This is a genomic window from Sphingomonas sp. Leaf23, assembly GCF_001421585.1.
Classification (GTDB): domain Bacteria; phylum Pseudomonadota; class Alphaproteobacteria; order Sphingomonadales; family Sphingomonadaceae; genus Sphingomonas.
Map to the genome: position 1 here is coordinate 279,891 of NZ_LMKR01000004.1, position 114,766 is coordinate 394,656.

103 protein-coding genes and 2 tRNA genes (2 of these 105 only partly in view) are annotated in these 114,766 nt (G+C 67.8%); 39 read left to right on the forward strand and 66 right to left on the reverse strand.

Features of this window, described 5'->3' with window-relative positions:
- From ASE67_RS13730 to ASE67_RS13745, 4 genes are all read left to right on the forward strand, one after another.
- Positions 1-1,012, forward strand: partial view of a serine hydrolase domain-containing protein gene (locus ASE67_RS13730; protein WP_082457137.1) — the 3' portion only. It extends 215 nt beyond the left edge of the window; 1,012 of the gene's 1,227 nt are visible here — the last part of the coding sequence; the start codon falls outside the window, past its left edge; the stop codon is at positions 1,010-1,012.
- 49 nt (positions 1,013-1,061) lie between these two features.
- On the forward strand, positions 1,062-3,272 hold the full coding sequence (locus ASE67_RS13735; protein WP_055762428.1) for a TonB-dependent receptor: 2,211 nt from the start codon (positions 1,062-1,064) through the stop codon (positions 3,270-3,272).
- Positions 3,273-3,403: 131 nt separating this feature from the next.
- Positions 3,404-4,261, forward strand: a complete 858-nt coding sequence (purU, locus tag ASE67_RS13740; RefSeq protein WP_055762941.1) for a formyltetrahydrofolate deformylase — start codon at positions 3,404-3,406, stop codon at positions 4,259-4,261.
- 44 nt (positions 4,262-4,305) lie between these two features.
- On the forward strand, positions 4,306-5,799 hold the full coding sequence (locus ASE67_RS13745; protein WP_055762431.1) for an ABC1 kinase family protein: 1,494 nt from the start codon (positions 4,306-4,308) through the stop codon (positions 5,797-5,799).
- 30 nt (positions 5,800-5,829) lie between these two features.
- Here the strand turns inward: ASE67_RS13745 and phbB are convergent, their stop codons facing one another.
- The 10 genes from phbB to leuC all read right to left on the reverse strand — a co-directional run bounded on the left by phbB (position 5,830) and on the right by leuC (position 15,199).
- Entirely contained in the window at positions 5,830-6,552 is a 723-nt protein-coding gene (gene phbB / locus ASE67_RS13750) for an acetoacetyl-CoA reductase (RefSeq protein WP_055762434.1), read from the reverse strand.
- 30 nt (positions 6,553-6,582) lie between these two features.
- The gene (hemH, locus tag ASE67_RS13755) at positions 6,583-7,590 is read right to left on the reverse strand and encodes a ferrochelatase (protein ID WP_055762437.1); all 1,008 of its coding nucleotides are present in this window, start codon (positions 7,588-7,590) and stop codon (positions 6,583-6,585) included.
- Between the two features lie 60 nt (positions 7,591-7,650).
- A complete protein-coding gene (locus tag ASE67_RS13760; RefSeq protein WP_055762439.1) occupies positions 7,651-9,882 on the reverse strand; it encodes a xanthine dehydrogenase family protein molybdopterin-binding subunit in 2,232 nt (743 codons plus the stop codon).
- 246 nt (positions 9,883-10,128) lie between these two features.
- Positions 10,129-10,449: a Grx4 family monothiol glutaredoxin gene (grxD, locus tag ASE67_RS13765; protein WP_055762442.1), complete on the reverse strand. Its 321-nt coding sequence runs from the start codon at positions 10,447-10,449 to the stop codon at positions 10,129-10,131.
- Between the two features lie 30 nt (positions 10,450-10,479).
- Positions 10,480-10,716 carry a BolA/IbaG family iron-sulfur metabolism protein gene (locus tag ASE67_RS13770; RefSeq protein ID WP_055762445.1) on the reverse strand — a complete coding sequence of 79 codons (237 nt, stop codon included), beginning with the start codon at positions 10,714-10,716 and terminating at the stop codon, positions 10,480-10,482.
- On the reverse strand, positions 10,716-11,039 hold the full coding sequence (locus ASE67_RS13775) for a DUF1476 domain-containing protein (protein ID WP_055762447.1): 324 nt from the start codon (positions 11,037-11,039) through the stop codon (positions 10,716-10,718). Before ASE67_RS13775 ends, ASE67_RS13770 begins: the two co-directional genes overlap by 1 nt.
- Before the next feature lie 183 nt (positions 11,040-11,222).
- Positions 11,223-12,218: an NADPH:quinone oxidoreductase family protein gene (locus tag ASE67_RS13780; RefSeq protein WP_200922230.1), complete on the reverse strand. Its 996-nt coding sequence runs from the start codon at positions 12,216-12,218 to the stop codon at positions 11,223-11,225.
- Positions 12,181-12,810 (reverse strand): 3-isopropylmalate dehydratase small subunit, encoded by a 630-nt coding sequence (leuD, locus tag ASE67_RS13785; RefSeq protein ID WP_055762450.1) that lies wholly within the window; start codon positions 12,808-12,810, stop codon positions 12,181-12,183. Before leuD ends, ASE67_RS13780 begins: the two co-directional genes overlap by 38 nt.
- The gene (locus ASE67_RS13790) at positions 12,810-13,637 is read right to left on the reverse strand and encodes an N-acyl homoserine lactonase family protein (RefSeq protein WP_055762948.1); all 828 of its coding nucleotides are present in this window, start codon (positions 13,635-13,637) and stop codon (positions 12,810-12,812) included. The genes leuD and ASE67_RS13790 overlap by 1 nt, the downstream gene beginning before the upstream one ends.
- Positions 13,638-13,762: 125 nt before the next feature.
- Entirely contained in the window at positions 13,763-15,199 is a 1,437-nt protein-coding gene (leuC, locus tag ASE67_RS13795; RefSeq protein WP_055762453.1) for a 3-isopropylmalate dehydratase large subunit, read from the reverse strand.
- Between the two features lie 149 nt (positions 15,200-15,348).
- Between leuC and ASE67_RS13800 the strand changes: the two genes are divergently transcribed.
- Positions 15,349-15,651: a hypothetical protein gene (locus ASE67_RS13800; protein ID WP_055762456.1), complete on the forward strand. Its 303-nt coding sequence runs from the start codon at positions 15,349-15,351 to the stop codon at positions 15,649-15,651.
- 82 nt (positions 15,652-15,733) lie between these two features.
- Here ASE67_RS13800 and ASE67_RS13805 read toward each other — a convergent pair whose 3' ends face one another.
- From ASE67_RS13805 to ASE67_RS13815, 3 genes are all read right to left on the reverse strand, one after another.
- Complete coding sequence (locus ASE67_RS13805; protein ID WP_055762459.1) at positions 15,734-16,369, reverse strand: CoA transferase subunit B; 636 nt, start codon at positions 16,367-16,369, stop codon at positions 15,734-15,736.
- 4 nt (positions 16,370-16,373) lie between these two features.
- Entirely contained in the window at positions 16,374-17,276 is a 903-nt protein-coding gene (locus ASE67_RS13810) for a 5'-nucleotidase, lipoprotein e(P4) family (protein ID WP_055762461.1), read from the reverse strand.
- A 257-nt stretch (positions 17,277-17,533) separates the two neighbouring features.
- Positions 17,534-18,235, reverse strand: a complete 702-nt coding sequence (locus ASE67_RS13815) for a CoA transferase subunit A (protein ID WP_055762465.1) — start codon at positions 18,233-18,235, stop codon at positions 17,534-17,536.
- Positions 18,236-18,362: 127 nt separating this feature from the next.
- On the opposite strand from ASE67_RS13815, the gene ASE67_RS13820 reads away from it, so the two are divergent.
- On the forward strand, positions 18,363-20,015 hold the full coding sequence (locus ASE67_RS13820; RefSeq protein ID WP_055762468.1) for a thiamine pyrophosphate-binding protein: 1,653 nt from the start codon (positions 18,363-18,365) through the stop codon (positions 20,013-20,015).
- Between the two features lie 60 nt (positions 20,016-20,075).
- On the forward strand, positions 20,076-20,744 hold the full coding sequence (locus ASE67_RS13825) for an outer membrane protein (protein WP_055762471.1): 669 nt from the start codon (positions 20,076-20,078) through the stop codon (positions 20,742-20,744).
- Between the two features lie 84 nt (positions 20,745-20,828).
- Here ASE67_RS13825 and ASE67_RS13830 read toward each other — a convergent pair whose 3' ends face one another.
- Together ASE67_RS13830 and thiS are read right to left on the reverse strand one after the other, a co-directional pair.
- Entirely contained in the window at positions 20,829-21,011 is a 183-nt protein-coding gene (locus tag ASE67_RS13830; RefSeq protein WP_055762474.1) for a CsbD family protein, read from the reverse strand.
- 93 nt (positions 21,012-21,104) lie between these two features.
- Entirely contained in the window at positions 21,105-22,112 is a 1,008-nt protein-coding gene (thiS, locus tag ASE67_RS13835) for a sulfur carrier protein ThiS (RefSeq protein ID WP_082457139.1), read from the reverse strand.
- Positions 22,113-22,219: 107 nt separating this feature from the next.
- Between thiS and aroQ the strand changes: the two genes are divergently transcribed.
- The 6 genes from aroQ to ASE67_RS13865 all read left to right on the forward strand — a co-directional run bounded on the left by aroQ (position 22,220) and on the right by ASE67_RS13865 (position 27,423).
- Positions 22,220-22,654, forward strand: a complete 435-nt coding sequence (aroQ, locus tag ASE67_RS13840; RefSeq protein WP_055762477.1) for a type II 3-dehydroquinate dehydratase — start codon at positions 22,220-22,222, stop codon at positions 22,652-22,654.
- 41 nt (positions 22,655-22,695) lie between these two features.
- Positions 22,696-23,211, forward strand: a complete 516-nt coding sequence (gene accB / locus ASE67_RS13845; RefSeq protein ID WP_055762480.1) for an acetyl-CoA carboxylase biotin carboxyl carrier protein — start codon at positions 22,696-22,698, stop codon at positions 23,209-23,211.
- Position 23,212: 1 nt separating this feature from the next.
- The gene (accC, locus tag ASE67_RS13850; protein ID WP_055762483.1) at positions 23,213-24,562 is read left to right on the forward strand and encodes an acetyl-CoA carboxylase biotin carboxylase subunit; all 1,350 of its coding nucleotides are present in this window, start codon (positions 23,213-23,215) and stop codon (positions 24,560-24,562) included.
- Between the two features lie 196 nt (positions 24,563-24,758).
- The gene (gene arsC, locus ASE67_RS13855) at positions 24,759-25,094 is read left to right on the forward strand and encodes an arsenate reductase (glutaredoxin) (protein WP_055762486.1); all 336 of its coding nucleotides are present in this window, start codon (positions 24,759-24,761) and stop codon (positions 25,092-25,094) included.
- A 447-nt stretch (positions 25,095-25,541) separates the two neighbouring features.
- Positions 25,542-27,125: a phospholipase D-like domain-containing protein gene (locus ASE67_RS13860; RefSeq protein WP_055762489.1), complete on the forward strand. Its 1,584-nt coding sequence runs from the start codon at positions 25,542-25,544 to the stop codon at positions 27,123-27,125.
- Positions 27,126-27,165: 40 nt separating this feature from the next.
- The gene (locus ASE67_RS13865; protein ID WP_156348619.1) at positions 27,166-27,423 is read left to right on the forward strand and encodes a hypothetical protein; all 258 of its coding nucleotides are present in this window, start codon (positions 27,166-27,168) and stop codon (positions 27,421-27,423) included.
- 45 nt (positions 27,424-27,468) lie between these two features.
- Here the strand turns inward: ASE67_RS13865 and ASE67_RS13870 are convergent, their stop codons facing one another.
- The gene (locus ASE67_RS13870) at positions 27,469-27,708 is read right to left on the reverse strand and encodes a hypothetical protein (RefSeq protein ID WP_055762496.1); all 240 of its coding nucleotides are present in this window, start codon (positions 27,706-27,708) and stop codon (positions 27,469-27,471) included.
- Positions 27,709-27,950: 242 nt separating this feature from the next.
- Between ASE67_RS13870 and purL the strand changes: the two genes are divergently transcribed.
- The 4 genes from purL to bfr all read left to right on the forward strand — a co-directional run bounded on the left by purL (position 27,951) and on the right by bfr (position 32,297).
- Complete coding sequence (gene purL, locus ASE67_RS13875; RefSeq protein ID WP_055762498.1) at positions 27,951-30,173, forward strand: phosphoribosylformylglycinamidine synthase subunit PurL; 2,223 nt, start codon at positions 27,951-27,953, stop codon at positions 30,171-30,173.
- A 41-nt stretch (positions 30,174-30,214) separates the two neighbouring features.
- Positions 30,215-31,474, forward strand: coding sequence for a DUF418 domain-containing protein (locus ASE67_RS13880; protein ID WP_055762501.1), 1,260 nt, complete (start codon positions 30,215-30,217; stop codon positions 31,472-31,474).
- Positions 31,475-31,534: 60 nt separating this feature from the next.
- A complete protein-coding gene (locus ASE67_RS17815; protein ID WP_082443370.1) occupies positions 31,535-31,705 on the forward strand; it encodes a (2Fe-2S)-binding protein in 171 nt (56 codons plus the stop codon).
- Positions 31,706-31,808: 103 nt separating this feature from the next.
- The gene (bfr, locus tag ASE67_RS13885; RefSeq protein ID WP_055762504.1) at positions 31,809-32,297 is read left to right on the forward strand and encodes a bacterioferritin; all 489 of its coding nucleotides are present in this window, start codon (positions 31,809-31,811) and stop codon (positions 32,295-32,297) included.
- Between the two features lie 45 nt (positions 32,298-32,342).
- Here bfr and ASE67_RS13890 read toward each other — a convergent pair whose 3' ends face one another.
- Together ASE67_RS13890 and ASE67_RS13895 are read right to left on the reverse strand one after the other, a co-directional pair.
- A complete protein-coding gene (locus ASE67_RS13890; RefSeq protein ID WP_055762508.1) occupies positions 32,343-32,750 on the reverse strand; it encodes an Hpt domain-containing protein in 408 nt (135 codons plus the stop codon).
- A gap of 109 nt (positions 32,751-32,859) precedes the next feature.
- On the reverse strand, positions 32,860-34,122 hold the full coding sequence (locus tag ASE67_RS13895; protein ID WP_055762512.1) for a NupC/NupG family nucleoside CNT transporter: 1,263 nt from the start codon (positions 34,120-34,122) through the stop codon (positions 32,860-32,862).
- 131 nt (positions 34,123-34,253) lie between these two features.
- Here ASE67_RS13895 and ASE67_RS13900 point away from each other — a divergent pair, with 131 nt between their 5' ends.
- From ASE67_RS13900 to ASE67_RS13910, 3 genes are all read left to right on the forward strand, one after another.
- On the forward strand, positions 34,254-34,910 hold the full coding sequence (locus ASE67_RS13900) for a queuosine precursor transporter (RefSeq protein ID WP_055762514.1): 657 nt from the start codon (positions 34,254-34,256) through the stop codon (positions 34,908-34,910).
- Between the two features lie 43 nt (positions 34,911-34,953).
- Positions 34,954-35,850, forward strand: a complete 897-nt coding sequence (gene argB / locus ASE67_RS13905; RefSeq protein ID WP_055762517.1) for an acetylglutamate kinase — start codon at positions 34,954-34,956, stop codon at positions 35,848-35,850.
- A 61-nt stretch (positions 35,851-35,911) separates the two neighbouring features.
- Positions 35,912-36,214 carry a YggT family protein gene (locus tag ASE67_RS13910; protein WP_055762520.1) on the forward strand — a complete coding sequence of 101 codons (303 nt, stop codon included), beginning with the start codon at positions 35,912-35,914 and terminating at the stop codon, positions 36,212-36,214.
- A gap of 183 nt (positions 36,215-36,397) precedes the next feature.
- On the opposite strand, the gene ASE67_RS13915 is transcribed toward ASE67_RS13910, so the two are convergent.
- The 3 genes from ASE67_RS13915 to ASE67_RS13925 all read right to left on the reverse strand — a co-directional run bounded on the left by ASE67_RS13915 (position 36,398) and on the right by ASE67_RS13925 (position 37,947).
- The gene (locus ASE67_RS13915) at positions 36,398-36,598 is read right to left on the reverse strand and encodes a helix-turn-helix transcriptional regulator (protein ID WP_055762523.1); all 201 of its coding nucleotides are present in this window, start codon (positions 36,596-36,598) and stop codon (positions 36,398-36,400) included.
- Entirely contained in the window at positions 36,595-37,011 is a 417-nt protein-coding gene (locus ASE67_RS13920) for a hypothetical protein (protein ID WP_055762526.1), read from the reverse strand. The genes ASE67_RS13915 and ASE67_RS13920 overlap by 4 nt, the downstream gene beginning before the upstream one ends.
- 66 nt (positions 37,012-37,077) lie before the next feature.
- A complete protein-coding gene (locus tag ASE67_RS13925; protein WP_055762529.1) occupies positions 37,078-37,947 on the reverse strand; it encodes a 3-hydroxyacyl-CoA dehydrogenase NAD-binding domain-containing protein in 870 nt (289 codons plus the stop codon).
- 89 nt (positions 37,948-38,036) lie between these two features.
- On the opposite strand from ASE67_RS13925, the gene ASE67_RS13930 reads away from it, so the two are divergent.
- Positions 38,037-39,101: a DUF1176 domain-containing protein gene (locus ASE67_RS13930; RefSeq protein WP_156348620.1), complete on the forward strand. Its 1,065-nt coding sequence runs from the start codon at positions 38,037-38,039 to the stop codon at positions 39,099-39,101.
- A gap of 102 nt (positions 39,102-39,203) precedes the next feature.
- Here the strand turns inward: ASE67_RS13930 and ASE67_RS13935 are convergent, their stop codons facing one another.
- From ASE67_RS13935 to gluQRS, 6 genes are read right to left on the reverse strand one after another with little or no spacing between them, the layout of a single operon-like run.
- Positions 39,204-40,034, reverse strand: a complete 831-nt coding sequence (locus ASE67_RS13935) for an endonuclease/exonuclease/phosphatase family protein (protein WP_055762534.1) — start codon at positions 40,032-40,034, stop codon at positions 39,204-39,206.
- Positions 40,031-41,005, reverse strand: a complete 975-nt coding sequence (egtD, locus tag ASE67_RS13940) for an L-histidine N(alpha)-methyltransferase (RefSeq protein ID WP_156347761.1) — start codon at positions 41,003-41,005, stop codon at positions 40,031-40,033. Before egtD ends, ASE67_RS13935 begins: the two co-directional genes overlap by 4 nt.
- Positions 41,005-42,261 carry an ergothioneine biosynthesis protein EgtB gene (gene egtB / locus ASE67_RS13945; protein WP_055762537.1) on the reverse strand — a complete coding sequence of 419 codons (1,257 nt, stop codon included), beginning with the start codon at positions 42,259-42,261 and terminating at the stop codon, positions 41,005-41,007. The genes egtD and egtB overlap by 1 nt, the downstream gene beginning before the upstream one ends.
- 13 nt (positions 42,262-42,274) lie before the next feature.
- Positions 42,275-42,841, reverse strand: a complete 567-nt coding sequence (locus ASE67_RS13950) for a cob(I)yrinic acid a,c-diamide adenosyltransferase (RefSeq protein WP_055762540.1) — start codon at positions 42,839-42,841, stop codon at positions 42,275-42,277.
- Positions 42,842-42,848: 7 nt separating this feature from the next.
- A complete protein-coding gene (locus tag ASE67_RS13955; RefSeq protein ID WP_055762543.1) occupies positions 42,849-43,076 on the reverse strand; it encodes a twin transmembrane helix small protein in 228 nt (75 codons plus the stop codon).
- Between the two features lie 9 nt (positions 43,077-43,085).
- Entirely contained in the window at positions 43,086-43,985 is a 900-nt protein-coding gene (gene gluQRS / locus ASE67_RS13960; RefSeq protein ID WP_055762957.1) for a tRNA glutamyl-Q(34) synthetase GluQRS, read from the reverse strand.
- A 56-nt stretch (positions 43,986-44,041) separates the two neighbouring features.
- Here gluQRS and ASE67_RS13965 point away from each other — a divergent pair, with 56 nt between their 5' ends.
- Together ASE67_RS13965 and ASE67_RS13970 are read left to right on the forward strand one after the other, a co-directional pair.
- A complete protein-coding gene (locus ASE67_RS13965; RefSeq protein WP_055762546.1) occupies positions 44,042-44,608 on the forward strand; it encodes an HNH endonuclease in 567 nt (188 codons plus the stop codon).
- Positions 44,605-45,051 (forward strand): DUF3291 domain-containing protein, encoded by a 447-nt coding sequence (locus ASE67_RS13970; protein ID WP_055762548.1) that lies wholly within the window; start codon positions 44,605-44,607, stop codon positions 45,049-45,051. Before ASE67_RS13965 ends, ASE67_RS13970 begins: the two co-directional genes overlap by 4 nt.
- 82 nt (positions 45,052-45,133) lie before the next feature.
- On the opposite strand, the gene ASE67_RS13975 is transcribed toward ASE67_RS13970, so the two are convergent.
- Positions 45,134-45,496 carry a hypothetical protein gene (locus ASE67_RS13975; RefSeq protein ID WP_055762551.1) on the reverse strand — a complete coding sequence of 121 codons (363 nt, stop codon included), beginning with the start codon at positions 45,494-45,496 and terminating at the stop codon, positions 45,134-45,136.
- 136 nt (positions 45,497-45,632) lie between these two features.
- On the opposite strand from ASE67_RS13975, the gene ASE67_RS13980 reads away from it, so the two are divergent.
- The 3 genes from ASE67_RS13980 (at position 45,633) to ASE67_RS13990 (ending at position 49,900) form a co-directional block, all read left to right on the forward strand.
- Positions 45,633-47,792 (forward strand): transglycosylase domain-containing protein, encoded by a 2,160-nt coding sequence (locus tag ASE67_RS13980; RefSeq protein ID WP_055762555.1) that lies wholly within the window; start codon positions 45,633-45,635, stop codon positions 47,790-47,792.
- Positions 47,793-47,990: 198 nt separating this feature from the next.
- Positions 47,991-48,992 carry a threonine aldolase family protein gene (locus tag ASE67_RS13985; RefSeq protein ID WP_055762558.1) on the forward strand — a complete coding sequence of 334 codons (1,002 nt, stop codon included), beginning with the start codon at positions 47,991-47,993 and terminating at the stop codon, positions 48,990-48,992.
- Positions 48,989-49,900, forward strand: coding sequence for a DMT family transporter (locus ASE67_RS13990; protein WP_235511915.1), 912 nt, complete (start codon positions 48,989-48,991; stop codon positions 49,898-49,900). The genes ASE67_RS13985 and ASE67_RS13990 overlap by 4 nt, the downstream gene beginning before the upstream one ends.
- On the opposite strand, the gene ASE67_RS13995 is transcribed toward ASE67_RS13990, so the two are convergent.
- The 3 genes from ASE67_RS13995 to ASE67_RS14005 form a co-directional block, all read right to left on the reverse strand.
- Positions 49,810-50,637, reverse strand: coding sequence for a hypothetical protein (locus ASE67_RS13995; RefSeq protein ID WP_055762564.1), 828 nt, complete (start codon positions 50,635-50,637; stop codon positions 49,810-49,812). The genes ASE67_RS13990 and ASE67_RS13995 overlap by 91 nt on opposite strands.
- Before the next feature lie 123 nt (positions 50,638-50,760).
- A complete protein-coding gene (locus tag ASE67_RS14000; RefSeq protein ID WP_055762567.1) occupies positions 50,761-52,371 on the reverse strand; it encodes a M28 family metallopeptidase in 1,611 nt (536 codons plus the stop codon).
- Between the two features lie 75 nt (positions 52,372-52,446).
- Positions 52,447-54,132 (reverse strand): M20/M25/M40 family metallo-hydrolase, encoded by a 1,686-nt coding sequence (locus ASE67_RS14005; RefSeq protein ID WP_055762570.1) that lies wholly within the window; start codon positions 54,130-54,132, stop codon positions 52,447-52,449.
- Between the two features lie 97 nt (positions 54,133-54,229).
- On the opposite strand from ASE67_RS14005, the gene pepN reads away from it, so the two are divergent.
- Positions 54,230-56,818 (forward strand): aminopeptidase N, encoded by a 2,589-nt coding sequence (gene pepN / locus ASE67_RS14010; RefSeq protein WP_055762960.1) that lies wholly within the window; start codon positions 54,230-54,232, stop codon positions 56,816-56,818.
- Between the two features lie 81 nt (positions 56,819-56,899).
- On the forward strand, positions 56,900-58,021 hold the full coding sequence (locus tag ASE67_RS14015; RefSeq protein ID WP_055762573.1) for a GGDEF domain-containing protein: 1,122 nt from the start codon (positions 56,900-56,902) through the stop codon (positions 58,019-58,021).
- 10 nt (positions 58,022-58,031) lie between these two features.
- On the opposite strand, the gene ASE67_RS14020 is transcribed toward ASE67_RS14015, so the two are convergent.
- The 8 genes from ASE67_RS14020 to pyrE all read right to left on the reverse strand — a co-directional run bounded on the left by ASE67_RS14020 (position 58,032) and on the right by pyrE (position 64,173).
- A complete protein-coding gene (locus tag ASE67_RS14020; RefSeq protein ID WP_055762576.1) occupies positions 58,032-59,228 on the reverse strand; it encodes a glycosyltransferase in 1,197 nt (398 codons plus the stop codon).
- A 13-nt stretch (positions 59,229-59,241) separates the two neighbouring features.
- A complete protein-coding gene (locus tag ASE67_RS14025) occupies positions 59,242-59,754 on the reverse strand; it encodes a DUF2141 domain-containing protein (RefSeq protein ID WP_443025584.1) in 513 nt (170 codons plus the stop codon).
- Positions 59,754-60,668, reverse strand: a complete 915-nt coding sequence (locus ASE67_RS14030) for a hypothetical protein (protein ID WP_055762582.1) — start codon at positions 60,666-60,668, stop codon at positions 59,754-59,756. The genes ASE67_RS14025 and ASE67_RS14030 overlap by 1 nt, the downstream gene beginning before the upstream one ends.
- 42 nt (positions 60,669-60,710) lie before the next feature.
- A complete protein-coding gene (gene maiA / locus ASE67_RS14035) occupies positions 60,711-61,349 on the reverse strand; it encodes a maleylacetoacetate isomerase (protein ID WP_055762584.1) in 639 nt (212 codons plus the stop codon).
- Positions 61,346-62,299 (reverse strand): signal peptidase I, encoded by a 954-nt coding sequence (gene lepB, locus ASE67_RS14040; protein WP_055762586.1) that lies wholly within the window; start codon positions 62,297-62,299, stop codon positions 61,346-61,348. Before lepB ends, maiA begins: the two co-directional genes overlap by 4 nt.
- Before the next feature lie 8 nt (positions 62,300-62,307).
- On the reverse strand, positions 62,308-62,715 hold the full coding sequence (acpS, locus tag ASE67_RS14045) for a holo-ACP synthase (RefSeq protein WP_055762589.1): 408 nt from the start codon (positions 62,713-62,715) through the stop codon (positions 62,308-62,310).
- Between the two features lie 151 nt (positions 62,716-62,866).
- The gene (locus ASE67_RS14050; RefSeq protein ID WP_055762592.1) at positions 62,867-63,595 is read right to left on the reverse strand and encodes a pyridoxine 5'-phosphate synthase; all 729 of its coding nucleotides are present in this window, start codon (positions 63,593-63,595) and stop codon (positions 62,867-62,869) included.
- Positions 63,592-64,173: an orotate phosphoribosyltransferase gene (gene pyrE / locus ASE67_RS14055; protein WP_055762595.1), complete on the reverse strand. Its 582-nt coding sequence runs from the start codon at positions 64,171-64,173 to the stop codon at positions 63,592-63,594. The genes ASE67_RS14050 and pyrE overlap by 4 nt, the downstream gene beginning before the upstream one ends.
- 204 nt (positions 64,174-64,377) lie before the next feature.
- On the opposite strand from pyrE, the gene coxB reads away from it, so the two are divergent.
- The 4 genes from coxB (at position 64,378) to ASE67_RS14075 (ending at position 70,646) form a co-directional block, all read left to right on the forward strand.
- Complete coding sequence (gene coxB / locus ASE67_RS14060) at positions 64,378-65,565, forward strand: cytochrome c oxidase subunit II (RefSeq protein WP_055762598.1); 1,188 nt, start codon at positions 64,378-64,380, stop codon at positions 65,563-65,565.
- 1 nt (position 65,566) lies between these two features.
- Positions 65,567-67,225, forward strand: coding sequence for a cytochrome c oxidase subunit I (gene ctaD, locus ASE67_RS14065; RefSeq protein WP_055762601.1), 1,659 nt, complete (start codon positions 65,567-65,569; stop codon positions 67,223-67,225).
- 260 nt (positions 67,226-67,485) lie between these two features.
- On the forward strand, positions 67,486-69,261 hold the full coding sequence (locus ASE67_RS14070; RefSeq protein WP_235511916.1) for a DUF1800 domain-containing protein: 1,776 nt from the start codon (positions 67,486-67,488) through the stop codon (positions 69,259-69,261).
- Complete coding sequence (locus ASE67_RS14075; protein ID WP_055762603.1) at positions 69,258-70,646, forward strand: DUF1501 domain-containing protein; 1,389 nt, start codon at positions 69,258-69,260, stop codon at positions 70,644-70,646. The genes ASE67_RS14070 and ASE67_RS14075 overlap by 4 nt, the downstream gene beginning before the upstream one ends.
- A 19-nt stretch (positions 70,647-70,665) precedes the next feature.
- Here ASE67_RS14075 and ASE67_RS14080 read toward each other — a convergent pair whose 3' ends face one another.
- From ASE67_RS14080 to ASE67_RS14090, 3 genes are read right to left on the reverse strand one after another with little or no spacing between them, the layout of a single operon-like run.
- On the reverse strand, positions 70,666-71,301 hold the full coding sequence (locus ASE67_RS14080) for a heme exporter protein CcmB (protein WP_055762606.1): 636 nt from the start codon (positions 71,299-71,301) through the stop codon (positions 70,666-70,668).
- The gene (gene ccmA / locus ASE67_RS14085) at positions 71,298-71,861 is read right to left on the reverse strand and encodes a heme ABC exporter ATP-binding protein CcmA (protein ID WP_055762608.1); all 564 of its coding nucleotides are present in this window, start codon (positions 71,859-71,861) and stop codon (positions 71,298-71,300) included. The genes ASE67_RS14080 and ccmA overlap by 4 nt, the downstream gene beginning before the upstream one ends.
- Positions 71,858-72,253 carry a metallopeptidase family protein gene (locus ASE67_RS14090; RefSeq protein ID WP_055762611.1) on the reverse strand — a complete coding sequence of 132 codons (396 nt, stop codon included), beginning with the start codon at positions 72,251-72,253 and terminating at the stop codon, positions 71,858-71,860. Before ASE67_RS14090 ends, ccmA begins: the two co-directional genes overlap by 4 nt.
- Before the next feature lie 45 nt (positions 72,254-72,298).
- Between ASE67_RS14090 and ASE67_RS14095 the strand changes: the two genes are divergently transcribed.
- On the forward strand, positions 72,299-72,586 hold the full coding sequence (locus tag ASE67_RS14095; RefSeq protein ID WP_055762614.1) for a 4a-hydroxytetrahydrobiopterin dehydratase: 288 nt from the start codon (positions 72,299-72,301) through the stop codon (positions 72,584-72,586).
- 146 nt (positions 72,587-72,732) lie between these two features.
- On the opposite strand, the gene ASE67_RS14100 is transcribed toward ASE67_RS14095, so the two are convergent.
- Both ASE67_RS14100 and ASE67_RS14105 read right to left on the reverse strand, forming a co-directional pair.
- Positions 72,733-73,497, reverse strand: a complete 765-nt coding sequence (locus tag ASE67_RS14100) for an SDR family oxidoreductase (protein ID WP_055762617.1) — start codon at positions 73,495-73,497, stop codon at positions 72,733-72,735.
- A gap of 41 nt (positions 73,498-73,538) precedes the next feature.
- Positions 73,539-76,685, reverse strand: a complete 3,147-nt coding sequence (locus ASE67_RS14105) for a helicase-related protein (protein ID WP_082457142.1) — start codon at positions 76,683-76,685, stop codon at positions 73,539-73,541.
- Positions 76,686-76,854: 169 nt separating this feature from the next.
- Between ASE67_RS14105 and ASE67_RS14110 the strand changes: the two genes are divergently transcribed.
- Entirely contained in the window at positions 76,855-77,769 is a 915-nt protein-coding gene (locus tag ASE67_RS14110) for a TraB/GumN family protein (RefSeq protein ID WP_235511917.1), read from the forward strand.
- Positions 77,770-78,009: 240 nt separating this feature from the next.
- Here ASE67_RS14110 and ASE67_RS14115 read toward each other — a convergent pair whose 3' ends face one another.
- From ASE67_RS14115 to ASE67_RS14130, 4 genes are all read right to left on the reverse strand, one after another.
- On the reverse strand, positions 78,010-78,393 hold the full coding sequence (locus ASE67_RS14115) for a hypothetical protein (RefSeq protein WP_055762623.1): 384 nt from the start codon (positions 78,391-78,393) through the stop codon (positions 78,010-78,012).
- Positions 78,394-78,475: 82 nt separating this feature from the next.
- Positions 78,476-79,528, reverse strand: a complete 1,053-nt coding sequence (locus ASE67_RS14120) for an aldose epimerase family protein (RefSeq protein WP_055762626.1) — start codon at positions 79,526-79,528, stop codon at positions 78,476-78,478.
- Between the two features lie 120 nt (positions 79,529-79,648).
- Positions 79,649-82,501, reverse strand: coding sequence for a glycoside hydrolase family 31 protein (locus tag ASE67_RS14125; RefSeq protein ID WP_055762628.1), 2,853 nt, complete (start codon positions 82,499-82,501; stop codon positions 79,649-79,651).
- Complete coding sequence (locus ASE67_RS14130) at positions 82,501-84,135, reverse strand: DUF5597 domain-containing protein (protein WP_235511918.1); 1,635 nt, start codon at positions 84,133-84,135, stop codon at positions 82,501-82,503. The genes ASE67_RS14125 and ASE67_RS14130 overlap by 1 nt, the downstream gene beginning before the upstream one ends.
- Before the next feature lie 156 nt (positions 84,136-84,291).
- Between ASE67_RS14130 and ASE67_RS14135 the strand changes: the two genes are divergently transcribed.
- Positions 84,292-85,890 (forward strand): alpha-L-fucosidase, encoded by a 1,599-nt coding sequence (locus ASE67_RS14135; protein ID WP_055762631.1) that lies wholly within the window; start codon positions 84,292-84,294, stop codon positions 85,888-85,890.
- A gap of 68 nt (positions 85,891-85,958) precedes the next feature.
- Here ASE67_RS14135 and ASE67_RS14140 read toward each other — a convergent pair whose 3' ends face one another.
- Together ASE67_RS14140 and ASE67_RS14145 are read right to left on the reverse strand one after the other, a co-directional pair.
- Complete coding sequence (locus tag ASE67_RS14140) at positions 85,959-90,572, reverse strand: NAD-glutamate dehydrogenase domain-containing protein (protein ID WP_055762634.1); 4,614 nt, start codon at positions 90,570-90,572, stop codon at positions 85,959-85,961.
- A gap of 101 nt (positions 90,573-90,673) precedes the next feature.
- Positions 90,674-91,810 (reverse strand): PAS domain-containing protein, encoded by a 1,137-nt coding sequence (locus tag ASE67_RS14145; protein ID WP_055762637.1) that lies wholly within the window; start codon positions 91,808-91,810, stop codon positions 90,674-90,676.
- A gap of 160 nt (positions 91,811-91,970) precedes the next feature.
- Between ASE67_RS14145 and ASE67_RS14150 the strand changes: the two genes are divergently transcribed.
- Positions 91,971-92,046, forward strand: a tRNA-Thr gene (locus ASE67_RS14150).
- 132 nt (positions 92,047-92,178) lie between these two features.
- A complete protein-coding gene (locus tag ASE67_RS14155; protein ID WP_156348621.1) occupies positions 92,179-92,628 on the forward strand; it encodes a hypothetical protein in 450 nt (149 codons plus the stop codon).
- Positions 92,629-92,650: 22 nt separating this feature from the next.
- On the opposite strand, the gene ASE67_RS14160 is transcribed toward ASE67_RS14155, so the two are convergent.
- The 8 genes from ASE67_RS14160 to ygfZ form a co-directional block, all read right to left on the reverse strand.
- Positions 92,651-93,733 carry a hypothetical protein gene (locus ASE67_RS14160; protein ID WP_156348622.1) on the reverse strand — a complete coding sequence of 361 codons (1,083 nt, stop codon included), beginning with the start codon at positions 93,731-93,733 and terminating at the stop codon, positions 92,651-92,653.
- A gap of 116 nt (positions 93,734-93,849) precedes the next feature.
- Complete coding sequence (locus ASE67_RS14165; RefSeq protein WP_055762646.1) at positions 93,850-95,859, reverse strand: glycoside hydrolase family 97 protein; 2,010 nt, start codon at positions 95,857-95,859, stop codon at positions 93,850-93,852.
- Positions 95,859-98,300 carry a TonB-dependent siderophore receptor gene (locus ASE67_RS14170; RefSeq protein WP_235511919.1) on the reverse strand — a complete coding sequence of 814 codons (2,442 nt, stop codon included), beginning with the start codon at positions 98,298-98,300 and terminating at the stop codon, positions 95,859-95,861. The genes ASE67_RS14165 and ASE67_RS14170 overlap by 1 nt, the downstream gene beginning before the upstream one ends.
- Before the next feature lie 236 nt (positions 98,301-98,536).
- Positions 98,537-99,586, reverse strand: coding sequence for a LacI family DNA-binding transcriptional regulator (locus tag ASE67_RS14175; RefSeq protein WP_055762653.1), 1,050 nt, complete (start codon positions 99,584-99,586; stop codon positions 98,537-98,539).
- 29 nt (positions 99,587-99,615) lie between these two features.
- On the reverse strand, positions 99,616-100,890 hold the full coding sequence (locus ASE67_RS14180) for an MFS transporter (protein WP_055762656.1): 1,275 nt from the start codon (positions 100,888-100,890) through the stop codon (positions 99,616-99,618).
- Positions 100,887-102,227, reverse strand: coding sequence for a GntT/GntP/DsdX family permease (locus ASE67_RS14185; protein ID WP_055762659.1), 1,341 nt, complete (start codon positions 102,225-102,227; stop codon positions 100,887-100,889). The genes ASE67_RS14180 and ASE67_RS14185 overlap by 4 nt, the downstream gene beginning before the upstream one ends.
- A 115-nt stretch (positions 102,228-102,342) precedes the next feature.
- Positions 102,343-103,566: a threonine synthase gene (locus ASE67_RS14190; RefSeq protein ID WP_055762663.1), complete on the reverse strand. Its 1,224-nt coding sequence runs from the start codon at positions 103,564-103,566 to the stop codon at positions 102,343-102,345.
- Between the two features lie 44 nt (positions 103,567-103,610).
- Entirely contained in the window at positions 103,611-104,354 is a 744-nt protein-coding gene (gene ygfZ, locus ASE67_RS14195; RefSeq protein WP_055762667.1) for a CAF17-like 4Fe-4S cluster assembly/insertion protein YgfZ, read from the reverse strand.
- A gap of 45 nt (positions 104,355-104,399) precedes the next feature.
- Between ygfZ and ASE67_RS14200 the strand changes: the two genes are divergently transcribed.
- Positions 104,400-105,731 carry a dihydroorotase gene (locus ASE67_RS14200; RefSeq protein WP_055762669.1) on the forward strand — a complete coding sequence of 444 codons (1,332 nt, stop codon included), beginning with the start codon at positions 104,400-104,402 and terminating at the stop codon, positions 105,729-105,731.
- Positions 105,732-105,893: 162 nt separating this feature from the next.
- On the opposite strand, the gene ASE67_RS14205 is transcribed toward ASE67_RS14200, so the two are convergent.
- Complete coding sequence (locus ASE67_RS14205; RefSeq protein ID WP_082457147.1) at positions 105,894-106,622, reverse strand: DUF1134 domain-containing protein; 729 nt, start codon at positions 106,620-106,622, stop codon at positions 105,894-105,896.
- Positions 106,623-106,787: 165 nt separating this feature from the next.
- Between ASE67_RS14205 and ASE67_RS14210 the strand changes: the two genes are divergently transcribed.
- Positions 106,788-106,880, forward strand: a tRNA-Ser gene (locus tag ASE67_RS14210).
- A 49-nt stretch (positions 106,881-106,929) separates the two neighbouring features.
- On the opposite strand, the gene ASE67_RS14215 is transcribed toward ASE67_RS14210, so the two are convergent.
- The 7 genes from ASE67_RS14215 to ASE67_RS14245 form a co-directional block, all read right to left on the reverse strand.
- Positions 106,930-107,745 (reverse strand): APH(3')-I family aminoglycoside O-phosphotransferase, encoded by an 816-nt coding sequence (locus ASE67_RS14215; RefSeq protein ID WP_055762973.1) that lies wholly within the window; start codon positions 107,743-107,745, stop codon positions 106,930-106,932.
- A gap of 104 nt (positions 107,746-107,849) precedes the next feature.
- The gene (locus ASE67_RS14220) at positions 107,850-108,968 is read right to left on the reverse strand and encodes an OmpA family protein (RefSeq protein ID WP_055762676.1); all 1,119 of its coding nucleotides are present in this window, start codon (positions 108,966-108,968) and stop codon (positions 107,850-107,852) included.
- Between the two features lie 107 nt (positions 108,969-109,075).
- Positions 109,076-109,324 (reverse strand): hypothetical protein, encoded by a 249-nt coding sequence (locus tag ASE67_RS18790; RefSeq protein WP_327196682.1) that lies wholly within the window; start codon positions 109,322-109,324, stop codon positions 109,076-109,078.
- A complete protein-coding gene (locus tag ASE67_RS18795) occupies positions 109,321-109,575 on the reverse strand; it encodes a DUF2793 domain-containing protein (RefSeq protein ID WP_327196683.1) in 255 nt (84 codons plus the stop codon). The genes ASE67_RS18790 and ASE67_RS18795 overlap by 4 nt, the downstream gene beginning before the upstream one ends.
- Positions 109,572-111,698 carry a GTA baseplate fiber-binding domain-containing protein gene (locus ASE67_RS14230; protein ID WP_055762679.1) on the reverse strand — a complete coding sequence of 709 codons (2,127 nt, stop codon included), beginning with the start codon at positions 111,696-111,698 and terminating at the stop codon, positions 109,572-109,574. The genes ASE67_RS18795 and ASE67_RS14230 overlap by 4 nt, the downstream gene beginning before the upstream one ends.
- Positions 111,699-112,061: 363 nt before the next feature.
- Positions 112,062-112,844, reverse strand: a complete 783-nt coding sequence (locus ASE67_RS14240) for a DUF2163 domain-containing protein (protein ID WP_055762685.1) — start codon at positions 112,842-112,844, stop codon at positions 112,062-112,064.
- On the reverse strand, positions 112,841-114,766 hold the 3' portion of the coding sequence (locus ASE67_RS14245) for a DUF2460 domain-containing protein (protein ID WP_055762688.1). Its footprint extends 363 nt past the window's final position; 1,926 of the gene's 2,289 nt are visible here — the last part of the coding sequence; its start codon lies beyond the right edge, outside the window; the stop codon is at positions 112,841-112,843. Before ASE67_RS14245 ends, ASE67_RS14240 begins: the two co-directional genes overlap by 4 nt.

Below are 114,766 nucleotides of genomic sequence, written 5' to 3' on the forward strand. Positions count from 1 at the left end.
GCACAGCGGCCCGGTCTGGCAATTGCCGCGCGCCGACCATGCGCTCGACTTCACCTATCAGGTGAAGGGCCAGACCGTCCGGGCCGACGATTTCCTCGACCGCACCTATACCAACGCGCTGCTGGTGATGAAGGACGGACGGATCGTCGCCGAAATCTATCGCAACAACAGCAACGAACGCACCCGCTTCATGGGCTGGTCGATGACCAAGTCGGTCACCTCGACGCTGGTCGGCGCGCTGCTGGCGGACAAGCTGATCGCCTCGCTCGACGACCCGATCACCCGCTACCTGCCCGAACTACGCGGTGGCGGTTATGACGGCACGACCATCCGCCAGATCCTGCAGATGCGCTCGGGCGTCGATTACGAGGAACGCTACGACTTCGCCAATCCGGGGATCGCGGCGACCAACCACATCAACGCGCTAGTCAAGAACGTCGCGCGCTTCGCCGATGCCGCGCGCACCATCAAACGCGCCCATCCGCCGGGCAAGGTGTTCGCGTACAAGACGATCGATACCGCCGTGCTCGGCTGGCTGGTCGAACGCGTGTCGGGCGGCAGCGTCGCGGCCTATACCGCGCGCAAGCTGTGGGAACCGCTGGGGACCGAGGCGGACGGCTTCTACATCATGGACGGTGCGCCCGGCACGGGCCGCGAATTCAGCGGCGCGGGCTTCAACGCGACGCTGCGCGACTGGGCGCGCTTCGGCCAGATGATGCTGGATGGTGGCGTCGCCAACGGCCACCGCATCGTCTCCCCGGAATGGGTCGCCATGGCCAGCGCCCCGGCCGCGACCGAGGATGCGAGCGGCGGATACGGGATGCAGTGGTGGACCATGCCCAACACGCCCGCCTATTCGGCGATCGGGTTGCAGGGGCAATATGTCTTCGTCGACCCCGCGACGCGCACGGTGGTGGTGAAGCTCAGCTATTTCCCACCCGCCGACGACAGCGCCGTGTCGGAGGAGACCGCCGCCTTCCTCGCCGCCGCGTCCGCCTGGACGCCGCGCTGAGGGCGAGACGCCCCACGACCCGACAACGACATAAAAAAGGGGAGAGGACATGACCATTCGCACGAAGGCAGCGATCGCGCTGCTGCTCGCATCGACCGCCGCACCGGCATGGGCGCAACAGGCGCCGCCGCCACCCGCCACCACCGATACCGCCGCCGACGAAGACCAGCTGCAGGACATCGTGGTCACTGCGCAGCGCCGCACCGAACGGCTCCAGACCGCACCGCTGTCGGCGACCGCGCTCGACGCCGATGCGCTGACCAAGAACGCCGTCACCAGCCTCGCCGACCTGCAGACCGCGACGCCCGCATTGTCGGTATCGAACGGCGGCATCATCCAGAACGTCAACATCCGTGGCATCGGTCTGGCCAGCGACAGCCCCAACGTCACCGCCGGCGTCGCAACCTATGTCGACGGGCTGTTCCAGCCGCCGATCGTACAGGCCAACAGCTTCTATGACCTGGGCAGCGTAGAGGTGCTGCGCGGGCCGCAGGGGACATTGGTCGGGTCGAATTCGACCGGTGGCGCGATCTTCATCAATTCGCGCAACCCCGATCTGGCGGGTGGCGTCGGCGGCTATGGCGAGATCGGCTATGGCAATTTCAATGCGGTGACCGCCGAAGGCGCACTGAACCTGCCGATCAGTACGACGCTGGGCGTGCGCGTCGCCGGCTTCTATCGCCGCCACGACAGCTATTACCGCGACACCGGGCCGTTCGCGAACGATGCCGGCCGGCTGGACGAAAAGGGCGGGCGCGTCACTATGCTGTGGCAGCCGGGCAGCTTTTCGGCGACGGCGAAGGTCAGCCTGAACGACCGCGATACCGGCGGCTATCCCTATCGCCCGATCCCCGGCACCCGCTTTGCCCCGTTCCGGCTCGGCGATATCCGCACCTTGGGCTTCGACGCGCCGACCGGAAACCGCGACCTCGCCTTCCAGGCCGGGCTGGAGCTGCGGCAGGAGCTGGCGAACGGCATCGTCCTGCGCTCGGTGAGCGGGTATCAGAACAAGCGGATCCGGAACCTGCTCGACATCGACGGGTCGCGCGCGCCGCTCTCCGCCGGTGGGGAGATTTCGCAGGACTATTCCGCTGGCGAAAAGCAGTATAGCCAGGAAATCAACATCATCTCGCCGACCGACGGCGCGTTCGACTGGATCATCGGCGCCTATTTCCAGCGCAACGATATCACCGTCCGCATCCTGCAAAGCGAGGGCGGTTTCCCGACCGACATCACGCCGATCAACGAGCGCACGACCAAGGGCGTGTTCGCGCAGGGCAATTACCAGATTACCGACGCGCTCGAATTCCAGCTCGGCGGACGCTATTCGACCTACAAGGCGACCGGCACCGGGTTCGTCACGATCGGGCGCGGCGTTCCGGGCTTTCCCGCCAACGGCCTGCCCGTCGCCGACCTGTCGGGATCGCACGACGATGCCCGTTTCACCGGCAAGGCTGCACTCAACTGGAAGCTCGACGCCGACAACCTGCTCTATGCGCTGGTCGCGCGCGGGTACAAGCCGGGCGGGTTCAATTCGACGACCTCCGAATTCGCTCCCGAAACGGTAATGAGCTACGAAGCCGGCTGGAAATCCAGCTTCTTCGGCGAACGCATCCGCACCCAGCTCAGCGCCTTCTACAATAAATACAAGGGGTTCCAGTTCAACGTCGTCGAACCCAGCACCGGCTTTTCGGGGGTCCAGAACATCTCCGACGTGACGATCAAGGGGTTCGAGGCACAGCTACAGGCGCGCGTGCGGGGATTCGGATTCGACGCCAATGTCGCCTATGTCGATTCCAACCTTGCCAGCGTGACCTTCGTCAACACCCGCAACCTTCCCGCCGGCACGCTCGGCCCGCAATGCCCGGCCGGCACCGCCGCCAACCCGCCGGTCTGTTTCGACTATGCCCCCTTCATCCAGGTATCGGGCGACGGCCCCAATCTCTATGCGCCCGAGTGGACCTATAATCTGGGCGTCGACTACCGGATCGAGGTCGGCGGCGGCGCTACGCTGACCCCGCGCGTCAACTATGCCTATGTCGGGCCGCAATTCACCTATCTGGCCTATTCGCCGATCAGCGACCGCATCGCCGGGCGCGGGCTGTTGTCGGCGCTGCTGACGCTCGACATGGGCGATTGGCAGCTAACCGCCTATGGCACCAACCTGACCGACAAGGACTATGTCAGCGGCCAGTTCAACCTGAACGAATTCTACGGTCCGCCGCGCGAATATGGCGTGCGGGCACGGATCACATTCTAACGCCGGATCGCGCTCCCCCTTCCCACGCGGAAAGGGGGAGCCGGGCCGCCACCCCCGCAAAACACTGGACCCGACCGACGTAAGCATCGAAAGGCGAAAGCCGACGCCGACCGTTGGGGGACAGATTGATCGTGAGCAGCATTTACACGCTTCGGCTGCAATGCCCCGACCGCCCCGGACTGGTGGCGCGGGTTGCCGGTTTCCTCGCGGAGCGCGGGGCCAACATCGTCGATGCGCAACAGTTCGACGATGCGCTGTCCAGCCGCTTCTTCATGCGCGTCGCCTTCACCCCCGGCGAGGCCGGATCGATCGAGCGGCTGCGCACCGAATTCGCTCCGATCGCCACGGCCGCCGACATGCAATGGTCACTGCGCGATCAGGCGACGCCGAAGCGGGTGCTGCTGATGGTGTCCAAATGGGACCATTGCCTCCTCGACCTGCTCTATCGCACCCGGCTGGGCGAATTGCCGATGGAGGTGGTGGCGATCGCGTCCAACCACCCGCGCGACGTGCTGCACGGCGCGCTGATCGACGGCATCCCGTTCCACCACCTGCCCGTTACCCGCGAGACGAAGGCGGCGCAGGAGGCACAGGTCAAGCAGCTGGTCGACGACACCGGTGCCGACCTGGTCGTGCTCGCCCGCTATATGCAGATTTTGTCCGACGATCTGGCGGCGTTCCTGTCGGGCCGCTGCATCAACATCCACCACAGCTTCCTGCCCGGATTCAAGGGCGCCAAACCCTATCACCAGGCGCATGCCCGCGGCGTGAAGATGATCGGCGCGACCGCGCATTACGTCACCGCCGACCTGGACGAAGGGCCGATCATCCATCAGGACGTCGAACCGATCAGCCATGCCGACACGCCCGACGATCTGGTGCGCAAGGGCCGCGACATCGAACGCCGCGTGCTGGCCGAAGCGGTTCGGCTGCACCTGAACGACCGGGTGTTCCAGAACGGCGCGCGCACGGTCGTCTTCCACGGCTGAACCCGGCGGTTCCCTCGGCGCGGGATGCGACCTACATCCCACGCATGTTGCAGACGCTGATCGTCGCCGGGCGGGATCGCCATCGGTTGCAGGAAATCGCACAGGTCGCCACGCGCTTCGGCATCGGCGTCGTTGCGGCACGGTTCGGGCTGGGGACCGATGGGGCAGATGGCGATCCCGCCGATCTCCCCCGCCGCACGCGGCTGGCGCTGGAGGCGCTGGGGCCGACCTTCGTAAAGCTCGGCCAGATCCTCGCCACGCGCGGCGACCTGTTGCCGCCGGACTGGATCGCCGAGTTCGAACGGCTGCACAGCGATGCGCCGACGTTGCCGTTCGCCGATCTGCGCGACGCGGTGGAGACAGCACTGGGCGAACCGCCCGAAACCGCGTTCGCGAGCTTCGACCAGAACCCGCTTGCCGCCGCGTCGATGGCGCAGGTCCACCGCGCCACGCTGCAGGACGGGCAAGCGGTCGTGTTGAAGATCCGCCGCCCCGGTATCCGCCCCCGGATCGAGGCCGATCTGCGGCTGATCGCGCAGGGTGCGGCACTGGCCGAACGGGCCAGCGCCGACACACGACGGTTTCAGCCGGTCGCGCTGGTCCGCGAACTGGCCGCCGCCATGCTCGACGAGTGCGATTTCACCAACGAAGGGCGCAACGCCGATCGGCTACGCGCCGACTTCGCCGGCGATCCGCGCGTCGTCGTGCCGACGATCCACTGGCAATACACGTCCGACGCGCTGCTGGTGATGGACTATGTCGACGGCACTCGCCCGACCGACCCGGCATCGCTGCGCGCCGCAGGCATCGATCCCGCCGCCATCGCTGCGTTGGGCGCAGACGTCGTGCTCGATATGGTGCTTATCAACGGCCGCTTCCATGCGGATCCGCATCCCGGCAATCTGCTGTGCCTGCCCGGCAACCGCATCGCGCTGCTCGATCTCGGCATGATCGGTCATGTGTCGCCGCGCCGGCGCGAGGAGTTCGTCGGATTCGTTCAGGCGCTGCAACGCGGCGATCCCGCCCTGCTGGCCGACATCCTTGGCGCATGGTCGGCCGGCGCGAACGTCGCCCCCGCAGCCGTCCGCGCCGCCGCCGACCGGCTGGTCGCGCGCCATGGTGGGCAATTGGTGCTGCGCGCGATCGTCACCGATCTGCTGGCGGTGATGCGCGAAACCGGGCTGGTCATGCCCAGCGACCTGTTGCTGATCTTCAAGGCACTCATCACCATCGACGGTGTGCTGGCGGCGATCCAGCCCGATTTTGACCTGTCGGCGGCGCTGCGACGTGCCAGCCTGCGCATCGTGCGGTCGCGGCTGTCGGCGGACCATTGGGCGCCGGTCATGCAGGGCCTGGCATGGGAGCTGGGCCGGATCGGCGACGATGCGCCGCGCCTGTTACGGCTGCTGGTCCGACGGCTCGAGGCGGAACCGGCCGCGCCGGTCGCGGTGCAACCCGATCACACGGGACCGCGCTGGATCGCCGCCGCAATCCTGGCCGGGGCGGCACTGATCGCCGCCGCCGGCCTGCTGGGGTGACGCGAAGGAAACTCCCCCGCGTCGACCCGATCAATACATGTGCTGGCCGCCGTTGATGCTCAGCGTCGAGCCCGTCACGAAGCCGCCCTCTTCCGAACACAGGAACGCGACGCCACGCGCGATCTCGCTCGCCTGGCCCAGCCGGCCGACCGGGATCTTCGCCACGATCTTTTCCAGCACGTCGGCCGGCACCGCCGCCACCATGTCGGTGTCGATATAACCCGGCGCGATCGCGTTGACCGTCACGCCGAACCGCGCGCCTTCCTGTGCCAGCGCCTTGGTGAAGCCATGGATGCCCGACTTCGCGGCGGCATAGTTCACCTGACCGTACTGGCCCGCCTGCCCGTTGATCGACCCGATATTGACGATGCGGCCCCATTTACGGTCGCGCATTCCGGGGAACGTCGCCTTGGCAAGGTTGAAGCACCCGCCCAGGTTCGTGCGGATGACATCGTCCCACATGTCGTAGGTCATCTTCAGCAGCGTGCCGTCGCGGGTGATGCCGGCATTGTTGACGACGATGTCGACCGGGCCGATCGCTTCCTCGATCGCCTTGACGCCGGCCTGGGTCGCTTCGAAATCGCCCACGTCGAACTTGAACGCGGCGATGCCGGTGCGGTCGCTGAACGCCTTCGCCTTGTCGTCATTGCCCGCATAATTGGCGGCGACGGTGATGCCCATGTCCTTGAGCGCAAGGCTGATCGCCTCGCCGATACCGCGCGTGCCGCCGGTGACGATCGCTACCCGTGCCATGCATTCTCTCCTACGAACATTTCGACCCTGCTAGGCCGGGTCAATCCATCCCGCAAGTTCGCGCGCGATAATGTTGCGCAACATTTTATTGCCCGTGGCTTCGGCATTCAGGCACGGAAGATACGCGAAATCGGTCCCGCCGGCTTCCTCGAAGCTTTCCTTGCCGCGGATCGCCAGCTCCTCCAACGTCTCCAGACAGTCCGCCGAAAAGCCCGGTGCAAAGATTGCGACCCGCCGCTTGCCCGCCTTCGCCAGCTCGACCAGCGTGTCGTCGGTGGCCGGACTCAGCCACTTGGCGGGGCCGAAGCGCGACTGGAAGGCGACGGTCAGTGGGCGACCGAGCGCCTCCTGCACCAGCCGCGCGGTCTTTTGGCAATGGCAGTGATAGGGGTCGCCGAGCTGCAGCGTACGCTTGGGCATGCCGTGGAAGCTTGCGACGATCGCATCGGGTTCGAAATCAAGCTTCGCCAAATCCTCCTTCAGCGTGGCGGCCAGCGCGTCGATATACAGCGGATCGTCATAATAGGGCGGCAAGGTGCGGATCGCCGGCTGCCAGCGCAGTTTCGCCAGATGGGCGAACGCCTTGTCATTGGCGGTCGCGGTCGTTGCCGCGCAATATTGCGGATAGAGCGGCGCCAGCAGGATGCGGTCGCAGCCTTGTTCGCGTAACTGTTCGATCCGGCTGGCGATCGACGGATTACCGTACCGCATCGCCCAGTCGATCACGACGCCGTCACCGAACGCGCCCTGCATCGCGTCCGACTGCGCGCGGGTGATCGCGGCCAGCGGCGATCCGCGCTCGCTCCACACCTGTTGATAGGCGTGCGCCGACTTCTTCGGCCGCGTGTTCAGGATGATGCCGCGCAATATCGGCTGCCACGCGATCGCCGGAAGCTCGACGACCCGCCGGTCGGACAGGAACTCGGCCAGATAGCGCTTTACCGATCGCGGGGACGGATCGTCGGGCGTGCCGAGGTTCATCAGCAATACGCCGACGCGGCGCTTCGGGATGGCGGGGTGATTCGACGGGCGTTCCATGGGGCGGGTTAACGCGCAGGCGACCGCTTCGGGGCAAGTGGTATTTTGGGGCAGGTTTGCCTATCCCAGCAGCGGCAACGACCGATAGCGCCGCCCGGTCGCGGCGTGCAGCGCATTGGCGATGGCCGGCGCCACCACCGGCACCGCCAGTTCGCTGACACCCCCCGGATCGGCATCGGAATCGACGATCTCGATCATGATCTCCGGACTGTCGGCCAGACGCGGCAGGTTCAGGCCCCCAAAGCCCCGCACGTTTGGCAGGTTCGCCTCGAACCCGGTCGACGCGCCGGTGGCCATCGCCATGCCGAACAACAGACCCCCTTCGATCTGTTGCCGCACCAGATCGGGGTTGATGACCCGCCCGCAATCGACCGCGACGACCAGCCGGTCGACCTTCACGCGTTGGTCGTCCCCAATATGCGCCTCCGCCATGCACGCGATCGCCGACCCGCGCATCCGGTGGCACGCGATGCCCTGCGCACTGCCCGGCACCCCGCCCTGCCAGCCGCCCATCGTCGCGACGGTCGACAGGCAGCGGGCCAGCGCCACGTCGCCGCCCAGCATCGCGATGCGGAACGAATGGGCCTCCATCCCCGCAAACCCGGCCAGTTCGTCGAGGAAACATTCGGTGAAGAACGCGGTATAGCTATGCGCGCCCGACCGCCACCATCCGGCGGGCAGGCCCAGTTCGGCCGGGTGATGATCGACCGCCAGGTTGGGGATGCCATAGGCCGGCACCGCGCCATCGGTCGCCATCGCATCGCCCCGGTCGCCCGGCAACGCCATCGCCAGCGACGCCGCGACATCGCCGCCCAGCAGCAACCGCGCCAGATCGCGGCCCGTGCGCGGCGCAGCAATCTGCGCCCGCCAGCCCATGATCGCCCCGCCCCGCCCCAGCCGCGCCGTCATCCGCGCGGCGGCCGGCGCACGGTAGCGGTCGGCCAGGCAATCCTCGCCGCGCGACCAGCTGAGCTGCACCGGCTTTTCCAGCTTGCGCGCCAGCACCGCCGCCTGTTCAGCGACCCGGTGGTCGAGGTTCGCGCCGAACGATCCCCCGGCGATGGTCGGGTGCAGCACCACCTGCTTTTCGGAAATGCCGATCGCCCGCGCGGCGGCGGCGCGGGCCAATGTCGGCGCCTGCGTCGGCATCCACAGCGTCAGTGTGCCGTCATTCCATTCGGCCGTCGCACTGGTCGGCTCGATCGCGCCGTGCAGCGCCGCGCCGACACGGTACGTCGCGGTCTGGGTCCGGCCGCCCGCAAACGCCGCGTCGACATCGCCCGCCTCGTGCACCCGCGCGCCCTCGCCCGCCAGCGCGGTGTCGAGCGCGGTGGCGATCGACGCATCGTCGACCAGCCCGTGCGTTTCGAACCGCGGCGCCATCGCATCGACCGCGCGATTGGCCGCCCACCATGTCGTGCCCGCCGCGGCGACCCAGCGGTCGGTCTCGACCACGCTCACCACGCCCGGCACCGCGTCCGCCGCCGCCTTGTCGACGCTCAGCAGCCGCGTATCGCCGATCGGCCCCTGCCGGATCGACGCGAACACCATGCCCGGCCGGCGCACATCGGCGGCAAAGGTCGCGCTGCCATCGACCTTCGCCGGCGCGTCCAGCCGGGGCTGCGCCGTGCCGACCAGCCGCTTTTCCTCACCGATGCGGTAGGGCAGCTCGCCGCCCGGCAGGCTTTCCTGCGCCGCCGCCGCCGCCAGCACGCCGAACCGCTCGCGCCGGTCGCCCATGACCACAAAGCCGTCGGCGGTCCCGCAACTGCGCCAGTCCCCGCCCCAGCCGCGTGCCGCCGCCTTGCACAACAACACCCGCGCCGCCGCGCCCGCTTCCCGAAGCGGCGCTTCAAACCGGCGGATCGAGGTCGACCCGGCGGTCAGCATCAGCGCGGTACGCTCGGCATGCGCCGCCCGCGTCGCGGCCGGCAGCAGCGCGAGCGCATCGCCGAACAGGATGCCGGCGGCCAGCGGATTGGCATAGAGCGGGTTGATCGGCGCGGCCTCGACCGCGACCGTGCGCCAGTCCGCGCCCAGTTCGTCGGCCACGATCTGCGGCAGGGCGGTATAGACTCCCTGGCCATGTTCGGTCTGCGGCACCGCGACCGTGACCTGCCCGTCGGCACCGATCTTCAGATAGGGGCCAAAGATGCTCTCCCCCTCCGCCGCCGCCAGATTGACGCCATACCGGCGCGGCCACAGCCCCCACGCGACGATCAGCCCGACCCCGGCGCCACCGCCGATCAGCAGGTTGCGGCGGGTGATACGGGGGGTGGTCGGTGCGGCCATGCGCGGGGTCGTAGCAAATCATCCCCGGCGGGGGGAGGGGGCGTGGGTGAAGTCGCAGAACCATCACTCCAGACGTCACCCCGGGCTTGACCCGGGGTCCCGCTTCTTCTCCTACGATCGGCGCTATTCAACCGTCGGATCGGATAGGTATCGACCCGAAGGTCCCGCTCCTTCAACGACGGTCGGAAACGAAGCGTCACCCCGGGTCAAGCCCGGGGTGACGCGGAGCCCCGGGTCGTGGCCCCCTTACGCCGCCTTGCCGCCCAGCAGCTCGGCCAGCTCGCCGCTCTCGTACATTTCCATCATGATGTCCGACCCGCCGACGAACTCCCCGCCGACATAGAGCTGCGGGATGGTCGGCCAGTCCGAATAGGCCTTGATCCCCTGCCGGATGCCCTGATCCTGCAGCACGTCGACGCTTTCGAACTGCGCGTTCAGGTGGTTCAGGATCGCCACCGCCCGGCTGGAAAAGCCGCATTGCGGGAACAGCGGGCTGCCCTTCATGAACAGCACCACGTCGTTGTTCTTCACCACCGCGTCGATGCGGGCATGGGTATCGTCGATCATCGTCTTTTCCTTTTGTGCCGCAAGGGCAATTCAATCCTGGGGAACGCCGGTGGTCAGTTGCAGCGCGTGCAGTTCGCCGCCCATCCGCCCGCCGAGCGCGGCGTAGACCGCGCGCTGCTGCGCGATGCGCGGCTTACCCCGGAAACTCTCCGACACCACCCGCGCGGCATAATGGTCGCCGTCGCCGGCCAGATCGGTGATTTCCACCACCGCATCGGGGATCGCCGCCACGATCAGCGCCTCGATCGCCTGTGCCTCCATCGGCATCAGATGCTTCCCAGCAGCTGGCGACGCGCTTCGACGTCGCAATCGGCCATCGCCTGGCGGATCGCACCCTCGTCGCAATCGACGCCGGCCGCCGACAGGTCGGACAGGAGCTTGCGGATCACGTCCTCGTCGCCGACTTCCTCGAAATCGGCCTGCACGACCGACGTCGCATAGGCATCGGTTTCGGCCGGGGTCAGCGCCATACGCTCGGCGGCCCATTGGCCCAGCAGCTTGTTGCGCCGCGCCGTAACCCGAAACGCCATCTCGCCATCGCGGGCGAATTTCGCTTCGAACGCACGCTCCCGGTCGTCGAACATCGTCATCGCATTCCCCTACTCGTCCCTCGGTTGCGAGATAGGATGCGACAGGGGCACGCGCAACGGCGCAGGTGTGGGGGGAAAGGGTTCCCCCACCGTCACCCCGGGCTTGACCCGGGGTCCCGCTTTCTTGTCGACGGCAGCAAAAGAAGCGGGACCCCGGGTCAAGCCCGGGGTGACGAGCAGGCGTCAGGGCACGACGACCTGTTTCCCGATGACCCGGCGGCCAGCCAGCGCCGCGATCGCCTCGCCCCCGCGCTCCAGTGGAAAGGTGCCCGTCACCCGCGGCGCGATCCGCCCCTCGTCCCACAGCCGGAACAGCGTCGCGACATGTGCCGCGTTCGCCGCCGGATCGCGCATCGCGAACGCCCCCCAGAACACGCCGCACACATCGCAGCTCTTCAGCAATGTGAGGTTGAGCGGCAGCTTCGGAATCCCCGCAGGAAAGCCGACGACCAGATACCGCCCTTCCCAGCCGACGCTGCGCAGTGCCGGTTCGGCATAGTCGCCGCCGACCGGATCGAACACGACGTCCGCCCCCTGCCCGCCGACCGCCGCCTTTAACGCATCGGCCAGCGCCTTCGACGCGGCCTTGTCGAGCGGGGCGTGGGGATAGATGACCACCTCGTCCGCCCCCGCCTCCCGCGCCGCCGCTGCCTTCTCCTTCGACGACACCGCCGCCACGACCCGCGCGCCGAACGCCTTGCCCAGCTCGATCGTGGCGAGGCCGACGCCGCCCGCCGCGCCCAGCACCAGCAGCGTCTGCCCCTCGCCCAACCGCCCGCGATCAAGCAGCGCATGGATCGCGGTGGCATAGGTCAGCAGCAGCGCTGCGCCGTCTTCGAAACTACGGTTTGCCGACAGGCGGTGGAGCGCGGCGGCCGGCACCGCCAGTTTCTCGACCATCCCGCCATGGCCGGTAACCGCGATCACCCGGTCGCCGACCGCCCAGCCGGTGACACCCTCGCCGACGCTTTCGATCACGCCGGCCACCTCGCCGCCCGGCGCAAAAGGCCGCTGCGGGCGGAACTGGTACTTATCCTCGATAATCAGGACGTCGGGATAGTTCACCGCGCATGCCCTGACGGCAAGGACGACCTGCCCCCGGCTCGCCACCGGATCGGCCAAATCGCCGATGGTCAGCGTGTCAGGTCCGCCCGGTTCCTTCGACAGCAACGCCCGCATCACCGCTCTCCTGATGGAGCCACGGTCGGGCCGCCGCCACGCCGGACTCATATTTCGAAATCGCGGTATCTTGTGCCAGCGTCATGCCGATCTCGTCCAGCCCTTCCATCAGGCACTGGCGACGAAACGGGTCGAGGTCGAAGGGGAAGCGATCCTGGTACGGCGTGGTGACCGTCATCGTCTCCAGATCGACCGCCACCAATTCGGTCTGCGCGACCTCGACCAGCCGGTCGATCGCGTCCTGCGGCAGCACGACCGTCACGATCCCGTTCTTGATCGCGTTGCCGGAGAAGATGTCGGAAAAGCTCGGCGCGATCACCGCGCGGATGCCCATGTCGGTCAGCGCCCATGCGGCGTGTTCGCGGCTGGACCCGCAACCGAAATTCTCACCCGCGATCAGCACCGGCGCCCCGGCATAGCGCGGATCGTCGAAGATATTGCCCGGTTCCGCCCGCACGCTTTCGAACGCGCCCTTGCCCAGCCCTTCGCGGGTGGTGGTCTTCAGCCAGTGCGCCGGGATGATGATATCGGTGTCGATATTCTTGGCGCCCCATGGATAGGCGCGCCCCTCGACCTTGGTGATCGGGTCCATCAGCGGGCCGATGCCGGGAACGCGGGCAGCTTGGCCACGTCGTTCGCTTCGTGTTGCAGGATCACGGTCGCCTTTACGTTGCCCGCCAGTTGCTTGAACCGGTCGAGCGAGGCGAGCGACTGCGCGCGATCGGTGTTGAACGGCGGCACGCCATTCCGGTCGTAGTTTTCGCGGAAATGCGCGAGGTCGCCCGACAACAGCACCGGGCCCTTGGCCTTGAGCAGGACCAGCAGCGCATGGTGCCCCGGCGTATGCCCCGGCAGGTTCAGCATGGTGACGCTGCCGTCGCCGAACACGTCCTTGTCCGCCTCGACCGCCTCGACCTTTGCCCCGCCGCCGAACCAGGGTTTGAGCGGCTCCGTGCTGGTGCCGGGCTTGCCGGCATTAAGCGCGTCGGCATCCGCCTTGCCGATCAGCAGCGTTGCGGCCGGAAAGCCCGCCGCCTGTCCGGTGTGGTCGAAATGATAATGGCTGATGCCGACGCGGCCGATCTGTTCGGGCTTCACCCCGATCTGCGCCAGCTGCTTCTTGATCGTGGTCGTCAGGATCGGCGACATCGCATCGGTGCTGCTCACCGGCTTGCCGATCACCGCCTCGGGCAGGCCGGTATCCCACAGCAGATAATCGCCACCATGGCGGATCAGATAGCAGCTGGCGACCAGCCGCTTCTTCTGTCCGCTATAGGCGAGCGTATCGGAAAAGGCGTTGAGGTCGTTGACCTGCACGCCGCCGCAATCCAGCCGCCACAATTCGACATCGGCCAGCTTTGGGGCAGGCGCCTGCCCCATGGTCAGCACCAACGCGGCGACCGCCGCAACCCGTGCGATCACTGCCGCGCGTCCGTCCGCTGCGGCGTGGTGGCCTTGGCCGGGCGCACCGAGGCATAGGCCGCCGCCATGCCGCTCAACACCGCGCCCGCGATCAACGCGACCAGAACCCGCTTCATCCGCCCTTACTCCGTCACCAGTTCGCGTACATCGGCCAGCCGCCCGGTCACCGCCGCCGCCGCCGCCATCGCGGGGGAGACGAGGTGCGTCCGCGCGCCCGGTCCCTGCCGTCCTACGAAATTGCGGTTGCTGGTGGAAGCGCAGCGTTCGCCCGGCGGCACCTTGTCCGGGTTCATCGCCAGGCACATCGAACAACCCGGCTCGCGCCATTCGAAACCGGCTTCGGTAAAGATGCGGTCCAGCCCCTCGGCCTCGGCCTGGCGCTTGACCAGCCCCGATCCGGGCACGACCAGCGCCTGCTTGATCCCGCCCGCGACATGGCGACCCTTCACCACATTGGCGGCGGCGCGCAGGTCCTCGATCCGGCTGTTGGTGCAGCTGCCGATGAAGATATAGCTGACCGGAACGTCCTGCATCCGCGTGCCGGGTGTCAGGCCCATATAGTCGAGTGATTTCTGCGCCGCGACGCGCTTGCTCGGGTCGGCAAAGCTGTCGGGCGACGGCACGACCCCTGTGATCGGCACGACATCCTCGGGGCTGGTCCCCCAGGTCAGCGACGGCGCGATGTCGCTCGCGTGCAGCTGCACCACCTTGTCATACACTGCCCCCGCATCGGTCGGCAGCGTCCGCCAGTATTCAACGGCACGGTCCCACGCCGCGCCCTTCGGCGCCATCGGTCGGCCCTTCAGATAGGCGAAGGTTGTGTCGTCCGGCGCGATCAGGCCGGAGCGCGCCCCGCCCTCGATCGACATGTTGCTGATCGTCAGCCGCCCCTCGACCGACAGCGCCCGGATCACTTCGCCGGTATATTCGACGACATAGCCGGTGCCGCCCGCAGCGCCCGTCTTGCCGATGATCGCCAGCACGACGTCCTTGGCCGACACGCCATAGCCGAGCGTCCCGTCGACGCGGATTTCCATCGTCTTCGACTGTTGCAGCAGCAATGTCTGGGTGGCCAACACATGCTCGACCTCGCTGGTGCCGATGCCGAACGCCAGCGCACCCAGCGCCCCGTGCGCGCTGGTATGGCTGTCGCCGCAGACCAATGTCGTGCCCGGCAGGGTAAAGCCCTGTTCTGGGCCGACGACATGGACGATCCCCTGTTCGGCCGCCGTCGCATCGATATAGCGGATGCCGAAATCGGGCGCGTTCTTCTCCAGCGCCGCCAGCTGCTGCGCGCTCGCCGGATCGGCGATCGGCAGGCGGTGGCCCGCCGCATCCACCCGCCGCGTCGTCGGCAGGTTGTGATCGGGCACCGCCAGCGTCAGCTCGGGCCGGCGGACGGTACGGCCATTGGCGCGCAGCCCGGCGAACGCCTGCGGGCTGGTGACTTCATGGACGAGGTGCCGGTCGATATAGATCAGGCAGGTGCCGTCATCGCGGCGCTCGACCACATGGTCGTTCCAGATTTTCTCGTACAGGGTTTGCGGACGGCTGCTCATGCCTGCGCGTTAACTGAAAACAGTCGCCAGCAAAAGTCCGCGCGACATTTTATTACCGATGCAGGGATATTTCGTATCTCCCATGCGGCCCCTGCGGGGTGGGGCTACGTTCCCCGCGATCCTCCTGCCCGTGACGGGCCTCGACGCCCATGCCGCACCATCCCGACCCCGCCCATGGCCGCAACGCCCGCGCGCTGAATGCGAGTGAACGCCTTCCTGGCCGATGTCCGCGACGGGCTGGTAGCGTATCTCGCCATCTACCTCGTCTCGGTACGCGGCCCGACCCATGGCTGGCCGGGGCGCTGGTCGACCGGATCAAGGCCAAGCGCGCGCTGCTGGTCGTCGCCGCGCTGCTGCCGGTGGTGGTCGCTGCGATCATGCGCGGCAGATACGACGCAGCGTTCCTGCTGCCAGCGGGAATCGCCGCGCTTGGGTTGGCGCTGCTGTGGTAAAAAAATGCCGGAGACGGCAGAGCGTTAACTGCGCCCCTTCGTCATCCCCGCGCAGGCAGGAATGACGAAGGTAGCGGCGGGATTACCCCTCGTACTTCGCCGTCGTCTTTTCGCGCACCTCGTCCGCGCTCACCCCCGGCGCGGTTTCAACCAGCCGGAACGGGCTGGCATGATCGGGCCTCGCGAACACCGCCAGGTCGGTGATGATCATGTCGACCACCCCCAGCCCGGTCAGCGGCAGGGTGCATTCCGGAATGAACTTCGGATCGCCGTTCTTGCTGGTATGCTCCATCACGACGATGATCTTCTTGACCCCGGCGACCAGGTCCATGGCCCCGCCCATGCCCTTCACCATCTTGCCCGGAATCATCCAGTTGGCGATGTCACCGTTCTGCGACACCTCCATCGCGCCCAGCACGGTCAGGTCGATATGCCCGCCGCGGATCATGGCGAAGCTGTCGGCGCTGCTGAAATAGACCGATTGCGGCAGTTCGCTGATCGTCTGCTTGCCGGCATTGATCAGGTCGGCATCCTCTTCGCCGGCATAGGGAAACGGGCCGATGCCCAGCATCCCGTTTTCCGACTGCAGCGTCACCTCGACGCCGTCGGGAATATGGTTCGCCACCAGCGTGGGGATACCGATGCCGAGGTTGACGTAGAAACCGTCCTTCAGCTCGCGCGCGGCGCGTGCCGCCATTTCGTCGCGGGTCCAGGCCATGGGATTACTCCTTGCGCGCGCCGGGATCGCTCCAGCGCAGATCATTGGGGAACACGTCGTCGAAATCACCGGCCAGTGCGGTGCCATAGACGGGGTTGGGCAACACGAACCAGCCATTGCCCCACAGCGGCGCGATCGCCGGCGAATCCGCCGCCGCGCGCCGTTCGGCGGGTTTCAGGCCCGCATTGAACAGGTCGCTGAAATCGCCCAGCTGATCGCCGACCAGCGCCACGACGCAATATTTCGCGGCGATCAGCGCGCGACGGGCATCCTTGCCCGACCCGCCCGGCGCATCGCCCTTCAGGAACAGCGTCTCGCCATGCCTGGCCGGCCCCAGCCCCGCGCGGTTCAGCACGCTTTCGGTATATTGCGCGGTGGCGGCATTGCGGTTGGTGTTGAACACGACGGTCACGCCCGCCGCGCGCAGCGCCGCCAGCCCCTCGACCGCACCCGGCACCGCGCGCGTCGCCCGCCCGTCCGAACGCTCCCACCGTTCCCAGCGCGCCGCGTCGTAGGCCAGGCCCCCGCGCGCGTCGGAATATTCATAACCGGTGTTCAGCAGCACGGTTTCGTCAACGTCGAACACGACGGCGGCCTTGCCGGTGCAGGCGAGCTGCTTCGGCATCGCCAGTGTCGCGTCGGGCGCGAGCACTGCCGAGAGCGGCATCCGGCGCAGCGTCGCGCGGTCACGCTGATATTGCTGCACATAGCGGACCAGCGCCGAATAGGCCTGCCGGCTCGCCGCCGCCGCCTCGCCCGATCCATAGAGATACTGCATCCCCGCCGGCACGCCCGCGACGGTCGCGGGGGCGACAGGGGCGGCCGGCGACTGGTTCCCGACCGCGACGACACAGCCCGACAGGGCAAGCGCGGTGGTGGCGAGGGTGAGCGACCGCGCAATCCCCATCGTCACCCCGGACTTGATCCGGGGTCCCGCTTCTTCTTCTGCGGTCAGGAGGTAGCGGGACCACGGGTCAAGCCCGGGGTGACGTGATGGTTGGGGTAACGCCCCGCCTGCCCCGCCCGTATCCCCGCGCAGGCGGGGATTCAGAGCCACAGGCGCGGACGTCGGCGCTTCACCACCCTGGATCCCCGCCTGCGCGGGGATACGGCCCTTGCCCGCCGCCATCGCCCGCACGCGCCTACGGCCCGGATCGCCGACCATCACACCCGCTCCCGCACCGTACGGAACTCGATCTGCTTGTCGTAGGGCGCACCGACGATCATCCGCTTCACGTAAATCCCCGGCAGGTGGATCGCATCGGGGTCGAGCGACCCGACCGGCACCACTTCCTCGACTTCGGCGACACAGATGTTGGCGGCGGTCGCCATCGGCTGGTTGAAGTTGCGCGCGGTCTTGCGGAAGATCAGGTTGCCGGCTTCGTCAGCCTTCCACCCCTTGATGATCGACACATCGGCGCGGATGCCGCGTTCGAGGATATAATCCTCGCCGTCGAACTGCTTCACTTCCTTCCCTTCCGCGATCAGCGTGCCGACCCCGGTCTTGGTATAGAAACCCGGAATCCCCGCCCCGCCGGCACGGCAGCGTTCAGCGAGCGTCCCCTGCGGGCAGAACTCGACTTCCAGCTCACCGCTCAGATACTGCCGCTCGAACTCCTTGTTCTCGCCGACATAGCTGGAGATCATCTTCTTCACCTGCCGGCTGCGCAGCAGCTTGCCCAGGCCCTGTCCGTCGATCCCGGCATTGTTGCTGGCGATGGTCAGGTCCTTGACCCCCGACGCCTCGATCGCATCGATCAGCCGTTCGGGGATGCCGCACAGGCCGAACCCGCCGGCGCACAGCGTCATGCCGTCGTGCAGCAGCCCGTCGAGCGCGGCCTGTGCATTCGGGTACAGCTTCTTCATCGCCACTCTCCCAACTTCCGTGGGGCCGGATTACGCATGGCCGCGCGGGCGGGTCAAGAACCTGAACCGCCTTTCAACTTCTCCGACGCCACTGGCGCACCGCCGAACCGCGCGATAGCCTGCCGACATGACAGAGTCGCGCACCGGTGGCCGGATCCTGGTCGATGCCCTTGCCCGCCACGGATGCGACCGCATCTTTCACGTGCCGGGCGAAAGTTTCCTGGCCGTCCTCGACGCGCTGCACGACACGCCGGCGATCGATCTGGTGACCTGCCGGCAGGAGGGCGGGGTCGGCTTCATGGCGTGCGCCGACGGCGTGCTGACCGGGCGACCCGGCGTCGCCTTCGTCACGCGGGGGCCCGGTGCCACCAATGCCTCGATCGGGGTGCATGTCGCGCGGCAGGATTCGGTGCCGATGCTGTTGTTCATCGGCGATGTCGACCGGGCATCGCGCGACCGCGAAGGCTTTCAGGAGGTCGATTTCCTGGCGATGTTCGCACCGCTGGCCAAGCTGGTGCTGCGCGTCGACGACCCGGCCCGCATCCCCGAATATATCGCGCGCGCGTGGCGCACCGCCACCTCCGGGCGGCCGGGTCCGGTGGTGATCGCGCTGCCCGAAGACATGCTGTGCGAGCAAGCGATCGTCGCCGACCGCCCGCCGCTGGCCAAGCTGGAAACCACCCTCGATCCCGCCGACTTGGCCGACCTGCTCAACCGCATCGCCCGGGCCGAGCGCCCGGTCGCGATCGTCGGCGGCGCGGGCTGGGACAAGGCGACCGGCGCGGCGTTCAGTGCCTTTGCCAGACGCTGGGGCATCCCCGTCGCCGGCGCGTTCCGGCGACAGGACGCCATCGCCAATGACACGCCCGCATGGGCCGGCAATCTCGGCTACGGCCCCTCCCCGAAACTGGTCCAGCGGATCAAGGCCGCCGACCTGCTGCTGGTGATCGGCGCCCGGCTGGGGGAGGCGACGACCGATGGCTATACCCTGATTACCCCCGACCATCCGGGGCAGGTGCTGATCCACGTCCATCCCGACCCGGCCGAACTCGACCGGGTGTACCGCGCCGACATCGCCATCGCCGCGACCCCGTTCGCTTTCGCCGCCATGCTCGCCCGTGCCGAACCGCCCGCAACGCCCCGGCCCGCAATGGCCGAGGCGCATGCCGAGTGGCTGGCATGGTCGACCCCTGCCCCGCGCGACGTCGCCCTCGACCTCGGCCCATGCGTCGCGGCGATGCGCGAACGGCTGTCGGGGCACGACACGATCATCTGCAACGGCGCGGGCAATTTCTCCGGCTGGTGGCATCGCTATTGGCACTATGGCTGGTCGGGCACGCAGCTGGCCCCGACCTGCGGCGTGATGGGCTATGGCACCCCGGCCGCCGTCGCCGCAGCGCTGCGCTGTCCGGACAAGCTGGCGGTGGCGATCGCGGGCGATGGCGATTTCCTGATGAACGGGCAGGAACTGGCCACCGCGATCCATATGCAGGCTGACGTCCTGATCCTGCTGGTCGACAATGGCGGCTATGGCACGATCCGCATGCATCAGGAGCGCGAATATCCTTCCCGCGTCAGCGGCACCGCGCTCACCAACCCCGATTTCGCCGCGCTGGCGCGTGCCTATGGCGCATGGGCCGAAACGGTCGAGACGACCGACCAGTTCGCCCCCGCCCTCGACCGCGCGCTGGCGCAGGGCGGGGTAAGGCTGCTCCACCTGCGCACCGACATGAACGTCATCACCCACGGCACCACCATCGCCGCGATGCGCGCGCGTTAAGCCTATCGTATCGATTTCGACCTATCCCCCGGAACAACAACCAGTTTCCGGGGGATTTCCGTGAAGACCGTCGCGACCATCACCGCCGCCACGCTCGCCGTCGCCGCAGCCGCTCCGGCCGCCGCGCAGAGCATCGTCGACACGCCGCTCGGCCCCCGCATCGAACTGCGCGTCGGATGGGACCGGGTCGATGTCGTGACCGAAGTCCATGACGGATCGGCGCGCGACGAAGTAACGACCGGCGACAGCGGCATCACCTATGGCGGCGAGGTCGGCTATGACATGGTGCTGTCGGGGGCGTCGGTGATCGGCGTCTATGCCGGGCTGTCGAAATCGACGCTGGAAACCTGCGACGACCTGTCGTTCGGCGCGACCGTGATCGCGCGCGACTGCCTGTCGACCGGTCGCGAGATCGCGGTCGGCGGCCGCATCGGTTTCGTCACCGGCCCCAATTCGCTGGTCTATCTGAAGGGCGGCTACAGCAATGGCGAATTCCGCCGCGACGTCCGCGACCTGACCACGCCCGCCGACAATTTCCGCGACAAGACCCGCCTCGACGGCTTTCACCTGGGCGCCGGCGGCGAAGTCGGCCTGACCAGCCGCGCGTATGGCAAGCTCGAATATCTCTACACCAACTACGCCGCCAACAAGGGCACCGTCGGCCAGTACCGCATCGAAACCGGCGTCGAACGCCACCACGTCGTCGCCGGGCTGGGCTACCGCTTCTGACATGAAAAGGGCCGCCCCGGTTTCCCGGAACGGCCCCTTTGGCACCATCCGCCACTACATCGGCGGTACGCGGTGCCTGTCAGCTCAGATCTTGTCGCCGAGCGCGCCCTTGACGCTGCCCTTGACGTCCTGACCGACGCCCTTGGCCTGCTGGGCCTCGCCCTCGGCTTCCAGACGCTCGTTGTCAGTTGCCTTGCCGATGGCTTCCTTGACGTTGCCGGCGACCTTGTTGCCTGCTGCGGCAAGCTTGTCGGTGAATTCACCCATGATCGGCTCCTTGCGGTTGCGCGGGGTTGTTAGCCCCGCTGGATTGCCCGAATACAACCGCCCCGACCGCCGGCTTGTTCCATTAAATGTGATTCATATTAGTCCGGCGAGCGGGCTGGACGGGTCGGCATAGCGGCGCCGCTGCATCCGCCCGGCGCGATAGCCCATGCGCCCGGCCTCGACCGCCGCCTTCATCGCCGCCGCCATCAGGATCGGGTCCTTCGCCTCGGCGATCGCCGTGTTCATCAATACCCCGTCACAGCCCAGCTCCATCGCCACCGCCGCGTCCGACGCTTGGCCCACGCCGGCATCGACCAGCACCGGCACCTTCGCGCCTTCGACGATCAGGCGGATGGTGACCAGGTTCTGGATGCCGAGGCCGGACCCGATCGGCGCGCCCAGCGGCATGATCGCCACCGCCCCGGCATCCTCCAGCCGCCTGGCCGCGATCGGATCGTCGACGCAGTACACCATCGGCTTGAAGCCTTCGTTCGCCAGCACCTCGGTCGCGCGCAGCGTTTCGACCATATCGGGGTACAGCGTCCGCGCCTCGCCCAGCACCTCCAGCTTCACCAAGTCCCAGCCGCCGGCCTCGCGCGCCAGCCGCAGCGTGCGGATCGCGCTATCGGCATCGAAACAGCCGGCAGTGTTGGGCAAATAAGTGATCTTCTTCGGGTCGATATAGTCGGTCAGCATCGGCGCCTTGGGATCGCTGACGTTCACCCGGCGCACCGCGACGGTCACGATCTCCGCGCCCGATGCCGCGACCGCGGCGGCATTCTGTTCGAAATCCTTGTACTTGCCGGTGCCGACGATCAGCCGCGAGGTAAAGGTCTTGCCCGCCACGCTCCACGTATCGGCCCCCTGCCCGACCGGCTGATGGTCGCCGCCGCCGACGAAGTGCACGATCTCCAGCTCGTCGCCATCCTCGACCTTGACCTCGGCCAGCGTCGAGCGCGGCACGACCTCCAGATTGCGTTCGACCGCCACCTTTTCCGGCACCAGCCCGATTTGCGCCGCCAGCTCGGCAATGGTCAGCCCGTCGCGAATCCGCATGTGATCGCCGTTGACCGTGATGCTGATGGTGCCGTCGCTGTGCATGTCGTCTCCTGTGGGCGCGCGTCTCTCGACTTCGGCCGCCCGCTCCGGGTATGGTGCGGTGCATATAGGGAGCGCGTGACAGCCCCCGCAACCGAAAGCATGTCCGTTTGCCCGCCACCGTCTTCGTTCTCAACGGCCCGAACCTGAACCTGCTCGGCCTGCGCGAGCCCGAAATCTATGGTTCGGACACGCTGGATGACATTGCCGGCATGCTGGAGGATCGCGCCCGCGAACTGGACCTCCAGATCGACCTGCGCCAGTCCAACCACGAAGGGCATCTGGTCGACTGGCTGCACGAGGCGCAGGCGGAGGGTGCCAAGGCCGTCCTGCTCAACGCCGGCGCCTATACCCACACGTCGATCGCGCTGCACGACGCGATCAAGGCGGTGAAGACCCCGGTGATCGAGGTCCACCTGTCCAATCCGCACAAGCGCGAGGATTTTCGCCACGTCAGCTTCGTCGGCCAGGCCGCACGCGGCACGGTGGCGGGGTTCGGCGCGCTTTCCTATCTGGTCGCGCTTGAAGCGGCCGCCCGCATCTGACAAGGGCGCGGTTTTTTAAGAATACACCATTGGGGGTTACCATGGCAGACGACAATCAGGGCGAAGGAACGCCGTTCACCAGCCACGCGATGCGCGTCGACATCGACCTCGTGCGGGCGCTGGCGCAGGTGCTGGACGAAACCGACCTGACCGAGGTCGAGGTGGAGGACGGCGCGCGCAAGGTCCGCGTGGTGCGCAAGCCCGCGCCGGTACAGGCGGCGGCAAGCTATGCCCCCGCTCCGGCCTATGCACCCGCGCCGCAGCAGCCGCAGCTGGCCGCCCCGACGATCGAGGCCGGCGCCGCCGCCGCTCCGATCAGCGCCGTGCCACCGGTCACCTCGCCGATGGTCGGCACCGTCTATCTCGCCGCCAATCCGGAAGCGAAGCCGTTCGTGTCGGTCGGGCAGAAGGTCGCCGCCGGCGACACGCTGGTCATCATCGAGGCGATGAAGGTCATGAACCCGATCGTCGCCCCGGCGGCGGGCACCGTGACGCAGGTCCTGGTATCGAACGGCCAGCCGGTCGAATTCGACCAGCCGCTGGTGGTCGTGGAATAACATGCCCGACATCAAGAAACTGCTGATCGCCAATCGCGGCGAGATCGCGCTCCGCATCCACCGTGCCTGTCACGAAATGGGGATCAAGACGGTCGCGGTCCATTCGACCGCCGATGCCGATGCGATGCACGTACGGCTGGCGGACGAGGCGATCTGCATCGGCCCGCCGTCGGCGACCGACAGCTATCTCAACATCCCGAACATCATCTCGGCCGCCGAGATCAGCGGCGCGGACGCGATCCATCCGGGCTATGGCTTCCTGTCGGAAAACGCCAAGTTCGCCGAGATCGTCGAGCTGCATAACCTGATCTTCGTCGGCCCCAAGCCCGAACATATCCGCACGATGGGCGACAAGATCGAGGCAAAGCGCACCGCCGGCGCGCTCGGCCTGCCGCTCGTCCCCGGTAGCGACGGCGCGATCAGCGACATCGCCGAGGCAAAGGCGATCGCGGCCAAGGCTGGCTATCCGGTCATCATCAAGGCGGCGTCGGGTGGCGGCGGTCGGGGCATGAAGGTGTGCCATTCCGAGGACGAACTCGAAACGCTGATGCAGCAGGCCGGCAGCGAGGCAAAGGCCGCGTTCGGCGACGCCACGGTGTATCTCGAGAAGTATCTTGGCAACCCGCGCCACATCGAGATCCAGGTCTTCGGCGACGGCAATGGCAAGGCGGTCCATCTGGGTGAGCGCGACTGCTCGCTGCAGCGCCGCCACCAGAAGGTGCTGGAGGAAGCCCCCTCCCCCGTGCTCAGCCAGGCCGATCGCGAGCGGATCGGCGGCGTCTGTGCCAAGGCGATGGCCGACATGGGCTATCGCGGCGCCGGCACGATCGAATTCCTGTGGGAAGACGGCGAGTTCTACTTCATCGAAATGAACACCCGCCTGCAGGTCGAACATCCGGTGACCGAGATGATCACCGGCATCGACCTGGTCCGCGAACAGATCCGCGTCGCCGAAGGGCACGGCCTGTCGTGCGAACAGCAGCAGATCCGCTTTACCGGCCACGCGATCGAATGCCGCATCAATGCCGAAGACCCGCGCACCTTCGCGCCGTCGCCCGGCACGGTGAAGCATTTCCATGCGCCCGGCGGCATGCACGTCCGCGTCGATAGCGGGCTGTACGCCGGCTACAAGGTCCCGCCCTATTACGACAGCATGATCGCCAAGCTGATCGTCTATGGCACCACCCGAGAACGCTGCCTGATGCGCCTCCGGCGCGCGCTGGAGGAGTTCGTGATCGAGGGGATGAAGACCACCATCCCGCTCCACCAGTCGCTGCTCGACGATCCCCAGTTCCAGCAGGGTGACTACACGATCAAGTGGCTCGAAGAGTGGCTGGCGAAGAACGACTGACGTGAACCCCTCCCCGCTGCGCGGGGAGCTGTTTGATCGCAAGAAACGCCCAGGATCCTCCCCGCCCCGCGGGGAGGGGGACCATCCGCAGGATGGTGGAGGGGGATTTCCCCAATCGCAACGGCGGTGGAGCCGGCCACCCCCCTCCACCCCTCGCTTGCGCGAGCGGTCCCCCTCCCCGTGCCGGGGAGGATTTATGAAGGCCACGATCTACCACAACCCGCGCTGCTCGAAGTCGCGCGCCGCGCTCGCGCTGCTGACGGAGGCCGGCGCCAACGTCACCATCTTCGAATATCTGAAGACCCCACCCACCCGCGACCAACTGGCCGCGCTGTTCGCCCGCGCCAATCTCACCCCGCGCGACGCCCTGCGCACGGGCGAAACCGAGGCCAAGCCGCTAAAGGCCGCCACCGACGCGCAAATCCTCGACGCGATGGCCGCCCACCCGATCCTGATCGAACGCCCGATCGTCGAGACGGAAAAGGGCGTCGTCATCGCCCGCCCGCCAGAACGCGTCCACGAAGTCCTGTAGCCGCCTCCCCACACCGTCACCCCGGGCTTGACCCGGGGTCCCGCTTCTTCTGTCATGTCAGCCAAGAACGCCGGACTCCGGGTGAAGCCCAAGGTGACGTAGAGGCGAGGACGCGCCCTACGCCCCCATTCGTCATTCCCGCGAAGGCGGGAATCCATAACCGCCGACGTTTCGGCTAAAGGTGCGACCGCTGCGTCCATGGGTCCCCGGCTGCGCTGGGACGACGCCAGGAAGCCGGGCCAACCCTTTCCTACACGCCCCGATCCTGCCAGCCTCGCGCTCGCGCTCTTTCCCATAGTCCACCCGCCCCACCGCCGCAAACGCCACCCCCGCACCAGCGCCACCAACCGCGCACGAGTGTGAACTTTGTGAACTTTGGCCCCGACAATCCCGGCCAACCCACCGCAATCGCTTGGAACTGCAACGATAGCCTGTCATTGCAGCCGCATGGCGCGTCACACCCCTCCGCTCGAACCGGGTCGCAACTGCTGGCGGATGGAGCGTGCCACGCGCGCGACCGTGCTGGTCGATGCCGACAATTATTTCACCCATGCCCGCGACGCGATGCTGAAGGCGAAGAAGCAGATCCTGCTCATCGGCTGGGATTTCGACGCGCGCATCCGTTTCAAGACCGATGCCGACAGCGAAGGCCCGGACAAGGTTGGCGAATTCATCAGCTGGCTGGTCCGTCGTACGCCGGGACTGCAGGTCCATATCCTGCGCTGGGACACCGGCGCCATCAAGACGCTGTTCCACGGCCGCACCCTGGTGCGCATCGCCAAGTGGATCGCCGATCCGCAGGTGCATATGCGGCTCGACGCCCATCACCCGGTCGCCGGGTCGCATCATCAAAAGGTCGTGGTGATCGACGACGACGTGGCGTTCTGCGGCGGGATCGACATGACCGTCGACCGCTGGGACACGCGCGAGCATCTCGACGACGATCCCCGCCGGGTCGAGCCGGACGGCACGCCCTACCAGCCATGGCACGACGTCACCACCGCACTGGAAGGGCCGGTCGCCGCTGCCCTTGGCGACATGTGCCGCCAGCGCTGGGCGATTTCCGGCGGCGACACCCTGCCCGCGCCGACTGGCGCCGGCGGCTGCTGGCCGACCGGGCTGGAGGCGGACTTCACCGATATCGACGTCGCCATCGCCCGCACCATTCCGGAAATGGCCGACCAGGAACCGGTGCATGAGATCGAGACGCTCTATCTCGACCTGATCGCCCGTGCCGAACGCTTCTTCTATGCCGAGAGCCAGTATTTCGCCTCGCGCAAGGTCGCCGAGGCGATCGCCAAGCGGCTGGACGAGGCCGACGGGCCGGAGATCGTCATCGTCAACCCGACCACTGCCGAAGGCTGGCTGGAACCGGTGGCGATGGATTCGGCCCGCGCCCGGCTGTTCCAGGCGCTGAAGGAACGCGACCGCCACGACCGGCTGCGCCTCTACCACCCGTTCACCGCCGGTGGGTCCCCGATCTATGTCCATGCCAAGGTGACGGTGATCGACGACCAGCTGCTGCGCGTCGGTTCGTCCAACTTCAACAATCGCTCGCTGCGGCTCGACACCGAATGCGACGTGACCGTCGACGCCACCCGCCACGCCAATGCCGACGAACGCCGCACCATCGCCGGCATTCGCGACTCCTTGCTCGCCGAGCATCTGAACGTCGATTGCAAGACGATCGAAGCAACACTGGAACGCACCGGATCGCTGATCGCCACGATCGAGGAACTGCGCGGCGACGGCCGCTCGCTACGCCCCTATGAAATCCCCGACCTGAACGCCGTCACCGAATGGCTGGCCGACAACAAGATCCTCGATCCCGAAGGTCCAGGCGAGATGTTCGAAGGGCTGGCACAGCGCACGCCGCTGCTCAAGAAGCTCCGGAAGCATCGCCCCCATCTCCACCGCGCCGACGACACCTTGTCGCCGGTGATGACGGCGGTCGCGGTCGGCGGCACCGTGGCCGGCGGCACGCTGATCGGCATGATGCTGTGGAATGCGTGGAAGAAGCGGGAAGGCTGACCGCTCAAATGATCGGGGGATATGTCCGATGATGTGGGCGATGGCAGCGCTGATCTGGAGCGGTATCGGCCTCGGCCTGCTCCCGCCGCGCTATCGGATCGCCGGACACTTGCGGCAGGCCATCGGCGTTGCCGCGATGATCCTGGTTTCGGTCATGGCGTGGCGATGGTTATCCGGTGCCTTGCGGGCCGACATCGATCTGGCATGGCTGGTGTCGATAGCCGGCGTGTTCGCCAGCGATATGGTCAAGCGCCGGGCAGGTCGACCGGACACGGCAACGGCCAGCGAACCGGCCTGAAAACCGAAGCGGGGACCGGCACCGGCCCCCGCCCCGCAACCGGACTTAGTTGCTGTCCGAGTTGTTGTCGTCGACGGCGATGATGACGCCACCGGCAACGATCGCCGCTGCGAGCAGCGCGAACACGATGCCGCCGCCGGCCAGCTTCTGGCCACCCTTGGTCGGGGCAGTCGCGCGCACCGACTTGGCAACCGACAGCGCCGACGCGTTCTGTGCGGCATTGGCGGCGACCGGAGCAGCGGCCAGCGTGGTCGCGGCGATCGCCGTCAGAAACTTCGAAACCATTCAGATTCTCCCTTGCTCGGCATGATGCCATGCTACGCCGAGTTCGGCGATGCGGATCACCGACGCCCAGCGTGCCGAACGGTTCCCACGCGAGGGGGTAATTCCGAAGCGTTATAAACACTTTCGGGCATATTTGTTCCGTGACTGTACCCATTTTGCAACGCAACATTGCTGCACTGTTACAGTACAGGGACGAACAAACCGGCTGGCACCGTGCGCGGCTGCGCGCTAGAGGCACGCCCATGACCCAGATCACGCCCGAGATCGTCGCCGAGCACGGCCTGTCCCCTGAGGAATATGAGCGCGTCCTGCACGCGATGGGACGCGAACCCAACCTGACCGAGCTCGGCATCTTCTCGGTCATGTGGTCCGAGCATTGCAGCTATAAATCCAGCCGCATCCACCTGAAGAAGCTGCCGACCACCGGCCGCCAGGTCATCTGCGGTCCGGGCGAGAATGCCGGCGTGATCGATATCGGTGACGGGCAGGCAGCGATCTTCAAGATGGAGAGCCACAACCACCCGTCGTACATCGAACCCTATCAGGGCGCGGCGACGGGCGTCGGCGGCATCCTGCGCGATGTGTTTACCATGGGCGCGCGGCCGATCGCCAACCTGAACGCGCTGCGCTTCGGCCGGCCCGATCATCCGAAGATGCGCCACCTGATCGCGGGCGTGGTCCATGGCATCGGCGGCTATGGCAACTGCGTCGGTGTGCCGACCGTGGGCGGCGAGGTGAATTTCCACCCGGCCTATGACGGCAACATCCTCGTCAACGCGATGACGGTCGGCATCGCCGACACCGACAAGATCTTCTATTCGGCCGCGTCGGGCATCGGCAATCCGATCGTCTATGTCGGGTCGAAGACCGGCCGCGACGGCATCCATGGCGCGACCATGGCCTCGGCCGATTTCGGCGAGGATGCCGAGGAAAAGCGACCGACCGTGCAGGTCGGCGACCCCTTCACCGAAAAGCTGCTGATCGAGGCGTGCCTCGAACTCATGGCCTCCGACGCGATCGTCGCGATCCAGGACATGGGTGCGGCGGGCCTCACCTCCTCCTCGGTCGAAATGGCGTCGAAGGGCGGCGTGGGCATCGAACTGGTGATGGACGACGTGCCGCAGCGCGAACGTGGCATGACCCCGTACGAGATGATGCTGTCGGAAAGCCAGGAGCGGATGCTCATGGTGCTGAAGCCCGGCCGCGAAGACTTCGCCAAGGCGATTTTCGACAAATGGGAACTGGACTTCGCGGTCATCGGCCATGTCACCGATACCGGCCGCATGGTGCTGAAGTGGCAGGGCGATGTCGTCGCCGACATTCCGCTCGCCCCGCTGGCCGACGACGCGCCGCTCTATGATCGGCCGCATGTCCCGACGCCCAAGCCCGCCGAGCTGACCAATGTGCCGACCTGCGCCAATCCGGCCGCCGATCTGCTGACGCTGATGGGGTCGCCCGACATCGCGTCGCGCCGGTGGATCTGGGAGCAGTACGACCACATGGTCGGCGCCGACACCGTGCAGCGCCCCGGCGGCGATGCGGCGGTCGTGCGCGTCCATGGGACGCAGAAGGCGCTGGCGATGACCACCGACTGCACCCCGCGCTATTGCTTCGCCGATCCGGTCGAGGGCGGGAAACAGGCGATCGCCGAGGCGTATCGCAACCTGACCGCGGTCGGCGCGACGCCGCTGGCGGTCACCAACTGCCTGAACTTCGCCAATCCGCAGCGCCCCGAGATTATGGGCCAGATCGTCGGCTGCCTGGAGGGGATGAGCGAGGCGTGCCGCGCGCTCGACTTCCCGATCGTGTCGGGCAACGTGTCGCTCTACAATGAATCGAAGGCGACCGGCGGCGGCTCGGCGATCCTGCCGACCCCGGCGATCGGCGGCGTAGGCCTGCTGGCCGATTGGCAGAAGTCGGCGACGATCGCGTTCAAGCAGACCGGCGACATCATCCTGCGCGTCGGCGACCGCACCGGGTCGCTCGGGCAATCGCTGTGGCTGCGCGAACTGCATGGCCGCGAGGAAGGCCCGCCGCCGCCGGTCGATCTCGACGCCGAACGCAGCACCGGCGGCTACATCCGCCAGGCGATCCTGTCGGGCAAGATCACCGCCTGCCACGATGTGTCAGACGGCGGCGTCGCGGTGACCGTGGCCGAAATGGCGCTGGCCGGGAATGTCGGCGCGATCCTCGATCGCAAGCTGCCGTTCGACGATATCGCCCGCTCGCTCTTTGCCGAGGATCAGGGCGTCTACATCGTCACCGTCCACGACCATGCGCTGCTCGAATTCCTGCAGGGCGCGGAAAAGGCCGGGGTCGATGCCGAACCGATCGGCCGCACCATCGGCAGCCGGATCATCTTCGAACTGAACGACGGCGACTTCGCCGTGTCGCTGGCCGACCTGCGCACCGCGCACGAAGGCTTCTTCCCCGCACTGATGGACGCCGACGCGGCACTCGCCTGAGACCGCTTCCCCCTGCCCGCGCGATCGGGCAGGGGTTTGCCATGACCGACCCCCGCCCTGCCGCCGACCGCATCGTCACGCTGGACGTGGTGCGCGGGGTGGCAGTGATCGGTATCCTGTTCGTCAACATCCTCAGCTTCGCGCTGCCCGATACCGCGCGGCTCAACCCCTATGCATGGGGGATGCAGGGTCCGGTGGACCTGTGGGCCTATTTCGCGACGATGGTCGCGTTCGACGGCAAGATGCGCGGGCTGTTCTCGTTCCTGTTCGGGGCATCGCTGCTGCTGGTGGTCGATCGGGCCGAAGCGGCGGGCGCGGACCCGGCAGCGGTGCATTATCGGCGGATGGGCTGGCTGTTCGTGCTGGGGCTGGCCCATGCCACGCTGCTGTGGTCGGGCGACATCCTGATGCATTACGCGCTGGTCGGATCGGTCGCGTACGGCTTCCGCCACCATGGCCCGCGCCGCCTGATCGCGTTCGGCTGCGGCTGTGCGGCGGTGACGTGGCTGTTCCTCGGCATGATCGCCGTGTCCTATCTCGCGATGCAGGCCGCCGGCACGCCTGCCGCCGCACAGGGCCTGCGTGACTTCGACAACGGCTTCGGCATCCCTGCCCCGGCGGTGCTGGCGCAGGAAATCGCGCTGTTTCGCGGCGGCTATGCCGGCATCCTGCGGCATAATGGCGCGGAGGTCGCGACGACGCTCTACAACGTCTTCTTCATCGGGTTCGAGACGCTCGGCTATATGCTGTGGGGCATGGCCGCCCTGCGCAGCGGCATGCTGACCGGCGCATGGTCTGCCGCACGCCTGCGCCGCTGGGCGATCCTCGGCATCGCGATCGGCGGCGCGGGCTATGCCGCGTTGACCGCATGGATGATCGCGCGGGGGATCGATGCCGGCACCGTCCTGATCGGCCCGTTCGCGCTGACGCCACCACTGCGCGCGGTCATGATCCCGGCCTATGCCGCCGCGATCCTGCTGCTGGCCGGGCATGGCGGCGCGATCGCGCGGCGCTTTGCGGCGGTCGGACAGATGGCGCTCAGCAACTACCTCCTGACCACGTTCGCCATGTGCCTCGTCTTCTATGGCTGGGGGTTCGGCCAGTTCGCCCGGTGGCCGCGCGCCACGCTCTACGGGCCGGTGCTGGCGATGGGCGTGCTGATGCTGCTGTGGTCGCAACCGTGGCTCGGGCGCTATCGCTATGGCCCGTTCGAATGGCTGTGGCGCTCGCTTGCCCGGTGGGAATTGCAACCGCTTCGCAAGGCGCCGCTGACTCCAGCAGCTGCGAATCACCCGCAATAGTTCTTGCGAACGAGTGTCATTACCACTATAGCTTGCCTCGTCAGAGCGAGGGCGAGACACATGGTCGTATGCGTTTGTAATGCCATCCGGGAACGCGACGTACGCGAAGCCGCGCGGGGCGGTGCGAGCAGCGCCTGCCAGGCGTACCGGGCGCTGGGCTGCCAGGCGAAATGCGGGCAGTGCGTGCCGTTCGCGCGAGCCATTATCGATGCGGAGCGCGCGGCTGCATAGCGTTCGCAGGTTTCGAAACCCGCAGAAATCCGCCACTTTTCCGCTGTCGTTACATCGCCAAACTGCGTAAGAGCCGTCCATCTCCACGATAAGGACGAACGACGTGAAGGGCGACGCCAAGGTCATCGAATTTCTCAACGAATCGCTGAAGAACGAGCTGACGGCGGTCAACCAATATTGGTTGCACTACCGCCTGCTCGACCATTGGGGCGTCTACAAGCTCGCCCAGTTCGAGCGTCATGAATCGATCGACGAAATGAAGCATGCCGACCGTCTGGCGGAACGCATCCTGTTCCTCGACGGCCTGCCCAACTTCCAGCTGCTCGGCCGCCTGCGCGTCGGCGAAACGGTCGAGGAAGTGTTGAAGGCCGATCTCGCGATCGAGGTCGAGGCGGTGGCCCAGCTGCGCGAAGCGGTCGCCTATTGCGAGAGCATCCGCGATTTCGTCAGCCGCGACCTGTTCGCCGAAATCCTGTCGAACGAGGAAGAGCATGTCGACACGCTCGAAACCCAGTTCGAGATGATCGAGCGGATGGGCATCCAGAACTACATCCAGCTCAATTCGGTCGCCGAGCTCGATAAGCACGGCTGATCCCGACCGCCACCGGCCGCACCGTGCGGCCGGTGGCACCCGACATCACAACGCGACCGGACGCTTTCCAAAGCCGGTCGGGCGACGAACGGCCAGCGGATTGGTATCGCGGTCGAGCATGGCCAGCGTCGCTTCGAACGTCGGGCGCAGCCGGGCGACATGCTCCAGCGCCTCGGTCGGCACATCGCGGGTTTCGACGCATTTGCGGGCGATCACCTCGATCCCCTCGGCGAGATCGGCCAGCGTCTCCGCGCCGAACTGGCGCGATTCGCCCTTCAGCGTGTGTGCGGGCAGCACCATCGTCGCCGCGTTCTGATCGCGCATCGCCGCCTCGATCCCCCGCACCGACTTGATGCCGTCTTCCTTGAAATATCCGAGAATGCGGACGAAATTCCCGCCAAGTTCAACCCGTGCCGCGGCCAGCACGCGCTGATCGATCAATCCATCGTTCATTCCAGCCGCCCCCGTCCTGCTGCGTCACGCCGCGTCTGGCGCCGTACCTCCGACCCTATCGCCCGCGCCGTAAACAAGATGTTTATAAGGGCAGTCGGAGGCGACGATTTCAGCTGAGCAGCAGTCCGGCCAGCGCCGCCGACATCAGGTTCGCCAGGCTGCCGGCGATCAGCGCACGGATGCCGAGCTTCGCGATCATCGGCCGCTGGTTGGGCGCGAGGCTACCGGTCACCGCCATCTGGATCGCGATCGACGAGAAATTGGCGAAGCCGCACAGCGCGAAGGTGATGATCGCGATCGTCCGCGTCGACAGCTGCGCGCCGGCTTCGCCGAGCGAGATGTACGCGACGAATTCGTTCAGCACGACCTTCTGCCCGAACAGCCCGCCGGCGATTCCCGCCTCGTTCCACGGCACGTTCAGCAGGTACATGACGGGGGCAAAGACATAGCCGAGCAGCCGCTGGAAGCTGAGGTCGGCAACCCCGAACCAGTTGCCGATCCCGCCGAGCAGCCCGTTGGCCAGCGCCACCAGCGCGACGAACGCCAGCACCATCGCGCCGACCGCCACCGCCAGCTTGACGCCGGTCTGCGCGCCCTGCGCCGCCGCCATGATGAGGTTCGCCGGGCGTTCCTCGTCATGCGTCGCCTCGGCCAGCGCGATCGCCTCCGCCTCGCGGTCGTCGCCCAGCGGCAGTTCGCCCGCCGGCGGTTCGGGCGTATCGGGCATGATGATCTTGGCCATCAGGATGCCGCCCGGCGCCGCCATGAAGCTGGCCGCCAGCAGGAAATCGATGCGGATGCCCATCGACGCATAGGCCGCGAGGATCGTCCCCGCGACGCCCGCCATGCCGCTGGTCATCACCGTGAACAGCTGCGCCGGCGTGAGGCCGGCAAGATAGGGACGGATGACCAGCGGCGATTCGCTCTGCCCGACGAAGATGTTGGCGGCGGCGCACAGCGACTCGACCTTGCTGACGCCGATCACCTTTTCGATGCCGCCGCCGATCCAGCGCACGACCAGCTGCATGATCCCCAGATAATAGAGGATCGACACCAGCGACGCGAAGAAGATGATGACCGGCAGCGCGGCGATGGCGAAGCTCTGTCCGCCGATGTCCGGCCGGGCGAGCGGCCCGAACAGGAACGAGGTGCCGGCATTGGCATAGGCCAGCAGGTTGGCGACACCGCCCGACAGGAACCCCAGCACGCCCTTGCCCCATGGTGTATAGAGCACCAGCACCGCGATCCCGACCTGCAGCGCAAACGCCGCGCCGACGACGCGCAGCCGGATGGCGCGGCGGTTGGTCGACAATGCGACGGCAATCCCCAGAATCACGATGATGCCGGCGATGCCGACCAGAAAACGAGTCATGTTGAACGCTTACCCTGCCCCGCCGCCCGCCCCGGACGGCCCAAACCGTCGTGACATGCCATGCCGCCGCCCGTGACGCCAGCGGCGACAAACGCTTTTGCCATTGCGGATTTTCGGGACTAGCAAGGGCCATGACGACACCCGCACCGCCTGCGCCCGCGACGATCACCATTCCCCGCGCGCTGTTCATCTTCTCGATCTTCTATGGCGGCATGGTCTGCATCGCCGGCGTGCTGGGCAACAAGCAGGTGGCGATCGGCCCGCTGGCGGTGGAGGCGGGCATCTTCGCCTTCCTGCTGCTGGTCGTGGTGTCAAGCGCCATCGCCGAACTCTATGGGCCGCAGCGGGCCAAGCATCTGGTGTGGTTCGGCTTCGTGCCGCTTATCACGTCGATGGTCCTGTCGTGGATTGTCTGGGCGCTTCCGGCATCCGCCGACATGCTGCCGGTGAACCGCGATGCCATTCAGGTCATCCTTGGCGCGACATGGCGCATCTGGGGCGCGGGGATCATCGCCTATGGCGTATCGCAGACGCTTAACGTCACGATCTTCGGCTGGCTGAAACGCGGATCGGGCAAGCTGCTGTGGCTGCGCGCCGCCATCGCCAGCGTGCTGTCGCAGATCGTCGATACGCTGATCTTCGTGACGGTCGCCTTTTACGGCGTGTTTCCGATCGGGCAGCTGGTGGTCGGGCAGATGCTGACCAAGGTCATCCTGTCGATCGTGCTGGTCCCGCCGCTCATCTATGCGTTCGTCGGGCTGGGGCGGCGACTGGATCGGGGCAGGTAACAGCATACTACCCATGCCGCCCCTCCGGCGCTAAAGCGCGGCCATGACCAACGCTCCCGATCCGAAGATGCTCGCCAAGGCGGAAACGCTGACCGAGGCGCTGCCCTATCTGCAACGCTATGCCGGTCGCACCTTCGTGGTGAAATATGGCGGGCACGCGATGGGCGATCCCGAGCTGGCGCGCGATTTCGCCGAGGATGTCGTGCTGCTGAAGCAGGTCGGGATCAACCCCGTCGTCGTCCATGGCGGCGGGCCGCAGATCGGCGCGATGCTGAAGCGCCTGGGCGTCGAATCGCGTTTCGTCGATGGCCTGCGCGTCACCGACGCCGCAACGGCCGAGGTTGCCGAGATGGTGCTGGCGGGCAAGATCAACAAGGAAATCGTCGCGTGGATCGCGGCGGCCGGCGGCAAGGCAGTCGGCATTTCGGGCAAGGACGCGCGCCTCGTCACCGCCGAAAAGGTCGGGCGCAGCGAACCCGACCGGGCGCAGGGGATCGAACGCCATGTCGACCTGGGCTTCGTCGGCACGCCGGTCGCGGTCGATCCGACGATCCTGCACAGCCTGGCGCGCGACGGCTTCATTCCCGTGGTCGCCCCGGTCGCGCTGGGCGCGGATGGCGAAACCTACAACATCAACGCCGACACCATGGCCGGGTCGATCGCCGGCGCGATGGGCGCGTCGCGCTTCTTCCTGCTGACCGATGTCGCAGGCGTGCTCGACAAGACCGGCGAGCTGCTGACCGACCTCGACGCCACGCGCATCGCCGAGTTGAAGGCCGACGGCACGATCAAGGGCGGCATGATCCCGAAGGTCGAGACCTGCGTGGCGGCGGTCGCGCAGGGCGTCGACGCGGCGGTCATCCTCGACGGGCGGGTGCCGCACGCCATGCTGCTCGAAATCTTTACCGAACAGGGCGCAGGCACGCTCGTCCACGCCTGAGGGTTGGACGGGGGCGGCAGCATCCCTATAGTCGCTGCCTGTTGCACGAAAGGCTGATGCGTTGAACGTCCTGCTCGATATTATCCAGGTGCTGCTGAACGTCCTGTGGTGGATCATCGTCGCCCAGGCGATCCTGTCGATCCTGATCGCGTTCAACGTCATCAACACCCATAACGACTTCATCCGCTCGCTCTATCGCGGGCTGATGACCGTGACCGAGCCGGTCTATCGCCCGATCCGGCGCATCCTGCCCGATTTCGGCGCGCTGGATTTCGCGCCGTTCGTGGTGCTGGTGCTGATCGGCATCCTGCAGGGCATCATCCTGCCGGCGATCTATCGCGCGACGGTCGCGACGTTCATCTAAGGTTTGGTCGACGCGCAGCGATACCTGCTGAGTTTCGTCATTCCCGCGAAGGCGAGAATCCATAGCCGCCGCCATCTCGGCTGAATCGGCACGGCTGGCGCATATGGACTCCCGCCTGCGCGAGAGTGACGATTGGGATGGACCGGTCGTGCTGTATCCGGTGAACGAAGTACCGATCGAACCCTAAGCCTTGGTCGGGCTGACGAACACATCCTCAATCGCCAGCTCGAACAGCTCGGCGATGCGAAAAGCGAGCGGCAGCGACGGGTCGTAGCGGCCGGTTTCGATCGCGTTGACGCTCTGGCGCGACACCTCCAACCGCTCGGCCAGATGCTGCTGCGACCAGCCCCGCTCGGCGCGCAGGTTTTTCAGGTGGTTGTTCATTCGGCCGGGTTCGTCAGCCGGGCGTGGAGCGCCATCGCACACTGGCTGATCCCCATCGCCCCGCACCAGAAGGGGAATACGAGGAACGTCGGCGGATGCCCGACCACGCCGTTATTTTCCAGAAACCCCCAGATCGTCGTCGCGGCGAGCAGCAACCCGGTCCCGCCGAGCATCGCCATCACCAGCCGGTTGCGGATGAACTCGTCGCGCTCCTCGCGCAGATACATGCCCATCACGACGATGACGCCGACCAGCGGAATCGCGGGCAGCACCGACATCAGCCCCAACGTCGCGCCGCCGATCGACCCGTGGCGTTGCGCCGCGCTGACCCCGATCAGGATCACGGCATAGGAAACCATGAGCGGCATGAACCGCTGCAGGTAACGTCGTTGCGCCATATTGCGTCGGTCCATGTCAGCGTCCTCCACAGTTTGTGAAGGACGCTTTACATGACAAGCTCGCTTTACGTCAAGCGTCCTTTACCGCGTCGGTACCGGCTCCGCGCCCGTATAATCGTAGAAACCGCGCTTGACCTTGCGCCCATACCAGCCGGCCTCAACATATTTGACCAGCAGCGGGGCGGGGCGAAACTTGGGGTCGCCGGTCCCTTCGAACAGGACGCGGGTGATCTCCAGACAGGTGTCCAGTCCGATGAAATCGGCCAGCGTGAACGGCCCCATCGGATGATTCAGCCCCAGCGTGCACGCCGCATCGATATCGGGGATGGTCGCCACGCCCTCGCCCAGCGCGAAGCATGCCTCGTTCAGCATCGGCATCAGCACGCGGTTGACGATGAAGCCCGGCGCGTCATTGGCATGGACGATCCGCTTGTTCAGGCTCTGGCCGAACGCCTCGACCGCCGCGACCGTCGCGTCGCTGGTGGCAAGGCCGCGGATCAGTTCGATCAGGCCCATCACCGGCACCGGGTTGAAGAAATGCACCCCCATGAAGCGTGCCGGATCGGGTGCCGCCTGCGCCAGCCGCGTGATCGGGATCGACGAGGTGTTGCTGGCGAGGATCGCGGTGTCGGACAGCGCCTTGCCGACGGTTTCGAAGATCTGGCGCTTGATCGCTTCCCGTTCGGTCGCCGCCTCGATCACCAGGTCGCACGGGGCCATCGCCGCCAGGTCGCCGACCGGCGTGATCCGCGCCAACGCCGCATCGGCATCGCCCTGCGTGATCTTTTCCTTCGATACCGCCCGCGCCAGTTGTTTCGCGATGCCGTCCTTGCCGCCCTGTGCGCGGTCGACCGACACGTCGGACAGCAGCACGGCATAGCCGGCCTGTGCCGACACCTGTGCGATGCCCGCCCCCATCTGGCCTGCGCCGATCACGCCAATCGTCTTCATCGTTCGTCCTCTCGATAAACTGCCGTTTCCCGGCTCGAACGCGGCAATAGCGACTTTCGATCATGGGTGCATGCCGGTATCGCACGCGCATGCGCCGTATCCTGCCCCTCGCCCTGCCGCTGACGCTCCTCGCCTGCAACGGCGGCTCGGAGCCGCCCGCGCCCCGGCCCAGCGCATCGCCGACGCCCTCGCCCACCGCCACCACCGACACGGCGACCCCGCCCCGCCCGCTGCCGCTCACAAAATTCGGCAACTGGGCCGCCGGATGCGATAATGGCGGGACGTGCCAGGCGGGATCGCTGATGCCGGAGGACGGCGACGCCCCCGCCCTTACCGTGTCGATCGAGCGCGCCGCCGGCCCCGATGCCCCGGTCGCGATCCGGCTGCGCAGCCAGGAGACGATCGCCCTGCCGCTGACCGCACAGATCGATGGCGAAGCGGTCGCGCGTGGCGGCACGCAACAGGATGACGCCATTACGCTGACCGACGCACCCGCGATGGCGCTCGCCGCAAAGCTGGCGGCGGGCAAGACGCTGACCCTGATCGATGCCAAGGGGCAGCGCGTCGCGCCCCTGTCGCTGCCCGGTGCGTCGGCGGCGCTGCGCTGGATCGACGACCGGCAGGGGCGCGTCGGCACCACCGGCGCGATCGTGGCGCGCGGCACCAGCCCCGACACCCGCCCCGCCCCGCCGGTCCCGGTCGTGCGCGCCGCGACGATCCGGGGCGAGGCGGCGTTGCTCGACCCGCTGCTCATCACCAGCATGCGCAAACAGGCCGAATGCGACGGCGGCGACCTGCCCGACGTCACGACCAAGACGCTGGACGGCCCGCGCACGCTGGCGATCGTGCCCTGTGCCGAAGGGGCGTATAATATCCTGTCCGCGCTGTTCGTGATCGAGCGGGGCGCGGCGGTGCCGGCATCGTTCGACACGCCGGTCGCGGGGGATTCCGATGGCGATCTGGTCTATAACGCGACGTTCGAGGACGGCATTCTCGACACCTTCGCCAAGGGGCGGGGCTTGGGCGATTGCGGCGTGACGCAGCGCTATGCGTGGGACGGCACACGCTTCCGCCTGGTCGAGCAGCGGGTGATGGACGAATGTCGCGGCAATCCCGACTTCATCCGGACGTGGACGGCGCGGGTGATCCGCTAAGTTGCTTCCGTCACCCCGGCCTTGCGCCGTGGTCCCGCTTCTTCTTCTTCGACGGTCGACCAAAAGCGGGACCCCGGATCAAGTCCGGGGTGAGGCAGGGTTTTATCGCGCGCGCCGCAGTACCGCGACCACCGGATAATGGTCCGACGGAAACACATCCCCCCGCCGCGTATCGATCGTCGTCACCCGCACCGGCGCAAAGCCCCTCACGAAAATCCAGTCGATCCGCCGGTCGGGCTTGCCGGTAAAGCCGTGGAACGTCGCCGCCGGCCCGCTGCGCCGATCGGTCGCGGTCCACGCATCGGTCAGATCCTGCGCCAGCCGGCGATGGGTCGGGCTGTCGGGCACGGCGTTGAAATCGCCGGTCAGCACGACCGGCAGGTTGCCCGCGATCCCCGGTATCCGGGCGGCCAGCAGCGCCGCGCCCTTTTCGCGCGCCGCCTCATCCTCCGCGCGATAGGGCAGGTGCGTGTTGAACAGCGCGAACCGCTTGCCGTCGCGCTCACGAAAAACGGCCCAGGTGACCATGCGCGGATAGGGATGGCCCCAGCTGATGCTGCCCGGCACCGCCGGTGTATCCGACAGCCAGAAATTGCCCCAGCGCTCCACCCGCAACCGATCGGCACGGTAGAAGACGCCCATATGCTCGTCCCCGGCCCGCCCGGTGCCGCTGCGCCCGACGCCGATCCAGCGATAGCGCGGCAGGTGCGCAACCAGATCGTCGCCCTGGGCGCGGAACAATTCCTGCGTCCCGATCACGTCCGGGGCCGCGCGTCGGATCGTCGCGGCGGTCAAATCACGGCGCAATTCCCAACGGTTCGCGCCGTCACCCTCGGCGGGCAGGCGGATGTTGAGGCTCATGACGGTCAGGTCGCGGGCCAGCGCCGGCACCGCCGCCGCCAACGCCGCGATCGTCAGCAGGAACCGGATCACGGCGCGATCGGCATCTTTCGCGCTTCGGCAAGGATCACGCAGAACGCACCATCGCCACCGCACCATTGCTGCAACGGGGTCCACCCGCCGCTGCGCAACAACAGCCGTGCATCGCGGTCGCCATATTTGTGGCTGTTCTCGGTATGGATCGTCTCGCCGTCGTGCAGCGCGAACGACCGTCCATCGACCGAGAATTCCACGTCGCGGGTGGCGCGCAGGTGCATCTCGATCCGCGCGGCATCGTCGTTCCAGCGCGCTTCGTGCACAAAGGCATCGACCGGCACCGTCCCGGCCAGCTCGCGGTTGATCCGGTCGAGCAGGTTCAGGTTGAACGCCGCCGTCACGCCCGCCGCATCGTCATAGGCGGCGACCAGCGTGCCCTCATCCTTGATCCGGTCGATCCCGATCAGCAGCATCGCCCCCTCGCCCAGCCAGTCGCGCATCGCGCGCAGCAGCGTGCCGGCGGCCAGCGGCTCCATGTTGCCGATGGTCGATCCGGGGAAGAAGCCGAGCTTGGGCAGGTCGGCAACTTCGGCCGGCAGCGGCACCGGATGCATGAAGTCCGCTTCGACCGGCAGCACCGGCAGTCCGGGGAATTGCGCAGCCAGCACCGCCGACGACGACCGCAGGAACTCGCCCGAAATGTCGATCGGGACATAGGCGGCGGGTTCGATGCAGTTGAGCAGGATCGGCGTCTTGACCGACGATCCCGATCCGAACTCGACCACCGCCACACCTTCGCCGACCGCGCCGACCAGTTCGGGGCAGATCGTCTTCAGGATCGCGGTTTCGGCGCGGGTCGGATAATATTCGGGGAGCGCGGTGATGTCCTCGAACAGCTCCGATCCCTTGCGGTCATAGAACCAGCGCGCCGGAATCGCCTTTTGCGGGAGCGACAGCCCGGCCAGGACATCGGCGCGAAACGCAGGATCGGCACGGGTCGCCATCGGCACATCATCGCTCAGCAGCATCACAGATCCTTCGCAAGGCGGACGCCGGTGAATTGCCAGCGCTGGTGGGGGTAAAAGAAATTGCGGTAGCAGGCACGCGCATGGCCGCGCGGCGTGGCGCAGGAGCTCCCACGCAGCACGAACTGGCCGCTCATGAACTTGCCATTATATTCGCCGACCGCGCCGTCTGCGGTGCGGAAACCCGGATAGGGGCGGTACGCGCTGCCGGTCCATTGCCACACATCGCCGAAGAACGCCGGCCCGCCGGCGGACGGGCGCGGTTCGACCGCATGGGCATGGTCCAGCTGGTTGCCACCCGCCGGGTCGTGGGAAGCGGCGGCGGCTTCCCATTCGAACTCGGTCGGCAGGCGCGCGCCGGCCCAGCTGGCATAGGCGTCCGCCTCGAAGAAGCTGACATGCGTCACCGGCGCGGCCGGATCGATCGCGCGGCGTCCGTCGAGGCCGAAGCGGGTCCATGCCTCGCCGTCCCGCTCCCAATAAAGCGGCGCATGGATGCCGTTCGCCTGCACCCATGCCCAGCCATCGGCCAGCCACAACTGCGCGTCGCGATAGCCGCCGTCGGCGATGAAGGCGGCCCATTCGCCATTGGTGACGGTGCGGTCGGCGATGGCGTGCGGGTGAAGCAGCACGTCGTGGCGCGGCCCCTCGCAATCGAAAGCGAAGCCCTGCCCGCCATGCCCGGCCTGTACGATGCCGCCGCCATGTTCGATCCAGCCGGTCGGCGGCGGCACGGCGACCGGGCGCTTCGGCTCGGGCGCGAACATCGCCGGCTCCAGCGGGTTCTCGCTGAAATGATGGAGGATGTCGGTCAGCAGCAGTTCCTGATGCTGCTCTTCGTGGTTGCAGCCCAGCGCGACCAGTGCCTGCGCATCGGCAGAAAGCGTCGGCAGCGCGGACAGCAGCGCCGCATCCACCGCCGCGCGATAGGCCCGCACTTCGTCGAGGCTGGGGCGGGTGATCATCCCCCGCCGGCCGCGCGCATGGCGGCGCCCTTCGGCCTCGTAATAGCTGTTGAACAGGAACGGAAAGCGTTCGTCGTGGAGCGCATAGCCCGGCACATGGTCGCGCAGGACAAAGGTTTCGAAGAACCAGGTCGTATGCGCCAGATGCCATTTGGCCGGCGACGCATCGTCCATCGACTGCACGGTGGCATCGGCATCCGACAGCGGCTGGGCCAGCGCGTCGGTCAGCGATCGAACGGCGTGATAGCGACGGGCGAGCGGATGGTATGGCCGGTCGGCCGGTGTCGCTCGCATGCTCGTAGCTCCCCTAGGGTGCCGGGCGTGCTCCGCCCGGTACCCACAGAACGTCTCCGCCGGCGCTTTGGTTCACAAGTCGCGCAAAAACGAACAGAAAATCCGACAGCCGGTTCAAATAGCCAAGCAGATGCGGGTTGAGCGCCGCGTCGTGCGACGCCGCCACCGCCGACCGCTCCGCCCGCCGTACGATCGCGCGCGCCAGATGCAACGCGGCGGCCGCCGCCGAACCGCCGGGCAGGATGAAGCTGGTGAGCGGCGACAGGCCGGCATTGGCCCGGTCGATCGCATTTTCCAGCGCGGTCACCTGTTCGGCCACGATGCGCAGCGCGCCGTCGATGGCGGGCGGGGTGGCCAGATCGGCACCCAGGTCGAACAGGTCGTTCTGGATCGTCAGCAGCGTCGCGGCATCGGGATGGTCGCCCAGCGCGGCGATCGCGACGCCCAGCGCCGAATTGGCCTCGTCCACATCGCCGATCGCTTGCATCACGGCGGCGTCCTTCGCCACGCGCGATCCGTCGACCAGCCCGGTGGTCCCGCCGTCCCCGGTGCGGGTATAGATTTTCGTCAGCTTGACCATGAAACGATCAGGTCCGCCCGGCGAGGAACAGCAGCAGGACGACGATCAGGATCGCGATCGCCTGGAACAGCACGCGCGCCTGCATCATCTTGTTCGATTTGATGGCGTGTTCGCTCGGCCCCTCGCCGCGCACCTCCGCGCTGCCCTGCGCAAGGAACGACACGATGCCGCGCACCAGCGCGACGACGACCGCGATCATCGCCGCGATCAGCAACAGGACCAGGAAAGTGTTCATTCGTCGAAGCTAAGCCTTCGCCAGCATAAAGCCAATGGGCAGTCGTCCGCTCCGCAGATCATCGGCGAACCCGCGCCCGTCGACGCCGCCGTCCCGCAGCGCCGCCAGCGTCGGCGCGCCGTTGCGCTTGGCCAGCCGCTGCCCATCCGGCCCCAGCAGCAGCGGATGATGCCGCCACACCGGGACGGGCAGGTCGAGCAGCGCCTGCAACAGCCGATGGACATGGGTCGCGGTGAACAGATCGATGCCGCGCACGACATGGGTCACCCCCTGCACGGCATCGTCGATGGTCACCGCCAGGTGATAGCTGGTCCCGGCATCCTTGCGCGCCAGCACCACATCGCCCTGTGCCAGCGGATCGGCCGCCACCGTGCCCGCCAGTTCATCGGTCCACACCAGCGGCCCGGCCAGCGCCACCGCGCGTGCCATATCGATCCGCCACGCATGCGGCGCACCCAGCCGTGCCGCCGCGACCGCCGGCGGGATCGACCGACAGGTGCCGGGATAGACCGCACCGTCCACGCCATGCGGCGCCGACGCACTCGCCGCGAGTTCGCGGGCGATATCGGCGCGGGTGCAGAAGCAGGGATAGACCAGCCCGGCCGCGCGCAACCGGTCGAGCGCGGCGGCATATAGCGGCATCCGCTGCGACTGGAACACGACCTCCCCGTCCCAATCCAGCCCCAGCCAGCGCAGGTCGGCCAGGATGCCCGCGACATGCTCGGGTCGGCTGCGTGCCCCGTCGATATCCTCGATCCTCAGCAGGAATCGCCCGCCCCCTGCCCGCGCCCGATCATGCGCCGCGATCGCCGCCACCGCGTGCCCCGCGTGCAGCGCACCCGTCGGGCTGGGCGCGAAACGGGTGACGACCGCGCCGGTTTGACTTTGGGTATCGCGCCGTGCTGTCATGTCCGCGTCATCGTTGCCGATCATATCGGCGGCGACGTTTACGCGAGGGGGACTTCATGTACCATCCCGATCGCCTCCGCCATCCCGATGGCTGCCCCGCGCTGGTGCTCAACGCGGACTATACGCCGTTGAGCTATTATCCGCTCAGCGTATGGCCATGGCAGACGGCGGTAAAGGCCGTGTTTCTCGACCGGGTCGACATCGTCGCCCAATATGACCGCGAAGTGTGCAGCCCGACCGCGCGGATCAAGCTGCCCTCGGTCATCGCGCTCAAGCAATATGTGCGGCCGTCGGAGTTTCCGGCCTTCACCCGCTTCAACCTGTTCCTGCGCGACCGGTTCAGCTGCCAATATTGCGGCGCGACCCATGATCTGACCTTCGATCACGTCGTTCCCCGCGCCCAGGGTGGCCGGACGACGTGGGAAAACGTCGCCACCGCCTGTGCGCCGTGCAATCTGCGCAAAGGGGGCCGGACACCGAAACAGGCGGCGATGCCGCTCCATGTCCAGCCGATCCGCCCGACCAGCTGGCAATTGCAGGAACAGGGCCGCCGCTTCCCGCCCAACCACCTGCACGAAACGTGGCACGACTGGCTGTACTGGGATGTCGAGCTGGACGCTTGACCTTCGTCAGCGTTACCCGGCTGCGCATCCGATCGGTGCGCTTCGTGCCGGCGTTCCTGATCGACACATGGCTAAGTGCACGACAGGTGCAGCGGGCAGGCGGCTATCTCGGCGGGCAGGTGCTGGCCGATCGTCGCCACGCCTATTGGACGATGACGGTGTGGGACGATGCAGCAGCGATGCGCGCCTATATGACCGCCGGACCGCACCGCCGCGCCATGCCCAAACTGATGCGCTGGTGCGATCAGGCAAGCATCGTGCACTGGCTACAGGACGATGCGACCCTGCCCGACTGGTCCGAAGCCGATCGCCGGATGCGCGGCGAGGGGCGCGTATCGAAGGTGCATCGTCCGGCGAACGGCCATGATCCGATGACCTTTCCGTCCCCGCGCGTCACTGCTGGCGTTCGCCTGCCGCCACATTCCACGTCACCCCGGACTTGATCCGGGGTCCCGCTTCTTCTTGACGGCCGGAAGGAGCGTCACCCCGGGTCAAGCCCGGGGTGACGCGACAGAGCCTCGCGCCCTACCCGCCCTTCGACGTCAGCGGCGGGGTCTGCTGGTGCTGGACCACCGTCCACACGCCATGCTCGATCCAGCGATAGGTCGAGGTGCAGTAGGCGATGTACGCCTCGCCGCCCTTGTGCGCCTCCGCCTTGTACGCGACGACGATCAGCCCCTCCTGCGGGCGGGCGACCTGCCGCTCGGTCAGCGACACCTGCTCCCAGCGCGGCGTGTCCTTCACCGCGTCGATCGCCTGTCGCCCGGTGAATACGAACGGCGGAGTCGGCAGCACCATCAGGCACGCGTCGTCGACCGATTCCTCGTAATGGGCCGCATCGGCGGTCCACAGGCTTTCCTCGAAATTCCAGATGCGATCGTCGTCCACGGCGATTCTCCTGTCGTTGCGGGCGTTTAGCGTTCAGGCGTCGCGGGGGTTCCGGCCATCGTCCGCCCCGCACCCTCGCCCCGCCGCAAGTTCGCTTGCCGAGGCTGTGTCAGACCGATAATACACGGCCGGTATCATGGCTTACGATCCCCCGTCCCCGCCCTCCGGCCCAGTCGATCCCAGCCGGATCGGGCGCCTGTCGACCCCGCTGACGGGGGACGCGCTGGAGCGGCGCCGGCGGCTGGCCGCGTTCGACGATGCGCTGGCCGATTATGATCGCAGCTTTCCCGGCGCGGGCGACCCGCCGCCGCCGCCCGACACGCCGACGACAACCAAAAAACGTCGCCCCTTACGCTGGTGGCTGCGCTGGATCATGCGCGGCTTCGGCGTCTTCATCCTACTGCTGGTCCTTGCGATCGGCTGGCTGGCGTTCACCGCGCCGCTGTCCAAATCGCTCGAACCACCCGCACCGCCGTCGATCACCCTGTATTCGGCGGAGGGCACGCCGATCGCCGAGCGCGGCGCCAATATCGGCAAGCCGGTCGACGCGACGAAGCTGCCCGCGCATGTCACCGAAGCGTTCATGGCGATCGAGGACCGACGCTTCCGCACCCATTGGGGCATCGATCCGCGCGGCATTGCCCGTGCGATGTGGACCAATACCGCGGCGGGCGGCGTGCGACAGGGTGCCAGCACGATCACGCAGCAGCTGGCGAAGAATGCGTTCCTCGATTCGGACCGGACTGCCGCGCGCAAGATTCGCGAAGTGCTGATCGCATTCTGGCTGGAGGCTTGGCTGACCAAGGACGAGATCATGTCCCGGTACCTGTCCAACGCCTATTTCGGCGACAATGCCTACGGCCTCGATGCCGCCGCGCGCCATTATTTCAGCCGCGCGCCCAAGGACCTGACCGTCGGGCAGGCGGCGATGCTGGCCGGGCTGGTCAAGGCCCCCTCGCGCCTCGCCCCGACCGGCAACCTGAAGGGCGCGCGCGCCCGGCAGGCGGTGGTCGTCGGCGCGATGGAAGCCGCCGGCTATCTCACCCCGGCAGAGGCGGATCGGGTAAAGCCCGCCGTGCTGCGCGTGACCGACAACAGCACGCTACCGTCGGGCACCTATTTCGCCGACTGGGTGCTGCCGCAGGCGCGTGACCGCGAGGGCGGTGTCGGCGCGGATCGCAAGGTCACGACGACGCTGGAAATCCGCATGCAGCGCGCCGCCGAGCGCGCGGTGCGCAACGCCGGGCTGAAGCAGACCCAGGTCGCGATCGTCGCGATGCGCCCCGACGGGCGCGTCATCGCGATGGTCGGCGGCAAGAACTACGCCGACAGCCCGTTCAATCGCGCGGTACAGGCGCGGCGGCAGCCGGGGTCGACCTTCAAGCTGTTCGTCTACCTCGCCGCGCTCCGGTCGGGCCTGACCCCGCAGAGCCAGGTGCTCGACGAACCGGTCACCATCGGCGAATGGAGCCCCAAGAACAGCGACGGCCGCTATCAGGGGACGATCACCCTAGAACGCGCGTTCCAGCGGTCGAGCAACGTGGCCGCTGCCCGGCTGACCAAGGAAGTCGGCGTCAAGAACGTCATCCGCGCCGCCCGCGACCTCGGCATCACCACGCCGATCGCCAACGAAGCGTCGATTGCACTAGGCACCTCGACCACCTCGCTGCTCGAACTGACCAGCGCTTATGCCGCGATCGCGGCGGGCGAGGCCCCGGTGATCCCGCGTGGCCTTGCCGAACAGGACGAACCGAGCTGGCTCGACCGGCTGCGGTCGAGCAGGCGGAGCCTGTCGCGTGACGAACTGGAGGGGATGCGCACGCTGCTCGCCGCATCGATCCGCCAGGGGACCGGCGTCGCCGCCAACCTGCCGGTCGAGGCGTTCGGCAAGACCGGCACGACGCAGGACAATCGCGACGCGCTGTTCGTCGGCTATGCCGACGGGATCGTCGCCGGCGTGTGGCTGGGCAACGACAACAACACGCCCAATCCGGGGCTGGCCGGCGGTGGCCTGCCCGCGCGCATCTGGCGCGATTTCATGCGGCAGGCGTTGAACATCCGCGATCCGATCCCGGTCGCCGCGCCCGAACCCGAACCGATCGACAATGCGATCGACGCGGTACAGGACGCGCTGGGCATCCCCGACGAAGGGCCGATGACGGTCGAAGGGCCGGGCTTCGACGTCTCGCTCGACCGCGACGGGCAGGTCCGCTTCGGCCCCAACGACCGCCGCCGCCGCGAGGAGGAACCGGTCCCGCAGGAAGAACGCCGCCCGCCGGAAGAGGATCAGCAATAGCGTTCCGTCCTTCCCGCTTTCGCGGGAGCGACGAACCCCACCCCACGTCACCCCGGGCTTGACCCGGGGTCCCGCTTGTTCTGCTACTGTCGAAGGCAAGCGGGACCGCGGATCAAGTCCGGGGTGACGGAATTCGGAGAATGCCGGCCGCTGCAACGTCCGGTTGACCACTCCTCCCGATCCGCCCAAGGCATTGGCATGCGCTTCTTTTCCGACAATGCCGCCCCCGCCTGCCCCGCCGTCCTGAACGCGATCGTCGCGGCCAACGGACAGGACACCGCCTATGACGGCGATGCGCTCAGCCAGCGGCTCGACGCGCGCTTCGGCGAGCTGTTCGGGTGCGACGTCGCGGTGCTGTGGGTGCCGTCGGGCACGGCGGCGAACTGCCTCGCGCTGACCGCGATGTGCCCGCCGCATGGCGGCATCGTCTGCCACGCGCAAGCGCACATCCAGAATGACGAGGGCGGCGCGCCCGAGTTCTACACGCACGGCGCCAAGCTGATGCTGCTGGAGGGTGACGGCGCCAAGCTCGATGTGCCGACGATCGAGGCGTTCCTGTCGACAATCCGCGACGACGTGCATCAGGTGCAGCCGCATGCCATCTCGATCACCCAGGCGACCGAGGCCGGGCGGGTCTATACCCCGCAGGAGGTCGCCGCGATCGGCGCGCTCGCCCGGACGCGCGGCCTCGGCCTGCACATGGACGGCGCGCGCTTCGCCAATGCCGTGGCGCATCTCGGCTGCTCGCCTGCCGAGGTGACGTGGCAGGCCGGGGTCGACGCGCTGTCGTTCGGCTTCATCAAGAATGGCGGCATGTCGGCGGAGGCGCTGGTGTTCTTTCGGCCCGAGTTGGCGAAGGTTGCGCGCTATCGCCGCAAGCGTGCCGGGCTGCTGGCGTCGAAGGGCCGGTTCCTGGCGGCGCAGTTGCTGGCGATGCTGGACGGGGATGTGTGGCTGGCCAATGCCCGCGCCGCCAACACGGGCGCGTCGATGTTGGCACAGGCAGCGGGCGACCGGCTGGTCGATCCGGTCGAGGCGAACGAAGTGTTCCTGCGCCTGACGGCCGACGAAGCCGCAACCCTGCGCGCGCAAGGCTTTGATTTCTACGACTGGGGCGCAGGCCAGGCGCGGCTGGTGGTGGCATGGGACCAGGATGCGGCAACCGTCGCCCCGCTGGCGCAAGCGATCGCCCGCCTGTGAGCGATACGCCGCGTTCGGCGACCCCGGCGGTCCTGATTCCGTTCGCCATCGTCACCCTGATCTGGGGATCGACCTGGATCGTGATCCGCGACCAGCTGGGCGTGGTGCCGGCGTCGTGGTCGGTGACCTATCGATTCCTGATCGCGGGCGTGACGATGCTGCTCTGGGCATGGCGGCGCGGTGACCGGATCACCCTCGACCGGCGCGGGCTGTTGTTCGCGGCGGGGCTTGGCCTTGCGCAATTCTGCCTGAACTTCAACTTCGTCTACCGCGCCGAACAGTTCGTGACGTCGGGGCTGGTGGCGCTGATGTACGCGCTGCTGATCGTGCCCAATTCGATCCTTGCCCGCATCTTCCTCGGCCAGCGGATGGGGCGGCAATTGCTGGTCGGGTCGGCGATTGCGCTCGGCGGCGTCGCGCTGCTGTTCCTGCACGAAGCGCGCGTCCACCCCGACAATGGCGGCGCGGTGCTGCTGGGCCTCGCCATCGCGCTGGCCGGGGTGTTCGCCGCGTCGGCTGCCAACATCATGCAGGCGACGCCGACCGCCCGCGCCTATCCGATGGTCCCGCTGCTCGGCATCGCCATGCTGATCGGCGCGGCGATCGATGCCAGCTATGCCGCCGCGACGGTCGGGCCGCCGGTGTTCGACTGGCGCTGGGCCTATGTCGGCGGCTTGCTCTACCTCGGCATCGTCGCCTCGGCGGTCGCCTTCACCCTGTATTTCGGGCTGATCCGCGTGATCGGCCCGGCCAAGGCGGCCTATAACGGCGTCATCGTGCCGGTGATCGCGATGCTGTTGTCGACGGTGTTCGAGGGCTATCGCTGGTCGCCGCTCGCCGGGGCCGGGGCGGCGTTGGCGCTCGCCGGGCTGGTCGTGGCGCTCAAGGCGCGCAGGCCGAACCGGTAATCGGGATAGGCGGGACGCCAGCCCAGCACCCGCTTCGCCCGCCCGTTCGCCACCCGCCGGTTCTCGCCGTAGAATGCGCGCGCCATCGGGCTGAGCGTCTCCAGCGGCACGAACGGCGGCGGCGGCAGGCCCAGCAGCGCCGCGGCATAGACGACGACATCGTTCTGCGGCGCGGGGCAATCGTCGGACAGGTTATAGGCACCCGCCGGCCCCGACAGCCCGCGCGCGACCCCCTCGGCGATATCGGCGACATGGACCCGGCTGAACACCTGTCCGGGGCTGTCGACGCGGTGCGCTTCGCCCGCCGCCACCCGTTCGAGCGGCGATCGGCCGGGACCGTAGATACCGGGCAGGCGAAACACCCGCGCGCCCAGCGCCAGCCACGCGGCATCGGCTTCGTTGCGGTTCATCCGGCGACCGGCGATCGGCGCGCTCTCATCGACCCAGCCGCCACCGGCATCGCCGTACACGCCGGTCGACGACAGATAGGCGAGCGTACGCCCAGCCAGCAGGTCGCGATAGTCGCGGAGCACCGGGTCGCCGTCCTTGTCGGGCGGCACGCTGGACAGGATCGCGGTCGCCTGCCGCGCCTCGAACGCCACACGGTCGCGGTCGGCAAAGGCGATGGTGCCGTCCCGCCCGTCGCGGGTGGTGCCGACGACGCGCCAGCCATGCGGCGCCAGCCGCGCGGCGATGGCGCGCGAGGCGTATCCCAGCCCGAAGATCAGGAGGCGCATCGGACTATCGCTGCGCCCGCCCTACCCCCGCGCAGGCGGGGGTCCAGAGCCAGGTAACATGCCGTTGCGTACGTGACCCTGGACCCCCGCCTGCGCGGGGGTACGGCGGCTTTGGGCCGAGGATTATTGCGCGCCATAGCCGTTATACAGCAGCCCGAAATAATCGCCCTTGTTCCACCGCGGCCGCGCGTCCGCATCGGCAAGGTCGAGCGCGATGTCGTGGTTGATCGCCACGAACACCCGCCCCGCCGTCCAGTCGAACGTCTGGCGCATGTCGTCGCCCGGCTGGTGATAGCGATGTTCGAGGAAGTCGGCGACCGCCGCCTTGCCCGGCCCCTTCCACCCGGTGTCGAGCGACACCGCCGGAATCCCCGCCTTGACGAAGCTGTAATGGTCGGAGCGGACGAAGATCGCCTCTTCCGGCTCGGGATCGGGGCTGAGCGCGATGCCGCGCTTGCCCGCCGCCCGCGCCACGGCCTGCGCGACGGTCGAATGGTCTGCGCCGATCGCGACCATATCCTCGAACCGATAGGACAGGATCGGCATGTCGAGGTTGACGTCGGCAACGATCGCGCCGGCGGGCACCGTCGGATGGGTCGCGAAATATTCGCTGCCGATCAGCCCCTTTTCCTCCGCCGTCACGCTGACGAAGATCAGGCTGCGACGGGGCTTGCGCGGATCGGCGGCGAACTGCTTCGCCACCTCGATCATCGCCGCCGTGCCGACGCCATTGTCCATCGCGCCGTTGTTGATGACGTCGGCGCCCTTGGGCAGCGTCGGGTCGGTCGAGATGCCGATATGGTCGAGATGCGCCGACAGCGCGACATATTCCCCCTTCAACGCCGGATCGCTGCCGGGCAGGACGCCGACGACGTTGCTGCTGGTGAAGCGCGTCACCTTCGACCGCTGGCGCGTCGTCACGCGCACCCCGGTCGCCCCGCGCGGCACGGCCTGGCCGGCGGCCTCCGCCTTCACCACCGCAGCCCAGTCGAGCGCGGAGCCGGTGAACAACTTGGCCGCCCCGCCCGCGCTCAGCGACGCGATCGACGGTGCGCCGCTGCCCGGCACCTGCGGCCGGCCGTCCTTGCCCACCCATGTCATGCGCGGGCTGCGATAGACCGACATCAGATAGCTGAAGGGATAGCGATGCGTCTGTTCGGTGTTTTCGATCTGGATCACGCCGATCGCACCGTGCGCCGCCGCCGTCGCCCGCTTGGTATCGCCGCTGCCCAGATGCGCGCGGATCTCGCTCGGCAGGCTGGCGGGCGCGCCGTACAGATAGGCGACGATCTTGCCGCGCACATCAAGACCGGCATAATCGTCGATACCGTTCGCCGCATCGACCACGCCGCGCCCGACGAACACGATCTCGCCCGAAAGCCGCAGATCGGGTTCGAGGAAGCTGGTCGAGGTCAAATAATCACTGCCAAAGGTCAGCGCGGGCCGCCCGGCGGCGGTCAGGCTGCCCTTCCCCGCCGGCACTGCCGAGGCGAGCGGCACGCGCTGCAGATAGGTGCCGTTGTCGCCCGCCGGTTGCAGGCCCGCCGCGCGCATCTGGTCGGCGACATACGCCGCCGCGCGATCATATTCGGGCGTGCCGGGCGCGCGGCCCTTCATTTCGTCCGAGGCGAGGAACGCGACATGGGCGCGCATCGCCGCCTCGTCCGGGGTCAGCGGCGCGGTCTGGGCGAACGCCGGCGCGGCGAGGAGCAACAGGGGGAGCAGGGCACGCATCAACAATTCCTTTGGGTCGCGCGAAGGATCGTCGCCCCGGCCCGTGCCGGGGCGACGACGGTCGACAGGCCGCGCTTACTTCGCGCCGTAGCCGTTATAGAGCGTGCCGAAGAAATCGCCCTTGTTCCATGCCGGACGCTGGGGGGCGTCGGCGATGTCGCGGGCGATCTGGTAGTTCACGTTGATGAAGCGTTCGCCCGATTCCCAGTCGATCGGCGGCCCCTGTACCACTTCGTCCGAGGGCTGGTGATAATTGTTGGCGAAGAACGCATCGACCGCCGCCTTGCCCGGCCCCGACGTGCCCGGCCACAGGAACACCGACGGCACCCCCTGCTGCACGAAGCGATAATGGTCCGACCGCACGAACAGCGCCATGTCGGGCATCGGATCGGGGGAGAAGCTGACCCCCGCCGTCGCCGCCGCGCGCTTCACGATATCGCCCAGCGTCGAGCGCACCGCGCCGAACGCGATGACATCGGTGAACTTGTAGGTGATGATCGGCATGTCGAGATTGACGTCGGCGACCATTTTGGCACCCGGCATCACCTTGGCGATCGTCGGGTTGTTGGCAAAGTAATCCGACCCGACCAGCCCCTTTTCCTCGGCGGTGACCGCAAGGAACAGGATCGAGCGGCGCGGGGCCTTGCCCGCCGCCTTGAACCGCTTGGCCTCCTCGATCAGCGATGCGATGCCGACCGCATTGTCCATCGCGCCGTTATAGATCGTGTCACCCTTCTTGTTCGGGGTGCCGACGCCGACATGGTCGAGATGCGCCGACAGCACGACCGTTTCCGGTGCGACGGTCGGGTCACTGCCGGGCAACAGCCCTGCGACATTGGAGCTGGGCAGCGGGGTCGTGACGGTCTTGATCGCCACGTCCAGCCGCGGCTTTAGCGCGATCCCACGGAACGCCCCCTTGGCCGACAACGCGGTTGCCGCCTTGGCCCAGGTCGTGCCCGATCCTGCGAACAGCTTTTCGGCCCCCGCCGCGCTCAGCGTGGCGAGCGTCGGCACGCCGCCGCCCATGATGTGCCCCTTGCCATCGGCCTCGGCCCAGCTGACGCTGGTCGGCTGGGCAGTGGCGACGGTCTTGGCCATGGGCGAGCGCGCCGAAACCTCGGGCGTCTGGAGCGCGATGATGCCGACCGCGCCCTTCGCCTTGGCGATCGCCGCCTTGGTCGGCAGGCCGCCGAAATGCGCCGCTTCCTCGCTGTCGAGGCCGTCGGGCGCCCCGCGCACCACCGCCACGATCTTGCCGCGCACGTCCAGCCCGGCATAATCGTCGCGCTTCGGCGACGACACGCCATAGCCGACATAGACCACCGGTGCGGCGATCGTCGTGTCCGCCGCCGCCGGATTGACGCCCGGCAGGTAATCCTGCCCGAACGCCAGCGCCTGCCCGTTCAGGCTCAGCTTGCCCATGTCGGCCGGGCCGACCTTGATCAGCGGCACACGCTGCAGATAGCTGCCATCGTCGCCCGCCGGGCGCAGGCCCGCGGCGTAGAATTGCGATGCGACATATTGCGCGGCGATGTCATATTCGGGCGACCCGGCATCGCGGCCGCGCATCGCGTCGCTCGCAAGGAACATGACATGCGCCTTCATCGCCGCCTGCGCGGGCGGCAGGACGGCGTTGATCTCGCCGTTGCGCGCCTGCAGTTCGGCGGCGGTAGGGACGGGTTGGGCGGGGGCCGGCGGCGCATCCTGGGCAATCGCGGCGGTGCTGATGAGAAGACCGAGCAACAAGGCTGGACGGAACATTGGAATCCTTCGACAAACGACCATAGATACAGGCGTAGCTTGTGCCGTGGCCCCGCGCAACGCGGGTCCCGAACGCGAATGAAGGTCGAGAATGATGATGGTCGATGCGACGCGTACCCCGATGACCCCGCCCGTCATCCGCCGCACCGATTATCGCCCGCCGGCATGGCATGTGCCGGAGATCGCGCTGGAATTCGATCTCGATCCAAAGGCGACCCGCGTCACCGCGACGATGATCGTCACGCGAAACGGCGACGAACCGCTGCGCCTCGACGCCGATGGCCTGACCCCGCGCACGGTCACCGTCGATGGCGTCCCACGCGACGACTGGCGGCTGGAGAATGGGGCGCTGGTCCTTGATCTGCCCGGCGACCGGCACGAGGTGACGACCGAGGTCGTGCTCGAACCGCAGGCCAATACCCAGCTGATGGGCCTCTATGCCTCGGGCGGCAACCTGTGCACCCAGTGCGAGGCGGAGGGGTTTCGCCGCATCACCTTCTTCCCCGACCGGCCCGATATCCTCAGCCGCTACCGGGTGAAGATGACCGCCGACAAGGCGCGGTTCCCGGTATTGCTGGCGAATGGCGATCCGGTCGCATCCGGCGATCTGAAGGACGGCCGGCACTGGGCGGAATGGTCCGATCCGTTCCCCAAGCCCAGCTATCTCTTCGCACTGGTCGCGGGCGACCTGGTTGCGAACCGCGCGCAGTTCGTGACTGCTTCGGGGCGCGAGGTCGAGCTTGGCATCTGGGTCCGCGCGCCTGATCTCGCCAAGACCGATCATGCGATGCGTGCGCTGAAGACCTCGATGGCGTGGGACGAACGCGTCTATGGCCGCGAATATGACCTCGACGTGTTCAACATCGTCGCGGTCGACGATTTCAATTTCGGGGCGATGGAGAATAAGGGGCTGAACATCTTCAACAGCCGCTACATCCTCGCCGACCCCGACACCGCGACCGATTACGACTATGACGGCATCGCCGCCGTCGTCGCGCATGAATATTTCCACAACTGGTCAGGCAACCGCGTCACCTGTCGCGACTGGTTCCAGCTGTCGTTGAAGGAGGGCTTCACCGTCCTGCGTGACCAGCAATTCTCGGCGGATCAGGGGTCGGCGGCGGTCAAGCGGATCGAGGATGTGCGATCGCTGCGCGCGTCGCAGTTCCCGGAGGACGCCGGGCCCCTCGCCCATCCGATCCGGCCCGATGCGTATCAGGAAATCAGCAACTTCTACACCGCGACCATCTATAACAAGGGCGCGGAGGTCGTGCGGATGATCGCGACGATCCTGGGGCCGCAGGCATTTCGCGCCGGCACCGACCTGTATTTCACCCGCCATGACGGGACGGCGGCGACGTGCGAGGATTTCGTGGTGGCGATGGAGGATGCCTCGGGCGTCGATCTCTCCGCCTTCCGCTTGTGGTACAACCAGGCCGGCACCCCGCGCGTGTCGGCGACGCTGGAGCATCATGCCGGCGGCGGTCGCGCCACGCTGTCGCTGCGCCAGACGGTGCCGCCGACGCCGGGCCAGGCGACCAAGCAGCCGATGGTCCTGCCGCTGAAGCTCCGCCTGTTCGGCGCGGAAACCGGCCGTCCCCTAAGCGACGAACAGCTGTTCCTTTTCGATCGGGAAACGACCGCGATCACCTTCGAAACCGTCACCGAACGCCCGATCCTGTCGATCAATCGCGGCTTTTCGGCGCCGGTGATCGTCGAGACCGACCGGACCTCGGCCGACCTCGCCTTCCTGAGCGCGCATGACGACGATCCGTTCGCGCGGTACGAGGCGATGCAGCAGCTGATGCTCGACACGCTGGTCGCCTCGGTCGCGAGCGGGCATGGCGATCACGCGGCGGTGATCGATGCGGTTGCCAACACGCTGGCCGACGACCGGCTCGACCGGGCATTCGTCGCGGAGGCGGTGCTGTTACCCTCCGACAGCTTCATCGGCGACCAGATGGGCGTGGTCGATCCCGACGCGATCTTTGCCGCGCGCGAGGCGCTGCGCAGCGATATCGGCCGCGCGCTGCTGCCCGAATGGCGCGCCGCCTATGCCGCGACGGAGGCGCACGCGTTCGAATATACCCCGGATGCGAAGGGCAAGCGCCGGCTGCGCACCGTCGCGCTGGGCTATATCGCCGCATCGGGGGCGAGCGATGCGGATGCCATCGCCTTTGCCCAGTTCGAGCAGGCCGACAACATGACCGACCGGCAGGGGGCGTTGATGACGCTGGTCAATTCGGACTCGGACGACCGGATCGCCGCGCTCGATATCTTTTACAACCGCTACCGCGACAATGGCCTGGTGCTGGACAAGTGGTTCACGACGCAGGCGCTGTCGACCCGCGCCGATGCGTTCGAACAGGTCGAGGAACTGGCCGGCCACCGCGACTTCACCCTCACCAACCCCAACCGTGCCCGCGCGCTGATCGGCGCGTTCAGCATGAACCAGCGCGCGTTCCACCGGGCGGACGGTGCCGGATACCGGTTCCTGGCGGACCAGCTGATCGCGCTCGACCGGATCAACCCGCAGACGGCGGCCAAGATGCTGCCGCCGCTCGGCCGCTGGCGGCGGTTCGACCGGGCACGCGGCGAATTGATGCGCAAGGAACTGGACCGTATCCTGTCGGTGCCTGGACTGTCGAAGGATATGCTGGAGCAGGTCGGCAAGTCGCTGGGATAGTCCAAGCGCGCTTCATTCTTCTTCAACGACCTTGCCCCATCATGCCGCGAAGTTTGGATCGCGGGCAGGAGCGGCAGGATAATGTTTCGCGTACCCGACCAAGCCACGCTCAGCCTGTGCGCGGTCTTTGTCAGCCTGTGTTTTGCCGCGACATTCCTGGGGCTGTGGCGACGAAACCCGGCCGAGCGTTTCTGGCTGTGGTGGTCGGCCAGCCGGTTCATCTATGTCGTCGGCGTCGTCGGGTTCAACGAACTACCACCGCCGATACCGGCCCCGGCCGGCATGCTGCTGTTCGGTGCGTCCGCCGCCGCGACGCTGCTGACCCTCGCCGGGCTGCGGTCCTTTGCCGGGATGCGGCCTTGGCGCGGCTGGATGACGCTGCTGCTGCTGGTGCCGTCGCTGCTGTACGGCGCGGTCGCGATCCATTCGCCCGGCCTGACGACACCGGCCGGCGCGTTGATGACGCGAATGGCGGGCGGGATCGGGCTGACGATCGTGCTGACGACCTGCGGCGTGGTGCTGCTGGCCGGTGCCAGGGGATGGGCGCGGATGATCGGCATGGCATTGATCGCCCATCTGCCGAGCTATGCCACCGTCCTGACCTCCGCATGGATGCCGGGTGCCCAACTGGACGCGCTGGCGACGTGGCTGTGGATGACGCAGCCGGTGCTGATGCTGGCGATGGACCTGTTGCTGCTGGCCATGCCCGGCATGATGGCGATGGAGCGCCTGCGGCAAGCGGCGTCGTGCGACGGACTGACCGGGCTGTACAACCGCCACTGGCTCGCCACCGTCGAGCCGGCACGGGCCGCGACCGGCGTCGCCGTCGCGATGATCGACCTCGACGGGTTCAAGGGCGTCAACGACCGGTGCGGCCATGCCGCGGGCGACCGGTTGCTGGCCGATTTCGCCCGGCACCTGCGCGACTGGACCGACCGGCACGATGGCGATGCGGTGCGGCTGGGCGGGGACGAGTTCCTGATCCTGTTCGCCGCCGGCGACGATCGGCTGGCGGCATCGCTGCAACGCCATGTCGCGGCCGCAGCGGACGGAAACCCCGCCTGGCCGCGCTGGTCGGCGAGCATCGGCATCGCGCCCTGCCCGGCCGGATCGACGACGTTGCAGGGCGCGATGCACGCCGCGGACGAAGCGCTCTATTCGGTGAAGAAGGCGCGACGGTCGGGTGCGGCCTGCGCGGCCTGACCGACGATCCTCAGCGGCGGGCGAACCATTCCGGGAAACGCTGCGCCTTTTCCGCCACCAGCGTTTCGTAATAGCGCATCAGGTCGATCGCATGGTCACGGTCGGTGCGGACCCGGGCCGCCGCCACATTCGCCGCCGCCTTCACCTGCGTATAGTCCCGCGCGAACATCCGTTCGATCGCGTCCGCCGCCGAACGCGGATCGCGCGCGGCATAGGTTTCGGCATAGTCCGGCTCGGCGATCTCGGCACAACCGCCCTCGTCCGGCACGATCAGCGGCAGGCCCGATGCCAGCCCCTCCAGCCCGACCAGCCCGAACGGCTCGGCATCCGATCCGTGGATCAGCGCGTCGCAGCTGGCCATGATCCGCGCGAGGCGTACCCGGTCATAGACCGGGCGGAACAGCTTGATATGCGGGCTGTTCTTCAGCCGCCGCTCCAGCCGCGCGGTATGCACCCCGCTGCCGATCTGGATCATACCGACCGGCAGGTGCTCGCCCGCCATCTCCACCGCGTCGAAGATCATCGGCCAGCGTTTTTCGGCATGGTGCCGCCCCAGCCCGAGCAGCAGATGCCCCTCGGGCGGCAGGCCAAGCTGTTCGAGGAGCGACGCGCGCAACGCCTCGTCGCGATGCTCGGGCGAGAAGAAGCCGCGCTGGATGCCGAGCGGCATTGACGCATGGACGGTCAGCCCACGCGCGGCGTGACGCTTTTCCAGCGCCGGGCCGTTGGTGACGAACGCGTCCATCTTTTCAAGGTAGCGCGCCATGTAGCGCGTCCACCACATGAACGCCTCCTCGATCCGCTCGCGGCTGGCCAGCCGTTCGAACCAGCGCAAGGGGTAGGCGCCGACATTGTCGTTATGCGCGAAATAGACCTTCACCGCATGGCCCGGCCAGTCGGCGACGATGGTCGCGGGCCGCCACGGGCTGGACGCCTCGACCACATCGGGGTGCAGTTCGTCGAGCAGCGCATGGATCGCCCCGCCGCGCACGAAGATGCCGTAATTGGGGTCGAGGACCAGCGTCGGTGCCTTTACCCAATAGATGCGCCCGCCGCCCGGCCGCTCCTCGACCGCGTTTTCCTTGGCCGGGGCGATCACGATCAGCTCATGGCCCAGTTCGGCCATGATCGTCATCTTGTGATCGATATAGGTGCGGACCCCCCCGCCGGTCGGCGAGTAGAATTCGTTGACGTCGACGACGCGCATCGGGGGTCTGGCTTCAGTCGAGCGGGGCGAAACCGCCCAGCCCGCGCAGATACTGGGCACGCACCGTCGTGGTCGTCACGCCCGCCGGCACGGTGACGATCGCCTCCGCCAGTTTCGGGCGCGACCGGCCGAGCTTGCCCGCGCCCGGAAAGCCTGCCCCGTCGCGCATAAAATTGAACTTGTTGCGGCCATCGCGGTCATGGGTGAACAACAGCGCATAGCGGCCCGGCGACGGCGCACGGATGCACAGCTGCACGTTGCCCGACGCCGGCATGTCGGCCCAGACCCGGCGGAAGAACTTGCCCTCCTTGCGCAGGTCGTGGTCGTCCTTCAGGAAATCATCCTCGTTCGCCGGATAGAGTTCGAGCTTCAGCCGGCCGGTGCGGTCCTTCAGCCCGACCACGTTGACGCGGATCGCCGGGCCCTGGTTCGCATTGCACGCGGCGGCATCGCTGCCGATCGACTGGGCGGCCGCGGGACCGGCGGCCAGCAACGCCGCACCCAGCAGCGTCAGGGCAAATTTCATCATTCTTTCCTTGCGAGCGCAGGAAGCCCGAATGCCGCCATCAACACCACGTGCGTAAACAGGGTGAGAGTCGCGATGAATGCGACCAGGTCGGACAGGGCTTCGCCATGCCCGATAAACATAATCGCGAAGTTGGCGAAAAGAAGGTCTTTGTTCGGCAACAGCGGCAACCGCGCCACGACCAGCCGCCCGGCCGCCAGGAACAGCCACCAGGTGATCGACACATTGGGCATCGCGAAATAGCTGGCGATGCCGAACGCCAGCGACCCCAGCACCAGCCGCGCGCAATGCACGCCGAAGATCCAGCGCAGCATGGCGCCCGGCAGCGAAAAGACCCGGCGCGAAAACAGCAGCAGCACGCCCGAAATCCCGACCGCCACCGCCGACGACCAGCCGAGCATTTCCAGCTGCTGGGGCGGGAACAGTTCGAACGCGAAGGGCAGCGTAACCGCCAGCATGCCGACCGTCACGATATTGCCGGCGATCCCCGACAGGATCGTCACGTCCTTCACCGCGCCGAACGGGGCGGTCACCATCTTCAGCCGGGCACGGGCCCAGGCATAGAAGAACACGTCACCCGAATAGCCGATGACAACATCGTTCGCGATCCGCTTGCGCACCAGCGCGCCGAACCCGTCGAACGGCAACCGCCAAAGCCGACGGAAAATGACGAAATCGAACAGCGGCGGCGAAAAATAGGCGAGCGCGAAGAACAGATAGAACCACGGCGAATCCGGCGCGGCCAGTTCGACCCCGGCCCAGCCATGGTCGAACAGCTCCCACGCCAGCCCGACGATCATCAGTCCGGACAGCAGCGCGCCCAAGATACGCGGCCAACGCGGGCGCGACCGGTCCAGCGGCTCCAGCCCGGCCAGATCGGGACGCACGCCAGCGGTGTCGGCTTCGGTTACCATGTCGCGCGACGTCCTAGCGGTTCGCGCCCATCGCCGCCAGCGTCATGCCGCCGGTGCCACCGCGTCGGGATGCGCCGCGGCGAAGGCGGGCAGGTCGGCCGCCCGCGCATCGATCGCCACCAGCCGGGGCCAGGGCGACAGGTCGAGGTCGAACCGCCGCGCATTATAGAGCTGCGGCACGAGGCAGCAGTCGACCACGCCCGGTGCGTCGCCGCCGAAGAACCCGTCCGCCGGGGCCGCCGCCTCCAGCGCGACCAGCCCTTGCGCGATCCAGTGGCGATACCAGTCGCCCTTCGCATCGGCATCGGCGCCGAACTGCGCCTCCAGCCGCTGCAACACGCGCAGATTGTCGATCGGGTGAATGTCGGCGACGATCACCAGCGCCAATGCCATCGCCCGCGCCCGGTCCAGCGGATCGGCGGGGAACAGGCCTGGGTGGGGATGCGCCGCGTCCAGCCAGTCGAGGATCGCCAGCGACTGGGTCAGCATCGTGCCCCCGCCGATATCGAGCGCGGGGATCAGCCCTTGGCGGTTGCGCGCCAGATGCCCGGCCGCGCGATGCTCGCCCTTCAGCAGCGAGACGGCCACGCTGGTCCACGCCACCCCCTTCAGGTTCAGCGCGATGCGGACGCGGTAAGCCGCCGACGATCGGTGATAATCGTAGAGGGTATAGCCGTTCACTTGGGCGAGCCGCTCGCCGGGACCAGCGAGGTACCGGCGCGACCGCTGCGAAACGCGCTGAACCACGTTGCCGGGTTCAGGTTGGTCGTGCCATCGAGCGAGAAGGTGATGAACTCCGCCCGGCCGCCGATATTCTCCCACGGCACCGGCCCGCCCAGGCCCCGTTCGGCTTCGGAAAAGCGGCTGTCGGCGCTGTTGTCGCGATTGTCGCCCATCAGGAAGACGTGGTTCGCCGGAATCACGATCGCCGGGAAATTGTCGCCCTGCGAATAGCGATAATCGATCGTGTCGTACTGCCGCCCGTTGGGCAGCGTCTCGCGGAACAGCGGCAGGCGGCAGAACGCGCCCTTGTCGGTGCGGACCAGTGCGCCGGGATACTGGTCGGGATCGCATTTGGTGTTGGCATCGACCGGGATCATCGCATCGCCCATCGCTTTCCGGGGGATCGCCACGTCGTTGATGTAGACGACGCCGCCCGCCACCTCCAGCCGGTCGCCCGGCAGGCCGATGACGCGCTTGATGAGGTCGGTGTTGCTGCCCGGCGGCTTCACGATCACCACGTCGCCGCGTTCGGGCAGCGATCCCCACAGCCGGCCATGCCATGCCGGCAGCTGGACGCTCCACGTTTCCTGCGGCTGGCGCAGCACGATGTCGCGGAACATCGCCACCGGGTTGGGGATGGTCGGCGACACGAACGACCAGCCATAGGCATATTTGCTCACCACCAGCCGGTCGCCGACGCGCAGGCCCGGCAGCATCGATTCGGACGGGATGTAGAACGGCTTGGCGACGAAGCTGTGGAAGCCCAGCACCACCAGCAACAACCAGAACAGCCCGCGCAATTCGCCCTTCCAGTCGAGCCGGCGGGCAGGCGCGGCGTGGCTGGCGGCGGGGGTCGGCTGCGACGGCGCAGGAACGTCCTGGTTCTCCAGCGCCACATGATCGGCCATCGAATGTCCTACTCTACCCTGGGCAACGCCTCGATAATGACGAACGCCTGGGCCCAGGGATGGTCGTCGGTCATCGTCAGATGTACCACCGCGACGTGGCCCTCGGGCGTCATCGCGTCAAGCCGTGCTTTTGCACCGCCGGTCAGGTGCAGCGTCGGCGCACCGGAAGGGGCGTTGACCACGCCGATATCGCGCATGAACACGCCCTGCGCAAAGCCGGTGCCGACCGCCTTCGAAAACGCTTCCTTGGCGGCGAAGCGCTTGGCGAGGGTTCCGGCGCGGGTGAAGGGGCGTTTTTCGGCCTTGGCCTGCTCGACCGGCGTGAAGACGCGCTGGACGAAGCGGTCGCCAAATCGGTCGAGCGAATTCTGGATCCGCTCGATATTGCAGAGGTCGGAGCCGAGGCCGAGGATCATGCGCAGTTCCTCCCCGGCACGGGGAGGGGGACCATGCGCAGCATGGTGGAGGGGGGCTTCCTGCTCCACGACGGTAGCGAAAGGGGATGCCCCCCTCCACCACTCGCTTTCGCGAGCGGTCCCCCTCCCCGTACCGGGGAGGAATTCGCGTTCACCGCGCCGTCTCCATCAAGTCCTTCATCCGCCGCACCACCGGTCCCAGCCCGCCGAAGATCGCCTCGCCGATCAGGAAATGGCCGATATTCAGCTCGCGCACCTGCGGGATCGCGGCGATCGGCACGACGTTATCGAACGTCAGCCCATGCCCGGCATGGACCTCGATCCCGTTCTTGGCGGCGAGCGCGGCGGCATCTGCAATGCGGCGCAGCTCGGCGACCTGTTCCTCGCCCGACAATTCCGCATAGCGCCCGGTGTGCAGCTCGACGACCGGCACGCGGAGCGCCACGGCGGCGGCAATCTGTGCCGCGTCGGGTTCGATGAATAGCGACACCCGAATACCCGCATCCGCCAGCGCCCGCACCATCGGTGCCAGCTTGTCCTGCTGCCCGGCGACGTCCAGCCCACCCTCGGTCGTGCGCTCCTCGCGCTTCTCGGGAACGATGCACGCGGCGTGCGGCCGGTGCTTTAGCGCAATGGCCAGCATCTCCTCGGTCGCCGCCATTTCCAGGTTCAGCGGCAGCGTCAGTTCGCTCGACAGGCGGGCGATATCGGCATCGGTGATGTGGCGGCGATCCTCGCGCAGATGCGCGGTGATGCCCTCCGCACCATGCTCGGCCGCCAGCAGCGCGGCACGCACCGGATCGGGATAGCCCGATCCCCGCGCATTGCGCACCGTCGCGACGTGGTCGATGTTGACGCCCAGGCGCAGCGGGCCGGTCATGCCGCCCGGCTCCCCGGCTTGATCGCCGGAATCGCCGCCAGGTCGGCGGGCAGGGCGTCGGGGTGATAGCTCGGCACGTCGAGCCGGATCAGCGGGTGGAAGGGCACGCCCAGATCCGCGGTACCGTTCGACCGGTCGACCAGCGACGCGGCGGCGACGACTTCGCCGCCCGCCGCCTGGATCGCGGCGATCGCTTCGCGCGACGACAGGCCGGTGGTCACCACATCCTCCATCATCAGCACGCGGGTGCCGGGATCGATGCGGAAGCCGCGGCGCAGCTCGAACGTACCGGTCGGGCGTTCGAGGAACATGGCGGGCACGCCCAGCGACCGGCCCATTTCATGGCCGACGATCACCCCGCCCATCGCCGGCGCGATCACAACGTCGATTCGTTCCCGCAGCTCGGCAGGAAAGCGACCGGCCAGTTCGTCGCACAGCCGCGCGGCGCGGCGCGGGTCCATCAGCACGCGGGCGCATTGCAGGTAACGCGAGGACCGCAGACCCGACGACAGGATGAAATGTCCCTCCAGCAGCGCTTCCGCTGCACGGAATTCGTCGAGGATCGCGTCGTCGTTCATGGCTGTCGTCCTGCCCACTTGCATGTGCGCGCCCTGTACCGCCGCGAAGGGTGCGTTCGCAACCATCGCTTGAGGACAGGCGACATGCCGCGTATAGCCCTGTGGGTTAGGGTTTCCAAACGCCCACAGCACGCGACCACGCCGCACAAGAAGCGTACCGCGTGCCCACTAACGGGGTGATACGACACGATGCGAAGCATTGGGATGAGGATGTTGGTACTGGCGGCGGCCGCCGCGCTGGCGGGGGGCGCCCATGCCGCCGCGCCGAAAGCGGTAACGCCGGGTACGCAAGAGGTGGCCACCGCGCCACAGGCGGGCGCACCGCCCCCCGGATCGGCGGAGGCTGCCCCAACCGGACAGGTGACGCCACCAACGACCGCAGCGGCCCCCGCCCCGGTAAAGGTGCAGGACCCGACGCTGGATCGAAACGGCGCGCCGCTGCTGGTCGCGACGCCGGGGATCGGCCAGCCAACCGACCGCGCGATCGACCTGCAGGAACAGGTCACGCCGAACGGCCGCGAGGCGAAGGCGTTTCACAACAACATCCTGATGTGGGTCATCATCGGCGTCTCGCTGCTGGTGCTGTTCCTGCTCGGTTATGTCGTGATCCGCTTCCGCGAGAGCGCGAACCCGGTCCCGTCGAAGACGTCGCACAACACGATGATCGAAATCGTGTGGACCGCCGCGCCGGTGCTGATCCTGGCGGCGATCGCGGTGCCCTCGATCGGGCTGCTCGCGCGGCAGTTCAAGCCGGCCCCGGACAACGCGGTGACGATCAAGGCGATCGGCAACCAGTGGTTCTGGTCCTACGAATATCCCGATTATGGCGGCGTGTCGGTGACCGCCAACATGCTGAAGGAAAAGAACGAGGTCGCCGCCGGGCAGCGCTATCGCACCGATGCCGACGGTCCCCGCCTGCTGGCGGTAGACAACCGCATCGTGCTGCCGGTCGGCGTGCCGATCCGCCTCATCACCACCGCGACCGACGTGATCCACAGCTGGGCGATGCCCGCGTTCTGGATCAAGCTCGACGCGGTGCCCGGTCGCCTGAACGAAACCAGCTTCACCATCGAAAAGCCGGGCCTGTATTTCGGCCAGTGCAGCGAACTGTGCGGCGCGCGCCATGCGTATATGCCGATCGCGGTCGAAGCGGTGCCGGTGGCGCAGTTCAACCGGTGGATCCAGGCGAAGGGCGGCACCCTGCCCGGTGCCAAGGAAGCCGCCGCGCCCACGAACGCCGTGATCCCGCAGCCGGGTGCCGATGCCGCCGACGCGACGTCGAACGCCAGCAACGCGGCCGACGTACCCGTCGTCAACGCGACCGAAGCCGCCTCTCCCTCCACCCAGCGCGCCACCGGCAACGGCGGCGGCGTCGGCAACGTGGACCAGTAAGATGACCGATACCGCCCTTCCCGGCCACCATGCGTTCGATGCGCACGGGCATGGCCATGACGCGCACCATCATGATGCGGACCACAAGCCGGGCTTCTTCGCCCGGTGGTTCATGTCGACCAACCACAAGGATATCGGGACGCTCTACCTGATCTTCGCGATCGTCGCGGGGATCATCGGTGGTGCGATCTCGGGCCTCATGCGGCTCGAACTGGCGCAGCCGGGCATCCAGTGGCTGCCATGGCTGTCGGGCCATGAAGGCGACCAGGCGCTCCATTTCTGGAATGTGCTCATCACCGCGCACGGCCTCATCATGGTGTTCTTCATGGTGATGCCGGCGATGATCGGGGGGTTCGGCAACTGGTTCGTGCCGATCATGATCGGTGCGCCGGACATGGCGTTTCCGCGGATGAACAACATCTCGTTCTGGCTGCTGATCCCCGCCTTCCTCCTGCTGCTCGGCAGCACGGCGTTCGGTGGCGGCGCGGGTACCGGCTGGACGGTCTATGCACCGCTGTCGACCTATGGCGAACCCGGACCCAGCGTGGACATGGCGATCCTGTCGCTCCACCTGGCGGGTGCCTCGTCGATCCTGGGCGCGATCAACTTCATCACCACCATCTTCAACATGCGCGCGCCGGGCATGACCCTGCACAAGATGCCGCTTTTCGTGTGGTCGGTGCTGGTTACCGCGTTCCTGCTGCTGCTGGCGCTCCCCGTGCTGGCCGCTGCGATCACGATGCTGCTGACCGACCGCAAGTTCGGCACGACCTTCTTCGATCCCGCCGGCGGTGGTGACCCGATCCTGTACCAGCATCTGTTCTGGTTCTTCGGCCATCCCGAAGTGTACATCATGATCCTGCCGGGCTTCGGCATCGTCAGCCACATCGTCGCGACCTTCAGCAAGAAGCCGGTGTTCGGTTATCTCGGCATGGCATACGCGATGGTCGCGATCGGCGCGGTCGGCTTCGTCGTGTGGGCGCATCACATGTTCACCACCGGCCTGTCGGTGAACACCAAGATGTATTTCACCGCCGCCACGATGCTGATCGCAGTGCCGACCGGCATCAAGATCTTCTCGTGGATCGCAACGATGTGGGGCGGCAGCTTGCGTTTCCCCACGCCGATGCTGTGGGCGATCGGGTTCATCTTCATGTTCACCGTCGGCGGCGTGACCGGCGTGGTGCTGGCCAATGGCGGCGTCGACGACGTGCTGCACGACACCTATTATGTCGTCGCCCACTTCCACTACGTCCTGTCGCTGGGCGCGGTGTTCGCGCTGTTCGCCGGCTTCTACTACTGGTTCCCCAAGATGTCGGGGAAGATGTACAACGAACTGCTGGGCAAGCTGCACTTCTGGGTGTTCTTCATCGGCGTGAACGTCATGTTCTTCCCGATGCACTTCCTAGGCACGCAGGGGATGCCGCGGCGCTATCCGGACTATCCGGATGCCTATGCGTTCTTCAACCACATCGCCTCGGCCGGATACGGCATCATGGCGATCGGCATGGTGTTCTTCTTCGTGAACGTCGTCATCTCGCTGATCGGCGGCCGCAAGGCGGCGGACAATCCGTGGGGCGAAGGCGCGACGACGCTGGAATGGACGCTCAGCTCGCCGCCGCCGTTCCACCAGTTCGAAACCCTGCCCAAGATCGACTGATCGCCGGCAGCGCAAGCAGACCAGAAACGCCCCGGAGCAATTCGGGGCGTTTTTGTTTGCCGCAAAAGCAAGCAGTCCACGGGTGACGATCACTCCGAAAACAACATAGATACGATATCGTAACAAATTCCGGATATCGCCTGGAACTTACCGCAGCGTCCGAACGTTGTGGGGCGTTTTCTCCAATCGATACATTCCGTTAACCATTCCCGTCCATAACGGCCCAACCACCAGAGTAGCGGTGCGTGGGGGTAATGCCGATGTTGGACGGACCATCGATCATCGACGACAATGATGCGGTAGCAGACCCGCATCCAGCGGCGCAGGCGACGCCGACCGGGACGTGGCGGCCGACCGAGACCCATGGCGCACTGGCAGCGGCGTTGCTGCTCGCGGCGTGCGATTCGGGCGGTGGCGGCGGCGGCAGCGGATCAGGGCTGGTAACCGTTCCGACCCCCGCCCCGGTTCCGACCCCCACGCCCAGCCCCAGCCCCAGCCCGACTGCCGCCGCACTGACCGCGCAAGGTGCCAGCCGCTTCCTGGCGCAGGCGACGATGGGTGCCAACCGCACGTCGATCGATGCCGTCCTGAACACCGGTATCGCCGGCTGGATCGATGCCCAGTTCGCCCGCCCGCGCGACCCGAGCCATTGGGACTGGCTGGTGTCGAAGGGTTTCAACGACGCCACGAACAACAACAATATCAACGGCCAGAACGGCTACGACGCCAGCGTATGGCGACAGGCGATCGCCGGCAGCGATCCGCTGCGCCAACGGGTTTCGCTGGCCCTGCTCGATTTCCTGGTGGTCGGGATCGGCGGCCTGAACATGCCGTGGCGCGCATTTTCGATGGCGGCGTATCATGACCTGCTGCTTGACCATGCGTTCGGCAACTATCGTGACCTGCTGGGCGCGATCACGCGCAGCCCGGCGATGGGGTCGTTCCTGAGTTCGGCGGGCAGTCGCAAGGCCAATCCGTCGAACGGTTCGATGCCCGACGAGAATTTCGCGCGCGAACTGATGCAGCTGTTCACGCTGGGCGTATACCAGCTGGAGCAGGATGGCAGCGTGCGTATGTCGAATGGCGTACCGCTGGAAACCTATACGCAGGACGACGTGTCCCAGCTGGCGCGCGTGTTCACCGGGCTGAATACCGTCAATTTCGACAATGCCACGCCCGATCGGATGCGATCGCCGATGCAGGTCTATGTCACCGCCAACGAAACGGGGGCGGCGACGGTGCTGGGCGCAACCGTGTCGGGTGGCGGAATGGCGGCGGTCGATGCCGCGCTCGACATCCTGTTCCGCCATCCCAACGTCGCGCCGTTCGTGTCGCGGCAGTTGATTCAGCGGATGGTGACATCCAATCCAAGCCGCGGCTATGTCGGGCGGGTTGCAGCCGTTTTCGCCAATAATGGCAGCGGGGTGCGCGGCGATATGAAGGCGGTGATCCGCGCCGTTCTGCTCGATTCCGAGGCGCGCGACGATGCGGCGGCGCTGGCCAGTGCGTCCGCCGGGCGGCTGCGCGATCCGGTCCAGCGGCTGACCAACTGGGCACGCGCGTTCGGCGTCACCTCCCCCAGCGATGCCTGGGCGATCGGCGACACCACCAGCACGACATTGCGGCTGGGCCAGTCAATCGGCCGCTCGCCAAGCGTCTTCGGCTTCATGCGGCCGGGCTATGCCCCGCCCGGCACGGCGATGGCACAGGCCGGGATGACCGCGCCGGAATTCCAGGTCGCCAGCGAACAGACCAACATCGCCTATGTGAACTACATGCAGTCGCTGGTCGGCGGCGGCACCGGCGATGTGAAGGCCGATTATGCGCCGATGATGGCGCTGGCCTCGGACAGCCAGAAACTGGTCGACGAAGTGAACCTGATCCTCGCCGCCGGGCAGTTGCGCGCATCGACCGTGACCACGATCCGCGCCGCCGTCGACAGCATCCCGCTGACCGCGAACAACGCCACGCTGAACCGCACGGGGGTCGCGATCCTGCTGACCCTCGCCGCCCCCGATTATCTGGTGCTGAAATGACCGCTCCGACGATCCTGCACGACGTTTCGCGCCGCGCCTTCCTGCAACGTACCGCCGCGCTGGGCGTCGCGGGTGTCGCGGCACCACTCGCCACGACGCTGGGCGCGATCGGGGAGGCGGCGGCAGCGACCGCGAGCGATTACAAGGCGCTGGTGTGCGTGTTCCTGCAGGGCGGGAACGACCATTACAACACGCTGGTCCCCTATGACCCGACCTCGCACGCTCTGTACGCCGCGGCGCGTGGCGGGCTGGCGCTGGGGCGCGACGCGTTGCAGGCGACGGCGCTGACCGGTGCGGACCTGGGCGGGCGGGCCTATGCCCTGGCCCCCGCCATGGCCCCGCTCAACCCGTTGTTCGATGCCGGGCGCCTGGCAGTCGCGCTGAACGTCGGTACGCTGATCCAGCCGACGACGCGCGCGCAATATCTGAACAAGTCGGTGCGCCTGCCCCCGAAGCTGTTTTCGCATAACGACCAGCAGAGCTTCTTCCAGGCGTCCAGCCCCGAAGGTGCGGTGTCGGGGTGGGGCGGGCGGATCGGCGACCTGTTCCAAGCGGGCAACGGGTCGTCGACGATGACCTGCATCAACGCATCGGGCAACGCCGTCTTCCTGACCGGGCGGCAGGCGATCCAGTATAATGTCGGCACCGGCGGGCCGGTGTCGCTGCTGCGCGGGGCGACCTCGCTCTACGGGTCGAGCGCCGCCGCCAGCGCGCTGCGCCAGATGATGACCGAAACCAACCCGCATATGTTCGCGACCGAATATGCGCGGGTGAACAAGCGGGCGATGGATACCCAGGCACAGCTCGCCAACCTGCTGGCCGGTGCGCCCGAATCGCAATTCGGCCTGTTCCCCAGCGGCAATGCGCTGGCCGACCAGCTGCGCATGGTCGCGCGGATGATCGCGATTTCGGGCGAGCTGGGCACCAAGCGGCAGGTCTTCTTCGTCGCGATGGGCGGGTTCGACCTGCACGACAATCTGGCGTCGAGCCAGCCGGTGGTGCTGGCCCGGCTTGCCGCCGCATTGCGGGCGTTCCACGACACCACGGTCGCGCTGGGCGTGGCGGACAAGGTCACGACCTTTACCGGGTCCGATTTCGGGCGGACGCTGACGTCGAACGGCAATGGCGTCGACCATGGCTGGGGATCGATGCACTTCGCCATGGGCGGGGCGGTGAAGGGCAAGCGGTTCTATGGCGCGGCCCCGGCGATCGGCAGCAACACCAACGACGATGTGGGCCAGGGCCGGTTGATCCCGACCATGGCGGTCGACCAATATGCATCGACCATGGCGCGCTGGTTCGGGGTGTCGGACAGCGACCTGTCGACCGTGCTGCCCAATATCGGGAATTACGACAAATCCACCTGGTCGCAGGGATTCGTCTAAGCCACGGATCGCCCCCGCGTCAGCAGCGCCCGATCCGCATCGCGGTGCCGGCCACCACCGGCCCGCCGACGCACAGCAGCAGGCTGGTCGCCGCCAGCAGCTTGACCGCCCCCGCGCCGCCGTCCAGCCCGCCCGCGCCGAAGATCACCAGCGGCAGCGCGAGCGGCAGCAGGACGAGGCCGGCGACCGCCCCGCCGCCGCGCAGGCCGGCGGTCAGTGCCGCCGTCGCCACCCCCAGCGCCGCCAGCCCCGGCGTGCCGAGCAGCAGGCCGATCTCCAGCGCCAGCAGCGTCGCCCCGTCCATGCCCAGCAACGCCGCCGACAGCGCGGCGGCGACCATGACCGCCGGCGCGAAGCCCAGCCAGTGGCCGATGGTCTTGGCCGCCGCGACGCTCGTCTCGCTCCAGCCGCGTATCGCCAGCTGATCGATCACGCCGCTTTCGATATCGGGCGCGACCAGCCGGTCGAGCGGCAGCAGCGCGGCCAGCAGCGCCGCCGCCCATGCCACCCCGCCGCCGATCCGCGCCAGCAGCGCCGCATCGGGACCGATCGCAAAGGGAAACAGCGTCGCGACCAGCAGGAAGAAGGCGATGGGCAGCAACAGCCCGCCGCCGCTCCACGCGATGCGCAGCTCCCGGGCGATCAGCGCGATCACAGCGTGACGACCCGTGCGCCCGGCAGCGCGACGGCCACATGGCTGGCGACCAGCACCGCCCCGCCACCGCCGCGGTGCGCGGCGATCGCCGCCTCCAGCCGGGCGAGCGAGGCGGTATCCAGTCCATTGGCCGGTTCGTCGAGCAACCAGAGCGGCGCGCCGCTGACGATCACGCGGGCGATCGCCGCCCGGCGCTTCTGCCCGGTCGACAGCATCCGCACCGGCACATCGGCCAGCGGCTCGATCGCCATCGCGGTCAGCGCCGTGCCCAGCCGGTCGCGCGCGCCATCCAGCCCGGCCCAGAAGTCGAGCGCCGCGCCCAGCGGCACCGCCGCGTCCAGCGCCGCCGCCTCCGCCAGCAACGCGACCGCGCCGTTGCGCGCGACGCTGCCCCCGGCCGGTGGCAACAGCCCGGCGGCGATCCGTACCAGCGTCGATTTACCGACGCCGTTCGGCCCCTGCACCCACAATGCCTCGCCCGCCCCGAGCGCAAACGACAGGTCGCGGAACAGCACCCGCCGCCCGCGCGCGCCCGTCACTCGCGTAAAGGACAGGATCAATCGGCGTCTTCCAGCGCGTGCATGTCGTCGTCGGACAGGCCGAAATGATGGCCGACCTCATGCACCACGACATGACGGATCAGGTCACGCAGATCGACCCCGGTCTCGCACCATTCGGCCAGCAGCGGTTGCCGGTACAGGTGGATGCGGTCGGGCAGCTGCATCGCGTCGAACGCCGATTTCTCGCCCACCGGGCTGCCATGATACAGGCCGGTCAGCTCGTACGGCTCCATTTCCATCGCGGCGAGGGTGTCGTCGTCGGCGAACTCCTCGACCAGCAGGACGATGTTCGACAGGTGCCCGGCAAAGGGTTCGGGGATGCGTGCCAGCGCCGCGCGCGCCAGCTGCTCCATCTCTTCCGCACTGGGGGCGGTTCGCGCTTGATCGGACATGGCCCAAGCAATAGGCCATCGCCATCAGGAGACAAGGGAGGGACGATGGAACCGCTGAGCCAGGCAGAGCGCGCCGATGCGTTGGACGGCCTGCCCGATTGGGACCACGACGCCAGCCGCGACGCGATCGTCCGCAGCTTTACCTTCGACAATTTCAGCCAGGCGTTCGCGTTCATGACGCAGGTGGCGTTGCTGGCGGAAAAGGCCGACCATCATCCCGAATGGTCGAACGTCTATAACCGGGTCGACATCCTGCTCACCACGCATGACGCGGGCGGGCTGTCGGACCGGGATATCGACATGGCGCAGGCGATCGACGCGCTGGTGGAGTAGATCCGGCGCGACCCCGTTCGTCCTGAGTAGCCACTGAGCTTGTCGAAGGGGCATATCGAAGGACCGCTCGTGACAAGGTGCTTCGATACGGGTCTTCGACTTCGCTCAGCCCCTACTCAGCACGAACGGTAGAGGGTTGGGGCCGCCTACCGCCGCCGCATCTGTTGCCGCAGCCTGCCCGGCATCCAGCGCGCGGCGAAGCGCATCCGCTTCGCCGTTGGGCCGACCGGCGTATGGATCGCATCGCCGTGCACCGCGTCCCATGCCGCCTGCGCCACGACCTCGACAGGGGTGAACTCCAGCCCGGAAGCGCGGACCTGCTGACGGACATTGTAGTTGGTGCCGGCCAGCGACGCGTCGAGCAGCGGCGTGTCGATGAAGCCGGGCATCAGCGACCGGACGCGAACCCCGTCCGCCGCCCATTCGCCGTCCAGTGCCTCGGTCAGGCCGCGCACCCCGAACTTGGTCGCCGAATAGACCGCCGCGCCCGCCGTCCCGTAAAGGCCCGCCGCCGATGCGGTGTTGAGCAGGCACCCGCCACTGGCCTTCAGAAAGCGATGCGCCGCGTGCGCGCCATGGATCACGCCGGTCAGGTTGACCGCGATCGTGCGCTCGATCGCTTCCGGAGTCATTTCGGCAAAAATCCCGCCCGACGCGATGCCGGCATTGTTGAACAGCACGTCGATCCCGCCGGCTGCGGCGAATGCCGCCAGCGGCGCGTCCCAGCCCGCGCGGTCGGTCACGTCGAACACGAACGTCGCCGCACCGTCCGGCAGCAACGCCGCCGTCTCGGCCAGCCCGGCGGCGTTCACATCGGCGAGGCCGATGCGCCAGCCGTGCCTCGCAAACAATTGCGCCACCGCGCGCCCGATGCCCGACCCGCCGCCGGTGATGAAGATCGCTTTCGTCATGGCCGCACCATCGGGCAGGATCGGCGGCGACGCCAGTGCCGTTACGCCGCCATCGCCTCCAGCACTTCGCCAACCTTGGCCAGTCGTTCCTCGGCATCGTCGATCCGGGTGGGCATGATCCAGCGGCCTTTCTTTTCGGTCAGCCCCTTGGGCGCGTCCCCACGGTGCTGCGGGGTGAGCGCGATGGCGGCGGGGCCGGCGTCGACCTTCGCCACGCCCGCGCCGCGCGCCAGCAGCCGGACGCGCGCCAGTTCGATCAGCAGCCGTGCCTCGTCGGGCAGCGCGCCGAATCGATCCTCCAGTTCCTCCTCGAATGCATCTAGCGCGCCCTCTTCCTCGATCCGGGCCAACCGGCCGTAGAGCATCAGCCGCACCTCCGCCTCAGGGATCCAGCGGTCGGGCAGGCAGCCGGCGATGCCGACATGCAGTTCGGGCGCCACCCGGTCGACCACCTCGCCGCGTTCGGCACGCAGCGCACGGCCGAGCAGATACTGGTACAGGTCGATGCCGATCAGCTTCATGTGTCCGGCCTGCGCCTCGCCCACCAGATCGCCCGCGCCGCGTAGGTCGAGGTCGCGGGCGCTGATCGCGAACCCTGCGCCCAGCCGGTCGAACGCCTGCAGCGTGCGCAGCCGCTTCAGCGTCGCCTCGGCGATCGACTGGTCGGGATCGGTCAGCAGCAGCACCTGCCCGCGCCGCCCGCCGCGCCCGACCCGCCCGCGCAGCTGGTGCAGCTGCGACAGGCCGAAGCGGTCGGCATGGTGGACGATCATCGTATTGGCGCGCGGCACGTCCAGCCCGGCTTCGATGATGTTCGTCGCCAGCAGTACGTCGCCGTCGCCGTGCGCGAAGCCGACCATCGCCGCATCGATCTCCGCCGCCGGCATCTTGCCGTGCGCGACGACCAGGTCGAGTTCGGGGGCGAGCTTGCGCAGCCGCGCCTCCAGCGGCGCGATATCCTCGATCCGGGGCACGACGACGAAGCTCTGCCCGCCGCGCGTGCGTTCGCGCAGCAGGGCAGTGCGCACCGTCACCTCGTCGAAATCGGCGACGGCGGTGCGGATCGGCTGGCGCCGTGCGGGCGGAGTGGCGAGGACCGACAATTGCTGCAACCCGATCAGCGCGCTTTGCAGCGTGCGCGGGATCGGCGTGGCGGACAGCGTCATCACATGATCGGCAAGGTCGCGCAGGCGCGCCTTGTCCTTCGCGCCGAAGCGCTGTTCCTCGTCGATCACGACCAGCGCGAGGTCGTGATAGGCAACGCCCTTGCCCGCCACCGCCTGTGTCCCGACGACCACGCCGATCGACCCGTCGGCAAGGCCGGCCTTCACCCGCTTCTTCTCCGCCGCGTCGGACAGGCGCGACAGGCCGGCGACCTCGATCCCCGTGCCGTCGAAGCGGCGACGGAAGGTTTCGACATGCTGGCGGACCAGTACCGTCGTCGGCGCGGCGATCGCCACCTGCCGTCCGGACAGTGCGGCGATGGCGGCGGCACGCAGCGCCACCTCGGTCTTGCCATAGCCGACATCGCCGATCACCAGCCGGTCCATCGGCTTGCCCGCCGCCAGATCGGCGCGGACGGCGGTAATGGCGCGTGCCTGATCGGGGGTTTCGGTGAAGGGAAAGCCGGCGGCGAAGCGTTCATAGGCCGCGATATCGGCCTCGATCGGGTCGACGCGCTGCTGGTCGCGGGTCGCGGCGATCGCGGCCAGTTCGCGTGCGCTTTCGGCGATGGCCGCGTCGATCGCGCCGCGCCGCTTCTGCCAGCTCGCCCCGTCCAGCGCGTCGAGCGTCACCGCATCGCCGTCGGCGCCATAGCGCCAGATGCGGTCGGCCTCCATCACCGGCACCAGCCGCCGCGCACCCTTGGCATAGGTCAGCACGATCGCATCGCCCGCCGCCTGGCCCGGCAAGGCTTCCAGCCCGGCGATGCAGCCGATGCCGAAATCCTCGTGCACGATCACGTCGCCGATGCGCAGCTCGCCTGCCTCGGCGAACAGCGGATTGGTGCTGGCGGCTGCCAGTTCATCGCCCCGCGCGCGTCCGCCCAGCAGGTCGCCGCCGGTCACCACCGTCACGCCCTGTCCCACGAACCCGCGGTCGAGCGGCGCGGCGAGCAGCATCGCGGTGCCGGGTTGTGCCCGCAGCGCCTCGTCCCATGACGCGATCGTCACCGGTTCGGTGCGGGCGAGCTTTGCCAGCTTCTTGCGCAGGAACCGCAGGTCGCGGGGACTTCCGGCCAGCACCAGCCGGCCCTCCGCCAGCACCTCGCGCGCGAATTTGCCGAAGGCGCGGGCAGGAGCACGGGCGGTGACGAAGCGTGGCGGCTCCTCCGCCGTTTCGGGAAGGGGCAGCTGCCGCCGCTTTGCCAGCATCCGGTCCCACGTCGCGGTATCGACCAGCGCCGCCGCATCGCGCCGGCGGCGGCGGGTCGCGTCCTGCGCCAGATCAAGGAAGCGGGCACGCCGTGCCGGCGCATCGCCGTCCATCGCCACCGCCGCATCGGGCAGATGGTCGAGGAGCATCGCGCCCTTCCCCACCGCAGGCTCCGCCGCGCGACCGATGGTGACGTCGGACAGGTCGGCATCGCCGCGCTGGGTCACCGGATCATAGCTGCGGATCGATGCGATGCGATCGTCCTCGACAGTGACGCGGATCGGTTGCCCGGCATCGGCGGGAAAGATGTCGATCACGCTGCCGCGCACCGCGACCTCGCCCGGTTCGTCCACCCGGTCGTCGCGGACATAGCCGAGCGTTTCGGCGCGGTCGGCAAAGTCGGCCAGGTCGATCGCGTCGCCGATCCGCAGCACCGGTGGCGCGGCATCGAAGTCGGTCGGCGGGGCGATGCGCAGCGCCGTCGCCTCGGGCGTGGTGATGCACGCGACCGGATGCCCCTCGCCCTGCGCGATCCGCAACCGCCGGAGCGCCGCGACCCGCGCGCCGGCATTGCCGGGCGAGGCCGGCGCATCGTCGCCGGGCAGCGCGTCGCTGGCAGGCAGATGGACGACCATCGTTCCGGGCACGAAGGCGGCAAGCACATCGGCCAGCGCCGCCGCGCGCAGTTCGTCCGATGCTATGAACAGGATTGATCCCGCCGCGACCTCCCCCGCCAGTGCCGCGGCAAGTGGGCCGATAGCGATCCGCGCCGCCCCCGGTTCGGATCGATCGGGGGCGGAGGCGTTCGACATCGCGGAATTCCCGGCAAGGCCCTGAAAACAGGGGTGTGGATGCCATCAACGAAGCGCGATGCGCGGACGTTCCGGGGTTATCGATGAACGGCAAATTGCCTGTTGCGGATTCGGCCGCGCTGCTATGACGGGGCGATTGCCGGGCCTGCCCGGCGCCATGGAGACGATAATGTCCTCGATCCTGCTGCGTTTCGCCGCCGCATTCACGTTGATGACCGCAGCCCCGGCCTGGGCCCAGAGCGCACCCAAGCCGGCGGTGGCGGACCTGCCGGCGGGCGAGGCCGATCCGGCGCTGTGGGTGGTCAAGGACAAGGACACGACCATCTATCTGTTCGGGACGATCCACGTCCTGAAACCGGGCCTGTCGTGGTTTGACGAAGCGGTGAAGACCGCATTCGACAAATCGGGCGAGGTCGTGCTGGAAATCCCGATGCCGACGCCCGAACAGGCGCAGGCGGCGGTGATGAAGTCGGCGGTAAATGTCACCGGCCCGAAGCTCAGCGAAAAGCTGCCCGCCGCCGAACGCCCGCTCTATGCCAAGGCGGTGGCCGATGCCGGCCTGCCGTCGGGCGCGCTGGAACAGCTCGACCCGTGGTTCGCGGCATCGACGCTGACGCTGCTGACGTTGCAGAAGCAGGGATACGACCCGGAAAGCGGTGCGGAACGGACGATCTCGCAGGCGGCCAAGGAAGCGGGCAAGCCGGTCAGTGGCCTCGAAACGCTCGACCAGCAGTTCGGATTCTTTGATTCGCTGTCGGATGCGGCACAGGTCACCTTCCTGACCGAGACGATCAAGGAACTGCCGACCGCCGGTGACGCGATCAACAAGATGGTCGACCAGTGGCGGCGCGGCGATCCGGACGCACTGGCAGCGACGATGAACGAGGAGATGACCGTCTCCCCCGAACTCAAGCGCGTGCTGCTGACCGATCGCAATGCCCGGTGGGCCAAGTGGATCGAAGAGCGGATGAAGCGGCCGGGCACGGTCTTCGTCGCGGTCGGCGCGGGCCATCTGGCAGGCAGCGGCAGCGTGCAGGACGCGCTGAAGCGCTACAAGCTGCGCGCGACGCGGGTGAAGTATTGAGCAGGAACAACGCCAAACAATCCGGTCATGCTGAGTAGGGGCTGAGCGAAGTCGAAGACCCGTATCGAAGCGCCTGTGGCGGTCCTTCGATACGCCCCTTCGACAAGCTCAGTGGCTACTCAGGACGAGCGGATCGCGTAAGAATTTCGATCGAAAAAGAAACGGCCGGCGGATCGCTCCGCCGGCCGTCAGTCTGTCAAACGATGGCGACCCGGAAGGTGGTCGCCACCGGCAATCGGATCAGGCGTTGCAGGTCTGCGCGCCCTTGCCCGGCTGGGTCAGGGTGACGCTCTTGGGGCTGCCGGTCAGGCTGTAGCCGCCTTCGGCGGTCAGCGGCTTGCCCTTTTCGGCGGCCTTCAGGCGGACGGGCACCGCATCCTGCTTCGCGCGGAAATTGGCCTGGGTGTCGCCTTCGAAGAAGTCGATATAGACGAGGCTGTTGTCCTTGCAGCGGAACGTCACGCTCGCCTTGACGGGCGGCGGCAGCTCGACCGGCGCGCGGTTGGCGAGCTGCGATGCCAGCGGATCGGGCGCGCGGGTGTCGAGCTGTTCCGGCTGCTGCTGACCGCAGGCCGAAAGGGCGAAGGCCGCGGCAGTGGCGGCGAGGAGAAGGGGGTGCTTCATAGGGTGGCGTTCGCAAATGCAACCGATTTCGTCAAGGCGGGTTGTGCGCCGCGCAACCGTCACGCGGCATAGCAATCGTTCGTTACGTAACGTCGAAGACGAAACGCATCGTGCTTTCCCAGCATCGACCGGGATCGAGCCGCGCGGAGGGAAAATCGTTGCGGTTGGGCGTGTCGGGCCATGCCTGCGGTTCGAGGCAGACGGCATCGCCCTGTCGGTACAGCCGCCCGCCCTTGCCCGCTTCCCCGCCGCTCAGGAAATTACCGGCATAGAGTTGTAGTCCGGGCGCGGTGACCGACAGCGCCATCACCCGCCCCGACGCCGGATCGGTCAGCACCGCCGCCGGGCGCAACACGCCCGGTTCGCCGCGCAGGATGAAGTTGTGATCATAGCCGCGGCCGATCGCGATCTGTTCGTCACGCCCGTCGCGCACGCGCTCGCCGATCGCACGGGGTCCACGGAAATCGAACGGAGTGCCCGCCACTGCGCGGCGTTCGCCGGTCGGGATCGAGGTGGCGTCGACCGGCAGGAACTGGTCGGCCTCGATCGTCAGCAGGTGGCGCATCGCCTCCCCCTGTCCCCCCAGGTCGAAAAAGGCGTGGTTGGTCAGGTTGACGACGGTCGGCGCATCGCTGGTCGCGGCATAGGCGATGGTGAGCGCATCGGGCGTCAGCGTATAGGTCGCGCTGGCGTGCAGCGTGCCGGGATAGCCGGCATCGCCGTCGGGACTGGTCAGCGTCAGGCGGACCCACGCCGCGTCGTCATCCTGCCCGACCTCCGCCACGTCCCATAGCCGCTGGTCGAACCCGTCCGATCCGCCGTGCAGGTGGTTGGGGGCATTGTTGGTTTCGAGGGTATAGGTCGTGCCGTCGAGGGTGAACCGGCCGTTCGCGATGCGGTTGGCATAGCGGCCGACCGTCACCCCGAACCATGACGGCCGGTCGCGATAGGATTGCACGTCGTCGAACCCCAGCACGATATCGGCCACCGTGCCCTCGCGGTCGGGGACGCACAGCGACTGGAGCGTCGCGCCCAGCGGCAGGATGCGGGCGGACAGCACGCCTGCGGTCAGCTCGATCGCCCCGGCAGGGGCACCGTCCAGCGTGCCGAAGGGGATTTGTTGTGCGCTGGCCATGCAATTTCTCCGCCGTTTCGCCGCTACCGTACCCCCGCGCAGGCGGGGGTCCAGAGCCAAGCCAACCAAGCTGTCCGCGTGGAACCCTGGATCCCCGCCTGCGCGGGGATACGGTCGGACTTATTTCAGCGGAACCGTCACCGCCCGCCCGTCATAGACGAACGTCGTCGCCTTGTTATCGGCAAAGTCCGGCGCCACCGCTGTGCCGGGCGTGTGGAACCGCACCGACATCGCGCGCTGTCCGACCATGCCGGGGAAGCTGCCCTGTCGCGCACCGATGGTCAGCGTCTTCGTGGCCTCGTTCCACGTCATCGGGACCTGCGCCGACTGGCCCTTGCGGTATCCCTCCGACAGGCCATCATCCTCGAACAGCGTGTGGGCGCCGTCCTTGCCGGTGAAGACGTGCAGCACATACGGCCCGTCGGGCTGTTCGGCGGTCGATTGCACCGCCGCGCCGGTCGGCACGATCGATCCGGCACGGACATAGAGCGGCATGGTGGCGAGCGGCGCGGCGGCGGTGATCGTCCGACCGCCCTTCTGATACGCGCCGGTCGCGAAGTCGTACCAGTCGGCCCCGGCGGGCAGGTAGACCTGCCGGCTGCGTGCGCCGAACTGGGTGACGGGTGCCACCAGGAACGCCGACCCGAACATATACTGATCGTCGATGCCCCAGGTCTTGCGATCGGCGGCGAAGTCCATGACCAGCCCGCGCATCATCGTGCCGTCGCGGTGCCAGTTCTCGGCCGCCAGCGACAGGATGTAGGGCAGCAACCGGTAGCGCAGGCGATCATAGTTGCCGAGCGCCTGGTACAGCGCCGGGTCGCTGGCGCCGAGTTCATAGATTTCGCGGAACGGCGTCTCGCCATGGCTGCGGAACAGCGGGCTGAACGCGCCGAACTGGAACCAGCGCAGGTTCAGTTCCTTCCATTCGGCCAGATGCGCCGGGTCCTTCTTGCTGTAGCGATCCTCGACCGCGAAGCCGCCGATATCGTGCGTCCAGTTGGGGATGCCCGACATCGACAGGTTGACGCCCGCCGAAATCTGATCGCGCAGATCGTCCCAGCGCGACGCGACGTCACCCGACCAGAGCGCGGCACTGGCGCGCTGGATGCCGCCATAGCCCGAGCGGGTCAGGATGAACGGCCGCACATCGGGCTTCGCCACGCGCAGGCCGTCGGCCACGCCCTCGGCATGGACCAGCGGATAGCTGTTGAAGAATTCCTGCGCCGGTCCCTGTGCGGTCGGACCCATCCGGTCCATGCGCTGTTCGATCGACAGGTTCGAATGGATGTCCGGCTCGGTCGCGTCCATCCACCATGCGTCGAAGCCCTTGTCGACCAACGCCTCCTTCATCTGCCGGAAATAGATCGCGCGTGCTTCGGGGGCATAGGGATCGTAATCGGTATTGAGATAGCCCTTGCCTACCCAATCGCGTTCCTTGGCGATCAGGTTGCCCTGATACAGATAGCCCTTGGCGGCCAGTTCCTGCGCGTTCTTGGTGTTGGGATAGAATTTCGGCCACACCGAAATCATGATCCGCGCGTCGGACGCGTGCAGTTCGTCGACCATCTGCTGCGGCTTGGGGAAGCGTTTCGGGTCGAAGCAGTGGCAGCCCCACTGGTCTTCGGGCCAGTAGAACCAGTCCTGCACGATATTGTCGATCGGCAGGCCGCGCTTGCGATATTCGCGCACCACGCCCAGCAGTTCGTCCTGGGTGTTGTAGCGCTGGCGGCTCTGCCAGAAGCCATAGGCCCAGCGCGGCATCAGCGCCGCCTTGCCGGTCAGCGCGCGATAGCCGGCGATCACGCCGTCCATATTCTTGCCCCCGACATAGTAATAATCGAGCGCATGGGCGACGTCCGACGACCACCAAAGCGAATGGCGGTCGGCCTCCGGCAACGGATCGTTCTGGTAGAGCGCGATATAGCCAGCGTTCGGCTCCCATTCGATCCGGACCTCGGCGGCCTTGCCGGCGGTCATCGGCAGGTCGAAATTGTGGAACCACGGGTTCCAGTTCTGCCGCCAGCGGTTCAGCACCTCCTTGCCGTCGACGAACACCTTCACATAGCTCGACGAATAGAGGCGGAATTTCTGGACGCCGGTTGCCGTCGGCATGACGGTGCCGGTCCACACGACCTTCTGCGTCTGCACCGCATTGCCGGCGGTGTTCTGCCCGGTGGTTGCCGCGACCGTCTGCGCCTTGGCCGCTGCCGGCCAGTTCGCCTGGTCCTTGATGAACTGATAGTTGATCGTGGGTTCGGTGCGCGTCACCGCCAGCTTGTCGCCCAGATAATATTGCGCCTGCCAGCCGGGCTTGCCGCCCGACATCACCTTCATGCCGTCGCCGACCAGCCGGTACGCCTGCGGATTGCCGAAGCGGGTGATGCCGTTGTTGTCCCACAGCACGCCGTAATTCTTCGTCGACACGACGAAGGGGATGCCGATGTCCATATTGTGCTGGGCGAGTTCGACGTCCTCGCCATTATAGTTCATCTGCCGGTTCTGGTGCTGGCCGAGGCCATAGAAGCCTTCGTCGGTGCCGCGATTGAACTGCTGGCGGACGGCCACGAATTTCTCGCCACCGGCGGTGACGGGGGTGAAACCGGCGCGCGATGCTTCCTCCAGCGTCAGCTTGCCGGCCGCGTCACGGAAGCGCACCTGCCCGTCATCGAGGTCGATCTCGGCCGATCCGCCCGCCGTCTTTACCATCACGGCGTTGCGGGTCTGGCTGACGGTGAAGTCGCCCGCCGGCTTCGCGGTCACCATCAGGCTGTCGGGCGTGTCGAGCTGTGCGTCGGGCACCGCCGTCACGCGGAAGCGGTCGGGGCCGTACACCAGCACCCGCACCCGCTTGGCAGGACCCGCATCGGGGGTGACGACCACGCCGCCCGGCACCTTCGCCACATCGGCGGCAAGCGCCGGGAACGAGGCCGAGAGGGCCAGCGACAACAGCGTCCAGCGAAGCGTCTTCATCAGCGATACGTTCCCATCGTCACGCGCAGCAGCATCGGCTGCGCGGTAAAGTTCAATCCATAATCGGTCTGGTCGCCGTTCATCACCCGGCGCGCGCGGAAGCTGCCGTCATCGTCGAGGGTGCCTTCCTCGACCTTGATGAGCATCGCGGTATCGCCCTTCGCCTTGTCGGCGACGTCGAACGATACGCGGACATCGGTGCCGGTGACGAGGAACTGGTCGGGCGCCAGTTGCAGGACGGCGGCCCCGCCGACCGGCTGCGCGGCAGCGGCGGGCGGTTCGGCCTTCAGCCACGGCGAATCCATCGACCCGAACTGCCATTCGCCATATTTGGCCGACACGCGCCACCGGCCCATGACCTTTGCCTGCTCCGCGTCCGGCGCGCCCTTGGCCGTGCCCCAGCCGGGATGCTGGAACGCCAGCGTCGCCCAGCCGCGCGCCATGGGTTTAAGGAACCGGTATTTGCTCGCGAACGCTTCCAGCGTTGCATTGTCCAGCGTCACCGCGCCCAGCGGGTAGTTGTTGTACCCGGTGGCATCCATGCCGAACGGTGCCCAGCCGATGCCGCCGCGCCCGATCGTCGGCCACAGGAAGCGGGCGAAATCGGCGGCGTTACCGGTTTCGGGGACCATCAGCGGATTATCCGGCCGCGCATAATGCTCGAGGAATTTCAGATAGTCCTTGGCATTGCGGGTATAGAGGTCGGGCGCGACCGCATCGATGTTCGGTGCCGCCGCCTTCCACACGTCGATCACCTGCCAGTCGGGCCCGCCGCTCGCCCCGCCCGACTTGCCCGGCGGTGCGAAGGGTCCGCCGACCGCCGCGTTGACGTACATCGGCAGCTTCCACACCGCCTTCCCCGCCGCGGCGAGTCCGTCGATATAGCGCGCGGTGTACCAGGCGTTGAACGCGGGTTCGGCATTGTCGCCATAGACCGCCGTCCAGTTGCCGCGCTTGCCGGTCGCCTTCGCCAGTTCGGACGGCACGTCGCCGGCGAACAGGCGGTTCGCCTCGGGCGAATAGTCGCGCGCCTGCTGGTAGACGCCGGTCTCGTTCTCCGGCTGCACCATGATGACGCTATGGTCAGGGTCGTGGCCTTTCAGGTAGCGCATCAGCGCGACGAACGCCTTCTTGTCCGCCTCGAACGTCGCCTGCCCATGCGGCGACAGCGCGTAATGCGTCTTGCCCTCCCTGGTCCGCATCCGGGGAAAGCGGGCGTTGTCGGTCTTGACCCAGGCGGGGACATAGCCCGGCGACGTGTTCTTCCACGTCCCGAACCACAGCAGCACCAGCTTCACGCCGTGCTGGCGCGCCTGCGGCAACAGCGCGTCGAGATAGCTGAAGTCGAACTTCCCCTCGACCGGTTCGATCTGTTCCCACGCCACCGGGATTTCCAGCGTGTTGGCGTGCAGCCGTTCGACCATCGGCCACACCTGCGCCAGCATGTCGGGATAGTTGCTGGAATTATTGGCCTGTACGCCCAGCATCAGGAACGGCGCGCCATCGACCATCAGCGCGTGGCGACCATCTTTACGCACCAGCACGGGCGCATCGCCCGGCCGGGCATCGGCGACCGATCCGGCCACCATCGCCAGCGCCGCCCCCGCCATCGCCCATCCGCGCCACGCCGCCATATCGTCTCTCCTGATTCGTCCTGTCGTTGATCGTCAGAGCCGACAGCGTTGTCACGCCCTCTTTACGCGCGATTTGTATGTCATACAATTGGTTCATAGCGCTATCATGGCGCGATGCGAACCGGAACAACCGGCCGCAGCCTGGGAGGATAGTCCATGGAACGACGCCAATTCCTGCGCGGCACCGCCGCCCTCGCCGCCGCCGGGCCGGTCGCGGCCCGCGCCGCGCCGCTTGCCCCCAACTGGTCTTCGCTGGCCGATGGCTATGCCGTACCCGAATGGTTCCGCGATGCGAAGTTCGGCATCTGGGCGCATTGGGGGCCGCAATGCGTGCCGGAGGCTGGCGACTGGTATGCGCGGCAGATGTACGAACAGGGGCGCGGGCCGTACGATCTGCATCTCCAGAAATACGGCCATCCCGCCGATACCGGCTTCCTCGACATCATCGGCACCTGGCGTGCCGAACGCTGGGACCCGGCGGCTTTGGTCAAACGCTACAAGGCGGCGGGCGCGCGCTATTTCGTCGGCATGGCGTGCCACCACGACAACTTCGACCTGTTCGACAGCCCGCATCCCTGGAACAGCACCCGCGTCGGCCCGAAGCGCGATATCGTTGCCGGCTGGCGCGACGCGGCGCGGGCGGAGGGGCTGCGCTTTGGCGTCAGCAACCATTCAAGCCATGCGTGGCACTGGTATCAGGTCGCGTACAACTATGATCCCGAAGGGCCGCGCGCCGGACAGCGCTATGACGCCGCCCGACTGACCAAGGCCGATGGCGCAGGCAAATGGTGGGACGGGCTGGACCCGCAGGACCTCTATACCAGCGAGACGCTGGCCGCGCCCGACGGCTTCACGACCAGGGCGCAGATGGACGCATGGGCCGGGGCGACCAGCGGGCGGTGGATGGAATTCGCGCCCGCCGCCAATCCGCGCTTCGTGACCAACTGGCTGGCGCGCCAGAAAACGCTGGTCGAGCGCTACAACCCCGATCTCGTCTATTTCGACGATTTCGGCGTGCCGTTCGGACCCGTCGGGCTGGAGGCGATCGCCCATTTCTACAACCATGCCGCACAGCGCACCGGGCGCGCCGATGTCGTGCTGACCGCCAAGCAGCTGACCGCGTTCCAGCGAGAGGCGCTGGTCGAGGATATCGAACGCGGCTTTTCCGACCGGCTGCGCAGCGAGCCGTGGCAGACCTGCACCTGCATCGGCGAATGGCATTACAACCGCCGCCGCTTCAACGACCGCGACTATGTCCCCGCCCGCGCCGTGTTGCAGCGGCTGGCCGACACGGTGTCGAAGAACGGCAATCTGCTGCTGTCGGTGCCGGTGCGCGGCGACGGATCGATCGACAGCGAGGAAGAGCGCATCGTCGACCAGATCGGCGCATGGCTGCGCGTCAACGGATCGGCGATCTATGGCACCCGGCCGTGGCGGATGTTCGGCGAAGGGCCGACCGACCTTGCCGGCGGCATGTTCAACGAAGCGCAGGTCGACAAATTGGGCGCGCGCGACGTGCGCTTTACGACCGGCGACGGCGCGCTGAACGCGATCTTCCTCGGATGGCCCGATGCCCCGGTAACGATCGAGGCGCTGGGCGACCGGGCGGGCGGCCGGATCGAGCGGGCGACGCTGCTCGGCGGGGGGACCGTGAAGATGCAGCGGACGGCGGCGGGGCTGACGCTGACCCTGCCGCCTGCGCCGGCCGGCGCGATGCTGCCGGTGGTGCGGCTGGAGGGGCCGGGGCTGGTGTAACGCCTGCCCCTGCCCCTTCGTGGACCGTATCCCCGCCTGCGCGGGGATACGACGGGGCGCGCCGATCCTTACCGCGCCAGCAACACCCGCGCCTGTCCGGCGATCTGCGCCAGCATTGCCGCGCTCGCCACCGGGGCCTGCCGGGCGCGGTGGACCAGCGCCGCGAACTGCGCCACGCGGTCGCGATTGGCCTCCAGCCATTTCTCCACCGCCGCCTGCGGGTCCTTGCCGGCATTGCGGTTGAGGAATTCGAAGCGCAGCTGCTGGAAATCGCGGGCAAGGCCAGCGATCAGCAGCCGCTCCCACGGGTCACCGGTCTGAATACGCGCCGCCACCGCCTGCGCCCAGTCCAGCCCCAGCGCGAAGCCGAGATGGGTGAAGGCGAGCGTGAGCTTGGTTTCATCGAGCTTCAGGCGACGGCCCAGATCGGCGAGGCCGACCGCCCCGTCCATCTCGAACAGGCGCACGACCTGCCCCGCCAGATCCTGCGGCGCGCCGGCATCCTGCAGGATGCCCGCGATCCGGTCGCGCTGCTGTGCGGCTTCGGCGCGGAGCAGCGAGCTGGTCTGCCCGGCAAGGCTCGCGACCCCCTTTTGCAGATGCGCGACGGCATTCGCCGGGGTGGTGCCGGCCGGGAAGGCGCGCAGCAGGTCGGCGATCTGCGAACGCACGCCCACCGCCACTTCGTCGAGCAACGCTATGCGCGCGCGTTCCGAAATGTCAGCGCCCTCGATCCGGTCGTAGAGCGCGTCGATGTCGAACAGCCGTTCGGCCGCGACGAACATCGCCGCGATATCGGCCAGCGCCTCGCCCTCTTCCTCCGCCAGTTCGAAGACGTGCAGCACGCCCAGCCGGTTGACGATGCGGTTGGCGAGCTTCGTCGCGACGATTTCGCCGCGCAGCCGGTGGTCGAGGATCGCCTGCTTCTGCGTCTCCTGCATCTCCTTCGGGAAGGCCGCCAGCAGGTCGCCCGCCATGTCGGGATCGTTCGCGAGCGGAGCGTGTTCGATCGCCTCCTGCAACGCCAGCTTCACGCTGGCCAGCAGCACCGCCAGTTCGGGCCGGGTCAGCCCGCGCCCGTCCTGTGCGCGGCGCACATAGTCATCGTTGGCGCTCAACCCCTCGACCACGCGGTCGAGCTTGCCGGCGGCTTCCAGCATCTCGATCACGCGGACATAGCTCGGCACCGCTACGGGGCCGTCATTCTCCATCACCGACAGCGCCAGCGTCTGGAGCCGGTTATCCTCCAGCACCAGATGCGCGACGTCATCGGTCATCCGCGCCAGCAGCGCGTTGCGATCGTCGATCGCCAGCCGCCCCTCGATCACCTCGCGGTTCAGCGCGATCTTGATGTTCACTTCGTTATCCGAACAATCGACGCCCGCCGAATTGTCGATGAAGTCGGTGTTGATCCGCCCGCCCTGCGCACTGAACGCGATGCGTGCGGCCTGCGTCACGCCCAGGTTCGCGCCCTCGCCGATCGCTTTCGCGCGCAGCGTTTGGGCGTCCACCCGGATACGGTCGTTGGCCGGATCGCCGACGTCGAGATGGCTTTCGCTGCGATCCTTTACATAGGTGCCGATACCGCCGAACCAGATCAGGTCGACGGGCGCGCGCAGGATCGCGGAGATGAGCGCGGTCGGCTCCATCTCCGTCTCCGCCACGCCCAGCATCTGCCGCACCGGTTCGCTCAAGGGGATCGTCTTGGCGGTGCGCGGGAACACGCCGCCGCCGTCCGAAATCAGCGTCGGGTCGTAATCGGCCCAGCTGGAGCGCGGCAGCTGGAACAGCCGGTCGCGCTCGGTCCAGCTCGCCGCCGCATCGGGCGCGGGGTCGAGGAAGATGTGGCGATGGTCAAACGCCGCCTTCAGTCGGATTGCCTTCGACAACAACATCCCGTTGCCGAACACGTCGCCCGACATGTCGCCGCACCCGACCACGTCGATCGGCTGGGTCTGCACATCGACGCCCAGTTCGAGGAAATGGCGCTGCACCGAAATCCACGCGCCCTTGGCGGTGATGCCCATCGCCTTGTGGTCGTAGCCGACGCTGCCGCCGGAGGCGAACGCATCGCCCAGCCAGAACTTGCGCTCCAGCGCCAGCGCATTGGCGACGTCGCTGAACGTCGCGGTGCCCTTGTCGGCGGCGACCACGAAATAGGGGTCTTCGCCGTCATGGATCACGACGCCGGCGGGATGGACGACCTTGCCCTCGACGATATTGTCGGTGATCGACAGCAGCGACCGGATGAAGATGCGGTAGCTCTCGGTCCCTTCCGCAATCCACGCGTCGCGGTTCGACGGCGACGGCAGCTGCTTCGGGTAGAAGCCGCCCTTCGCGCCGGTCGGAACGATGACGGCGTTCTTGACGCGCTGCGCCTTCATCAGCCCCAGGATTTCGGTGCGGAAATCGTCGCGCCGGTCGGACCAACGCAGGCCGCCGCGCGCCACTGGTCCTGCGCGCAGGTGGATGCCCTCCACGCGGGGGCTGTAGACGAACACCTCGCGCCACGGCAGCGGCTTGGGCAGCCCCGGCACCTTTGCGCTGTCCATCTTGAACGCCAGCGCTTCCTGCGCGGCGGGCGCAAAGGCGTTGGTGCGCAGCGTGGCGGCGACCACGCCGCGATAGCTGCGCAGGATACGATCGTCGTCGATCGCGGATACCGCGTCGAGGCCGGCTTCGATCGCGGCATCGGCGGCGGCGATCCCCGCCTCCCGGTCGGTGCGCGCCGGATCGTGCGCGGCATTGAACCGGTCGATCAGCGCGGTGGCGACGCCCGGCGCGCGGCGCAGCGCATCGACCACGGTCGCCAGGCTGTAGCTCACCCCCGTCTGGCGCAGATAGCGGAACCACGCGCGCAGCAGCACGACGGCGGCGGGCGCGATCCCCGCCTCGACGGTCAGGCGGTTGAACGCATCGTTTTCCGCCCGGTTTTCCAGCACCGCCTCGATCGCGCGCTCAACGGTGGCCACATCGAACTTCGGCGCGGTGCCGGATGCAACCGCGACCTCGAAATCGTGGATGAAGCTCTTTTCGTCATCCTCCAGCCGGGTCGGCAGTTCCTCGACCACGCGGAAGCCGAAATGCTCGAACACCGGCACCGCATCGGACAGCGCCAGCGCGCCGCCGCGACGATAGACCTTGATCCGCATCCGGTCGCCGCCTTCGGACACGATCCGCACCGACCGCGACGTGGCATCGGTCAGTGCCGCCACGCGCACGATGTCGCGCGCGGCTTCCTCGGGCTGGTTCGAATTGCGGTAATTGGCGGGGAACGCGTTGGCAAAGCGCAGCGCCATCCGCGTCGCCCCCTCGGGCACCAGCTCGCTCAAGGCGCCCTCGACCGCCGGGCGCCAGCCGCGCACCATGCGTTCGATGCGCCGGTCGAGATCGGCGGCGTCGGGCATCCGCCCGTCCTGGCGCAGGTCGAGGACGTAGCGGATCAGCGCCGCCTCGCCATCTTCCATCGCGATCGACCAGTTCAGGATCGACGCATTCGCCGCCTGCGCCAGCATGTCACCGATCGACAGCCGCCGCTGCGTCGTTACATCGTCACGGCCCAGCCACACGAACGCAAACAGGTGCCGGCCGAGCGCCGACTTGATCAGGACCAGCCGCGAGCGCGGACGGTCGGCGACCGACATGGCGGTCAGCGCAAGCTGCTCCAGCGACTCAGGATTGAACGCGGTGGTCAGGTCGTGGGGCAGCGTCGAAATCGCGTGGTTCAGCGCCTTGCCGGCATGGCCCGACGGATCGAACCCGAACTTCGTGCGCAGCGCAGCCAGATTGCGGCGGAGAACCGGCACATCGGCCGGATCGGCCTGCAACGCCGCACTGGTCCACAATCCGCCGTGGATCGACACGCCAGTCACCGTGTCGCCATCGCGAATCGGAACCAGCACCAGGTCGACCGGTGCGCGACGATGCACCGTCGAGATGCAGTTGGACTTCAGCAGCAGCGGCTGGATATTGCCGGCATCGAACCACTCGATCGCGCGCTGGCGCGACGCATCGGCCAACAGCGGCACTTCCAATCGCGCACGCGACAGGCCCAGCCGGTCGCTGACCACGCCGTCGCGCGACCAGCGTTCATGCGCCAGCTGCGTCAGGTTGCCGGCGACGAACCAGTTGAGCAGCGCGGCATCCTCGGCGGTATCGGCGCTCGCGGTCAGCCGCGCGGCATCGGCCTGCATCGCCGCCTGCATCGCGCGCCAATCGGCGACGGCGGCGCGCACATGCTCTAGATTGCGCTCGATCTCGGCGACCAGTGCGTGCCGGACGCGCGCATCGGCCCGCTCCATCTCGATATAGACCATCGATTCGCGGCGGCCTTCGCCGGCAAGGCCGGTCAGCGTGCCGGCCGGATCGCGGGTGACCGCGATCACCGGGTGCAGGATGCGGTCGATCGCGATGTCGTGGGCGACGATCGTGCTGCCGATCGAATCGACCAGGAACGGCATGTCGTCGTTGATGACCGCCAGCCGCATCCGCCGCTGCTCGCCCCGGTTCAGCGTCTCCAGCGCGACGCTGACCGTACCGGGCGAACGGTGCGCGGCGGTTGCCGCCACGAACTGCGCGGCATCGGCACGCCCCGCGGCGTCCAGACCTTCGATTTCGCCGGGAAGGGCGCTGTCGACCAGCAGCGTTTCCAGAGGGCGGGCGAGCTTGCTTTGCGGTGTCATGCGCGGGCTATGCGCTGCCTCGCCGACAGGCTCAACCCTTGTGGCAGTTGCGAACAAAATGTCGCAGTGCGGTAATTATATTACGAGAAACGGCCGACCGTTCAGAGCCCCAGCTGATCCCGCGCGGCGGTGATCAGATCGTCATCGGCATCGACCCGGCCCAGTATCTCGACCGACCCGGCATCGACCGCACGCGCGAGCAGCAGGACATAGCCGGCGTCGCCCGGCGCCACCGGCACGACGATCGGCGGGGTCGCCGCCGCCGGCCGCCCGGCGGTACGTTCGATCCAGTCGGACAGCTCGCCCTCGCCCACCCCGGCGCGGTGGGCGCGCGCCAGCAGACGGGCATGGTCATCCTGCCCCTCGCCAAAGACCAGCCGGACCAGCGCCTCGACCGGCGCACGTGGATCGACGGTCAGGCCCGCCCCGACCAGCATCGCGGCATAGCCCGCCGGCTCACGCTCGGTCGCCAGCAGGAAATCATAGGCGCCAGCCAGCGCGGCTTGCATCGACGGTGCGGTGTCATCCCCCGCGCGACGCGCCGCCTCGACCTGCCGCCGGACCTCGACCAGCCGTTCGGTCAGCGACGGTGCGACGGCCGGCGCGGCCAGCGCCGCGCTCGGACCATCGGCCCATGCCGCCGCCGGCATCGCCCGGCGGGGCGCGGCACGACGCGATTCGGCCAACTCGGCGGCCAGCTGCGACTGGGTGGCGGTGTCGACCACTTCCTTCCAGTTGATGACGCCGTACAGATAATCGATCGCATCGCCGTCCGACGAGAACGGCATCAGGATGCCGCGATAGAGCATCGGGAATCCGCGGTGGCCGACGAATTCCGCCTCGAACCCGATCGGCGCACGGTTGGCGATGATCTGCATATAATGATCGGTCAGGCGGGACAGCAGCGACCGCGGCGGCACCTGGCTCAGCCGAACGATCGACGAATCAGTCCCGCTTTCCTCGCGCAGCGCATGGCCCAGGAAGCGGATCACGCCATCGTCATGGCCATCGGTGAAATCCAGCAGCACGCTGTTCGGCCCGAAATCGGCGATTCCCGCCGGGTCCAGCGCGTCGATCAACGGACAGGGGCGCCCGGCCAGCAGCGACACCCAGTGATTATAGGCGCGGACATGCATCCGCCGCTCGTCGGTTCCCACGACCATCATGTCGCCACCAACGCCTTCGCGATCGTCGTCGCCGCCACCCGGCTGCTCGTTCGATCCGCGCACGATGTCCATAATCCGTCCCCAGGGGCGGTCTGCCCGATGGGGTCGGGTTGTGGACCCGCCAGGGTAAACTTCCGGTAAAACCGCCAACGAACGGCAACGAACGCAAATCCGCTTGCCACCAGCCGCCCGGATTGGTAAGCGCGCGCCTCCAGACGGCACGCCGTCCCGGGCCGCTTTAGCTCAGTTGGTAGAGCATCGCATTCGTAATGCGGGGGTCACAGGTTCGAGTCCTGTAAGCGGCACCATCTCTCCCAAGCCTCTTAGACGCTGGGAGATTTCCCAAAATTCAGGCTTGGTACGATCGGCAGCGACAAGGGTAGCTTGGCGCGATTGAGAGTAAGAGGCAGACGCTTGCTGCACAGGGACAAGGCACTGCCATGACCGGCGAAAGGCGCCGCGCTGCTATTGTCATGGCAGGGATTGGCCTGACGCTTTCGCTGCTGTGCGGCTGGTTGCTGACGAGTTCGATTCGCACGTCGCTGGCCGCTTGGCAGCGTGGCACTGCGGAAATTCGCGTTTCGGGCGGCGATGTCGGCATGCTCGTGCTGATGCCCGTTTTCGTGGCGTTGACGGCGTGGGGGGCGATCGCTGTGTTTCAGGAGGGCCGCGCACTGCACCGGATCGGCAACGGGATCGCGATCGCTGCGATCATTGCCGTGCCAGCCGCCCTTGTCGGATCATGGGCGTTGCAGGCCTGGGCGGAACAGCGGCTGGTGCAGGACGGCTATGTCCGGTGCGGGACGGATCGGATCGGTCGCTTTCCCGCCGTGACCCTGTGCGTCTGCAAGCACGCCCCGGCCCGCATTCGCCCCGTTGGCCGCACGTAGGGGACGCGCCGGCCGAGGAGCGTCAGTGCCGCGCGTAGCGCCCCTGCGGCATCGCCTCGGGCAGCAGATTTTCGCCGGCCACGGTCAGGCGCAGGCGGTCGAACGGTGCGGCCGCCAGCTGGCCCGTATCGACGATGATGGTCTGCACCCCCTCGGCCAGCGGCTTGATCGGCAGGGTGACGGGAGTGAAGCCGGGTTGCGGCACGGTGACGACCAGCCGGTCGACCGCCGCCCCGGCGCGGCGCGGCGCGAAGGCCCAGCCGCCACGGCCGGTCTCCGCCTGGTCGCGATGGCCATCGCTGAAGACGAAGGTCACGCCGACGTTCGACAGCCGCAGGTCGCGCGCCGGATCGCCCACCAGCACGGCGACCGCCCGTTGCCACTGCGCCGGGGCAAGCGCGGCGACGTCCTCTCGCGGCGGCGGCTGGCATTCGGGCGGCAGGACGGGCGCAGCCATCGCCGGCACCGGCACGCCCGCCGCCTGAAACGCCTGCTCCATGGCAAAATGCGCGCGATACCATGCCTCCATCGCGGCATCGGCGGCGTCGCGCTTCGCGCCATCGTCCGGCAGCTTGACGGCGGCGGCGATCGCACGGGTCGCCGCGTCGCGCGCCTGTTCGGCAGTGCGCTTCGCGGCCTCGGCCCGTGCCGCCGCCGCTCCCCCGCCGGGGCCAGGAGCGGAGGGGATCATCGCCGTCGTCGCCTCGTCCGCGCCCCATGGGCACCGCGCCGCAATCCGCTCCGCCGCGTGCGACCATGCGGCATCGCGCAGCCGGCGCTCGACCTCCGCATCCCATGGCAGCATCTGGTCCGCACGGATGAGCGGCGTGTCGGGCGACGCGCGATCGGCAACCAACGTCACCGTCCGGCCGGTGCGGCCCCAGCGCCCCTTCGCAACCTGATCGACCGCGCCATAGCTGATGAACCATTCGAACCGGCCATCGGGCTTGAGCAGCAGCTCCGACCCCGTTTCCATCACGCCCGACAGGTAATAATGCCCTGCCAGCGCCGCATCCGCCCCGCCGATCTCGGCCGACGGCGCGGCTTCGGCGGCCGGCGCGCGCGCCGTCTGCGCATCCGACGGCAAGGTGGACAGGGGAAGCATCCAGACCAGAATCGCCAACCCGCCACGCCGCATCCGCCGATCTCCCGCACCGGGCCCCTTGCCCGGATGCCGACCCTGCCGGAAAGCGACGCCGCGCGGCAACCGGCAAAACGCGATTACAACCGGCGGAAGCGGATCGCCTGTCCTCCCCCCCGTGCCAGATCGATCGACAGGCGATCCCCCGCCGTCACCGCCTGCGTCCGGATCGCCAGCCGCTCGGGTGCGGTGCGCCAGTCGGCACCGGGGCCATCGGCATAGATAATCGCCTCGTACCGCGCGCCCTTGTCCAGAAAATCGAGCTGGACGCTCAGCGTGCGCGCGGTGTCGTTGGTGATCGCGCCCAGATACCAGTCCGGTCCATTACGATCGCGCCGCGCGACGACGGCATAGTCGCCGATCGCCCCCTGCAGCGTGCGGCTTTCCTCCCAGTCGGTCGGCACGTCGTGGATGAAGCGGAACGCATCGGCATGGTCGTCATAATGTTCGGGCAAATCGACCGCCATCTGCACCGGGCTGTAGAGCACGACGTACAGCGCCAGCTGGTTGGCGATGGTGGAGGGGACGCGATTGTCCGGCCGGGTCGCGCGGTAATCGAACCGGACGACGCCCGGCGTATAGTCGAGCGGCCCCGACAACAGCCGGGTGAAGGGCAGGATGGTGGTATGATCGGGCGCATTGCCACCGTCCGGGCTGCCGCCATTATATTCCTGCCCCCGTGCGCCCTCGCGGCTCATCAGATTGGGCCAGGTGCGGCGCAGCCCGGTGTCCTTGACCGGTTCGTGCGGGAACAGCGCGATGCGATGCCGCGCCGCCGCCTCGACCACGGTTTGCAGGCTCTGCACCGCATATTGGCTGTCGGGCCATTCGGTCTCGTCCAGCCGGGTGCCGACATAACCGAGCTTGATCGATCGCACGCCGTAGCGGTTGTAATAGTCGAGTGCGGGTTCGAGCTGGCGCAGATAGTCCTTCACCTGCCCGCCGGTTTCATGATGCCCGATCAGGTCGACGCCCTTCGCGCGGGCATAGGCCGACACCTCGGCCATGTCGAAAGCGGGCTGGGCGCGGTCGAGGACGAAGCGCGAGTGGCCGTTCTTCCACCATTCGGGGACGTCCCAGCCGACATTCCACCCCTCGACCAGCACGCCCTTGATGCCGTGCTTCGCCGCCCAGTCGATATAGGATTTGGCGCGGGCAGTGGTCGCGCCCAGCTTCGGCCCCGGCTCCCAGGTCAGCAGGCCGGTGTGCATCGCCCAGAAGATGCCGATATATTTTTCCGGCTTCACCCACGACACGTCGCCCAGCCGGTTGGGATCGTTGAGGTTCAGCACGATGGTCGAATCCGCCAGATGCGCGGCATCGGACGCGACCATCACCACCCGCCACGGCGTTACCGCCCCGCCGTGCGTCCGCGCGCGATCGCCATTGGACCAGGGCGACAGGTCGGCCTTCAGCGTCCGGCTGTTTTCTTCGGGCATGCGCAGGTTCATCGACGGAAAGTCGACCAGCGCCGCCTCATGCACCGCCATCGCCACGCCGTCGCCTTCCAGCGTCAGCGGGGTCTGCGCGGTCTGGATCGCCGACAGCGCTGAGCGGCTATATTCATATTCGCTATATTTCTCGCGATACGCCGGGATCGACCAGGCGCGGTAATTTTGCGCGAAGTGAAATTCGGTCGCCTCGTCGGTCACGACCAAAGGCTGCTGCGCGGTGCCGGGCAGCGTGTAGCGAAAACCGAAGCCGTCGTCGAACACGCGAAACTCGATGCCAAGCCTCCGGCCATCGGCGGCGGCGAGCGTTGCGACCAGCCCGCGATAATGCTCGCGCATCTGCCGCCGCTCGCCCCATGGCTGGGTCCAGGGGCGATCGAGCGCGGTGGGGCGGCTGGCGACCAGCGTCAGCCCGGTGTCGAGCGGCGGGGCATCCCTGAACCGGAAACCTAGCCGCGACCGGTCGAGGATCGGTTTGCCGTCATAGCGCGCGCGGTACACCGCCTCGCCCTTGTCGACGGCCCAATCGACCGCGATCCGGCCATCGGGCGAGGTCACCGTCTGCCACGCCTGCCCCAGCGCCGGGGTCGCCGCAATCAGTGCCGCGAGCCCGACGATCATGCCCAACCGCGTGCGCATCAGAAGGTGAAGGTCAGGCTGGCGCGGACACGACGACCAAAGATCGGGCGGCCCTGGAACGCGGTTTCCTGCACCCCGATGATCGATCCGGCGCGCGGATTGCCTTCGGTCAGGCCGACTTCGTTGAACAAATTGGTCGCGACCACCTGTGCCTGCAACGCGTCGCTGATCTTCCAGTTCGCGCCCAGCCGTACCTCGGTATAGTTCGGCAGGACGATGGTGTTGGCGACATCGACATAACGCTTGCCGGTATAGGCCGCCTCGCCGAACACGTTCACCCGGTCGTCGAGCAGATGCAGCGTCGGACGGATCGAGAATTGCACCTGCGGCTGGCGCACGATCTGGTTACCGCTGAAATCGAACGCCCCGCTCGCATCCTGTCCGGCGAAACTGGTATAGTTGATCTTCTGGTAATTGCCGCTCGCCGCCAGTTCGAAGACGTCGGCCGGACGCAGCGACAATTCGACCTCGACCCCCTTCGATTCCGCTGCCGCCGTCTGGTTGATCGTCTGCGCCTGTCCATTGGGGCCGGCGACGATCGTCTGGAAGGCGATGTTGGGGAATTTATTGTAGAACAGCGTGACGAAGGCCGAGAAAGGCCGCGTCGAATATTTCACGCCCCCTTCGATCAGGTCGATGCGGTTTTCGACCGGCACCCCGCCGAACCACTGGACGAATTCCGGCGTCACCCGGAAGCTGCGGCTGTAGCGGGCGAAGGCGGCGACGCGCTTGTCGAATTCATAGTTCGCGCCCGCCGAAAACGCCCATTGCCCGGTCTTGAAGCGATAGGGCGTGTCGGCGCCGGTGAAGACCAGCACATTGTCGTCGGCGATCGTCGTCGCATCGCCCAGATTGGCGCGCGTCGTCTGTGCGATCGTGCCCTGCTTCGCGACATGATGATACCGCGCGCCCAGGTCGATGCGCAGCGCATCGGTCACCTGCCACGCATCGGTCAGGTAGAAGGCGTTGATCGTCACATCGTCGCGGAAGCGTTGCAGGTTGCTGTGCAGGTTGAGCAGCCCGTTCTTCGTCAGCGCGACCGTCTGCTGCCCCGCCGCGTTCAACCCGACCACATCGAAATAGCGCGGGCGGTTGATCGCCTCCACGACGATATCGTTCCAGTTCCAGTTCTGCGTCTGGTGGAACTGACTGAAATAATAGCCGCCGGTCAGCGTGTGGCGGCCGATGCCGGTGTCGAGCTTCTTCGTCACGCTCAGGTCGTTGATGACGTTTTCGACATCGACGACGGTGTTGAAGATGCTCTGCGTCAGCGCGAGCTGGTTGCCGAGCGCCGATGCCGCCACCGTCTCCCCGGTCAGCGCGTTGCGATAGACGGCGCGGGTCGTGTCGGGACGCACAGCGAGGATGCGGTTGAACGCATCGTTCAGGAACTGCTGCGACGTGGCCACGCCCGAACTGAACAGCCCGTTGAAATCGATCAGGCCCGTCGTGTAGCGGGTGCGGTTATTGACCTCCCACCCGTTACCCAGCGGCTTGTTCAGGATCGCGGTGAAGGTGTCGGTATCGGTATGGATGCCCTGGGTCAGATCGACCCGCTTGCCGAACACGCCATTGCCGTCGGGCACGGTCAGCCGCGCGAAATCGGTGTTGACCAGCGTGCCGGTGCCGGCGTCCAGGCCCGGCAACCCCTTGCTGGGGCTGGCAAGCGGGATGGCGGTGTAGAAGATGTTCTTGTCGTCCAGCTTGCGATAGCTCACGAACAGCGAACCACTGTCGGCGAAGTCATATTGCAGGCCGGCGCGGAACTGCCCGCCCTGATTTCCGGTGAAGCCAGGGTTCCGCAGGCCGTTATCCTCGCGGTAGAAACCACCGATCGTGAACGACAGCCGATCGGTCAAAGGCCCCGAGACGTTGGCGTCCAGCCGATAATGGTCCCAGTCGCCGACCTCACCCTTCACCATGCCCTTCAACGTGCGGGTCGGGCGCTTGGTCAGGACGTTGACGACACCGCCCGGCGCGTTGGACGCGGTGATCGACGCCGAACCGCCACGCACGATCTGCAGCGAATCGATCGTGCCGTCGACGCGGAAGAATTCATCGGCATTGGTGAAGGCACCCGCGCCTTCTTCCCAGACCGGCAGGCCATCCTCCAGCAGCGGGAGATAGCGGTAATTGTCGGCGGGAAGCCCGCGCGAATAGACGTTGTTGCCGACTTCGCCGCCCGAACTTTCGACATAGATGCCCGGCGTCGACGCGATCAGGTCGGCGATGCCGAGCGGCGCCTTTTGCGCGATCGCCAGCGGATCGATGGTGGTGATGGCGTAGGACGTCTCGAACTTGCGGACGCCGGTGCGGGTGCCGGTGACGATGATCTCGTCCAAGCCGAGGCTGCTGTCCTGCGGCACGTCGGCGGCGGGATCGGCCGGTGTCGCGGCGGTGGCCGGGGCCGTTTGCCCCATCGCCGGCGCCAGCGGTACCATCGCCGCAACCGTTGCCAAGAACATGTAACGACCTGCGCGCATCATAATCCCCTCCAAGACGCCTCTGTCGGGCGGTCATCCGATGGAGCGAAGGTGCGCCTCGCTGCAATCTTATGCAACGATATTTTGCAATCGATTGCAATTTACATGGATGCGCGCGATGCGCTGAGTTTTTCTGATTGTTCGATAAACACTTACCGTCAGACAGTACGATTATTTTGCACGGAAGCGTTACGTCATCGCCCACAAGATTCGCGAATCACCAGATCGGTCGGCAACCGTTCGGACGGTGCACGGTGGCCATCGATGATGCGCAGCAGCTTCGACACCAGCAGGTTGCCCGCCTTGATGACATCCTGCCGGATCGTGGTCAGCCCCGGCGTCGACAGCGCGGCGGCGTCGATATCGTCGTAACCGATGACCGCGACATCCTCCGGCACGCGCACCCCGCGCTGGCGCAGCGTCTGGATCGCGCCCAGCGCCACTAGGTCCGACGCGGCGACGATCGCGTCGAAGGCGATACCCCGCTCCAGCAGGTTGTCGACCGCCTCCGCCCCTTCGAACCGCCCGGCGGTCGGCGTCTGGACCATGGCAGGATCGAACGCGACACCGTGTGCCGCCAGCGCCGCGCGATAGCCGTCCAGCCGGATCGCGATCTGCGAAAACGGGGTGCGCGCGGCCGCGATCGGCGGCATCGCGCCGATAAAGGCGATCCGCCGCCGCCCTTTGCGCAACAGATGCGCCGTCGCCTGAAACCCGCCCTCGTGATTGTCGCTGCCGATCGAGCAATAGCGCTGCCCGGCGACCTCGACACCCCACGCGACCAGCGGCGTGCCCGCCGCCGCAAACCGGTCGAGCGTATCGTGGAATTGCGACTGGCCGAGGAAGATCGTGCCGGCATAGCCGCTCTGGTCGAGGAATTGCGCCAGCGTCGCATCGTCATACGGCGTCTGCCACACGATCGACACATCGCGCCGCCGCTCGCGCAGCGCGGTACCGACCCCGCCGATCAGCGCCAGTTCGAACGGATTGGCCAGTTGGCTGCCATGCGCGGTCGCGACCGGCACCACGAGGCAGATCTGTTCGGACAATGCCGGGGCGGCGCGGCGCACCCGTTGCGGGACATGGACATAGCCCAGCCGATCGGCAGCGCTCAGCACCCGTTCGCGCGTCTCTTCGCTGATCGCGCTATGCCCGGTCAGCACCCGCGATACCGTCGCAACCGACACGCCGGTTTCCGCCGCGATCCCGCCCAGCGTCGGCCCGCCCCGCTTCACCCGTGCCATCGTCCGCCCAATCGTTGCATTTCCTTGCACTAGGGCGCAACGACATCCTCGTCCAGCGTCGGCAGGCATAGGCAGAGGATCGCCCCGGCCAGCATCATCAGCCCCGCCCATGGCAGGACCGGCCACGCCACCCCGCCCAGGACATGCGCGATGATCCAGCCCATGCTCAGCCCGGCGACAAGCTGCGGCACGACGATGAAGATATTCATCACGCCGATGAAGGTGCCCGCCGTCGCACTCGACACCGCCCGCCCGGCCAGTACGAACGGCGCGCTGAGGATCGAGGCATAGGCGATGCCGATCAGCACCGCGCAACCGACCAGCGCGACCGGATGCGCGATCAGCACCAGCCCGCCCAGCCCCAGCGCCCCTGCCACCAGCGCCACCGCATGGACGCGGGTGACCCCGAACCGCCGGAACAGGCCGGGCAATAGAAACGCGAACAGCCCCGCGATGCCATTATACGTCCCGAACAGCACCCCGACAAAATCCGCCCCCCGCGCATAGGCGGCATCATAGGGGGAGGTCGCGCCATACAGCTCCGCCGCGATCACCGGCGTCGCATAGACCCACAGCAGATAGAGGCCGAACCAGCTGAGAAACTGGATGGCGGCGACCGGACGCAGCGCACGCCACAGCGCGGCGAACGCGGCGCGGCGATCGACGGATGCCTGCGCCGCCGGCACCGGCATGGCAGGCTCGCGCACCCGCGCCACCGTCCACCCGACCGACAGCGCGACCGCGATCGCCGCCGACAGGAACGCGACCCGGATCGACGGCGCGGTCTCCCCCGGCTGCGCGATATTGGACCATCCGCCCCACGCGAGCAGGATCGGCGCGCATGCCCCGGCCAGCGCGCCCAGCCCGATGAAGACGGTCTGCATCGCATAGCCGCCGGCATGATCCTCGGGCGGGAGCGTGTCGGCGACCAGCGCGCGATAGGGGGCATGGAGCGCGTTCATCGCCGCCTCCAGCAGCCAGATCGCCGCCACCGCCACCACCAGCGACTGCGCAAGCGGCAGCGCAGCCAGCGCGGCGATCACCACCAGCGCCGACAGCAGGATATAGGGCCGTCGCCGCCCGAACCGCGTGGATGCCCGGTCGCTGAGCGCGCCGACCACCGGCTGCACCAGCAACCCGGTCACCGGCCCCGCCAGCCACAGGATCGCCAGCTGATCGACCGATGCGCCCAGCCCCTGAAAGACGCGGCTGAGGCTGGCGCTCTGGATCCCGAACGCGATCTGCAGTCCGAAATAGCCGACGCTGAGGTCGAACCCCTTGAGCCGCCGGCGCGGTCGCCTCACACGAACGACCATAGCATTGCGGCCATCGCAAAGATCGCGGTGCCGGCGATGGTCGATGCGATAGTCCAGCTGCGAAAGGTCTGCGCCTCGGTCAGCCCCAGATACTGCTTCACCAGCCAGAATCCGGTGTCGTTGACGTGGCTGGCGATCGACGCGCCGCCGCCGATCGCGATCGTCACCAGCGCGATGCGGCCGGGCGACAGCTGGGCGGCGGTGATGATCGGCGCACACAGCCCGGCGGCGGTGACCATCGCCACCGTCGCCGACCCCTGCGCCACCCGCACGAAGCCGGCGATCAGGAACGCGAACAACAGGATCGGTAGCTGCGCGGTCGCGACCATGTCGGACACCTGCTGCCCGGCGCCGGATTCGATCAGCACTTCCTTATACGCCGCGCCCGCACCGACGACGAGGACCATCAACCCGGCCGGTGCCAGCGCGCGGGTCATCACATCGGCGGCCAGCTGCATCGGCGTACCGCCCCGCACCAGTACGGCGGTCACCAGCAGGCAGGCGAGCACCAGCGCGACGAAGGGATGGCCGATGAACGAGATTCCGTCGCGAAGCCCGCCGGCCGGCAGCACGACCCGGGCGACCGCCGCCGTCAGGATCAGGACCAGCGGAACCAGCATCCCGACCAGCGCCCAGCCAAAGCCGAGCGGCGACAGGCGCGGCACCCCTTCGTCATTGGTCGGCGGCACGGCATGACCGCCCCAGCCCGGCGCACCATGCGCCATTCGCGCAAAAACCGGCCCGGCCAGGATCGCCGCCGGAATGCCGCACATCAGCCCGTACAGCGCCAACAGGCCGTAATCGGCGCCCAGCAGCTCGGCGACCGCGACGGGGCCGGGATGCGGCGGCAACAGCGCGTGCATCGTCATCAGTCCCGCCAGCACCGGCAGCGCGAAATAGATCACCCGCCGCCCCGCGCGGATCGACAGCGTCGCGAGCAGCGGCACGAGAATGATGAAGGCGACATCGAAGAACAGCGGAATGCCGACGATGATGCCGATCGCGGTCAGCGCCCATGGCGCGCGGCGTTCGCCGAACCGGTCGAGCAGCCGGTTGGCCAGCGTCGCGACCCCGCCCGATGCCTCCAGCAATCCGCCCAGCATCGCGCCCAGACCGATGACCACCGCGACGAAGCCCAGCGCCTCGCCCGACCCCTTTCGCACCGCCGCCAGCACCCGCGCCGGTTCGGCACCGAACGCCAGCCCGGTCGCCAGCGCCACGATCAACAACACGAGGAACGCCGGCAACCGTAGCCGAAGCACCAGCAGGATGACCGCGCCGATCGACAGGCCGACGATCAGCAGCGTGCGCCATGGTTCGATCATCGCGCGATCGCCTGTCTCATCCGTCCGCTCCCCACCCGCGCCATCGCGCCTGTCGTTTTGACAACGCTAGACGGTGGGGCGGGCCGGTCAACCGGCGATCGGCGGGCGCCTGCTGCTACAGCGCGTCGAAATCGATGGCGGCGTGCCGGTCCAGCGTCGCGGTTGCGGGCGGCATCGGATATTTGAGGCCGGTGGCGCAGTTGAACAGGACGACCTCCTCGTCCGCATCCACCTCGCCATCGCGCAGCGCCTGGGTATAGGCGGCGAGTGTCGCGCCACCCTCCGGACACAGCAGCAGTCCGTCGCGCCGGGCGCAATCGTCCACCGCCTTCAGGATCGCCGGGTCGCCGACCGCCAGCGCCTTGCCCCCGCTCTCGCGCACCGCGCGCAGGATCAGGAAATCGCCGACCGCACGCGGCACGCGGATGCCCGCCGCGACGGTATGCGCATCCTCCCAGCGGTCGGCATGCTCCTGCCCGGCTTCGAACGCGCGCACGATCGGCGCGCAGCCCGACGCCTGCACCGCATACATGCGCGGCCGCTTCGACCCGATCCAGCCCAGCGCCTCCAGTTCGTCGAACGCCTTCCACATGCCGATCAGCCCGGTGCCGCCGCCGGTCGGGTAGAAGATCGCATCGGGCACGCGCCAGCCAAGCTGTGCCGCCAGTTCGAGGCCCATCGTCTTCTTGCCCTCGATCCGGTACGGCTCCTTCAACGTCGAGAAATCGAACCAGCGCCCCTCCGCCGCGCCCTTGGCGACGATCGCGCCGCAATCGTCGATCAGGCCGTTGACCCGCCATACCCGGCTGCCCTGCGCCGCGATCTCACGAACATTCACCTCGGGCGTATCCTCGGGGCAGAAGACGATCGTCTCGATGCCCGTTCGCGCGACATAGGCGGCCAGCGCCGCGCCGGCATTGCCGTTGGTCGGCATGGCGATACGCCGCACGCCCAGTTCCTTGGCCATCGCGACCGCCATCACCAGCCCGCGCGCCTTGAAGCTGCCGGTCGGCAGGCGCCCTTCGTCCTTCACCAGCACGCGCGCGCCGCCCGATTTGGGAATCGGGATCAGCGGCGTCTCGATCTCGCCCAGGCTGACGATGTTCCCGGCCCGGCGCACCGGCAGCAATTCGCGCCAGCGCCACAGATCGGTATCGCGCGCCGACAGCGTGTCGCGCGACACTGCCTCGCCAACCGCCGGCAGGTCATAGCGGACCAGCAGGGGCCGACCGGCCTTCGACAAATTGTGCAGCGTGTCGGCGGCATAACGCTCGCCGGTCATCGAGCACTCGAGATGGGTGACGAAGGTCGGGCGATCGGCGGTCAGATTATCATGCATGACCAACCTTGTAACGCCGCGCTCGCCCCGGTCCAGCGCCCCGCTCAGGCCGATTCGACCAGTGCCGCCGCCAGCCAGTCGGGCCGCAGCGCCTCGCCCAGATCGTCGATGCGGCGGTGTTCGACTGCCAAGCCCAACTCCGGATAGACGATCCGCGTACGCGGCCCCGCCTCGACGGTCGGCACCACCACCAGCCGCCGGTTGACCGTCGAGCGATAATTCATCCGCGCGGTGTTCTCCTGTCCGACATAGCAGCCTTTGGTGAAGCTGACACCGTGCAGTTCGCGGGCATTGCATTCCAGCCACAACGTCTGCCCGTCGCCCAGCTCCGCCCGCCCCTCGGTCACGCCGTAGCGCAGCCGGTGCGTGCGCCAGCCGCTCGCCGCGTCGCCCGCCGGGGCCAGCCACCGCCGCCCGAGTGCCGCCAATCGCGGGTCGGTCACGCCGTCCGTGCCCTCGGGCGACCAGTGGACACCAATGTCGCTGCGCTCGATCGTCACCGCCCGTCGCAGGCGATACAGCGTCAGCCGCTTGGCCAGCGCCTCGGCGACCTCGCCCTCGCAATCGATCAGGATATCGTCGCCATCGGCCCACAGGATGAAATCGAACAGCGCTTTGCCCTGCGCGCTCAGCAGCGCCGCCCATTTGGGCGTCTCCGGCGTCACCGCCCCCATGTCCTGTGTCACCAGTCCCTGCAGGAACGGGCGTGCTTCCGCACCGCCGATGCGCAGCACCGCCCGGTCGGACAGCCAGGTACCGGGGCGGGTTTCGGGGGTGTTCATGGTCATGGCCAACAGGTAGGACGGCCCACCCCCTGGCTACAAGAGGCGGCAATGGCGACCTTCGATACCAAGCTCACCGGTGGCACCGTCCACCTTCCCTCCGGCCCGGCGCGCGTCGACATCGGCGTCACCAACGGCCGCATCGCCGGCATCGGCGTGAGCGGCGACGCGGGCGAGACGATCGACTGCACCGGCCTCGACATCCTGCCCGGCGTCATCGACACGCAGGTCCATTTCCGCGAGCCGGGGCTGGAGCATAAGGAAGACCTCGCCACCGGATCGATCGCGGCGGTGATGGGCGGCGTGACCGCCGTGTTCGAAATGCCGAACACCAAGCCCGCGACCGATACCGAGGACGCGATCGCCGACAAGCTCGCCCGGGCCAAGGGCCGGATGTATTGCGACCACGCCTTTTACGTCGGCGCGACCGCGCGCAACGCGCACCATCTCGCCGAACTGGAGCGCCTGCCCGGCACGGCGGGGGTCAAGGTCTTCATGGGATCGTCGACCGGCGACCTGCTGGTGTCCGAGGATGCCGACCTGCTGCACGTCCTGCGCTCCGGCCATCGCCGCGTCGCGATCCATGCCGAGGACGAGATGCGGATGATCGCCCGCGAAGGCGAACGGGTAAGCGGCGATCCCGCCTCGCACCCCGTCTGGCGCGACGACGAAAGCGCGCTGATCGCCACCCGCCGCATCCTGCGCCTGGCGCGCGAAGCCGGCCGCCGCGTCCACGTCCTCCACGTCACCACGCCGGCTGAGCTGGAGATCCTTGGGGCGAACAAGGATATCGCCTCGTGCGAGGTCACGCCGCAGCACCTGACGCTGGCCGGTGAAGAGGCCTATCCGAGCCTTGGCACCTATGCCCAGATGAACCCGCCGATCCGGTCGGGCGCGCATCGCGATGGCCTCTGGCACTGGCTGAACCAGGGCGTGCCCGACGTCATCGGCTCCGACCACGCGCCGCATACGATCGAGGAAAAGGCCAAGACCTATCCCGCCACGCCCAGCGGCATGCCCGGCGTGCAGACCTTGCTCCCGCTGCTGCTGAACCATGTGGCGGAGGGACGGCTGACGCTCCAGCGGCTGATCGACCTGACCAGTGCCGGGGCGCAGCGCATCTTCGGGCTGGCCGGCAAGGGGCGGATCGCGTTCGGTTACGACGCCGACTTCACCGTCGTCGACCTGAAGCAACGCTGGACCGTCGAGGAAAGCTGGCTCGCCTCGCGCGCGGGCTGGTCGCCCTTTACCGGCGATACGCTGACCGGCCGTCCGATCGGGACGATCGTGCGCGGGAACACCGCGATGTGGGAAGCGCAGCTGGTCGGCGAGGCACAGGGTGCGCCAGTGCGGTTCGAATCGACCGCGTTTCCGGGGGGCTGACGGGGATCAGGACGATACCACTATCGTCACCCCGGACTTGATCCGGGGTCCCGCTTCTTTCTTTTTAATGGCCAGCGCCGCGGGCAAAGCCCGCGTCGTCGGTCGGCTTGCAGCCGCCGGCCGGGCTTGCGGGAGTCCGGCAGGCGCCGGCCCCGCTGCGCCTTAAAACGGCAGCCACCGCTGCTTCTCGCTGAACCGCATATACCCGACATTCGCGCCCAGCCGCCAGCCGACGCCCAGCCGCACCGGGATCAGCACCACATCCCCGCGCCGCAGATAGCTCGCCGAGAATCCGCCGACGAAATAGGCCCGCCCCTCGGCCGCCGGGAACCGCTTGTACAGCTCCTGCGAGTCATACAGATTATAGACCAGCACAAAGACCTTGGTCGCGTCGCCACCCACGTCGAACCCGACCGACGGCCCGGTCCAATAGACCGGTCGCTGCCCCTCGACCTTGTGGTTCATCACCCCCGAACCATAGCGCAGCCCGACGACGAACGCGCCCGCCGCCTCGCGCCCGGCGATATAGGCGTTGGGCTTGCCCTGGTCCTTCAGGATATTCTCGATGATGCCGGCCAGCCCCTCGGCACCGCGCCCGAACACACCCTCGGCCGCACCGATCAGGTCCTCGCGCTCGAACGTCTCGTTCGCCGCTGACGTCGCGGTCGTGCTGGGCGATTGCTGCACGGGCGGCGGCGTCTGCTGCTGCGGCTCGACCGGTGGCGATTGATAGGCCGGCGGCACGCTGGATCGCGGCGTGGGCGCGGGAGCCCGCTGCTGCGGGGTCAGGTCGCCATCGATCGCGTCGTTGGGGTCGACGGTTCGCACCTGCGCCTGTGCCGGCACCGCCAGCACCATGAGCGGCGCCATCCACCCGATCAGCCGTTTCATCAATCATTCCCCGCAATCATGCCCGTCGACCCACGATAGGCGTCCACTAGCTGTCCCTGCAATGAACGCGCGGTCGATCGGCGTCGAATTACGATCAATGTAGGGTGTTGATCGATCCCCATTCCCCCGCTATAGGCCCGCTCTCCAGGCAGCATCGCGCGCTTGGGAGACGTGGGTGAGTGGCTGAAACCAGCGGTTTGCTAAACCGCCGTAGGGGGATTACTCCTACCGAGGGTTCGAATCCCTCCGTCTCCGCCAGCCGGCGGCTTCTCCGAAAAATCGAAATGGGCTCAGGCCGGATCGGCCGCTAGAACAGCTCGTCGAGCAACAGGTGCGCCTCGACCTTTGCCGTATCGATCGTGTCGATGCCGTAGCGGGCGAACAGCCGTTGCGGCAGCGCGTCGTCAAACTCCGCCAGATTGGCGGACAGGATCGCCAGGTCCTGATAGCGATCGGCAACGCCGACGCGGCCAAGGTCTATGCAGCCCGTGACCCGCCCCTCGCGCAACAGGATGTTGTCGAGCGAAAAGTCGCCATGAGTGACCACCGGGTCGGGCGTCAGCGGCCGATGGCGTTGCAGCGCGTCCCACACCTGTTCGGCGCTCCAGCCCGCGCGCTGTTCGTCGAAATCATCCGCATCGACCAATCCCGCATCGATCCGCTGCCGAGCGAGCCACAGCCGCCGTTCGAACCCGCTGTCGAACGGACATGCCGCAACCGGTACGGCATGTAGCTGCTGCAACAGCGCGGCAAGCGCATCGACCACCGGTTCGCGCTGCTCCGGAGCACGGTCGAGCAACTGCCAGGCGGTTTCCCCCGCCAGCGCCGTCGTCAACAGCCAGGCATCGTCCGCCGTCGCGACGAAACCGACCAGACGCGGCACCGGCACCTTGCCCGCCAGCCATCGCAACCGCACCATTTCGTCGACGATATCGTCGGCGACGCTGCCTTGCCGGTGTTTCAGGAACAGGTCCGGCGCATCCGCCTTGCCCGACAGGCGATAAACCGCACCGCCGGATTCGCCGACCTGATCCCGTGCCCAGCGATAGCCGGCCACCGCGTCGGCCAGCCCCGCCGGCACGGCGGCCGGGGCGCAGGGAATGTCACGTTCCATCATCGTCACCCCGGCAATCGCCGCCAAATCCGGTCGCCCGGACTGCGGACAAACGAAAAGGGAGGCCGGTTGCCCGACCTCCCTTCCGAAATTCAACTTCCGAAGAAGTGGAATTACATGCCCGAACCCGGACCGTACGTGATTTCCACGCGACGGTTCTGCAGTTCGCGAACACCGTCGGCGGTTTCGACGCGCGGACGGCCTTCACCGAACGCTTCGGTCGAGATCACGCCACCCGAGATGCCACGGCCTTCCATGTACGCACGGACTGCATCAGCGCGACGCTGCGACAGACCGACGTTGTACGAAGCCGAACCCGAGCGGTCGGCGTGGCCGGCCAGCATGACGTTGGCGTTGCCGCACGACTGGTAGTTCGAGATGGCGTTGTCGAGAATGCCAGCCGCTTCCGGCGTGATATCCGACTTATCCCATTCGAAGAACACGATGTACGGCCCAGGCGTGCAGGTCACGACCGGAGCCGGCGGTGCTTCGACCGGCGGCGGCGGCGGCGGAGCGATCGGCTCCGGAGCCGGCGGCGGCGGCGGCGGGGTCGGTGCGCCGAAGTTGAAGGTCAGGCCGCCCATGAGGCTGTGCGACCGGAAACGACCGTCATAGCCGACGCCACGAACGTTCACGAGGCGAACGTCGTCGGCGTTGAAGAAGCGATACTTCAGCGAAACGTCAACGTTCTCGCTCAGCGGCGCGCGGATACCCGCCAGTGCCTGCCATGCGAACACGGTGTCCGAATCGTCGAGCGCCGCGAAGTTGTTGTTCACGCGATAGTCGTGCGCCTTGACGCGAGCGACACCGGCACCACCGCCGACGAAGCCGCTGATGGCATCGTCATCGCCGAAGTCGAGCAGGGCATTAGCCATGAACGACAGCGCCGAGGTGCGGCCACCGCCGCTGTAGGTGCCTGCACCGACCGCAGTGGTCGGGCCGGTTGCGATCGAACCGGTCGTGCGCAGTTCGTCGACGGTTGCGCTCTTGTACGCAACTTCGGCTTCAACGCGCAGGGCGCCGAAGTCGTAACCAACGGTGCCGCCAACGTCGTAGCCATAGTTGCTATCGACGGTGGTGACGCCACCGGCCGGCGTGGTCAGATCGTAATCGATGTCTTCGACGATCATCGCGCCGCCTTCCACACCCACATACCACGCGTTGTCGCGGGCGAGGGCGGGAGTTGCGAGCGCAGTGGTCGCGAGCGCCAGTGTGACGGCAAGCTTCCGCATTCTAGTCCCCTTTCACAGTTGTCCTACGGACAGCGCAAACCAAGTACCGAAGCGTTAGTTTCCACGCAAGCGCACAAATTCTGCGCTGTTGCAGGAAAGACACGGTTTTAGCCGGCAATCAGCCCGTGCGCCCGCAACGCCGCCACGATCGCCGACACCGCCGTCCGCGCCTCTTCGTCGCGGGTCGTACCGCCTTGCGGCGTCGCGATCGCGGGCTGCTGCGCGCCCACCACCGGCGTCCCGTCGATCAGCACCCGGCGGGCCCGCACCTCGCCGCGGAGCCACTGACCGCCGCGGAACTCCACGGTCGTTTCGCCACCGGCCCACCACAGCCGCATCCCTTCACGCGGGGTCACGAACCGCCAGCCCCCTCGGTCATCCCCGCGATCTGGCCACTGCGTCCGGCCCAGTCGCCCGCTGGCGCAGCACCGACGATCCAGCATTGGCCGGGGGTCGGCGCGGCGGGCGGCGCGTCCTGCGCAACGCCCGCGACGCATCCATGCAACAGCAGGTCGATCAGCATAAGCGCCTCGTTATGCACCATTTCCTTGTGCACCTGCGCACTATGCAACAGCGGCAGGGCCAGGCGGTGGGTCAGCTCATTCATCGTGACGTCTCCGGGGAGTAGGACAGGGTTGCCGGGGCCGACAGGCCGTTCGTGCCGATCTGGCGCACCTCGATCGTGACCGCTCCAGGTACATCGACCGGGCGCCATTGCGGCTCGCCCAGCTCGACCGCGCGCGATGTTCCGGCCGCATCGATCACGCTCAGGCGATACGCCTCGCGTTCCTCGACCAGCGGCATGTCGACGCCATCGCGCCACGGCGTGAACAGGCGCGCCCGACGGTTCCAGCGCAGCACCGGCCCCTGCGCGTCGCGCTGCAGCGACAGCTGCACCGGTGCGGGCGGGACCAGCCAACGGCCCTCCGGCGTGACGCTCGCTTTCGCCACGTCTTCTTCCGCCAGCCCGACCGCCATGATCCCGACCGGCACGCCGACCGCGCCATCGACGCGCCGCAGCGTCGCGGGGTCGAGCAGCACAAATCGCTCGCCTGGCCGATGCCCGGCCATCGCCCCCTCGGTTGCGCGCCGTCCACGCCACAGGCGCGACAGCCGCCAGCGGGCGCCACCGATCCGCACCGCCGATCCGAACTGGACGATCTCCCCGCCGATCATCGCGGCATTGCCGCCACGATCCATCGCCGCCGCGTCGATGCTTTCCAGCACCATCGCGTCGTGGAGCAGCGTGACCTCGATCACCGAAACGCGATCCTCGACCAGCGCGCTGCCGGGGCCGGGCGGCACCGTTACCGTCCCGACGATGCCGGCAGCGGCAGTGTCGCCGATCTCGGTCCAGCCGTCCGCATCGCTCCCCAGCGACACAGTGGCGCGGCGCCAGCCGGGTGCCGTGCCGGCCGCCATGACGCCGATCCACGGCACCGCGCCGGCATCGTCGCCGGGCAGCTCCACCAGATGCAGCACCGTGCGACCGGCCGTCACGTCGGCGGCCAGTTGCGGCGTACCCGTCGCCGCGGCCCCGGCGGGCACCACTCCTGTGATCCGCACCAGCTCCAGCGTGATCCGCATCGCCTCGATCCGCGCCCGGCGCACCCGCCACAGGCCGGCTTCGTCGAATAGCGTCACCCGGTCGCCCGGCGCGATATCGATCGCCTGCCAGTCCAGCGCCACCGTCCGCACATCGCGTGCCGCCCCCTCGCGCGCCGCGATATCGGCGGCGATCCCGGCCGCCGTCGCCGCCTCCAGCGCGGCGGGCAGTTCGATCCGCAGCATCCGCCCCGCGCCGCCGGGACGCAGCACCTGCTGCACCCCCGCCTGATAATCGCGGGCGACGTCGTGATAGGCGATGGCGACGTCGCTGGGCGTGGCCGGCGGCCGGCGCCACGCCGGCGCATCGATCGGCAGGGCGACACCTGGCAACGCCCGCGCCGGCCCCGCACCGATCCGCAGCACGGTCGCGTCCCCTTCGGCGGCATACCATCCGCCCAGCGGCGCGACGATCGCCTCCACCGCGTCGCGCACCCGCTCGCCGCTGGCGGCATAGCCGGCAAAGACCGGTCCCGCCGTCGCCGCCCGGATCGCCCCGCCACCCAGCGCCTCGACGATCGTGCCGACCGGCACCGACGCGGCATCGGCCTCCACCTCGAAGGTGAGCGAGGGGATACGGTTGCCGAAATCGGCCAGCGCCAGATCCTCGAACACGGCATAGGCCAGCCCGCGATACGCCGGCGCGTTGCCGATCCCGACCAGGCTGGCGATCAACGGATCAGGCAGCTGCGCCTCGTCGCCCGGATACCAGCGAAAGCCGGTGCGCGCCTTCCAGTCGCCCGCTACCCCACGCAGCAACTTGCCCTCGGCCCAGATGCGGCGGATGCCCCGGATCGGCCGCCCCGAAAGCGCGACCGCGAACGACGCGGTGTAGCTATAGCGGGTCGTTCGCGCCGCGCCCTTGCCGCTGGTTGCCGCCGCCTCGCGCAGGTCGGTCGCCCAGATCACCGTGCCCGCCACCCGGATCGTCCCGAACAGCTTCGGAATCTGCGCGCCATAGCTCGACAGCTGCACCTGCAGCTCGCGCAGCCGTGGCCCCTGCCGCGCCGGGCCACCGAACACCGCCCCGTCGATCGCCCCGCCCGCCACACGCCCCAGCGCCGCCCCGACCGGCCCCGCCACCGCACCGCCCAGCGTCGTCAGCACCATCGTCGCCATCGTCATCCTCCCGTTTTCGCCAGATGCCGAGTATCGGCCACGGCAGCGGCCCCGGCCGTTCGACCACCGCCCGCGCCACCGCATCGGCGTGGATCACGCCCGCCGCGGTCGCGATCGCCAGGTGCAATTGTCCGGGGCCCGTCGCGATCAGCAGCACATCCCCCGCCGCGACGCGTTCGACCGCGCGGAACGCCTGCCCCAGCACCGCCGCCGCCCGCGCCGCATCGCCACTGTGCGCCGGATAGTCCGCCGGCACCGCCACCCCATGCGCCCACCCGACCAGCCCGACGCAATCGAACCCCTCCTCGGGACTCCGCCCCTGCCGCCGGAACCGACAGCCCAGCGCACCGCGTGCGCGCCCGAGAGCGCTCATGCCCCCGGATAGCGCGTCAGCAGGTCGATGCCGGGTAGATGCGGTTCCCCGCGAAAGTTCGCCACGTTGCCGAACCGGTCGCGACAGGTAGGGAGCGTCCCGTCGCATCCCTCGCTCAGCTCGACCAACGCCCCCGCCCCGTCGAACGCGGGCGGGGCCTCCAGCGTCACGCCCGCCGCATCCGCCGCAACGACGAACGCCGACAACCCGCCATTGGCACCCCCGATCCAGCGCAGCCGCCCGCGCGCAAACTGCGCCCCCGCCGCCATCACCAGCCGCTCGCCGTCGACATGCGTCACCCGCCCGACCCGCCGCCGCCCGCGCATCGCTACCCGACACCTCCGGTCGCCGAGCGTCGCGCGGCATCCGGGCGAGGTCGCCTCGACCGCCGGCGCCTCCAGCCGCACCTCGCCCCCCAGCAGTTCGGCGGCGAACGTCCCGCGCCCCGTCTCGACCGCGCCGATCCGCCCGCTGGCCACCGGCACCGGCACCCCCGGCCGTTCCCAATCGACCGCAAACACCGCTACCCGCGCGCCGTCATAGCGCCCGGCGCGCAGGTCCCGCCCGGCAATCGCGGCATGGCTGAGCGCCCCCTCGACCGTCATCGCCGGTGCCTCCAGCGTATCGTCACGCACGATCGCCGAAGGCGTCATCCCCGGCGCCGCGCGATAGGTAAGGCCATCCACCACCAGATCGCGATCATGCGCGGTCAGCCCGATCGTCACCCCGTCGCGCCGCTCGATCCGCCAGCACAGCGCCAGCGCCGTCACCGCGCTCATGCCTCGCGCACCTCGATCAACGGCACGCTGGCCGCGACGCCCGCGCCATGGGTCGCCCGCGCCACCTGCAACCGGTCCTCGGCAAAGCGGACGGCCACATCGAAGGCGAACCCCGCCGTCACCGCAACGCCCATGGCCGGCGCCACATCGAGCAGCACCACGCCGCCCGCCCCTACGCCAAAGCCCTGCGTCGCGACGCCCCCCACACCGACGCGCACACTACCCGCCACTGGCCGGGTAATCCGCCGCACCATCTGCCCATAGCGTTTCACCAGCGCGAACCGCGTCGTCACCCCGTCGCCGGTCCCAATCACCACATCGCCGAACCCCGGCATCGCGGCGGTCGAATGGTCGAACGGGTCCTGCAACCGGAACGCCCGCGCCGGCCCCAGCCGTGCCCGAAAGAAATCGAGCAACACCGCCACATCCGCCTGCGACCGCACCCCCGGCCCCACGTCATAACGGGTGCGCGGTTCCGCCCAGTCGACATTGCGCGCCTCATGCCCGCCCGCCGCCACCACGATCGCGGTCGACGTCTCGGGCATCACTTCGGCTTCCGCGCCCAGCGCCAGCGGAAAGCGCACGTCATCGAACGCCTCCATCGCCCCCTCCTCCTCGAAATAGGTGAACCCGTCGCGCAACACCTGCGGCAGCGCCCAGACAAAGGTCTCGGCCACCCCCCGCGCCCGCGCCACATCGGCAGCATCGGCAATCGCCCGCCACTGCCCGCGATCCTCGCGCCGCAGGACAAAGCCCGAGAAATAATGCTGTTCGTGCGCAGGATAGCCGAGCCGCACCCCCGCCGCCGCCACGCCGCGCACGGTAGCGCCGACATTGCCGGTCGCCGCCCAGTCATAATCCTCCAGCTGCAGCACATCGAACGCCGGCCGCGCCCAGCCGACCGGCAGGTTCGCCCGGCCGACCTCCGGGCTGTCGACATTCAGGATCGTCGGCAGATAGGCCAGCAGCAACGCTTCCTCCGCCCCTGCACTGCGCGCGGCCGCGACCAACGCCGCCGTCGATGCGGCCAGCAACGCCCCCGCCCGGTCGAGCAACGCCCGCTTCGGCGCGTCGAGCCTCCCGCGCACATCGTCGATCACCGGCGGGTTCCCACCCAGCGCCACCCGCGCCGCATCGTCATACAGGCAGATGCGATGGTCGACCGTCACCCACCACCACGGCTCGCCCACCTGAAACCGCCCGCGCCCGCCCGCCGCCCGCGCGATCGCAACGAACGCCCGCGCCACCGCCTGCAAATAAGCCATCGCCCCCACATGCGCCGGCGACAACAGCGTCGACGGCGGCACCCACCCGGTCAACGCCGGCGATCCATCCGCCGCCCGCTGCTTCCAGTCGCCCCAGCAATGCGCATCGAACAGTTCGTAGCTGAGCGACCAGATCGGATCATAGCCCAGCGCCCCGGCACGCACCGCGAAGTCGCGGTGCCACGCCGCGCACGCTACATTCAGCACACCCCCGGCCAGCGATACGAACAACCCGTCGCCCGACCGCTCCAGCCGGAAATAATGGCTCATGCCGACATAGTGGACGAGGGCACCGCGATACCCCAGCCGCAGCGCATTGTGCAGCAACCGCTCCGGCGTCAGGTGATAGCTGTCGTCATAGCCGCTCGCGATGCGCAGCCCATGTTCGGGCAGCACCACATCGCCCACGCCCAGCACCGATCCCGGCCCGTCGCACCGGATCGCCGACATCTCGGCCCAGCCCTCGACCGGTGCGGCCAGCAACCCGCCGCCCTCGGCATAATCCGGCGGCACCAGCGACACGAACATCCGGTCGACATCGCCCGCCCACACCGGCACGCCGTCCTCGGGGAACTTGTAGCCCCCGACGACGCTCGCGAAATCGATGACGACCTCGGCATCCTCGGGGCTGCCGGTCGCATAATTCCACAACCGCAC

Excerpts from the sequence above, each read along its gene's own strand:
- ASE67_RS13735 (WP_055762428.1), top strand. The coding sequence starts at position 1,062 with ATGACCATTCGCACGAAGGCAGCGATCGCGCTGCTGCTCGCATCGACC.
- ASE67_RS13745 (WP_055762431.1), top strand. The coding sequence starts at position 4,306 with ATGTTGCAGACGCTGATCGTCGCCGGGCGGGATCGCCATCGGTTGCAG.
- phbB (WP_055762434.1), bottom strand. The coding sequence starts at position 6,552 with ATGGCACGGGTAGCGATCGTCACCGGCGGCACGCGCGGTATCGGCGAG.
- hemH (WP_055762437.1), bottom strand. The coding sequence starts at position 7,590 with ATGGAACGCCCGTCGAATCACCCCGCCATCCCGAAGCGCCGCGTCGGC.
- ASE67_RS13760 (WP_055762439.1), bottom strand. The coding sequence starts at position 9,882 with ATGGCCGCACCGACCACCCCCCGTATCACCCGCCGCAACCTGCTGATC.
- grxD (WP_055762442.1), bottom strand. The coding sequence starts at position 10,449 with ATGATCGACGATACCCATGCCCGCATCGACGCGGTGGTGAAGAACAAC.
- ASE67_RS13770 (WP_055762445.1), bottom strand. The coding sequence starts at position 10,716 with ATGCCGATGGAGGCACAGGCGATCGAGGCGCTGATCGTGGCGGCGATC.
- ASE67_RS13775 (WP_055762447.1), bottom strand. The coding sequence starts at position 11,039 with ATGACGATGTTCGACGACCGGGAGCGTGCGTTCGAAGCGAAATTCGCC.
- ASE67_RS13780 (WP_200922230.1), bottom strand. The coding sequence starts at position 12,218 with ATGCGGGCGTTGCTGTCGAAGGAACCGGGCGGACCTGACACGCTGACC.
- leuD (WP_055762450.1), bottom strand. The coding sequence starts at position 12,810 with ATGGACCCGATCACCAAGGTCGAGGGGCGCGCCTATCCATGGGGCGCC.
- leuC (WP_055762453.1), bottom strand. The coding sequence starts at position 15,199 with ATGAGCAGCCGTCCGCAAACCCTGTACGAGAAAATCTGGAACGACCAT.
- ASE67_RS13800 (WP_055762456.1), top strand. The coding sequence starts at position 15,349 with ATGCCGCACCATCCCGACCCCGCCCATGGCCGCAACGCCCGCGCGCTG.
- ASE67_RS13805 (WP_055762459.1), bottom strand. The coding sequence starts at position 16,369 with ATGGCCTGGACCCGCGACGAAATGGCGGCACGCGCCGCGCGCGAGCTG.
- ASE67_RS13810 (WP_055762461.1), bottom strand. The coding sequence starts at position 17,276 with ATGGGGATTGCGCGGTCGCTCACCCTCGCCACCACCGCGCTTGCCCTG.
- ASE67_RS13815 (WP_055762465.1), bottom strand. The coding sequence starts at position 18,235 with ATGAAGAAGCTGTACCCGAATGCACAGGCCGCGCTCGACGGGCTGCTG.
- ASE67_RS13820 (WP_055762468.1), top strand. The coding sequence starts at position 18,363 with ATGACAGAGTCGCGCACCGGTGGCCGGATCCTGGTCGATGCCCTTGCC.
- ASE67_RS13830 (WP_055762474.1), bottom strand. The coding sequence starts at position 21,011 with ATGGGTGAATTCACCGACAAGCTTGCCGCAGCAGGCAACAAGGTCGCC.
- thiS (WP_082457139.1), bottom strand. The coding sequence starts at position 22,112 with ATGCACAGCGACGGCACCATCAGCATCACGGTCAACGGCGATCACATG.
- accB (WP_055762480.1), top strand. The coding sequence starts at position 22,696 with ATGGCAGACGACAATCAGGGCGAAGGAACGCCGTTCACCAGCCACGCG.
- accC (WP_055762483.1), top strand. The coding sequence starts at position 23,213 with ATGCCCGACATCAAGAAACTGCTGATCGCCAATCGCGGCGAGATCGCG.
- arsC (WP_055762486.1), top strand. The coding sequence starts at position 24,759 with ATGAAGGCCACGATCTACCACAACCCGCGCTGCTCGAAGTCGCGCGCC.
- ASE67_RS13860 (WP_055762489.1), top strand. The coding sequence starts at position 25,542 with ATGGCGCGTCACACCCCTCCGCTCGAACCGGGTCGCAACTGCTGGCGG.
- ASE67_RS13865 (WP_156348619.1), top strand. The coding sequence starts at position 27,166 with ATGGCAGCGCTGATCTGGAGCGGTATCGGCCTCGGCCTGCTCCCGCCG.
- ASE67_RS13870 (WP_055762496.1), bottom strand. The coding sequence starts at position 27,708 with ATGGTTTCGAAGTTTCTGACGGCGATCGCCGCGACCACGCTGGCCGCT.
- purL (WP_055762498.1), top strand. The coding sequence starts at position 27,951 with ATGACCCAGATCACGCCCGAGATCGTCGCCGAGCACGGCCTGTCCCCT.
- ASE67_RS13880 (WP_055762501.1), top strand. The coding sequence starts at position 30,215 with ATGACCGACCCCCGCCCTGCCGCCGACCGCATCGTCACGCTGGACGTG.
- ASE67_RS17815 (WP_082443370.1), top strand. The coding sequence starts at position 31,535 with ATGGTCGTATGCGTTTGTAATGCCATCCGGGAACGCGACGTACGCGAA.
- ASE67_RS13890 (WP_055762508.1), bottom strand. The coding sequence starts at position 32,750 with ATGAACGATGGATTGATCGATCAGCGCGTGCTGGCCGCGGCACGGGTT.
- ASE67_RS13895 (WP_055762512.1), bottom strand. The coding sequence starts at position 34,122 with ATGACTCGTTTTCTGGTCGGCATCGCCGGCATCATCGTGATTCTGGGG.
- ASE67_RS13900 (WP_055762514.1), top strand. The coding sequence starts at position 34,254 with ATGACGACACCCGCACCGCCTGCGCCCGCGACGATCACCATTCCCCGC.
- argB (WP_055762517.1), top strand. The coding sequence starts at position 34,954 with ATGACCAACGCTCCCGATCCGAAGATGCTCGCCAAGGCGGAAACGCTG.
- ASE67_RS13915 (WP_055762523.1), bottom strand. The coding sequence starts at position 36,598 with ATGAACAACCACCTGAAAAACCTGCGCGCCGAGCGGGGCTGGTCGCAG.
- ASE67_RS13920 (WP_055762526.1), bottom strand. The coding sequence starts at position 37,011 with ATGGACCGACGCAATATGGCGCAACGACGTTACCTGCAGCGGTTCATG.
- ASE67_RS13925 (WP_055762529.1), bottom strand. The coding sequence starts at position 37,947 with ATGAAGACGATTGGCGTGATCGGCGCAGGCCAGATGGGGGCGGGCATC.
- ASE67_RS13930 (WP_156348620.1), top strand. The coding sequence starts at position 38,037 with ATGCGCCGTATCCTGCCCCTCGCCCTGCCGCTGACGCTCCTCGCCTGC.
- egtD (WP_156347761.1), bottom strand. The coding sequence starts at position 41,005 with ATGCTGCTGAGCGATGATGTGCCGATGGCGACCCGTGCCGATCCTGCG.
- egtB (WP_055762537.1), bottom strand. The coding sequence starts at position 42,261 with ATGCGAGCGACACCGGCCGACCGGCCATACCATCCGCTCGCCCGTCGC.
- ASE67_RS13950 (WP_055762540.1), bottom strand. The coding sequence starts at position 42,841 with ATGGTCAAGCTGACGAAAATCTATACCCGCACCGGGGACGGCGGGACC.
- ASE67_RS13955 (WP_055762543.1), bottom strand. The coding sequence starts at position 43,076 with ATGAACACTTTCCTGGTCCTGTTGCTGATCGCGGCGATGATCGCGGTC.
- gluQRS (WP_055762957.1), bottom strand. The coding sequence starts at position 43,985 with ATGACAGCACGGCGCGATACCCAAAGTCAAACCGGCGCGGTCGTCACC.
- ASE67_RS13965 (WP_055762546.1), top strand. The coding sequence starts at position 44,042 with ATGTACCATCCCGATCGCCTCCGCCATCCCGATGGCTGCCCCGCGCTG.
- ASE67_RS13980 (WP_055762555.1), top strand. The coding sequence starts at position 45,633 with ATGGCTTACGATCCCCCGTCCCCGCCCTCCGGCCCAGTCGATCCCAGC.
- ASE67_RS13985 (WP_055762558.1), top strand. The coding sequence starts at position 47,991 with ATGCGCTTCTTTTCCGACAATGCCGCCCCCGCCTGCCCCGCCGTCCTG.
- ASE67_RS13995 (WP_055762564.1), bottom strand. The coding sequence starts at position 50,637 with ATGCGCCTCCTGATCTTCGGGCTGGGATACGCCTCGCGCGCCATCGCC.
- ASE67_RS14000 (WP_055762567.1), bottom strand. The coding sequence starts at position 52,371 with ATGCGTGCCCTGCTCCCCCTGTTGCTCCTCGCCGCGCCGGCGTTCGCC.
- ASE67_RS14005 (WP_055762570.1), bottom strand. The coding sequence starts at position 54,132 with ATGTTCCGTCCAGCCTTGTTGCTCGGTCTTCTCATCAGCACCGCCGCG.
- pepN (WP_055762960.1), top strand. The coding sequence starts at position 54,230 with ATGGTCGATGCGACGCGTACCCCGATGACCCCGCCCGTCATCCGCCGC.
- ASE67_RS14015 (WP_055762573.1), top strand. The coding sequence starts at position 56,900 with ATGTTTCGCGTACCCGACCAAGCCACGCTCAGCCTGTGCGCGGTCTTT.
- ASE67_RS14020 (WP_055762576.1), bottom strand. The coding sequence starts at position 59,228 with ATGCGCGTCGTCGACGTCAACGAATTCTACTCGCCGACCGGCGGGGGG.
- ASE67_RS14025 (WP_443025584.1), bottom strand. The coding sequence starts at position 59,754 with ATGAAATTTGCCCTGACGCTGCTGGGTGCGGCGTTGCTGGCCGCCGGT.
- ASE67_RS14030 (WP_055762582.1), bottom strand. The coding sequence starts at position 60,668 with ATGGTAACCGAAGCCGACACCGCTGGCGTGCGTCCCGATCTGGCCGGG.
- lepB (WP_055762586.1), bottom strand. The coding sequence starts at position 62,299 with ATGGCCGATCATGTGGCGCTGGAGAACCAGGACGTTCCTGCGCCGTCG.
- acpS (WP_055762589.1), bottom strand. The coding sequence starts at position 62,715 with ATGATCCTCGGCCTCGGCTCCGACCTCTGCAATATCGAGCGGATCCAG.
- ASE67_RS14050 (WP_055762592.1), bottom strand. The coding sequence starts at position 63,595 with ATGACCGGCCCGCTGCGCCTGGGCGTCAACATCGACCACGTCGCGACG.
- pyrE (WP_055762595.1), bottom strand. The coding sequence starts at position 64,173 with ATGAACGACGACGCGATCCTCGACGAATTCCGTGCAGCGGAAGCGCTG.
- coxB (WP_055762598.1), top strand. The coding sequence starts at position 64,378 with ATGAGGATGTTGGTACTGGCGGCGGCCGCCGCGCTGGCGGGGGGCGCC.
- ctaD (WP_055762601.1), top strand. The coding sequence starts at position 65,567 with ATGACCGATACCGCCCTTCCCGGCCACCATGCGTTCGATGCGCACGGG.
- ASE67_RS14070 (WP_235511916.1), top strand. The coding sequence starts at position 67,486 with ATGTTGGACGGACCATCGATCATCGACGACAATGATGCGGTAGCAGAC.
- ASE67_RS14075 (WP_055762603.1), top strand. The coding sequence starts at position 69,258 with ATGACCGCTCCGACGATCCTGCACGACGTTTCGCGCCGCGCCTTCCTG.
- ASE67_RS14090 (WP_055762611.1), bottom strand. The coding sequence starts at position 72,253 with ATGTCCGATCAAGCGCGAACCGCCCCCAGTGCGGAAGAGATGGAGCAG.
- ASE67_RS14095 (WP_055762614.1), top strand. The coding sequence starts at position 72,299 with ATGGAACCGCTGAGCCAGGCAGAGCGCGCCGATGCGTTGGACGGCCTG.
- ASE67_RS14100 (WP_055762617.1), bottom strand. The coding sequence starts at position 73,497 with ATGACGAAAGCGATCTTCATCACCGGCGGCGGGTCGGGCATCGGGCGC.
- ASE67_RS14105 (WP_082457142.1), bottom strand. The coding sequence starts at position 76,685 with ATGTCGAACGCCTCCGCCCCCGATCGATCCGAACCGGGGGCGGCGCGG.
- ASE67_RS14110 (WP_235511917.1), top strand. The coding sequence starts at position 76,855 with ATGTCCTCGATCCTGCTGCGTTTCGCCGCCGCATTCACGTTGATGACC.
- ASE67_RS14115 (WP_055762623.1), bottom strand. The coding sequence starts at position 78,393 with ATGAAGCACCCCCTTCTCCTCGCCGCCACTGCCGCGGCCTTCGCCCTT.
- ASE67_RS14120 (WP_055762626.1), bottom strand. The coding sequence starts at position 79,528 with ATGGCCAGCGCACAACAAATCCCCTTCGGCACGCTGGACGGTGCCCCT.
- ASE67_RS14125 (WP_055762628.1), bottom strand. The coding sequence starts at position 82,501 with ATGAAGACGCTTCGCTGGACGCTGTTGTCGCTGGCCCTCTCGGCCTCG.
- ASE67_RS14130 (WP_235511918.1), bottom strand. The coding sequence starts at position 84,135 with ATGGCGGCGTGGCGCGGATGGGCGATGGCGGGGGCGGCGCTGGCGATG.
- ASE67_RS14135 (WP_055762631.1), top strand. The coding sequence starts at position 84,292 with ATGGAACGACGCCAATTCCTGCGCGGCACCGCCGCCCTCGCCGCCGCC.
- ASE67_RS14140 (WP_055762634.1), bottom strand. The coding sequence starts at position 90,572 with ATGACACCGCAAAGCAAGCTCGCCCGCCCTCTGGAAACGCTGCTGGTC.
- ASE67_RS14145 (WP_055762637.1), bottom strand. The coding sequence starts at position 91,810 with ATGGACATCGTGCGCGGATCGAACGAGCAGCCGGGTGGCGGCGACGAC.
- ASE67_RS14155 (WP_156348621.1), top strand. The coding sequence starts at position 92,179 with ATGACCGGCGAAAGGCGCCGCGCTGCTATTGTCATGGCAGGGATTGGC.
- ASE67_RS14160 (WP_156348622.1), bottom strand. The coding sequence starts at position 93,733 with ATGCTTCCCCTGTCCACCTTGCCGTCGGATGCGCAGACGGCGCGCGCG.
- ASE67_RS14165 (WP_055762646.1), bottom strand. The coding sequence starts at position 95,859 with ATGCGCACGCGGTTGGGCATGATCGTCGGGCTCGCGGCACTGATTGCG.
- ASE67_RS14170 (WP_235511919.1), bottom strand. The coding sequence starts at position 98,300 with ATGGTACCGCTGGCGCCGGCGATGGGGCAAACGGCCCCGGCCACCGCC.
- ASE67_RS14175 (WP_055762653.1), bottom strand. The coding sequence starts at position 99,586 with ATGGCACGGGTGAAGCGGGGCGGGCCGACGCTGGGCGGGATCGCGGCG.
- ASE67_RS14185 (WP_055762659.1), bottom strand. The coding sequence starts at position 102,227 with ATGATCGAACCATGGCGCACGCTGCTGATCGTCGGCCTGTCGATCGGC.
- ASE67_RS14190 (WP_055762663.1), bottom strand. The coding sequence starts at position 103,566 with ATGCATGATAATCTGACCGCCGATCGCCCGACCTTCGTCACCCATCTC.
- ygfZ (WP_055762667.1), bottom strand. The coding sequence starts at position 104,354 with ATGACCATGAACACCCCCGAAACCCGCCCCGGTACCTGGCTGTCCGAC.
- ASE67_RS14200 (WP_055762669.1), top strand. The coding sequence starts at position 104,400 with ATGGCGACCTTCGATACCAAGCTCACCGGTGGCACCGTCCACCTTCCC.
- ASE67_RS14205 (WP_082457147.1), bottom strand. The coding sequence starts at position 106,622 with ATGAAACGGCTGATCGGGTGGATGGCGCCGCTCATGGTGCTGGCGGTG.
- ASE67_RS14220 (WP_055762676.1), bottom strand. The coding sequence starts at position 108,968 with ATGCGGAAGCTTGCCGTCACACTGGCGCTCGCGACCACTGCGCTCGCA.
- ASE67_RS18795 (WP_327196683.1), bottom strand. The coding sequence starts at position 109,575 with ATGAATGAGCTGACCCACCGCCTGGCCCTGCCGCTGTTGCATAGTGCG.
- ASE67_RS14230 (WP_055762679.1), bottom strand. The coding sequence starts at position 111,698 with ATGACGATGGCGACGATGGTGCTGACGACGCTGGGCGGTGCGGTGGCG.
- ASE67_RS14240 (WP_055762685.1), bottom strand. The coding sequence starts at position 112,844 with ATGAGCGCGGTGACGGCGCTGGCGCTGTGCTGGCGGATCGAGCGGCGC.